The sequence below is a fragment of the Arthrobacter sp. Alg241-R88 genome (assembly GCF_900537115.1).
Classification (GTDB): domain Bacteria; phylum Actinomycetota; class Actinomycetes; order Actinomycetales; family Micrococcaceae; genus Arthrobacter.
This window is the reverse complement of record NZ_UNRG01000008.1, coordinates 1-115,343: the sequence shown is the minus strand read 5'-3', so window position 1 is coordinate 115,343 and position 115,343 is coordinate 1. Positions and strand designations below refer to the sequence as shown.

Sequence of the window (115,343 nt, the reverse complement as noted above, 5' to 3'; positions counted from 1 at the left end):
CGGCGTCGCCGGGCTTTTGGGCGAATCGGCCTACACCGCGCTGAACCGTGACCAGATCATCCCCGCACTGCTGGTTGCCGAGCGCGCGGAGCGGCGGGACAAGGGCGCGAAGGCGCTCGCCGCCGTCGTCCGCTTATGGCTGCTCGCCGAGCCGCAGCCCAGCGAATCGCTCGACGCCGCCCTGCCGGGCATCCGTGCCGCGGGCCTGCAGGAGCTGGGGCTGGTGGAGCCCGTTCCCGGCGGCTCCCTCCTGGCGGCGAAAGCCGATCTGCGGCCGTACGGCTGGGATGCAAATGAGGACGGCAGCGGCGGCGCGGAACTGTGGGTGGCCAGCGACCTCGCGGCGCATCAGCAGGAGGGGGTCCTCCGGCACGACCACGTCCTGGGCATCGGCCAGGCCTCCACCACCCTGGTGCAGACAACGTTCCGGCGGCACACCAAGCGTGCGCTGGACCTGGGGACGGGGTGCGGCATCCAGGCATTCCACCTGCTGCACCACTGCGAGCACGTGACGGCCACGGACATTTCGGAACGGGCCCTGGCCTTTACACGGTTCAACATCCTGCTTAACGCTGAGGCACTGTCGGTGGACCCGGCTCGGCTGGAGGACCGGGTGAGCCTTCGCCTTGGCTCGCTCCTGGAGCCCGTTGCCGGCGAGGATTTCGGCCTGGTGGTCTCCAACCCGCCCTTCGTTATCACTCCGCGGAGTGCGGGGGAGGAGACGTCCGGGCAGTTCACGTACCGCGACGGCGGGCTCCCGGGCGATGAAATCGTGGCGGCCCTCGTGGCCGGGCTGCCGGCCGTGCTTGCTCCCGGCGGCACGGCACAAATGCTCGGAAACTGGGAGGTGCCGGCCGGTGCTGCCTGGCACGAGCGCCCCCAGGGCTGGGTGCCCGACGGCGTGGATGCCTGGTTCATCCAGCGGGAGATGGTGGGCCCGGAGGAGTACGCCGAAACCTGGCTGCGCGACGCGTCCGAGGGCCGTGACCGGCAGCACTACCGTGACGCCTACGCGGCCTACCTTGCAGACTTCGAATCCCGGAACGTGGCGGGAATCGGTTTCGGAATGGTGCTGCTGCGCCGGCCCGTTTCGCCCGGGCAGGCTGCCTTCAACCGGTTCGAGGAAATCACCTACCCCATCGAACAGCCCATCGGCCCCCACCTCGGCGCCGCCCTGGAACGCCAGGACTGGCTGGCAGCGAACAACATCAGCGAAGCGCACCTGCTGGTGGCCGACGACGTCACCGAGGAACGCCACCAGCGGCCCGGCGCCGAACACCCCGGGGTGATCCTGCTCCGCCAAGGTGCGGGCCTGCGCCGGACCAACCTCCTCAGCACCGAACTCGCCGGGTTTATTTCCGCCTGCGACGGCGACCTGTCCGCCGGCCAGATTGCCGGTGCCCTGGAGGCCCTGCTGGGCGGCGGTGGGGATGTCCAGGGAACCGGGGAGGAAGGGTTCGACGCCGGCTCGTTCCGGAGCGGTTTGCTCACCGATGTGGCCAACCTGGTCCGGGACGGCTTCCTGATCCCGGCCGCGGACTGAGGCGCGGAAACCCCTCCGCAGAACCCCCGTCTTTTCCACATGGATGCGCACAATTCTTCAAAATATGGTGAACTAGGCCAGTATGGGCGCATCTGCCCGAGCAACCTTTTTCTGTAGGAGCACCGTGCCAAGCAAGGCCAAAACCGGCAAGAAACTCGTGATTGTGGAGTCTCCGGCCAAGAGCAAGACCATCGCCAAATACCTTGGCGAGGGCTTCATCGTAGAGGCCTCCATTGGTCACATCCGCGACCTGCCGCAGCCGTCGGAACTCCCTGCCGAACTGAAGAAAACCTCGGTAGGCAAGTTCGCCGTCGACATTGACCACGACTTCAAGCCCTACTATGTGGTGTCCGCGGACAAAAAGAAAAAGGTGACCGAGCTCAAGGCTGCGCTCAAGGACGCCGACGAACTTTATCTCGCAACCGATGGGGACCGCGAGGGCGAGGCCATCGCGTGGCACCTGCTGGAAGTGCTCAAGCCCAAGGTCCCGGTGTACCGGATGACCTTCGGGGAAATCACCAAGGAAGCCATCCAGCGCGCCATGGGCAACCTGCGCGATGTTGATTCGGCCCTGGTGGACGCCCAGGAAACCCGCCGTGTCCTGGACCGCCTCTACGGCTACGAAATTTCCCCGGTGCTGTGGCGCAAGGTGGCCCGTGGCCTGTCCGCAGGCCGCGTGCAGTCCGTGGTTACCCGCATGGTGGTTGACTGCGAACGCGAACGCATGGCCTTCAAGGCCGCCTCCTACTGGGACCTCTCCGGGCAGTTCGGCGCCGACGCCGGTTCCTTTAAGGCCAAGCTCGCCGCCGTGGACGGTGCCAAGGTGGCCAGTGGCCGGGACTTCAACGACGACGGCGTACTGACCTCAAAGAACGTTGCCCACCTCAACGAGGAGCTGGCCACCTCCCTGTCGGCGGGGCTGCAGGACGCATCGTTCACCGTCCGGTCCGTGGACACCAAGCCGTACACCCGCCGTCCGGCTGCGCCCTTCACCACCTCCACACTGCAACAGGAAGCGGGCCGCAAGCTTCGCTTCTCCTCCAAAAGCACCATGCAGGTGGCCCAGCGGCTGTACGAAAACGGCTACATCACCTATATGCGTACGGACTCCTCCGCGCTAAGCGACGAAGCCGTGACCGCTGCCCGGCGCCAGGCCTCCGAGCTGTACGGCCCCGAGTACATCCCGCAGTCACCTCGCGTGTACACCGGCAAGGCAGCCAACGCGCAGGAGGCACACGAAGCCATCCGTCCTGCCGGTGACTCCTTCCGCACTCCCGCGCAGGTGGCGAAGCAGCTCTCGGGCGACGAATTCCGGCTTTACGAGCTGATCTGGAAGCGGACCGTCGCCTCCCAGATGGGCGACGCCAAGGGGTCGACGGCGACCATCCGCCTGGGTGCCGTTGCCTCCGACGGGCGGGACGCTGAGTTCTCCGCGTCCGGTACCGTCATCACTTTCCCCGGCTTCCTGGCAGCCTACGAGGAAGGCAAGGACGAGACCCGCGGCGACGACGACTCCGACGAAGCCCGCCGCCTTCCCAATGTGGCCAAGGGGGACGCCCTCGCTGCTTCCGAGATCATCGCCGTGGGCCACGAGACTTCACCCCCGCCGCGTTACACGGAAGCGTCGTTGACGGCGGAACTGGAGAAGAAGGGCATTGGCCGGCCGTCCACATACGCGTCCACCATCTCCACCATCCAGGACCGCGGCTACGTCCGGAAACAAGGCTCTGCCCTGGTTCCGAGCTGGATCGCCTTCTCCGTGATCCGCCTGCTGGAGCAGCACTTCAGCGACTACGTTGACTACGAGTTCACGGCGGACATGGAAGGCGACCTGGACAAGATCGCCAATGGCCAGGCCGTAGGCGCTTCCTGGCTTAAGCACTTCTACTTCGGCGAAGACTCCGATCCGGGCCTGCTCAGCATCGTCAACAACCTGGGCGAGATCGACGCGCGGGAAATCAACTCCATTCCCATCACGGACGAGATCACGCTCCGAGTCGGCAAATTTGGCCCGTACCTGGAAAGTTCCGCCGCCACCGTTGACCCGAAGACCGGGGAGATCGTGGAGTCCGCGCGTGCCAACGTGCCGGAGGACCTCGCGCCGGACGAATTAACGGCCGCCAAGGCCATTGAGCTGATGGAGACCGCCGCACCGGAAGAACGCGTCCTGGGCGCGGATCCGCACACCGGGCACACCATCGTTGCCAAGAACGGCCGCTACGGCGCCTATGTCACCGAAATCATCCCCGAGATGACCGAGGAACAAATCGCCAACCAGCCGGTGGAGTACTACAAGAACGGCAAGCCGAAGCCGCCCAAGAAGCCGGTGAAGGCCAAGCCGCGCACAGGTTCGCTCTTCAAGTCGATGACTGTGGAGTCGGTGACCCTCGACGAGGCGTTGCAGCTGATGAGCCTGCCCCGCGTGCTCGGTGAAGACGCCGAGGGCAACCTCATCACCGTGCAGAACGGCCGGTTCGGTCCGTACCTGAAGAAGGGCACTGACTCCCGGTCGATTGGCTCCGAGGAGGAGATCTTCACCATCACGCTGGAACAGGCGCTGGAGATTTACTCCCAGCCCAAGCAGCGCGGTGCCCGTGCCGCCGTGCCGCCGCTCGCGGAGTTCGGGCCGGATCCGGTGTCGGAGAAGAACATTGTGGTGAAGGAAGGCCGCTTCGGCCCCTACATCACCGACGGCATCACCAACATCACCGTTCCGCGGGCCACCTCGTTGGAGGAACTTACGCGGGAACAGGCTGTTGAGCTCCTCGCCGAGAAGCGCGCCAAGGGACCGGTGAAGCGTACCGCTACAGCCCGCAAGGCTCCGGCCAAGAAGAAGGCCACGGCGAAGAAGTAATCGGAAGACCGTTTGCGCGGGCCACTACAACGTGGTCGAGTAGGTATATGACTGAACAGCCCGCGCACACGGATCTCCAGCCGCTCAACGACCTCGAGGAGAAGCTCGCCAAGGGCGGACAGCCTGATGCCAGCCCCGTGGACGTCATCCTGTCCTTCCTGAACAGCGAAGTCTACATCGTCAGCTCGGACGGCATCGAGGGCGAGGATTCCCAGGTGGAGCCCCTCGTTTTGGCCAATGCCGATGGCGACCCCGTCCTGGCTGTCTTCTCGCACCCGAGCCGTGTTGACCAGCAGTACCTGGAAGCGGCTCCCAACGTGCTGGGCACCCAGGGTGCCGCCATTATCGCCAACATCGGGGACGAGCTGGGCATGGTCATCAACCCCGGCGCGGCCTATGGTTTCGAGATCAACCCCGAGGGCGTTGCCAACATCAAGCGCGACTTCAAGCGTGCCGATGAGCTTTCCGACGGCGCCCCGGCCGATCCGGCCGGGAACTGACTTTCTCCCCGTGCCCGGTTTGATGTGACGTGCCAGTTGGATCAGAAGGACCGGGCCGGGCAATAATGGCAGCATGCGGCTAGGCGTCCTCGATATCGGGTCCAACACTGTCCACCTCCTCCTGGTGGATGCCCACCCCGGTGCGCGGCCAGTGCCCTTTGCATCGCACAAACGGCCGCTGTCCCTGGTCCAGTACCTGGAGCCGGACGGCAGCATCAGCGATGCCGGCCAGCACGAACTCACCGAATTCGTGCTGGAAGCGTGGGAGTTCGCCGCCCGGCACAACGCCGAGGACCTCCTTGCTTTTTGTACCTCCGCCATCCGCGAAGCCACCAACGGCCCCGAGGTGCTGGCCCGCGTCAAGCACGAAACCACCGTCACGTTGCAGGAGCTCACCGGAAGCGAAGAAGCGTCCATGACCTTCTTCGCGGTCCGGCGCTGGCACGGCTGGGGCGCCGGACCCATCCTGAACCTGGACATCGGCGGCGGCTCCTTTGAGATGGCCTTCGGCCAGGACGAACTGCCGGAGGTCGCCACCTCGGTGCCGCTGGGAGCCAGCAGGCTCACCCGGGACTGGCTGGCCGAGGACCCGCCCTCGGCCAAGAGCGTGAAGGAACTGCGGCGCTATATCCGTGCCACGCTCAAGCCGGCGGTGCGTGAGTTCGACGGGCTGGGCCGGGCCAATGTCGTCGCCGGAACCTCCAAGACCTTCCGGTCCCTCGCCCGGATCGCCGGTGCCGCTCCCAGCGCGGCGGGCCCCTACGTCAAGCGAGAGCTGCGCGGTTCGGACCTGGGGGTCTGGGCGCACCGCATCTCAGCGATGAAAGCCGAGGACCGGCTCCACTTGCCGGCCGTTTCCGAGGCGCGGGCACACCAGCTGCTTGCCGGGGCGCTCGTCGCCGAGACGGCTTTGGAGCTCTTCAAGTTCAAGAAAATCACGATCTGTCCGTGGGCGCTCCGTGAGGGCCTGATCCTCCGCCGCCTCGACCAGTTGGTGTTCTCCGGTCCGTTGGAGCCCGCCGCGCATGTAGTGGCGGCAGCCGTGGAGGCATCCGTCTAGGACAAGCGGTTAAATGCGGAAGCACCGGGACCGGCAACAGGAAAATGGGGGAAAACCTGTTGCCAGCCACCGGTGCCTTGGCAGGCATCCCCATGCCTGCCGCATCACTCGCACCCTCAATGAGGTAGTACCTACTTTAGGGAAGCCACTTGTGAGGAAGCTGCGCTCAACATGTGAGCCACCTGTGAACCCATAACCGCGAGTTCCCGCTCTGTTAACTTTCTGCCGGCAATTGATTTCTGCGCCGGCAGGACCAAGCTGCAATGATGGAGCCATGAGCAACCGAATCGCATTCCTTGGCTGTGGGTCCATGAACGAAGCCATCCTCGGCGGCCTGCTGGAGGCCGGCACGGACCCGGCCGACATCGTGGCCACGGTACGGCGCGCGGAGCGTGCCGCGGAACTCGCCGAGCGCTATCACGGCATCACCGCGATCGCCGGTGAAGAAGAGCCGGATAACAACAAGCAGGCAACCAAGGGGTCCGGCGTCGTGGTCCTGGGAGTAAAGCCTGTTGGCATTACCGACCTCGCGCGCGAGATCAGCGGTTCTTTGGCGCGCGACACCGTGGTGGTAAGTGTGGCCGCCGCTGTATCCATCGCCCAGCTTGAAGCCGCCCTGCCCGCCGGCCAGCCGGTGATCCGCAGCATGCCCAACACGCCTGCCAAGCTGGGACGCGGTGTCGTATCAGTTTCTCCGGGCACCAACTGCACCCCGGAACAGCTGCAGAAGGTCAAGGACATCCTGCAGGGCGCCGGGACCGTTGTCGAGGTGCCGGAAGGACAGGTGGACGCCTTGTCGGCCATCAGCGGCTCCGGCCCGGCTTACGCCTTTTATCTGGCCGAGGCCATGGCTGCCGCAGGGGAGGAGCTGGGCCTGGACGCCGAACTGTCCCTGCTCCTGGCCCGCGAAACCGTGGCGGGCGCCGGATTTATGCTCGCCGAGCCCGGCGCCAGTCCCGCGGCGTTGCGCAAAGCGGTGACCAGTCCCAACGGCACCACAGAGCGGGCCATCGCAACCTTCGACGAGCGGGGTATTCCGTCCATCATCGCCGCCGGAGCGCGCGCAGCAGCGGACAGGGCAGCGGAGATCACCAAACAGCTGGGCTGATGTGGGCCCACGGCCGCAGGGTTCCCTGGCCGAGCGTGCGAGGTTAGGGTGCGGCTGGGGATTACGGCCGGGCCGCGAAGCGTTCCAGCAGGTCCACGTGCCCGGACACGATCAGCATGTCGCGGGAGGACACCTTGGTTTCCGGCCGCGCGTAGGTGAAGTCCTCCCCGGGTGACTTGACGCCCACAATCGTCACGCCGTACTTGGACCGGACCTTGGACTCGTCGAGGGTGAACCCGACTGTTTCGCGCGGCGGATACATCTTCACGATGGCGAAGTCGTCGTCGAACTCGATGAAGTCCAGCATGCGCCCGGACACGAGGTGGGCAGCCCGGACCCCGGCGTCGGCCTCAGGGTAAATCACGTGGTTGGCGCCGATGCGGGTGAGGATCTTGCCGTGCGAGGGCGTAATGGCCTTCACCCACAGATGCTCAATGCCAAGATCCACCAGGTTCACGGTGATCAGCACTGAGGATTCGATGGACGTGCCAACGCCCACGACGGCGGAGCTGAACTCCTGCGCGCCCAGCTGGCGGAGCGCGTCGATGTTGGTGGCGTCGGCCTCGACAACGTGCGTCAGGAGTGGCGCCCACTTCTGCACCAGGGTCCGGTCCCGTTCGATCGCGAGCACTTCCCGGCCTTGCTTGACCAACTGCTCGGCGGTGGAGGAACCGAAGCGGCCCAGCCCGATGACCAGCACCGGGGCGTTGTGTGCGGGCCGCCGGGGGGCGTCTGGGGAACTAGCCAATGATGGGCCTCTCTTCGGGGTAGTGGTACAGCTGACTGCGCTGGCGCAGGGCCAGGGCGGCGGCGAGGGTCACGGTACCCACGCGGCCGGCGAACATCAGGGCGCTGAGAACGTACACGCCCGACGGCGGCAGCTCGGCACTGAGGTTGGTGCTCAGCCCGACCGTGGCAAAAGCCGAGATCGTTTCGAACAGCACCCGGTCCAGCGAAGCACCGCTGATGTGGAGCAGGAGGAAGGCGGACACGGACACCAGGGTGGCGCCGGCGACGATCACCGAGATAGCCACCCTCATGCTGCCCTGGGGAATGGTCCTGCCGTAGACCTTGACGTCGGCGTCGCCCCGCGCCTCGGCGATGATCGCCAGGAACATCACGGCGATGGTTGTCACTTTGATGCCGCCCGCGGTTGAAGCTGACCCGCCGCCGGCGAACATCAGCGCGTCGGTCAGGAGCATGGTGGTGGACTCCATCTGGTTCTGGTCCACAAGGTTGAATCCGCCGGACCGCGTCATGACGGAGGCGAAAAGGGCATGCGTGATCTTGTCACCGAAATCCATCCCCCCGATCGTCCGGGAGTTGTCCCACTCCATCAACCCCCACAGGAACGTGCCGGCCACCAGCAGGATCAAGGAGACCTGGATGGTGAGCTTGGTGTGCAGGTTCCACTTTTTCCAGTTCAGCCCGTTTTGCTGCAGGACCATCACCACGGGAAATCCGAGGCTGCCCAGGAAGACACCCAGCATCAGGGGGATGAGGATCCAGAGGTCCGTCTCGTAGGGCACGATGCCGTCAGAGTGCGGGGTGAAGCCGGCGTTGTTGAAGGAGGAGATGGAATAGAAGATGCCGTGCCAGACAGACTGCCAGAAGGGCTCACCCAGGGTCAGGAACCGCGGAATGAGGGCCAACGCGAGGATTCCTTCGATGACCACCGAGGTGGTGATGACGATCCGCAGCAGGGTGCCAACCTCGCCCAGCCGGCCGGCATTGTTCATCGATTCCGCCGCGATAATCTTTCCGCGGACACCCAGGCGTTTGCTGACCATCAGCGCCAGCAGTGACGCCAGCGTCAGGGTGCCAAGGCCTCCGATGAAGACGCCAATCAGGATGACCAGTTGGCCGAAGAAGGACCAGTGCACCGCCGTGGAAACCACTGTCAGGCCGGTGACGCAGACCGCGGAGACGGCCGTGAACAAAGCCTGGTGGGGAGGCGTGACAGTACCGGTGGCGGAGGAGATGGGCAGGGACAGCAGGAATGTGAACACCAGGCATACGGCGGCGAACGCACTCAGCGCAAGCCGGGCCGGCGAGGTGTTGGCTATTTCGTCAATGAAGTCGCGGAGCCGCGTCAGAACCCAGAGGCCCTCCCGCTCCTGCGCGGGGTGCCAGCTGGCCGGGTTCCGGGGCCTCGACTGGCTTTGCGTCATGTGTGGCTTGTCCTCGGTCGAATCTGCTTCCCTCAGTAGTAAACCACTTATGCCGGCGTAATGGCCGGGCCGGTAGGGGCACGGGCTCGGGTAGCCTGTGATTGATGACATATCTGCCCGGTCTCAGCAAGCCCGCGCCGCCAACGACGGTGGTGTGGGGCGCCGACATGACCGCATACAATTTCGGTCCGGGCCACCCCATGGCGCCCGAACGGATGGACCTCACGGCACGCCTGGCCCGAAGCCTGGGACTCTTCGAGCTCGGCCACGTTTCAGTGGCAGAGCCCGGCGTCGCCACCGACGCTGAGCTGGAATCAGTCCACTCGGCTGAATTCGTGGCTGCCGTCCGCAGGGTCAGTGCGGATCCATATGCGGCTGACGAAGCCCGCGGCCTGGGGACCGAAGACGATCCTGCGTTCGCCGGTATGCATGAAGCCGCCGCGCGGCTGGCCGGCGGATCCCTGCTGGCCGCTTCCAGGATCCTGGAGGGATCGGCCCTGCACGCGGTGAACTTCGGCGGCGGCATGCACCATGCCGCACGTGAGAAGGCGAGCGGGTTCTGTATCTACAACGATGCCGCGCTGGCCGTGCAGAAGCTGCTCGACGGCGGCATCCGCAAGGTGGCGTACATCGACGTCGACGCCCACCACGGGGACGGGACGGAGAGCATCTTCTGGGACGATCCCCGTGTGCTCACCGTATCCTTGCACGAAAGCGGGCTCACCCTGTTCCCCGGCACCGGGTTCGCCAATGAAATCGGTGGGCCGAAGGCCGAGGGAAGCGCGGTCAACATCGCGCTGCCTTCGGGGACGGGCGACGCAGGCTGGTTGCGGGCGTTCCACGCGGTGGTGCCGCAACTGGTGGCAGCCTTCCAGCCGGACGTGATCGTGAGCCAGCACGGCTGTGACTCGCACCGGACGGATCCGCTGACGCACCTCAACCTCAGCGTTGACGGGCAGCGGGAGGCGGCCACCGCCGTCGGGAATCTCGCCGCCCGCTATTGCGACAACCGCTGGATTGCAACCGGCGGCGGCGGGTACAACGTCCTGCACGTGGTTCCGCGGTCCTGGAGCCACCTGATTGCCATCGCCGCGGGGAGGCCCGTGCCGCTGCGGACTGCCGTCCCGGAGGACTGGCGGATTTATGTCGAGGACAAATTCGGGGCGGCAGCGCCCGGACTGATGGGCGACGACGTCGAGCTCTGGTGGCGGTCCTGGGAAGTGGGGTTCGACCCCAATGACGCCGTGGACCGCACAGTGATGGCCACCCGCAAGGCTGTATTTCCCCTGCATGGGCTGGACCCGTGGTTCGACTAGGCGACGTGTCCTCCTTCTGCCCGTGGCCGGCGAAATAGTTGATGCCTTTCGGGGCATATGTCGCTAGGGTTGGAGGCATGGTGACAGACGACGTATTTGCCGTCATTGCGGAATCGACCCGGCGGGACATCCTGACCTCCCTTCGTTCCGGAGACAAGGCCGTGGGGGAGCTCGTGGAGGAACTGGCAGCGAGCCAGCCCACCATTTCCAAGCACCTGAAAGTCCTGCGGGAAGCCCAGCTGGTGAGCATGCGCGCGCAGGGCCAGAAGCGCTATTACGCGCTGAACCGCAAGCCGCTGGAAGGGATCGCTAGTTGGCTTGAGACCTTCGACGTCGGCGCTGCGGCTCCCGCCCAGGAGTCTCCGGCAGCGTCCGCGTCCATCCCGGACGCCGGTTCTGCGGCGCCTGCTGCTCCGGCCAGCCGCGGCGATGTCACAGCCGGTGCGGTGGCGGCAGAAGCTGTTTCGGCTGGCGTGCTGGCGCCCGACGGCGCTGACCTGAGTCCCGCCGTCGTCATCCCTGGCGGAACCACCGCCCCGCTCAGCGACGACAGCGTGCCCCAGCAGATCGGCCGGACAGTGGGCCGCGCGGCCACCAAGGCGGCTGACCTGCTCGCGAACCTGCCCAACCTGCCCAAGTTCGGCCGCAAGAAGTAGGTCTTCAGCCCAAGTAGGTAGCGCAAAGTGTCGTTTTGAACCCTCAAAACGACACTTGGCGCTACTTAGTTGGGGGGACCTACTTGTTCAGCAGGCGCACGTGCTCCGGGGTCAGCTCGGACAGCTTGCTGACGCCCAGCAAAGCCATGGTGCGGGCCATGTCCTTTTCGAGGATCTGAAGGGTGCGGTCAACGCCTGCCCGGCCACCCGCCATGAGGCCATAGAGGTAGGCCCGGCCGATCAGGGTGAAGTCCGCGCCGAGCGCAAGGGCAGCCACGATGTCCGCGCCGCTCATGATGCCGGTGTCCAGCATGATCGCAGCGTCAGTGTTGTCCGCGGTAAACGCCTGCTTGACCTCGGGGAGCAGGTGGAACGGGATGGGTGCGCGGTCCAGCTGGCGGCCGCCGTGGTTGGAGAGGACCACACCGTCTGCGCCGTGGTCTACTACCCGGCGGGCGTCCTCGACCGTCTGGATGCCCTTGACCACCAGCTTGCCCTTCCATGTTTCGCGCAGCCAGTCCAGGTCCTCGAAGGTGAGGGTGGGGTCGAACATGGAGTTGATCAGGTCCGCCACGGTACCCGTGTAGCGGGACAGCGAGGCGAACGTGAGCGGCTCGTGGGTGAGGAAGTTGAACCACCAGGCAGGGCGGTAGGAAGCGTCCAGGACAGTCTTGATGGTGAGCGCCGGCGGGATGGTCATGCCGTTGCGGACGTCACGGAGGCGGGCGCCGGCCACTGCGGTGTCCACCGTGACCATCAGGGTGTCGTTCCCTGCCTTGGCGGCACGCTCGATGAGCTCCAGGGAGCGGTCGCGGTCCGTCCACAGGTACAGCTGGAACCAGTTGCGGCCGTTCGGAGCGGCGGCTGCCACATCCTCGATGGAGGCGGTGCCCATGGTGGAGAGCGTGTAGGGGATTCCGGCGGCTTCGGCGGCCTGGGAACCGGCGTACTCACCTTCGGACTGCATCATCCGGGTGAAGCCGGTAGGGGCGATGCCCACCGGGAGGCGGGAAGGCTTGCCCAGGATGTCGGTGCTCAGGTCGATGGTGGACACGTTCCGGAGGATGCCGGGACGGAATTCGATGTCCAGGAAGGCCTGCCGGGCGCGGCGGAGGGTGATCTCCTCCTCGGCAGCGCCGTCCGTGTAATCAAACGGCGCCTGCGGGGTGCGGCGCTTGGCGATGTCGCGCAGTTCCCAGACGGTGCTGGCGCGCTTGAGCCGGGCTTCCTTGCTGAACTCGGGCTTCTTGAACTGCATCAGGGGGGCCAAGTCGGAGTACTTGGGGATGCGGCGCCTCAGGGCTGCCGGGACGGCGGGCGCCTTTCCCGCAGGAGCCGCGGCTGCTGCGGGCGCGGACGTTACCGGAACATCCGTAGCGTCCGGCGCGGGCGTGGTCTCCGGGTTGTTGGGCTGGATGGTGTGGGTCATGGCGTCCTCCGTTGGGCCGGTGACAGGTCTGCCGTTCGCGCAGATAGTCCTGTGGTCTAGCCACACTGTAGGGCATGTGGTCCAACCACATCAACTACTATTGCCCCATGAAGACCCATCAGCTTGTCCTGTCCTGGATTGAGAACGAGCTATCCGAGGGACGGCTGGCAGTAGGCGGCCGCCTCCCGGCTGAGCGATCGCTGGCCGAGCAGCTCCAGGTCTCGCGGACCTCCGTCCGGGAGGCCATCCGGATTCTCGAGGCGATGGGAGTTGTGCGCGCGGGAGTGGGGTCCGGCCCCGAGGCAGGGACAGTGGTCATTTCGGATCCGACGGCGGCCCTCGGCTCGGCCTTGCGGCTGCACGTTGCCACCCAGCACCTTCCCGTTGCCGACATTGTGGAGACGCGCGTGCTCCTGGAGTCGTGGGCAGTGTCCCATGCCAAACCTGATTCACCGGAGCTGGCCGGCGCTTCCCGGCTCCTGGAGAAGATGGATGCCGAAGTGATGGAAGTGGATGAGTTCCTTGCCCTGGACGTTCGTTTCCACCTGGCCCTGGCGGATGCGGCGGGGAACGCAGTGGTCAGCGCGATGATGGGATCGCTGCGGGAATCCATCACCGGCTATGCGTCCCGGCTCACTGCCAACCTGCCGAATTGGGATGCCACGGCAGCCCGTCTGCGCATCGAACACCACGACATTCTCGCCGCCGTTCACAATAACGACGGCGAGCGGGCGGCCAAGCTGGTGGCTGCCCACATCGAGGGCTACTACCGCGAGGCCGGAGTGGGCCCGGGCGAGCAGTCGGAATAGTGCCGGGTGCAGCCGGAGTTTTTGGCCAGATATGCAGCGTTAGACCGCGTCAAAGTCTGCATATCTGGACAAAAACTCCACTGACGGGAAGGGGTTAGCCGTGCACCGTTGAGCGGGGAGCCTTGGCCGGGCCGCTGCTGGCCCGGACCTGGAGGCGCGGCTGGTACCGGCTGCCGGGTGCGTCGTTGTCTTCCTTGCGGATCAGTGCGCGGAGCTGGTGCCACGCCTGCTCGCCCAGCTCGGTGATCGGGACGGCGGCGGTGGTGAGTGCAGGCGTGGTGTACCGGGCGAAGGGGATGTCATCGAAACCCGTCACCGAGATGTCGCCCGGAACGTCGAGGCCGCGTTCGTGGAGCCCGCTCATGAGGCCCATGGCCACCAGGTCATTGAACGCAAGAATTCCGGTGGCGCCGCTTTCCAGTACCGCGTCCACGGCTTCATGCCCGGTGTCGAAGTCCGAGCCGCCTTCCAGCATCCGGACATCCACGTGGGGGTGGGCGGCCTTGAATGCTTCCAGGCCCTGGAGCCGCATGCCGTTGGACGCGCTTCGCGGCGGGCCGGCCAGGAATGCCAGGCGGGTGTGGCCAAGGTCCACCAGGTGCTCCGCGAGGTCCTGCACCCCCTGGCCGTAGTCCACCACCAGGCTTGGTACATCCGCCGCTGCGGTAGTGCGGTTGATCAGCACCAGCGGCCGGAGCGACGGCGCAATCTCTTCCAGCTCAGCGTCGCTCATGCGCGGAGCGCACAGGACCAGGCCGTCACAGCGCCGGCGGGCTTCGCCGGCGAGAATGGTTTCTTCACTGGAAACCTCAAACGAGTCGGCGATCAGGACGCGGTACCCGTCCTGGGCAGCCGCACGGCTCAGGCCACGCAGGATTGCCTGGAACGTGGGGTTAGCCAGGTCCGGCACCACGATGCCGATCGTGTCGGTCTTGCCCAGGGCCAGGCTGCGGCCCACCGGGTTGGGTTGGTACTTCAACTCCGCGGCAGCGGCCCGGACGCGGGAGGCGATGTCCGGGTCCACCGTGAAGTTGCCGTTCATTACGCGGGACACCGTCGCATGGGACACCCCAGCCTTGACCGCAACATCCGCGATCCCGATCCTGCCGGTTGCCGATCTCCTGACCATGGTGGTCCCTTCCTAAGCGCGGCGGGGCCGTGCCCTGAGCCGTGTTGCTGCCCGCCGGCAGGTTTCTGCCGGGTTGTCCGCGGTGTATTGAGTCAAAGCATATACCGGCCTGGGAAAGCGATTTCTACTGTTTTCCCAAGTTTTCCCACAACTTTCGGGCTGCTGTGAGCGAGTTCATCAGCGAAAGCACTAGAAAACGCTTTCTCCCAATGCTGATAATGGTTGACGGATGCACGTTCCGGTTGGTACAAATCTAATAGCGACCTGAGAAAACGCTTTCTTAGGCAGGTGCAGCAGTGCACCGATTGTCGAACGTCAGAGGCCGCCCGCTGCGGCCGGGTATTAGCTTTCGAAAGGGACCCCTCATGGTCAACACAGCCGAGTCGAGTACTGCTGCAGAGGCGGCAACAACTGCCCCGGACACCGCCGCCGCCGTCGGTGCTGCAGGACGGAGCGGCAAAGCCCGCATTGCTTTGATCGGCACCGGCGGCCGCTCCGAAATGTATATCCGCGCCATCTTCGGCAAGCACGCAGACACCGCCGAACTGGTGGCGTTCTCGGACGTCAACCCGGGCCGCGTGGAGTTCTACCAGAAGCTCATCCAGGAACTCGGCGCACCGGGTCCTGTAGCGTCCTTCGATCCTGCCGACCTCACCGCCTTCATCCAGGACAACAACATCGACCGTGTGGTGGTGACCACACCGGACTACACCCACGCCAACTACATTGTTGAGGCACTGCGCGCAGGGGCCGACGTCGTCGTCGAAAAGCCGCTCACCATTGACGCCGACGGCTGCCGCCGCATCACCCGGGCTGTCCACGAGACCGGCCGCAACGTCGTGGTCACGTTCAACTACCGCTACTCGCCGCGCAACAGCGCCCTGAAGGAGATCATCCAGAGCGGCGTGATCGGCAAGGTCACGTCCATCGACTTCAGCTGGGTCCTGGACACCGTGCACGGCGCGGACTACTTCCGCCGCTGGCACCGCGAAAAGAAGAACTCCGGCGGCCTGCTGATCCACAAGGCCTCCCACCACTTCGACCTCGTCAACTGGTGGATCGACGACGTTCCCGAGCGGGTCTTCGCCTCCGGCGGGCTCAAATTCTACGGCGACAAGAATGCCGCCGAGCGCGGCCTCGGTCCGCGCCCCGAGCGCGGAACGCCGGACGCGGATGCTGCTGTCCAAGCCAACGCGGAGAAGGATCCGTTCACCCTCGACCTGCGGGAAGATGAGCGGCTCAAGGCACTCTTCCTGGACAACGAGCACTACGACGGCTACCGCCGCGACCAGGACGTCTTTACCGGCGGCATCACCATCGAGGACAACCTCGCACTGGTGGTGGAGTACCAGGGCGGCCCGCGCCTGAGCTACTCGCTGAACGCCCACAGCCCCTGGGAGGGCTACCGGGTAGCGGTGAACGGCACGGAAGGCCGTGCCGAGTTGGAGGTCGTTGAACGCGCCGCCGTTACCAGCAGCACGGACAAAAAGACAGTAGTGGACCCGAGCGCCACCCCCATCGAAGAGGATGACGCCATCCGCCGCAACGGCGAACGCCTGGTGGTCCAGCGCCACTGGGAAGCCGCCTACGAGGTGCCGATCGTCAACGGCGAAGGCGGCCACGGCGGCGGTGACGAACTGCTCCTCTCGGACCTCTTCAACGGACCGGGCGAGGATCCGCTGGGACGCCCCTCGGGCTACCTGGACGGGCTGCGTTCCGTCTCTGTCGGCATCGCCGGCAACCGCTCCCTCGAGTCCTCCCTGCCCGTACGCATCGAGGACCTGGACCTCGGCGTCGACCTCCGCCGCGGCAACTGACGCGCGGGCGGGAACAACCATGAGCAGAATATTTGTCACCGGCGGCTCCGGCCGCCTGGGCCGCAGCGTTGTGGCCGGGCTTGCCGGCAAGGGCCATCAGGTCATCTCGGTGGACCGCGACGCCGTCCCCGCTGACCAGCTGCCCGCCGGCGTCGTGCAGGAAACTGCCGACCTCCTGGCCCCGGGGGAGGCGCTGCGCCTCCTCCGGGAAAGCACGCCCGACGCCGTCATCCACCTTGCGGCGATAGCGGTACCGTTCAGCGCGCCTGAGGACGTCATCTTCGCCACGAACACCCGGCTCGCCTTTGCCGTGATCAGTGCGGCGACGGAGGTCGGCGTGGAGAAGATCGTCACCGCCAGCAGCCCCACCGTACTGGGCTACGGTTCGCCCGCAGGCTGGTTGCCGCCGTCGTTCCCGCTGGACGAGCGGACCCCGCCGCGCCCATGGAACGCGTACGCGCTGTCCAAACTCATCGCAGAGCAGACAATGCAGACTTTCGCTGCCGCCCAGGGGGAGAAGATCCGCTATGCGGCGTTCCGCCCGTGTTTTGTTATCTCGCCGGAGGAATGGGAAGGCGCACCGACGCAGCAGGGCCACACGCTCGCCGAACGGCTGGCCGATCCCGCCCTGTCGGCGCCCGCACTGTTCAACTACGTGGATGCCCGGGACGTGGCGGACTTCCTGGACCTGCTGCTGGAGAAGATGCCGTCCATCCCCAACGGGGAAACCTTCTTCGTGGGAGCCGCGGATGCCCTGGCCACCGCGCCGCTGGCGGAACTGATGCCCAGGTTCCTGCCCGGAAGCGAGGCCCTCAGCGCAGGACTTACCGGCACCAGCCCGGCCTTCTCCATCGCCAAGGCACAGGAACTCCTGGGCTGGCACCCCACGCGCAGCTGGCGCACTGAACTGAAGTCCCACCCCACCCTCAACGACGAGAACTCTGCGCTGGTTACCGCCGGCAGCGGAGCCAAGGAGACACCATGAAATTCGACGGCGTACTGTTCTTCCCCGTCACCCCGTTTACTGCCGAAGGCGCCGTTGACGTAGAGCTGCTCAAGGAACACATCAGCTCCCGCCTCCCGTTCGGGCCCGGCGGCGTCTTCCCCGCCTGCGGCACCGGCGAATTCCACGCCCTCAGCATCGACGAGGTCCGTACCGTAGTGACGGCCGCCGTCGAGGTTGTCGCAGGAAAGGTGCCGGTAGTAGCCGGCGCCGGCGGTCCGCTGGGTCACGCCATTGCAGCCGCCCGCGCTGCGGAAGAAGCCGGCGCGGACGCACTGCTGGTGCTGCCGCCGTACCTGGTCACCGGCCCCACTGACGGGCTCGTGGCGTACATCGAGGCTGTGGCCAACGCCAGCAGCCTCCCGGTGATCGTCTACCACCGCGGCAACGCCAAGTTCACCGCCGCGTCCATGGCACAGCTGGCGGCCAACCCCAAGGTGGTCGGCTTCAAGGACGGACTGGGCGACGTGGGCCTGGCCCAGGAAATCGTGTCCGCAGTCCGTGCCACCGGACGGGAGGACTTTGCGTTCTTCAACGGCCTGCTGACCGCCGAACTGACCCAGGGCGCCTACCGCGGCCTTGGCATCCCGCTCTACTCCTCGGCCGCCTTCGCGATGGCCCCGGAGATCGCCAAGGCCTACTACGACGCATACATGGCCGGCGACGAGGACCGCCGCAACGCCCTGCTGGAAGGCTTTTACGCACCGCTGGTCCGGCTCCGCGACCAGACCCCGGGCTTCGGCGTCTCGCTGATCAAGGCGGGCCTGCGCCTGGGCGGACTGCCCGTCGGCTCCGTGCGCCCGCCGCTGGTTGACCCCACCGAGGAGCAGCTGGTGCAGCTGAAGGCCATCCTCGCCAAGGGCTACGAGCTGGCCGGCCGCTGATGAGTGCCCCCGCAACTGTTGCCGTCCGCACGGAGCCATGCATCACGGGCCTGACCACCCGCCTCATCACCGTTCCGCTGCGCCGCAGCTGGGGTGTTGAGGCGCCGGAAAACCACGTGATCACCACGGAGATCCACACGGACGACGGCGGAGCGGGGCACGGTTTCTCCTGGACGCCCACCATTGGTCCGCAGGCGGTTAAGGCCCTGCTGGATTACGACATCGCCCCGTTCATCACCGGGCTGCCTGCCAACCCGGAGGTTGTGTGGGACGCGGTATGGAAACGGCTGCACGAAGCCGGCGGCGGGGGACTGACCACCATCGCCATGGCGGGGGTGGACCTGGCCCTGTGGGACCTGCGGGCCTCCGGTGCCAACACCTCCGTCACCGGGCTCCTGGGGCAGCGCCAGGAGTCCGCGGAGGTGTACGGCTCGGGAGTGAACCTGCACTACAGCCTCGAAGAGCTCGTAGCCCAGACTGAGCGGTGGGTTGCCGCCGGTCACCAGGCAGTGAAGATCAAGGTGGGCAAGCCGGACATCCGTGAGGACGCCGAACGGGTGGCCGCGGTCCGCGCCGTCCTGGGGCCGGACCGGAAGCTGATGATCGACGCCAACCAGCGCTGGGACCTGCCCACCACGCTCAAAGCCCTGGACGTCCTGTCCGGGTTTGGCCTTCAATGGCTCGAGGAGCCCATCCGCGCGGACGACCTCTGGGCCTACCGCAGGCTCCGGAAGCACTCGCCCGTGCCGATCGCCCTCGGTGAAAACCTGCACACCATCTACCGCTTCCGCGATTTCATCGAAGCGGAAGCAGTGGACATCATCCAGCCCAACATCATCCGGGTGGGTGGCATCACACCGTTCCGGCGCATTGTTGAGCTTGCACGGACCAACAGCATCAAGGTGATGCCGCACCTGCTGCCGGAGCTGTCCGGCCAGTTGGCGCTCACGCTCGCGGAGCCCACATTGGTGGAGGACGTGGAGGAGGCATCCTTTGAGCAGCTGGGGATCCTGGCCGGTCCTTCGCCGGTCCGGTTCAGCAACAGCCGGCTGACACTCGCGGACCGGCCCGGACTCGGCTTCCGCTTCCACGACGCAGGCTAAAGCAGATCAACGCAGACTCGATGAATCCAGACACGAAGAACAGGTACCTCAAGTGACAACTGCAACCCTTTCCCTGTCCGAGCTCACGGCCGCCGCCACCGAAGCAGCCAAAATCTCCGCAGCAGCCTCCGACGCGGAACGTGCCGCCTGGCTCACGGCCGTGGCCGATGCGCTCGACGCCAACGCCAGGGAACTCGTGGAGATCGCGGATTCCGAGACGAGCCTTGGCGCAACCCGCCTCACGGGCGAAGTGGCCCGGACAACCGGGCAGCTGCGCCTGTTCGCCCGCGTGATCACCGAGGGTTCCTACCTCGAAGCCGTGATCGACCATGCCGACCCGAACTCCACGCCGCCCAAGCCTGACCTCCGCCGTATCCTGCGGCCGATCGGCCCGGTTGCGGTGTTCTCCGCGTCCAACTTCCCGTTCGCCTTTTCGGTAGCCGGCGGAGATACCGCGTCCGCCCTTGCCGTGGGGTGCTCCGTCATCGTCAAAGCCCACTCGGGCCACCTTCGGCTCTCGGAGCGGACAGCCGAAATTATGGCCGACGCACTCTCTGCGGCAGGAGCGCCGGAAGGACTCTTTGCCCTGGTGGCCGGCCGCGAGGTGGGAACGGCGCTGGTCCAGGATCCCGCCATCAAAGCAGTCGGCTTCACCGGCTCCATCCCCGGTGGCCGCGCCCTCTTCGACCTGGCCACGTCCCGCCCTGAGCCCATCCCCTTCTACGGCGAACTCGGCAGCCTCAACCCCGTCGTCGTTACCGAGCGGGCCCTGGCGGAGCGCTCCGCCCAGCTTGCCGAGGGTCTGGCCGGATCCTTCACCCTTGGCGCCGGCCAGTTCTGCACCAAGCCCGGGCTGGTCTTCATTCCGGCGGGAACGGACTTCGCCGCGAAAGTGGCGGAGGCCAGCAAGGACAAGCCGGCGCTCGGCATGCTGACCACCCGGATCGCCGAGGCGTACCCGGACGGGCTGCGCAGCTTCGCTTCCGTGGAAGGCGTTGATGTGGTGAGCGGAAGCGTGGACCAGGATGCGGTGTCCGATGGGGCCGCCCCGGTGGTCTTCTCCACCTCCGCGGCGAAGGCGCTTGAGCGCCCCGAGGAACTGCTGGAGGAGTGCTTCGGCCCCACCACCATGCTGATCGAATACACGGACCAGGAGGAGCTGTCCGGGGTCCTGGCCAAGGTTCCGGGCAGCCTGACCGCCACGGTGCACGCCCAGCCCGGCGAGGACATTTCCGGGCTCGTGGAACAGCTGTCCAACCTGGCGGGCCGCGTCCTCTTCGACGGCTGGCCCACGGGCGTGGCCGTCAACTGGGCACAGCAGCACGGCGGGCCCTACCCGGCCACCACCTCGCTCTTCACCTCGGTGGGTGCGACGGCGGTCCGCAGGTTCCAGCGTCCGGTGGCCTACCAGGATGCCCCCGAAACGGTCCTGCACCCGGCACTGCGCGAAAGCAACCCGCTGGGCATCCCGCGCCGGGTGGACGGGGAACTGGTACTTCCCCAGTAACGCTCTCTCACTTGATGTTGGTTTAACCGAAACGCTCTCTCAGTTGATGTTGGTATAACCGAAACGCTCTCTCAGTTGGTGTGCCGATACCACGGCTACAACTGAGAGAGCGTTTCGCTTTTTACCGCAGAAACTGAGAGAGCGTTTGGCGTTTTGGCGCATTAAGTGAGAGAGCGTTGTGGCTAGAGCTGGAGGGTGGCGGGCCGCTCGAGCCCGTTCACGGTGGTCGTTGGCCAGCGCGGGTCGACCGTGAGGACCTGCAGGCCGGATTCGGTGAGCTGGACAGTGTCCTCGATCTTGACGCCGGGCCCGGACGGGTTCCAGGTGAAGGCCTGGTTCAGGACCACCGTGTCCGTCGCCGCTGCGGTGACCCGGGGGTCGCGTCCCGCGTAGCCGGCGGGCCCGCCCTGATGGTGCAGTTCCCATTGCTCGGCGCCGAAACCGTGCCGTGCGTAGGCGGCCTGGATCTCGGCAAAGATCCGGTCCAGCCGGGCGCCGGGAACCGTGGCGTCGAAGATGTCGGCTTCCACTGCGGCGATGCGGGCCTCGGCGTCGCGCTCTTCCGGGGTGCCGGCGTCGAATCTTACCCAGCGGGTGATGTTGGCCACCAGGCCGTCCCTCCGGGCGCACACCACAGTCATCGCGCGCCGGCCCAGGGGCGCGTGGGTGGCCAGCGGGTGCCGGAAATCGCTTCGGCTGCTGCCGTTGCACAGGAGGACCAGCGGCTCGGCACCGGCGGCTACAACCCGGGCGGCCAGCGCGGATACCAGCTCAAACTCGGTGGTTTCCGGACGTGCGGCTGAGAGCACGTCGGTCATGATGGCAGCGACGTCGGCGCTGAGGCGGGCATACCGGGCGCTTTCAGCCGGGAGCAGCTGCTGGCGTGCGGCGCGCAACTCGGCGGCTACGGCTGCTTCGGCCAGCGGTGCGGCCTTCCCGGCGGTGCCGACGGCGGCTGCTACCTCGTGCAGGTTGCCGTACCAGGGCACCGAGTGGAGAGTGACGCCGGAGGGCAGTTCCTCGGCAGCGATGCGGCCGGCTTCGTTGTTGAAGGTGACCAGGTGGTCGCCGCCGCGGTCCACGAGGACGGCTGCGATGGGATCGCCGGCCAGGCTGATGTGCACCCGGCTGCCGTCCAGATACCAGGTCAGTGCCGTGTGGGTGGTGAGCAGCAGGGAATTCTGGCCCTTGGCGTCGAGGATGTCGATGACACGGCTCCGCTTGACCGCGCGGTCCTCGGCGGAGGCTGGTGCCACCCGGACGGCAGGAGCCGCGGCGGGTCCTGATGGCGTCGCGTCCAGCATCGCGGTGCCGGTCCCTCTGCCCGCAAGCGGTGTGGTGTCTGCTGTGGTCTGGCTCATGAACGGTTCCCCTGCCGGTTGATCAATGCTTCGATGTCTGCTGTGCCCAGGATGCCGTCGGCCACAAAAACGGTGATGCTGCGTTGGACGGAAGTGCCCGGTTCTGCGATCACCGGGGTGTCCCAGGCGAGTGACTGGCCCACGCCCGGGTAACCGTCCACCCGGACGAACCAGGGGTCGGTGGAACCTTCCGCCGCCACGAAAACAAGGGTGGCGCTGCCGTGTGGCATACCGCCGTCGGCAGTCCCGCCGTCGAACGTTCCTGCCTCGAATTTCCCCGCCCAGGCGAGCCACGGCGTTACCGAGCCGTGCACCTCTGATTCGCCGGCGCCGGCGGGTGTCCAGACGGCGGCACTGAGGCAGGCCGGCAGCCTCCAGAAGAACCCGCCGTAGCCACCTTCGTGGCGGCCGTTGGATCCGGGGCTGCCGAGGCTGACCGGCTGGTTCCCGGCAGGGGAGAGGGCGAAGTCCAGGGACAGCTGCCAGGCGGAGGAACTGACGCCGGACCAGGTCCAGCGACGGTCCTCAACCAGGACGGGGGCGCCGTCGGGCCCGTTCCAGGTCAGGGTCTCCTGCAGCCGGCCGTCGTGGCCACGGGACGTGGCGGCCGTTTCTTCAATGAGAGTTGCTGTGCTGCTGATGCTGCCGTGGTCCGGGCGCCAGACGTATTGTCCGGCTTCGCGCGTGTAAGTACGCCCGCCCCAGAAATTGATGCCGTCCACGTCCTGCAGGGCCACGCCGACGCCGAGGTGCCACACGTGGTCCAGCGGCTGGTGGTCCGTCACCACGGTGCCTTGAAGGGTACGTACCGGGTGCAGGTAAGGCCGTGGCGACGAGACAGCTCGGATCCGGCTGCCGTCCTGGTACTCGGCGATGGCCTGGCCGTCCAGCGTCAAAGCGCGGACCGGCGGTAGGGCCCGCGCCCACGGCACTCCCAGCTCGGCAAAGGTGGCCTGCGCCTTGATGGCGCGCTCGATCAAGGTGCCGATACCGTGAACAACCGGATGGGCGTCGTCCCCCTCGCCTTCCCACGTGATGGCGTCTGCGGGGATGGCCTGGGGTGCCGGGGCTGTTCGGATGGCCTCCAGCACAGTAGTGAAAGCGCCGGTGTCTGGCAGGGAACACAGCAGCGGGGCACCCGTCGAGCGGGCATCCAACAGGTTCTCGAGCAGGTCGGTGCGGCCGAATTCCTCGCGGCGCTCGCCGTCGGCGGTGCTGATGACCACCTCGTCCTGGGTGTAGTAGAGGGTGATCTCGCCGCGGGTTCCGTGCACGGTCACGGACGGATCCTGCTGCTCGGGCGCGCACAGCGTCAGCCCGCAAAGCAGCGTGGTCCCGCCGGTGGTGCGGACGCGGATGATGGACGTGTCATCGCTCTGGGTGTCGTGTGCCCGGTAAAGGTCCGTCTCCACTGTTTCCACGTCCGCGAGTGTGTGTGCTCCCGCCATATGGAGTGCGGTGGCCACGGCGTGGGCGAGGGCGTTGGTTGCCACACCGTCCACCACGTCGATGCCGTCCAGGCTGCGCTTCCCGGCCCAGCGCGAACGCTTGAAGTAGGCCTTGTTCCGCACCCACTGCCCTTTCGCGCTCAGGCCGAGGATGTCACCAATCCCGCCAGCTTCCACCAAACGGCGAATGGCGGGCAATGCGTGGGAACCCAAGCTCTGGAAGCCCACCTGGACCAGCCGTCCGGCGGTTTCAGCGGCTGCCAACACCTCCTGGAACTGGGCGAGGGACGCCACGGGCGGCTTCTCCACATAGACATCCTTGCCCGCTGCCAACGCCGCGAGGGCCAAGGGGGCATGCGTCTGGATGGGGGTGGCAAGGATTACGACGTCGACCCCCGGATCCGCTGCCAGCAGCTGTCCCAGGTCATCGAAGACGGCTACCGACTCTGCCAGCCGTCCTTCTGCGGGAGGATTGGGGTCCGCGACGGCGACCAGTTCCAGGGCCCCGGCTTCCTCGAGCCGGGCGAGGTTGGCCAGGTGGCGTTCGCCGAATCCGTGGACGCCCACCAGGGCTATCCGCGGAACCGCTGCCGGGTCAGTTGCCGGCGCCGTGTGGGTGCTGTTCTCCGCGGTGGCGGATTGTTGAGTCATCAGGAAGTTCCTCGCGGGCTGAAGGTGGTTAGGACGTCGGGTGTGGCCGCGGCAGCCGGGCCGGATGTGTCCGGCTGCGTGGCGTGAAGCGTGGAAGACAGGAAGTGGAGGGCTTCCTCCTGCATCTGGGCTGTAAAAACATGGCCGCCCGGCCAGAAGCTTCCGGTGTAGCTCCCCGGGCGGTGCAGTGACTCCAGTATGCGGTGGGCCTCACGCATGCCGTCTTCGGGGAAAAGCTCATCTGCCAGCGCGTATTGCACCAGCAGGTGGCCCGCGCCTGATCTTGCCGTGAGCGCAGGCCAGTCACCCAGCCGCCACAGGCCGGGAGTCTGCAGCAGCCAGGAATGCGCGTCCAGGTGGGCGGGAAGAAGCGACTGGAAAGTGGTCATCATGCACGTCACCACGTAGCTGCGGATCCGCGGACTCAGGGCGGCAAGGGCAACGGAGCGGCCACCGCCGCCGGAGAAGCCGATGCAGCCCAGGCGGTCCTGGTCCACGTCCGGCAGTCCGGCCAGAATCTCCAGGGCGGCCAGGTCGTCGTGGGCCACCATGCCGGCGAGGCTGGTGCCCAGCAGGCCGGCGGTCTTGGCCACGGTTTCCTCGTGGAAAGCGGCGGCGGCGTTGTATTCATCAGCTTCGGAAGGCACGACGCCGGCCTGCCGCCACTGCGCCTGCCGCGCCTCCAGTGCCGAGGCCGTCCGCCACGGCGGAACGGCGAGGTCAAAGCGGCGGCTGCCCCAGGCGAACGTGTCGTGGGCGAGGACAGCGAAGCCCCGGCGCGCAACCTCGGTGGCAAGCGCCCGGCCGTCGTAGTGGCCTGCCCGCGCGTTTTCCGCCGAGGGATGTGATTCCGGGAGTTCCACCAGCCGGTCCGCCCCGCCGAACTTGTTTCCCCCATGGCAGTGCAGGGCAAGGACTCCCGGCAGGGGGCCGGAAACCCCGGCCGGCCGGACCAGCCAGCCAGTGGTGCGCGGGCCGAAACCCAACTGCCAGCTGAGCTGGGAGGTTGTGACGCCGTCGTACGTTTCCGCCCAGTGGACCGTTACCTTCGGCTGCTGCGGCGAGCCCGGTACCCCAAGCGCGTCCGCGAGTTCCTGCGACGCCGGGGCGGCGGCCTGGTACCTGGGGTGTTGCTGAACATAGGCAGGCCAGTCGCCGTAGCCGGCTATCGCGCTGGGCCGTGGTGGCCGGGCTTCGTAGGTCAGTTCGGCATCGGGGCTCACTGGCCTGCCTCCTGTTCTGATGTTGCGGTGCGGAATTGTCCGTGCCGGGTTAGCCCAGGTTCGAGTTGACCTCTTGGATAAAGGCCTTGGCAGCGTCCCGCGGTGAGGTCTTTCCGAACAGTACATCCGTGTTGAGCCGGTTAATGACCTCCATGGTGGCCGACGAACCGGCGGGGAAGGGCAGCGGCGGCTCGATCTTCAGCTCGGCGATCCGGTCCAGGTATTCCGCTTCCTTCTGCTGGGATTCCTTGAGGAGAGGCGTGATGGCGGCCTTGAGTTCGGTGTTGGCAGGCATGCCGCGGTCGCTCTTGATCTTGGTGGCCGCGTCCACGTTGTTCACCAGGTAGTTGATGAACATGGCTGCTTCCTTGGGGTGCGCCGACTTCGAAGAGATGGCATATTCCATGGAGGACCGCAGCCACGTGCCCGGCTGCTTGCTCTCGTTCGGGAGCTTCATCATCACCAGCGGTGAGCCTGAGTACGAGTTCATCTGGTTGCTCCAGGAGATCTTCATGCCCTGCTTGCCCTGGCCCATCAGCGTCAACTCGGGCTGGGCAGAGTTGTCCTCCACAGTCTGGGAGGCCGAGGGTGCGGCGCCGGTTTCCATCAGCTTCTTGTTCATCTCGAACCACTCGGTAGCGGTGTCCTCGCTGATGCCCAGCTTCTTGCCGTCATCCCTGTAGAGGTCCTCGCCGTGCTGGCGTGCCCATACCGCAAGGAACGAGTCGTTGGTCATAGGCGTGGTACCGAAGGTTCCGGCCGGAGACTTCTTGGTAATCTCTGCGGCGATTTCGGCGTAGTCGTCCCAAGTCCAGGTCTCATCGTCGGGCAGCTCGACTCCGGCAGCCTCGAAGACTTTCGGGTCGACCACCATGGACATGGAGTTGACGCCAGCGGTGATGGTGTACTGCTTGCCGTCGATCTTGCCCAGGTCCACAGTGCCCTCTGCGAACTTTGACGTATCGATCTGGTCCTTGACCTTGTCCAGGTCCAGCAGCACGCCCCGGCTCGCATATTCGCTGGGATAGGCGCCGCTCATGGCGAAGACGTCCGGGGTGGTGCCGCCTGCGATCTGGGTGGCCATCTTGTCCCAGTAGGAACTGAATTCCGTGTTCTCGCCCTGCACCTTGATGGTGGGGTTCGCCGCTTCGAAGTCCTTGATGACTTCCAAGGTGGTCTTGGCGCGGGAATCGTTGCCCCACCAGGCGAAGCGGATGGTGACGGGGTCTTCAACAGTCCCCACCTTGCTGGCTTCCGGACTGCTGCCGCAGCCTGTGAGAACCAGTGCCAGCGCTGCTGATGCGCCGGCGACTGCCTTGGACGACTTTTTGAGACTAAACCGCATTGTCCTGCCCCTTGGTTGATGATTTCCGGTGAAGTGACGCCGACTACAGAAAGCGTTTTCTCAAAAACTAACAAAGGGCTATACAAGAGTCAAGAAACCGTTTACTTTGGTACGGAGCCGCTTTTGAATCCGACCACCGCCAGGTGGCGCAACGGATGATCGCCACTCCTGGTCCGCTTCTTTTAGGAAGTGCGGCCGAGGGCGGTGGGCGTCCGTACTCGCTCCGGCGATACCAAATACGTGGAGGCCACGATGACCAAAGGAGACCACATGGCCGCTAAAGACATACCCAGGGCACCGCGCCCGGCTGGAATGCCGGCTGCAGCGGGCCCGCTGCACGGAACGGGGTTGCCGCAGTGAGCGCCATCAGCGAACTCAGCTCGATTTCCCGGAAGAAGGGCAAAGCGACCCCGGAAGAGAAGAAGGCGAACAGCCGCGACAATAAGGCCGCCTATATCTTCCTGCTGCCGTGGCTGGTAGGCCTCATCGCCATCACCATCGGCCCCATGCTGATGTCCCTCTACCTGTCCTTCACGGACTACAACCTCCTCCAGCCTCCGGAATGGGTCGGTTTGGAGAACTTCACCCGGATGCTCACGGACGCCCGGCTGCACAACTCCCTCGGCGTGACCTTCACCTACGTGTTCATCGGTGTCCCGCTCCAACTGGCCGTGGCGCTCCTGATCGCCCTTGTCCTTGACAAGGGCATGCGCGGGCTGCCGTTCTACCGCTCGGTGTTCTACCTGCCGTCCCTGCTGGGCGGATCTGTGGCCGTTGCCATCCTCTGGAAGCAGATCTTCGGCACTACCGGCCTGGTGAACCAGGTCCTTGCGATGTTTGGTATCCAGGGACCGGGCTGGATCTCGGATCCCAGCACGGCCCTTGGTTCCATCATCCTGCTGCACGTGTGGACCTTCGGCGCCCCGATGATCATCTTCCTGGCAGGCCTGCGGCAGATCCCCACCATGTACTACGAGGCCGCAAAGGTTGACGGCGCCACCACCCTCCAGCAGTTCTGGCGGATCACCATGCCGATGCTGAGCCCCATCATCTTCTTCAACCTGGTGCTCCAGATCATCGGTTCGTTCCAGTCGTTCACCCAGGCGTTCATCGTCTCCGGCGGTAACGGCGGGCCCTCGGACTCCACCATGTTCTTCACCCTCTACCTCTACCAAAAGGGATTCGGCCAGTTCGACATGGGCTACGCGTCCGCCATGGCCTGGCTCCTCCTGGTGATCATCGGCATCTTCACCGCCATCAACTTCATCGCTTCTAAGTATTGGGTTTTCTATGACGACTAAGCTTGAGACGCTGCCCACCCCGGAGACTGCCGGCGCGGGCAAGCCTACGAACCGCCGCAAGCCCAAAGTCAGGGAGTCCCGGGGCACCCTGGCCTTCAGCAAGGCGCAGCGCAGCAAAGCGCTGATGAAACACGCCATCCTCATCCTTGCCGGCGGGCTTATGATTTACCCGCTGCTGTGGATGGTGGTGTCATCGCTGCGGCCCAACGAGCTGATCTTCCGCGAGCCCGGCCTGTGGCTGAACAGCCTGGAGATGAGCAACTACACGTCCGGTTGGTCCGCGCTGACCCACCCCTTCGGGCACTACATGATCAACTCGGCGATTGTGGTGATCGGATCCATCCTGGGCAACCTGATCTCGTGCTCGATGGCCGCGTACGCCTTCGCCCGGCTGCAGTTCACGGCCAAGAAGCTGCTGTTCGGCATTATGCTGCTGACCATCATGCTTCCGTTCCACGTGGTGATTGTCCCGCAGTACATCCTGTTCTCGCAGATCGGCTGGGTGAACACGTTCTGGCCGCTGATCGTGCCCAAGCTGCTGGCAACGGAAGCGTTCTTCGTCTTCCTGATGGTGCAGTTCATCCGGGGCATTCCCCGCGAACTGGATGAGGCCGCCAGGATCGACGGCGCCGGCCACCCGCGCATCTTCCTGCGGCTCATCCTGCCGCTGATGGTGCCGGCACTGGCCACCACCACCATCTTCACCTTCATCTGGACCTGGAACGACTTCTTCGGCGCCCTGATCTACCTGACGGACCCCGATATGTTCACGGTTCCGGTGGCACTGCGGGCCTTCGTGGATTCGCAGTCGGCCACGAGCTGGGGATCACTGTTCGCGATGTCCATCGTGTCCCTGCTGCCCGTCTTCCTGGTGTTCCTCTTTGGCCAGCGGTTCCTCATCAAGGGCATCGCCACCACCGGTATCAAGTAGTCCCTGCCGACCAGCAGCGCGGCAGTTGCCGCTGATGCTACGGCGCTTTGCGAAACGGCCCGTCCGATGGCGGGCCGTTTCTGCCGTTATAAAACAGTCATAAAAAACATCTTGTAATACAAGTTGAGCACTTGTAGCATTAGGTACAGAAAGCGGTTTCCCGTTTTCCCCTCCTGCTCCTGGTTCCATCCCCAACCCAATCCCCAGCACCTGATCAACCAGCACCATGATCAAAGAAGATCGGAGTATCCAGTGCCGCTATTTTCCCGCCCTGCGTCTGCTGCCAAGCAATCGGCAGAGACACCCACCACGGGCTCACGCCGCCCGCTACGCAAGACAGGCCTGGTAGCAGCTGCTGCCGCCGTCGTCATGGCCCTTAGTGCCTGTGGCGGAGGAGCTGCTTCGGAGAGCGCTGATGGTCCCGTCGAACTGCGTTTCTCCTGGTGGGGTGGCGACAAGCGGGCCCAGCTGACGCAGGAAGCCATCAAGCAGTTCGAGGCTGAAAACCCCAACATCAAGATCAAGCCCGAATTTGGTGACTGGAGCGGCTACTGGGACAAGCTGGCCACCCAGGTCGCGGCCAACGATGCACCGGACATCATCCAGATGGACGAAAAGTACATCACTGAATACTCCAGCCGCGGCGCCCTTCTGGACCTGTCGAAGTACGAGATCGATACCTCCAAGCTCGACGAAGCGGCACTCAACGCCGGCAAGAGCGAGGACGGCCTGACCGGCATTGCGGCCGGTATCAACGCCGCAACCATCCTGGCCAACCCCAAAGTCTTCGAAGCCGCTGGAGTGCCGCTGCCCGACGACTCCACGTGGACCTGGCAGGACTTCGAACGGATTGCCACCGAAATCACCGCCAAGTCTCCCCAGGGCACCTACGGTGCCGCAGCCTACGGAACCGATGAGGCTTCACTGGGCGTCTGGCTCCGCCAGAACGGCAAGTCCCTGTACACCTCCGACGGCAAGTTGGGCTTTGAGCCGAGCGACATCGCCGACTGGTGGGCGTTCCTGAAGCAGCTCAGCGAGAAGAAGGCAGTTCCGTCCGCTTCCGAGGTCGTAGAAGCTGAGGCCGCACCGCTGGACCAGAGCGGACTCGCCACCGGCAAGAACGGCATGGCCTTCTGGTGGTCCAACCAGGCTCCTGCCCTGGAAAAGGCATCCGGCGGTGACCTGAAGATCCTGCGGTTCCCCACCAAGACCGGAAAGGCCGATGACGCCGGACTCTGGTACAAGGCTTCGCAGTTCTGGTCTGCCTCCTCACGCACCAAGCACCCTGAGGAAACCGCCAAGTTCATCGACTTCCTGGCCAACGACGTCAAGGCCGGCGAAACACTCCTGGCCGACCGTGGTGTCTACCCGAACTCCGACGTCCGGGCAGCCATCGAACCCAAGCTGACCCCGGCCGACGTCAAGGTGGTCAAGTTCATCGACCAGATCAAGGATGAGCTGGGCGAGGCTCCGGCACCTCCGCCGAAGGGCGCCGGCTCCATCCAGGAAATCATCAAGCGCTACACCTCTGAGGTTCTCTTCGAGCGGCTGTCCACCGAAGAGGCTGGCAAGAAGGCACACGACGAGATGAAGTCCGCCATCAGCAGTTAGTCTTCACACCTAGTTTTCACACCGCCAACGAACACGGCTCTGGACACCTTGGGAGGACGCCTCCTCCGCCCATAGTGTCCGACGGCGGGTGGCAGCTCCGTCCCGGTGGGAACCATTGGTTCCTCCCGGGACGGAGCTGTTTAAGGAGTTGTTCGGGCCGTCACTGGTAAGCCACTACAAGCCGTGGGACCCAGGTGGGGTCTGTTTATTGGGCCCGGTCGCCCGACGGGATAAGGACCCGCCGCCGCTGGGGCCAAAGGTTGCGTGGTGCAACACGGCCGAGTACCTGCACCGAGTGCTTCGCGGCCATCGGTAATGCGGTTCCTGGCAGGGGTGGGGCAGTGGATCGGTAGGTATGGCCCGTGGGTGTGCGGAGTTCTACTGTGTGGCGGGGTCCCGGTACGGGTGTGGCTGTCCAGCCTGGTGCTTCTTTGGTGTGGTTGCAGGCTTCGCAGAGGCCTTGGCCGTTTCGGCTGGTGGTGGGGCCGTCGTTGTGCCAGGGGGTGATGTGGTCGTGGTGTCGGATGGGCGCGTCGCAGTATGGAGTGCGGCAGGTATCGTCCCGTACTTGAATGAACCTGCGGAGCCCCGGTGGGAAGAGCCGAGCCTTGGAATCCATCGCGACCAGTTCCCCGTCGGCCGGGGCGGTGTAGAGCCTGCGAAGCCAGACCTTGAACTCGGCACTCTCCGGGGTTGCTGCTGAAGGCGCCGCGGCGCCCGTGTTCCCAGAACCTGTTGCTCCCGTGCCCACTTTTTCAGCAACTGTTTCCCTGCCCGCAGGCTCTGGGCCAAACGCTGCCATGACCGCTTTTCTAGCCCAGCTGCCGGGGACGACGCCGTAGCCGGTGAGTCGGGCTGGTTCACTGTCGCCTTGGAAGAGGGTGCGGTCGGTCATCACCAGCTGGATCTCGACGCCGGTGATCCCGCCCGGGGTGCCGGTGAGGCGTTCGATGAGGGCGTCGGCCATGATCGCGCCCTTGGGACGTTCATCGCCGGAAGACTTAAGGGCGTCGGCGTGGCGGGTGAGGGCTGCATAGGCGGCGACGCCCTGCGCGACCGGAACCAGCGCGGTCAGGTAGGCCATGGTGTCGGGCGCAGGGCGCAGGCTGACGGTGCGCTCGGAGACGGCATGGGACGCCCGCTTCGCGACAGACTGAGGGTCGCGCCGGTACGCTGCGGCACGGACGGCGCCGGTGATGGCCCCGTCCCCGGCTCCGGTGAGCGTGCCGGTGTCGGCGGCGAGCTCTTCGTCCACGGCGGCCCGGTCCTCGGCGGACAGGCAGGCTGTTTCCTTCACGACCAGGGTGGCGCGCCACTCGTTCAGCTGCCCGGACTCAAGCGCTGCGAGGGTGCGGGGCATCTCGGTGACGAGGGCTTGCCCCAAGCCCAGCAGCCGGCCGCCCCGGGAGGGGGACTCGCGGCGGGCGAGGGCGATTTCCGCTCCCACCCCGGCACCGAGCTCATCAGCCGGGACACCCGCCGCGGCCTGTTCTTGTCTTCTCGCGAGGCTGTAGGCCACAGCAATCCGGGCCTGCTTAGCAGCGGCCGCCGCCTTCAGATCCTCCAATTCCCGCAACTGGTCAATCATTCCCGCACTATCACCAGCGACAGGAACAGAAGCCAGCGATTCAACGACGTCAGTAACAGAAGCGACAGGGCGGTTCTCCGCTGCGCCTGCGCTTGCCAACTCCTGAACCGCTTCCATGAATAAAGTCTTCCAGCAGGGTCTGACAAAAACTGCTGAGAAAAGCTGTATGTGGAAAACCTGGCGGCAGCAACGCGCCAGGCCACAAACAGCCAAGCGTTCCCGTGGTGCGGTGCCCAGCCGCAATAAGGAGCGACGGGGCGCCAAGGGAGGCGCCGCCGTCGTACGCACGCCAAGCCTTAGGGCGCCGTGCTGAAGCGGCGCCCCAATGAATGGAGGTCAGTCCTCCGCGACCACCACAACACCGCCGGCAGGCACAACCCCGTCGAACGGCTGGCCGGAGAGCAGATTAACGCCGGCGGCCTGGACAGCCCCGGACGTCCGCGAGTGGTTGATGGCAAACAGGAAGCTGCGGCCATCGGCAGAACGCCGGCGGACCACCTCCACGCCGGGATCCGCAACGGCTGCCGCGGCAACACCCGATTCGGCCAGCAACCGGTCCACAAGCGCCTCGATGCCGTCCCGATCCGGGAATGTGGCGAGGTACCACGCGGCCCCTTCGCCCACCGCCCGCCGGGTCAGGGACGGTACGCCCTCCAGCGGATACTCCGTAAAAGTCTGGACCGCTTCGGCACCCTCCAGGTGGACATGCTCGCTCCAGATGGAAGAGACACCGCCGTCGTTCAATTTCAGCTGCCCGCCCGCCAGCAGGGGATGGAACTCCTCCACGCGCACGCCCAGCACCTCCCGGAATGCACCCGGGTAGCCGCCCAGCCGCACGTGGTCCTTTTCGTCCACAATCCCACTGAAGTAGCTCACCAGCACTGTGGCACCGGCAGCGGCGGCAGCCGAAATATTGGCTGCAGCCTCATCGGTGACCGAGTATAGGGTGCACACCAGGACGAGATCGTAACCCTCAAGCGACGCCGACGGGTGCACCATATCCACGGACACCCCCCGCAGGAAAAGCGACCGGTGGAAGGCCCGCAGCAGGTCCAAGTACTTCACGTCCTGGCTGGGCTTGGAGTCGATTTCGCTCGCCCACCAGGCCTCGTAGTCGAACACAATAGCCACGCGTGATTCCACCCGCGAACCGCGCACCGGAGCCAGTCGCTTCAGGGCCGCGCCGAGGTCAACCACCTCGCGCCACACGCGCGTGTCCCGGCCGCCATGCGGCACCATCGCAGAGTGGAACTTCTCCGAGCCGGCGAAGCTCTGGCGCCACTGGAAAAACATCACCGCGTCAGCACCACGCGCCACGTGGGCCAGCGAGTTGCGCAGCATTTCACCGGGCATCTTGGGCTGGTTGCGCGGCTGCCAGTTGACGGCCGACGTCGAATGTTCCATCAGGATCCACGGGTCACCTCCCGCGATGCCCCGGGTAAGGTCTGCGCTGAACGCGAGTTCGATCTGCCGTTCGGGATCAGCCGCAACCAGGTAGTGGTCGTTGGCGATGACGTCCAAGTCCTTGGCCCAGTCGAAGTAGTCCATGGATTTCGTGGCGCTGGATGCCATCAGGTTGGTGGTGCACGGCACCCCCGGCGTGACCTCGCGCAGGACGGCGACAAGGTCCCGGTAGTAGTCCATCAGGGCCCAGGAGTTGAAGCGCTGGAAGTCCAGCTGCTGGCCCGGGTTCAACGTCGAAGGCGCGGCGCCTGGCGGCAGGATTTCCTCGAACGAGGCGTAGTTCTGGGACCAGAATGCCGTACCCCACGAGGCATTGAGGGCATCGATGCTCCCATACCGCCGCTCAAGCCAGAGCCGGAAGGCGGCGGCGTCTTCTTCACCATAAAACTCGGAGACGTGGCAGCCGAGTTCGTTGTCCACGTGCCAGAGTGCAAGGGCGGGATGGTCCTTGTAGCGCTCCGCCAGCACCCGCGTGATGCCGGTTGCGTAGCGGCGGTAAACGGCCGACGACGGCGTGTAGTGCCGCCGTGAGCCCGGCCCCAGCACGGTTCCGTCCGCCGTGACGGGCAGGATTTCCGGATGCTTGCGTACCAGCCAGGCAGGGGGAGCGGCCGTTGCAGTGGCCAGGGCAACCTTGACTCCGATTCCCGCCAGGTTGTCCATCACCTCATCCAGCCAGCCGAAGTGGTACTTGCCCTCTTCCGGCTCCAGCAGCGCCCAGGAGAAGATGCCCACGCTGAGGAAGTTCACCCCCGCCTCCTGCATCAGCTCCAGGTCCTCCAGCCGGACGCTGACCGGCCACTGTTCGGGGTTGTAGTCGCCGCCGTAGGCAATACCTTCGATGTTGTTCCAGACGCTGGCCGGGCTGGAGGTTTCCTGCAAAGTCATGGGACTCCTTTGTCTGCTGGGAAGATGGAACTGGCTCGAAAATCAGATCTTTGGAAAACGCTTGCCCATTTCCGGGAATGCCGATATTGTATCGTTTCAGAAGCCGTGTAAGCCAGCTCACTACTCACGTTGTAGGGTGAGCGACTGGGATTGCACACATCGAGCAAGGAGGCTCTCATGATCAACAGAAGGCATTTCCTCACCACCGTAGCCGTCGGCACCGCATCTGCCGCCGCTCTGGCGGCCTGCGGAACAGGCTCCAGCACCAGCGCCGGAGAAACCGGCTCCGCCGAGAACCCCGTCACCATCAACTACACCTGGTGGGGCAACGATGACCGCGCCGAGCGTACCCGCAAGGCGATCGCCCTGTTCGAGTCGAAGAACCCGGACATCAAGGTCAACGGCAACTTCACCGACTTCGCCGGCTACTGGCAGAAGCGTGCCACCGAGGCAGCCGGCGGCGGCCTGCCGGACGTGATGCAGTGGGACCTCTCCTACCTGCGCGACTACGGCCAGCGCAACCAGCTCCTGGACCTGGGCACCGTGAACATCAACACCGACGCCTTTGACAAGTCCCTCCTGCCGTCAGGCCAGATCAGGGGCAAGACCTACGGCATCCCCACCAGCACCAACGCCTTCGCCGTCTACTACGATCCCGCCAAGCTGGCGTCCCTGGGGATCGCGGAGCCCACCGGGAAGTGGAGCTACAAAGAGTTCAACGACTTCCTGACCGAGGTTGGCACCAAGAGCAACAGTGCGATCTTCGGCTCCACCGACTACACCGGTGTTTGGTGGATGTTCAACATCTGGCTGCGCCAGAACAACATCGAGGCCTTCACCGAGGACGGCAAGCTCGGCTTCACCAAGGACGACATGAAGAAGTGGTGGAACACCACGGCGGGCCTGCGCGGCACGCCTGCCATCATTACCGAAGAGCGCGTCACCCAGCTCGCCCCGAAGTCTCCCTTCGGCTCGAACGTCACCGCCACCGAAGTCACGTGGGACAACTTCATGGCCGGCTACCTCGCGGACAGTGGTGCGAAGGAACTCAAGCTGGTGCCGCCGCCCTCGGATGACCCGGATAACCTTGGCCTGTTCCTGAAGCCGTCCATGCTGATGGTGGCCAGCGCCAAGACCAAGTTCAAGGACGCGGCTGCCCGCTTCATCGACTTCATGATCAACGACCCCGAGGTTGGCCAGATCTTCAAGACCTCCCGCGGTGTCCCGGCATCGAAGACCCAGCGCGACGGCACCACCTTCGAAGGCACCGACAAGCTGGTGGTGGACTACGAAAAGTCCATCGAGCAGTACCTCAAGGACGCTCCCGAGCCGCCCATCGTGGGCTTCGGTACCCTCGAGGCCTCCTTCAAGCGCGTCAGCTCGGACCTGAACTACGGCAAGCTGACCATCGACGGCGCAGCCGACGCATGGTTCAAGGAAGCCGAAGACCTCATCAAGCAGAACGCCTGAGCAGCATAGTGTCTGCCCGACGATCACAACTGACGGATTGAACTCGTGACTCAAAGCCCAACATTGAGCAGGCGTTCGGCACAGTCCGACTCCCCGCTGCCGCGCAAGTCGCGGCAGCGCGGGGCGGATGCCCGCGCCGGCTACACCTTCCTGCTGCCCTGGCTGCTGGGATTCATCGCCCTCACTGTTGGGCCCATGATTTCCTCGCTCTACCTGTCCTTCACCAACTACAACCTGTTCGAGCCGCCCAAGTGGATCGGCCTGGACAACTACACCACTCTCTTCCAGGACGAAAGGTTCCTGCAGTCGGTGGGCGTGACCGTCAGCTACGTTGTGTTCGGTACCCCGCTCAAGCTCGCCGCCGCACTTGCAGTGGCAATGCTCCTGAACAGCAAGCGCCGCGGCCAGGGTTTCTACCGCTCCGCGTTCTACGCCCCGTCCCTGATCGGCGCGTCCGTGTCCATCGCCATCGTCTGGAAGGCCATGTTCGGCGACGCCGGCCCGGTGGACCAGGGCCTGTCCTTCTTCGGAATCAACCTCGGCGGCTGGGTGGGCAACCCGGCTATGACCATGCCGATGTTCATCCTGCTGACCGTCTGGCAATTCGGCGCCCCGATGGTGATCTTCCTCGCCGGCCTGAAGCAGATCCCGGCGGATCTGTACGAAGCCGCATCCATGGACGGTGCCGGTCCGATCCGGAAGTTCTTCAACATCACCTGGCCCATGCTTTCCCCGGTGATCTTCTTCAACCTGCTGATGGAAACCATCCACGCGTTCCAGATCTTCAACTCGGCCTACATCATCTCCAACGGTGAAGGCGGCCCGGCCGGCTCCACCCTCTTCTACACCCTTTACCTGTACCTGCGGGGCTTCAGCGACTTCCGGATGGGCTACGCCTCGGCGATGGCCTGGCTGCTCCTGATCGTGGTGGGCATCCTTACCCTGATTATCTTCCGCACGTCCAAGTCCTGGGTCCACTACAGCGGTGATGCAAAATGACAAGCACGGCAACCCCCACGCAGTCCCTCCCGGACGCACAGTTGGCGCACTACAATCCCAAGTCCGAGTCCGTGACGGCCAAGCGCGCCAAGAGCACCCTCTTCCACGTGGTGGCACTCGCATTGACGGCCGTGGTCCTTTACCCGGGCCTGTGGATGATCGCCTCCTCGTTCAAACCGAACGCTGAGATCGGCGGCGCCAACACGTCGCTGTGGTCCAACAACTTCAGCTTCGACAACTTCGTCACGGCGATGGAAGGCATCGGTGGCGTTTCCACCCTGCAGTTCTTCACCAACTCGCTGGTCCTGGCTATTGGTGCCGTGGTGGGAACCATCCTGTCCGCCAGCGTCTCGGCGTACGCGTTCGCCAGGATCAAGTTCCCGGGCCGCAGCGTCTTCTTCGGCATGATGATCGCAACCCTGCTCCTGCCGTTCCACGTGGTGATCATCCCGCAGTACATTGTGTTCCAGCAGCTTGGCCTGGTGGATACGTACGTGCCGCTGCTGATCGGCAAGTTCCTGGCCGCTGACGCGTTCTTCGTGTTCCTGATGGTCCAGTTCATGCGCAACCTGCCGGGCGAGCTGGACGAGGCCGCCAGGATCGACGGCGCCGGCCACGTCCGGATCTTCACCTCCATCATGCTGCCGCTGATGAAGCCGGCACTGATCTCCACTTCGATCTTCTCCTTCATCTGGAGCTGGAACGACTTCCTGGGCCCGCTGCTCTACCTGAACACCCCGGACAAGTACCCGCTGCCCCTGGCTTTGCGACTGTTCGTGGACCAGACCCAGAGCTCGGACTACGGTGCAATGATCGCCATGTCCGTCCTGGCCCTGCTGCCGGTGCTGATCTTCTTCCTGGTCTTCCAGCGGTACATTGTTGAAGGCGTCTCCACCCAGGGCCTCAAGGGCTGACGCCCGGAAGCCGATACAGAAAATGAGCGTCATGGACAGCACCACACCCGCCCCCAACCACCACGAGCCCGTCCCGGTAAACCGCTTCGCGTTGTTCTCCGAGACCCTCCTGGCAGGGGTGCTGGTGCTGGTGCTGTCCATTCCGCTGGTAACGATCCCCGCCGCCTATGCGGCGGGGATCGCCCATCTGGAACGGCACCTCGCCGGCCGGGATGATTCCGTCCGCGGCCTCTGGGGCGCCTTCAAGGCTGCCCTGCCGGGCAGCTGGAAGCTTGGAATCACGACGGCGGTAGCCGCCGTCGTGATTGTCCTCAACCTGTTGCTCGCTTGGGTAGGGCAGCTGCCGGGCCGGGAAGTGGTGCTGCCGGCAACCCTGATCCTGGCTGCTGCCGCAGCCATTGTGCTCCTGCGCAGTGCCGCCGCATGGTCCGACTTCGCCGGCTCCCGCGCCGATGCACGCAGCGCCTGGCGCTCCGCGCTTGAGACCGGCCAGGCACTGTCCCTGAAGGACTGGAGCGGGTCGCTCCTGCTGGCCGCTGCGCTCTTCGGGGCCGTTGTGTTCGTCTGGATGCTGGCAGCACTCTTCGTGGTGGTGCCCGGCACCCTGATCCTCGCCGCTGCAGCAGTCAAACTGCGCTCCACCCGCTCCTGAAACACCAAGACCCTCAGCACCGAGTTGCACCAGCGGAGGGCAACTCCCGCAAGCTACAAACATTTCCTGGTTTTGCCCGTCACTAATGTGAGTTGAGTCCGACGTGTCTTCCGACCGCCAGCGTTCCGAACAGTCCCTCCGCTCGACGAAGAGCCAGCCGCCCTGGTACCAGCCCCTCAAGCAGCGCAACTACCGGCTCTTCCTGGTCCTTGTGTTCACCGGCAGTGTAGGGGTGTGGATGCAGCGGCTCGCCCAGGATTGGCTGGTGCTGCAGCTCACCGGCAGCCCCGCCGCCGTGGGTGTGGCGGTGGCACTGCAGTTCCTGCCGATGCTGATCGTGGGACCCCTCAGCGGCCTGCTGGTGGACATGTTTCCCAAACGCCGGATCATGATGGTCTGCCAAGCCGTCATTGCCTTCCTCGCCCTGGCCCTCGCCGTGTGGGCCGCGAGTGGAACCGTCACCGTCTGGGCTGTGTACGCCAGTTGCGTGGCGCTGGGCGTAACGTCAGCCATCAACCAGCCCGCCAGCCAGGTGTTCGTCAACGAAGTAGTGGGCGACGCCGCACTCAGGCCCGCAATCGGCATCAACAACGCGATCGGCCAACTGGGCGCCATGGCCGGGCCTGCGCTTGCTGGAATCGTCATTGCACAGCTCGGATCGGCCGCAGCGTTCGCCGCGAACTCACTGTTGTGCCTGCTGGTGCTTTGCCTGATCGCCGCTATCCGCCCGGCCGAGCTGCACCCGAGCATTCCGGCGGAACGGGGGAGGGGCCAGCTCCTGGCGGGGTTCCGCTACGTCCGGGAACGGCCTTCGCTGCTGCTGGTTATTGCCTTGGCCGGACTCCTGGGGATGTTTGGTATGAACGGGCCCGTGGTGCTGGCTGCCTTTGCCGAACGGGTGTGGCACAACGGCGTTGAAGGGTTCGGGCTGTTCAACACCGTCAGCGCCGTTGGAGCCCTGGCCGGTGCGTTGCTGGCCGCCCGCCTCCGGAGCCTGGGCCGGAAGGGGATCGTACTGGCTGCAGGCCTCTTCGGCTTCTCCCAGCTGGTGGCGGCCCTGATGCCCAACCTCATCCTCTTTATTGTCATGCTGGTGGTGGTGGGCCTGATGACCCTGCTGTTCCTGACCAGTGCCGCCACCGCCGTGCAGCTGGAGGCCGGCCCGGAGATCCGCGGCCGGGTGATGGCTTTGTACCTGCCACTGCTGCTGGGAGGACATGCCCTGGGCGGCCTGCTGGCCGGCTGGCTGACGGAGCAGTTCGGCGTACGGCTCGGACTCGTGACCACCGGTGCGCTGGGCACGGTGTCCGCCGCCGTGATCGGTGTGCTTCTGTGGCGGAACTCCCGGAAACAAAGGGACTGGGGGCCTGGCCCAACTAGGTAGCAGCAAGTGTCGTTATGGGCGCTCATAACGACACTTAGTGCTACCTAGTTGGGATTAAGCGGGGGAATCAGCTGCCGGGCGTGAAAGTCCAGGTCCCGGCGTGCACCCTGAAATCCCGCGTTGGGTGCGCGGCCGGGGCGTCCCCGGCGGCAGCAGCCCCGCCTTCCGCAGTGGAAAGAACGACGGCGGCATCCGGCGTCGGTCCCTTGATTCCGTAGGTGCCGGCCGGCAGCCGGACGACGGCAGTAACCCCGGCAGGGACCGTGCATTCCAGGCGCACCAGCCCGCTGTCCCGGCTCCAGTTGACTTCCACGTCGCCGTTGCCTGCCGGAATGGTGCCGCGGGCATGCTCAAGCCGGCACAGCGGCGGTTGGATCAGGAGTTCACGGCCGCCGGCCGAGGCGTAGCGGACGCCGAGCAGGTGCTCGAGGATCTCCTTGACCACCGAAGCGGACCAGGCATGCGACTGGCTGTAGTCCGTACCTTCCGCCAGGTCCCAGGCCTCCCACGTGAAGGTTGCGCCGCGCTCCAGGAGCTGCGCCCAGCCGGGCTGGTCCTTGTTGGTGAGCAGGTCCAGGACGGCATCGGTGAGGCCTTGGGACAGCAGCGCCCGGACCAGCCGGTGCACCGTCAGGGGTCCCTGCCGCATGCCCATGCCGGCAATTCGCAGGCCATCCCCGCTGGCGTGGTCAGTGCCGGTGATCCCCAGCGAGAGCGGGAAGGAGGTGGCGTGCTGGGAGGCGTGGGAGCTGGGTATGCCGTCGGCGTGGATGCCGTCCACCATCACACCGTCCACGCGGAGGCGGGTACGGATGGCCCCTGCCAGGGTGCGGGCCCGCCGGGCGTACTCGACAGCAGCATCCTCCTGTCCGGCCAGGGCGCAGAGCCGGGAGGTTGAGATGAGGGCGGAGTAGGCCTGGGCGTTGACGGTGGTCTTGGCGGCGCAGTCCATGTCGTAGCCGAAACGGCCCGGGGCCGGCCAGTCCACGATGCCGTGGAGGTAGGGGCCGGAGCCGCCACCCAGTTGGGTGACCAGTCCCGCCGTCGGGCCCTCTGCCGGGATGTATCGCAAGACGTAGTCCGCCGTGTCACAGAGATGCGGCAGCAGCTCCCTGACCAGTGCCAGGTCTCCGGTCCGGCGGTGGTACTCCTCGGCCCACTCCGGGATCATCAGCGAGAAGTCGGGGATGTCCCGTTTTCCGTCACCGTTGGGGTAGACGGCGTTGTAGCGGCCTTTGTCTGCTCCGTCGGTCCAGTAGCGGGCGGCCGACCAGCCGAACTCCCGCAGCGCCTGGGCGGTATAGGCGTGTTCGCCGAAGAGGGACATGGTGGCGTAGGAGATGTTGACGGCGTCGGCCAGGAACTGGCCCTTCTCCCGGGTGGGCGTGTCCACGAACTGCTCCTGCACTCCGTAGAGCGCCGAATCCCGCAGGAGCCGGAACACGTCATTCAGCGTGGCATCGGAACTGGTGAACGTCCCCTCGCCGGGGTGCCGGCCGTGGACCACCACAGCGCCCACCCTGGACAGGTCCGCGGCGTCCACGCCGGGCAGCTCAAGGTACCGAAAGCCCAGGTGCACCGTGGCCCGGTACTGCTGTGGCCCCGCCGCCTGGGTGTAGGGGAAGGACATGTCGGTGTTCTGGCTGGCGGTCTTGCCGGTGTCCACCCTGCCGTTGGCGCAAAGGACGTAACCCGCCCGGATCATGACGGTCCGGCCGGGGATGCCGCTGAGGAAGTCCACCTCGGGGCGGCCGGGAATGACCTGGCCGAAGTCCGCCACCAGCGTTCCGTCGTCGGCGGTCAGGAACGCCTGCGGCGCTACGAACTCTTCCGCCAGCACAGTCCGCCGCGGGTGAAGGGCCGGGAAATCGGGGCAAGGGTGGCTGCCGTAGCTCAAGGCGGGAGGCATCTGTTCGACGGCGGGCAGGGCAGCCGCGGCCAGGCCGTCCAGGTGCTCCACGGGGTCGCCCTCGTCATTGCGGTAGCCCGACTGGCGGTAGGGCGCCTCGGACGCCAGCCAATCCGGGCCGGACACAAAGACCTCGCGCCGGCCGTCAGCATAGTCGACACTGAGGCGGACCAGGAGGCCCGGGAGGCCGGCGGCGCGGCCCTGCCCGGGTCCGTACCAGTGCAGCAGCGCTGTCAGCGGCACCTCTACGTCCTGCGGCCCCGCCGCGGTGCCCGCCGTGCCATCCGAAAGCCCGGTGAGCAGTCCGGTGACGTCCGCGGCGTCGTAATAGCCTTCGCCGGGGTAGCCAAAGGACGTGGTGCTGAGGCATTTGGTGCCGCCCAGGGAGAGCTCTGCGTGATGGTTTGCCGCCATAAAGAGACGGGCCCTGGCCACCGTGCCGGTGAGCTTGACGGTGCTGCTGAACAGTGTCCACTCGTCCGGCTGGCGGTGTGCTGTGGTGCCGGCCCAGTGAGGGAGGTTCGCGCGGGCAAGGTCGGTGCCGGCGCCGAACTGATGGTCGAGGAGCAGCTCGCCGGGTTTTCCGCTGGAGGTGTCCGTGACGTGAAGCGACAGGTATTCGGCCTGGCTGCGGGGCCCCTGGTGAAGGGCCAGCCGTCCCTGCCCGCCGGGCGCTGCCAGCTCCGTCCAGGCCAGTAGCTCGATGCCGTCCACGGCCACGGTGATGGCGCCGCCGTCGTCCGTGACCTCCAGGTCCCGCCACCCGGTGGCCGCCGGGTTCGCCTGGGTACTGGCCAGGACCTCGGTGGCGGGGGCCGAAGGTACGGGAATCTCCCACTCGGTCGCCCGGCGAAGCACCACGCCGCCGGCGGCATCGAGTTCCAGCAGCAGCCCCGTCCCGGGGCCGGAGCTCCGGACGACGACACCGGCCCAGCCCATCATTGGCCGGAGGCGCGCCTGCAGCCGGAAAGCGCGAAGCGGAGGGCAGGGGATGGGCAGGAACGGCGTGCCTGCTACGCGCAGCGCCCCGTCCAGGACCTCCAGGGGAGCGCGTCCGCCCGGAGCCCGGTGCACCCAGTCCGCTCCCCAGCCGGCGTCCGAGAGGCCGGTGCTGAACTGCTGCGGTTTCGACCAGGCTCCCGGAAGGCCCGCCGCGTCCCACACCCGGACCCGCCACACGTAGTCCGCATCGTCGTCGAGCGCTGGTCCCTCATAGGCAGCAGAGACGGGGCAGTCCGAAGCAACCTGGCCGGAACTCCACACCTGGGACCCTGCGGCATCCTGCACTACGATTTCGTAGCCGGCCTGCCGGGCACGGGACGGATCCGATTCCTCGGGCTGGACAAGCTGCCAGCTGAACGAGGGGCATGCTCCCGCCGTCAGGCAGGGGGAGAGCCCTTCCGTCAACAGGTGGGTGGCCTGCAGCTGCCCTCGTGCAGTCACGGAAGTCGCCGGCTGTCCAGTTGGAATGCGGGGCATTCAGGAAACCGGCAGGGTGAAGACGTGCGGGGCGGTACCGGCCCAGGGGAGCCCGAGTTCGCTGAAGGTGGCGTGCTGCGCGGCGGCACGTGCCAGGGCATCCTCGATGCCGGTGAGCACAGCGTGAGCCGCATCTCCCTCGCCCTCCCACCGGAGGTATGCCTCGTCGATGGGGGCCGGCAGCGGAGCGGTCCGGATGGCTTCCAGGACGAGCATAAAAGCGCCGCTGTCCAGGAGCGGGCTGATGAGCGGAGCGCCGCTGTTGCGGTGGGCCAGCAGGTTTTCGGTCAGGTCGTCCCTGCCGAACACTTCCTCGGAGCTGCCCCCGGCGGTTTCCACAGTGAGCCGGTCCTCCGTGTAGTGGAAGACGGCGGTGCCCTTCGATCCTTGCAGGGTCACGTAGGGTTCCACGGATTCGGTGGCGCACAGCGTCAGGGCGCAGGTGATGGGCAGCCCTGAGCTGGTGCGGATCCGGATCACCGAGGTGTCATCGGACTCGATGTCATTTGCACGGTAAAGCTCGGTTTCAAGCGAAGCAATGTCCTCAGTAGTGCGTGCCCCCGCAATCCGAAGGGCTGTTGCCACCGCATGCGCAAGGGGGTTGGTGGCTGCGCCGTCCACCACGTCCACGCCGTCAATGGTGCGTTTGCCGGCCCAGCGTGACCGCTTGTAGTAGGCACGGTCCCGCACCCAGCGGCCGGTGGCCGAGATACCCTCCAGCCTGCCGATGGTTCCGTCGGCGAGCAGCTTCCCGATCGCCTGCAGTGCGTGGGAACCCAGGCTCTGGAAGCCGATCTGGACGCTGCGTCCATTTGTTTCGGCAGCGTCGCAAAGCTTGGTGAAGTCCGCGAGTGACGCGACCGGCGGCTTCTCCAGGTAGAGGTCGGCGGCGGTGGCCAGTGCTGCGAGGCCCAGCGGGGCATGGGTCTGGATGGGGGTGGCGACAATGATGAGGTCAAGCCCGTCGGTCTCCGCAAGCAATTCAGCCAGCCCAGGAAAAACATGCGTCGTTGCCGGGACCGAACCCGGCGCAGGGGGATTGGGGTCAGCAACGGCAACAAGGTCGACGACGCCGGCCGCCTGGAGGCGCTCAAGGTTCCGCAGGTGGTGGGTGCCGAAGCCGTGGACACCTACCAGCGCCACCTTGGAAGCAGGGCCGCCGGACTGCTCCGACCCAGGCTCGCCGGCTGGCAGCACGTTAGCTGCTGCTGACGTAGTGAGATCCCGGGGCTGGGTCCCGGCGACGGTGCCGGATGGCGTTCCCATGGTGCTCCATTCCGCCCGGACAGGGCTGTGTTCCTGCAAGCGCATTCGGGGCAAGCGCTTTCCGCTCTCCAGTGTGCGCCACGGACAGGGCTCCAGTCCAGTTATGTAACGATTCAAAAAATAGCTTGACCTGCCCCGCGGGGGAGGTCTAGATTTTCGAGAAACCGATTACTTCCGTGATGCGGGCCACTCCGGTCCCGTTTCTGCAACGATGGAGAACCGAAGGGAGGCGTGCCATGTCAACGTCGTCGTGGAGCGCCCGCGCATACTCGTTCTTTGACACCCTCCTGTGGATCGCTTGCCTCAATATGCTGTGGCTCGCCTTCACCGTCCTGGGACTCGGTGTCCTGGGCGCGGGCCCGGCCACCGCAGCAGCGCAGATCCTGGTCCGCAAGAGAGCCAGGGGCGACGCTGCACACCTGCTGCCCGGTTTCGCCCGCGAGTACTGCCGCAATTTTGTCCGCGGCAACGCGCTGGCCCTTCCTGTTATGGGGGTCGCCGTTGCCCTCGCGATGAACTGGAACTACTTTTCAGGCTCGGGCGGCTTCCCGTCCCAGCTGGCTGCCGCTGCAACCTTTGTCGGAGCCATCTTTGTTGCGGGCGCGGTGTGCTACCTCTTCCCCATGTTTGCCCGGTACGAGCTCCCTCTGGGCCAGTACTTCCTGATGTCGTCACGGTTCGCCCTCCGGCACCTCGCGGGGACAGTCATCCTGCTGTTCGTCTCCGCAGCCGGGGTGTATGCGAGCGGTGCGGTCCCAGGCCTGATCCCGTTCTTCAGCATCGGTGCCTGGCTGTACCTGACCGGCTGGCTGTGCGACCGCTTCTTTACTGCCAACGATGATTCGGTGGCGGCCGTCGCGGAGCAACCGCAGGCCGCGGCCACCGGCTTAACCCATAACCATGCGCTGATAGCGCGCTGAACGCCCGCCCTTAACCAAAAACTGACCTCATGCTGCCCGGGCTCGACGCTGCCCGGGGACAGCAAAAGCCGACCCCGAAGAAGTGGAATAGGAACAAAATGATCCGCAGAAGAATGTCCCTGGCCGCCGCCGTCGTAACTGCCACGGCGCTCACCCTGACTGCCTGCGGCGGAGGTGAAACCCAGTCCGCAGACATTTCCACCGTGAACGTTATGGCTCCCTTCCTCGAGGCGCAGCCGCCTTCCGCAGACGGGGCCGTCCAGAAGAAGCTCGAGGAGCTGACGGGCAAGGACGTCAACATCACGTGGGCTCCCAACGCCTCCTACGAGGACAAGACCAACATCACGCTGGCCTCCTCCGAGATCCCGCACGTGATGGTCATCCAGGGCAAGACGCCAGGCTTCGTCAAGAACGCCGAAGCCGGTGCCTTCTGGGACCTGACGGACAAGCTGGATGAGTACCCCAACCTCAAGACCACCTTCCCGGACATCCAGCAGAACGCGAGCATCAATGGCAAGGTGTACGGCGTGTACCGCGGCCGCGCCCCCATGCGTGCTGCTGTTATGTTCCGCCAGGACTGGCTGGACAAGCTTGGGCTTGAGGCTCCCAAGACCACAGAGGACCTGTATGAGGTAGCGAAGGCATTTACCGAAAAGGATCCGGACGGCAACGGCCAGAACGATACCTGGGGCATCACCATCCCCAAGTGGGGAGCCTTGGGAACCAACAGCCCGTACGACTTCATCGAGACCTGGTACGGCGCGGGCAACCGCTGGACCGAAAAGGACGGGAAACTGATCCCGAGTTTCGAGACGGAGGAATTCCTGGAAGCCAACCGGTTCGTCAAAAAGATGGTGGACGAGAAGCTCATCAACCCGGACTTTGCCACGTTCGACCCGACCAAGTGGAACGAGCCGTTCCTGAACGGTAAGGGCGGCATCATTGTGGACGTCGACTCCCGGGTGAGCGTCCTCATCAACCTGTTCAAGCAGGCAGACCCGAACAACTTCGAAAACAAGGTGGGTTTCGTCGGCAACCTTGAAGGTCCGGACGGCGAGCTCAATGCCCACCCCACCGACGGCTACTCCGGCTTCCTGGCCATCCCTAAGTCCAGCGTCCGGACCGAGGCTGAATTGAAGACCGTGCTGGAGTTCCTGAACACCATGAACGGCAAGGACGTGGCCGTGCTGCTCAACAACGGCATCGAAGGCGTGAACTTCACGCTGGAGGATGGCAAGGCTGCCACCATCAAGCCCGAAACCGAGGAAGCCAAAGCCGTCAACACGGACATCAAGAGCTACGCACAGCTGGGCATGAACGTTGCCGGAAACAGCTTCTACCCGGTCAAGCAGGCCAGCGACTACGAACAGCAGGTCTTCGACAAGCGGACCGAAGTGATGGCAGAAGACCTCAAGAGCGCCGTCTACAACCCGGCCGCCCCGTACGTGTCCGCCACCTACGTCTCCAAGGGTGCGCAGCTGGACAACATCGTTGCCGATGCCCGCATCAAGTACCTCGCCGGCCAGATCGACGAGCAGGGCCTGAAGGACGCCATCAAGCTGTGGAACACCAGCGGCGGCGACAAGGTCAAGGAAGAGATCAACAAGCTCTGGCAGGACAACAAGTAAATGACAGCCCCTGTCATTGCCACCGAAGCCGGGGAGCGGGCGCAGCCTCCTGCGTCCGCCCCCCGGAAGCGGGGCAGGTTCTCCGTCCACTTCGCGCACTACAAGTGGCTGTACCTGCTGCTGCTGCCCGGCGTGGTGTACTTCGCCATCTTCCGTTACGGCCCCATGTACGGGGTCAGCATCGCCTTCAAGGATTACGTTCCTTTCCTGGGCGTGAACGACAGCCCGTGGGTGGGGTTCCAGCACTTCCAGGACTTCTTCTCCAACCCGGACTTCCCGCGGCTGCTGGGCAACACCCTGATCCTGGCGTTCCTGAACCTTGGTATCGCGTTCCCGTTGACCATCGTCCTGGCGCTGCTGCTGAATGAAGTCCGCCTCTCGATCCTCAAGCGCACCGTCCAGACCCTCGTTTATATCCCGCACTTCCTGTCCTGGACCATCGTTGCCTCGTTGAGCTTCCTGCTTTTTGCCCTGGACTTCGGCCCGCTGTTCCTGTTCCTGAACTCGGTGATGGGCACGAACATCGACTTCCTGTCGGACCCCAACTGGTTCCGGCCCCTGATTGTGCTGCAGGAGATCTGGAAGAACACCGGCTGGGGAACCATCATCTTCCTCGCCGCGCTCGCCACCGTTGACCAGGACCAGTACGAGGCCGCCATCATCGACGGCGCCGGCAGGTTCCGCCGCGTCTGGCACATCACGCTGCCCGGCATCCGGTCCACCATCATCGTGATGCTGATCCTGGCCATCGGGCAGATGCTGAACACCGGCTTCGAACAGATCTACCTGATGACCAACGCCCTGAACCGCTCCGCGGCCGACGTCTTCGATACTTACGTGTACTTCGTGGGCATCACCCAGGGCGCCTACAGCTACTCCACCGCCGTCGGGCTCTTCAAATCCCTGGTGGGCCTCGTGCTGATCTTCGGCACCAACGCCCTGGCCAAACGCTTCAACCAGAGCGGACTGTTCTAGCCATGAAAATCCACAACACCACCGGCGGGCGGATCTTCGACGCCGCCAACTACGTGTTCCTGTCCCTGGTCGGCATCATCACCCTGCTGCCGTTCGTCTACGTCATTGCCGGCTCCTTCGCCACGGAAGCGGAAATCACCCGGCGGGCGTTCTTCGTCTGGCCGGAACAGTTCACCCTGGGCTCCTACGAGTACATCTTCTCCACCCCCGCGTTCATCAGGGCGCTGGTCACCACTGTCCTGGTCACCGCCGTCGGCACCCTGGTCCAGCTCGCGTTCACCGTGACCATGGCCTACCCGCTGGCCAAAAGGACCCTCCGCGGACGCAAGGTCATCCTGTCCTTGGTGGTCTTTGCCATGGTGTTCTCCGGCGGCATGATCCCCACCTTCCTGCTGGTCAAGGACCTGGGCCTGCTGAACTCCTACTGGGCGCTGATCCTGCCCGCGGCGATCAACCCGTTCAGCCTGATCATCATCAAGAACTTCTTCCAGGAACTTCCGCAGGAGCTGGAGGAATCGGCCAAGATGGACGGCGCCACGGAAATCGGGATCCTCTGTCGGATCCTGCTCCCGCTGTCCAAGCCCGTCCTGGCCACGTTCGCGCTGTTCTACGCGGTGGGCATCTGGAACGACTTCATGTCACCCCTGCTCTACCTCTCGGATAACTCCAAGTGGACCCTGCAAATGTACCTGCGCCAGGTCACGGCAGCGTCTGACCTCCTGGGCACCGGCAACGTGGATCCCGCCTACATCCCGCCGGAGCAGGGCATCAAGTTCGCCGTCATCGTGGTGGCAACCCTGCCCATCCTGATCTTCTACCCGTTCCTGCAAAAACACTTCGCCAAAGGCATGCTGATCGGTTCCGTCAAGGGCTGACCCGCGCCCCGCTTGCGCTATCACTTTTGGTTCCCAAAACCGGGTTTTGGGAACCAGAAGTGATAGGTCAACGGTCCACTTACAGAAAGCACACCATGAAAGTCCTGCTTGCCGGAGATTCCACGGTCGCCAACTGCCCCACGCACGAGTACCCCATGAGCGGCTGGGGAGCCAAACTGCCCCCGCATATTTACACCTGGGCTGCCGTGCACAATTTCGCCAAAGGCGGCGCCAGCACTGAGTCCTTCCGCGAGGAGGGGCTTTGGGGCCACCTTCTGGCGGAGGCAGCCCATGGCGACCTGGTGCTGATCCAGTTCGGCCACAATGACCAGAAGAAGCCGCACCTCGCGGCACGTACGGGTTATGCCGCCAACCTGCGCAGGATGGTGGCCGGGGTCCGTGCCCTGGGAGCGCTACCCGTGCTGTGCACGTCGGTGGAGCGGCGGCACTTCCTGGCCGGCCCGTCGTCGGACGCTTCCTTGGAAGAGAGCCTGGAGGACTATCCGGAGGTGGTGCGGGAGATCGGCCTGGAGCTGGGGCTGCCCGTCATCGACCTCAACTCGTGGACCCGCGCGCTGTACGTGCGGCTGGGGCGGGAGGAATCGATTTCCCTCTTCTGCCACTTCGCACCGGGTGAACATGCACACTGGCCCGACGGACTGACGGACAACACCCACTTCTCCCAGCAGGGTGCAGCCGTGGTGGCAGCGCACGTTGCGGGGCAGCTTCAGGAGTTGGGGCTGGCCCCTTTGGGTTTGGCAGGTACGACGGCGGGGCGCGGCTAGGTGGGAGCTGCCGGCCTGGGAACGAAGGTGCTTTACAGCAACCCGCTCAGCGGTCCTGGGGACGTGGCGGACTGGGTAGGCGAAGGGCCCGTGAGCCTGGGCAGCCACGGAGGGGCCCTGGAGCTGTCCGGCTCGCTGGACGACGAGGAGTTCGGCGACCACGCGCACTGGTCGTTCTGGTGCCCCGAGGAGTTCCCCGACGGCATCCGGGTCGGCTGGGAGTTCCTCCCCCTTGAGGAACCGGGGCTGGCCATGGTGTTTTTCGCTGCGAACGGGCATGGCGGGCGGGATTTGTTCTCCCCTGAACTCACTCCGCGGACCGGCTACTACCCGCAGTACCACTCGGGGGACATGGACGCCCTGCATGTTTCGTATTTCCGGCACAAGTACCAGTCGGAGCGGGCTTTCCGGACCTGCAACCTCCGCAAGAGCGCCGGCTTCGAGCTGGTGGCCCAGGGCGCGGACCCATTGCCGCCCGCAGAGGACGCCGTGGATTTCTACCGGATGGAAGTGGTGAAGGACGGCCGGAATGTGGCCTTCTCCATCAACGGGCTGCCGCTCCTTGACTGGCAGGATCCATCGGACACGGTGCTGGGCGGAGGCTACCTCGGGTTCAGGCAGATGGCACCGCTCCGCGCGGCCTACCGGAACCTCCTCGTGGAAAAGATCTAGCGTCCAGTTTCGTTACTTCTGCCAGCCCAGCCAGTCGATGGCTTCCTGGGCAATAGCTGCGCCGCGTGCAGCCGCCGTCCCCCCGTTCACCCAGCAGGGCGGAGGCCTTAACCTAGGCGATGGCTTCCAGCGACAGTTCCTCCACCGCCGACTGAAGGGCATCCAGATCGAACCATGCGGCAGGCAGCACGTCATGGATAAAGGCATCAAAATCGAAGGGATGGCAGTGCCCGCCGTGGTTCCAGTAGAGGATCCAGAGATCGATCAGGCCAAGGTCCTTGCGCTGCAGCAGGTGTCTGGCTCTGTGCCGCAGGTCATCCATAACCAATCCTTGCTTCTGCTACCCCCGCCCCACAAGGGCAGTAAGTGTGTTTGGCGCAAAGGATTTCCGGCGTGGTGTCACAGGGGCAGGGAGGCAGGAGACTCCAAGGCATCGGCGATGATCCGCTGCAGCTGCAGGGCACTGTTTTCGGTGGATCCGCCCGCATCAATCACAGTAAATGCGGGATACCAGGGCAGCTCCGTGTAGGCCTTCCGGAACCTCTGGAGATCCTCGAGGCTTTCCTGGTCCTCGCCGCGAAGGGCAATGCGTTCATACGCCTGCTCAGCCGGGATGTCGAAGTAGACCACTGCCTGGGCCTTCGGCAGCATTCCAAGCAGGGCTTCCAGAATACGGCGGCGGCGGATGCCGCGGGTTTTCCGCAGGGCCAGCTGGCAGTACAGATGCCGGTCCATGATGACCAGGCCGTTAAAGCGCCGGGCCCGCAGGTGGTTGAGCACGACGTTGAAGACCCTCACAGTGGTTTCGAGGATATCCGCGACCTGCACGGGAAGGGGTACCGCGAAGCGCCGGGCCAGGCCAGCGATGGTTTTCCTTCCCGAGTAGTTGCCGAGCACCAGCACTGGCGTGCCGGGCAGAAGATCCGCCACTTCGCGCGCGGCGGTGGATTTGCCGGCACCGTCAATTCCCAGCACAACAATGAGGGCTGATGGTCGTCTCGCGCGAAGTGTCATGTCTCTTTCATACTGGGCCGCACTGTGCCTGCGGTTCGGGAAGCCTGTGGGGAGGCTGTGAAAGCAGGAGGCAGCGCCGCGAGGTCAAAGTTGGAGCAGAATAGGGGAGTCTGCACTGGGAGGGAGGCTGGGCATGGAGCCTGTAATGGTTGATGGTGGCAAAGGCACGGTGGAGTTGCGTCCCGACGGTGTCATCCACCTTATCTGGGAGCCGCAGGTCCGTATAGAACAGCATGATGCCCAGGCGGCGATGGCGGCTGTCAACGCGATAGCAGGGGACAAGACCTACCCGATGCTCGTGGACATGGCTACTACCGAAAATGTCACCAGGGCGGCCCGTTCGGTGTTTTCCATCCCCTGCGCCGCCAACCGGATCGCGCTGCTCGGTTCCAGTCCGGTGGACCGGATCCTGGCGAACTTCTTCCTGGGCGTCCACATCCCGCCCTGCCCCACCCGCTTCTTTACGTCCAGGACTGAATCCATGGCCTGGCTGCTGCAGGCCGGGTGATCGTTCCGGGCCAGAGGCCGGTCAGTCAGCGGACGGCGCCCCGGTGCTCTGACGGACCACCAGTTCCGGGGTGAAGACGACTGCGCGGTGCCGGGCGTGCTGGGCTTCAACCTCTTCGGCCAGGAGTTCGATGGCCGTCCTGCCCAGGGCCTCGGTTGGCTGCCGGATGGAGGAGAGCGGCACCACGGCGGAGACTGCGAAGTCGATGTCGTCGTAGCCGATCAGTGCGATGTCCTCCGGGATCCGGTAGGTGTGCGTCATGGTGAGCGACTGCATGACGCCGAGCGCCAGGAGGTCATTGGCGCAGAAGATACCGTCGGGCAGCTCGCCGCGGTCCCGTTCCACCAGCATGTTGCCGACGCTGCGGCCGGCCAGGACAGTCTGGCCTTCCGAGACGAGCACCTCAAGCGTGGCGTCCGGTTCTTCCTTCACTGCCCGCTGGGCTCCCTGGAGGCGGTCAGCCACCTGGCGGATGGACGTGGAGCCACCCACAAAGGCCAGCCGACGGCGGCCGGTGTCCAGCAGGTGCCTGGCAGCCAGGTAACCGCCCGCGTCGTCGTCAACGGCCACTGAGGAGAACTTCTCCTCGTCAGCCAGCCGGTCCACGAGGACCGTGGGTACGCCGCGCTCGCGGAGGAGGTCCAGCCGCTCGGTCACGTCGCCCACGGGCGAAATGAGCAGCCCCTGGACGCGCTGCTCCTGGAACAGGTCGATGTAATTGGCCTCACGGCCGGCGTCGTGGCCGCTGTCGCCCAGCAGCACGGCGCTGCCCTGGAGGGCGGCCGCATCCTCGGCGGCGCGCACCACGGAGGTGAAGAAGGGGTTTCCCACGTCCAGGACGATGAGCCCAATGGTGCGGCTGTGTCCGGCGCGGAGCTGGCGTGCCGCGTCATTGCGGACGAAACCGAGTTCATCAATGGCGCGCAGTACGCGATCCTTGGTCCGCTGCGAGACTCTGTCCGGGTAGTTCAGCACATTCGAAACAGTGCCCACCGCCACGCTGGCGTGGTTGGCTACGTCCTTGATGCTGGCTGAGCGGTTCATGATTCTCCGTGCTGCTGGGCCGAGTGCAGATGCCTCCCGGTCTTGGTGAGGAACAGGTCCCGGAATGCTTGACACCTGCTCACGTTCAAGAGTACTTTGAATCGTAACAATGAAACGATTCAAAGATTTGCGAGTTCAGGAGAGTTCCAAATGAGGGTGTGCTTCCGTTCCTCGGTCCAGCCGGCGCTGATCGACGAATACCGGCGGCGGCACGCTGCCGTGTGGCCGGAGATGCTCCGTGCCCTCAAGAATGCCGGCTGGAACAACTACTCGCTTTTCCTCGGCGGGGACGGGCTCCTGATCGGCTACCTGGAGTGCGACGACTTCGACGCAGCCCGGGCACGGATGGCCCTCGAGGACGTAAACGCCCGCTGGCAGGCGGAAATGGCCAAGCTTTTCGAAGACACGGACCGGGCGCCCGATGAGGGGTTCCAGGTACTTGAGGAAGTCTTCAACCTCGACAGCCAGCTCACGGCGGCAAAATCCGCTCCAAGCTGACACTGCAGGCCAGGCTCGTGCGCTCCAGCAGCGGGGCCACGCCGGACACTGCAACACCAACCAGACCACAGCAAGACAAGACACCGGAAAGAACCATCATGAATGACGTAGCAACGGCGCTGGGCAGGCTCGAGGAGCTTGCCATCGAGGTCCCCTCGTGGGCTTATGGAAATTCCGGTACGCGGTTCAAGGTGTTCGGCACGCCCGGCACCCCGCGCACCGTGCAGGAAAAGCTTGCGGATGCGGCGAAGGTCCACGAACTGACCGGCCTGGCTCCCACCGTTGCGCTGCACATCCCGTGGGACAAGGTTGATGACTACGCCGCCCTGAAGGAGTACGCCGCCGGCCTGGGCGTTGGCCTGGGCACCATCAACTCCAACACCTTCCAGGATGACGAATACAAGTTCGGCTCCCTGACCTCCTCCAACGAGACGGTCCGGCGCCGGGCCATCGACCACCACCTGGACTGCATCGACATCATGCACGCCACGGGGTCGAAGGACCTGAAGATTTGGCTGGCCGACGGCACCAACTACCCGGGCCAGGACGACATCCGCGGCCGCCAGGACCGCCTCGCCGAATCCCTGCAGGAGATTTACGCCGCCCTGGGGGACGAGCAGCGGCTGGTGCTTGAGTACAAGTTCTTCGAGCCCGCTTTCTACCACACCGACGTCCCGGACTGGGGCACCTCCTACGCCCAGACCCTGGCGTTGGGCGAGAAAGCCTTCGTCTGCCTGGACACCGGCCACCACGCCCCGGGCACCAACATCGAGTTCATCGTGATGCAGCTGCTGCGCCTGGGCAAGTTGGGCTCCTTTGACTTCAACTCGCGCTTCTATGCCGACGACGACCTCATTGTGGGTGCCGCGGATCCGTTCCAGCTCTTCCGCATCATGCACGAGGTCATCCGCGGCGGCGGCTACGGCAAGGATTCGGGCGTTGCCCTCATGCTGGACCAGTGCCACAACCTGGAAGAAAAAATCCCGGGCCAGATCCGATCGGTACTGAACGTGCAGGAAATGACCGCACGCGCCCTGCTGGTGGACACTGCAGCCCTGGCAGAGGCACAGCGCGCCGGGGATGTCCTGGCCGCCAACGGCATCTTCAACGATGCGTTCTACACCGACGTCCGGCCGGTCCTGGCCGAGTGGCGTGAATCCCGCGGCCTGCCCGCGGACCCGCTGGCTGCCTTCAAGGCCAGCGGCTACCAGAAGAAGATCAACGAGGACCGCGTAGGCGGCCAGCAAGCCGGATGGGGCGCCTAAATAGCCATGAGTAATAAGACTGTTGAAGACCTGATTTCCCGTTCCAACCGCCTGGGTGCGGACAAGCGGAACACCAACTTTGCCGGCGGCAACACCTCCGCCAAGGGCACGGAGAAGGACCCGGTGACGGGCGAGGACGTCCAGCTGCTCTGGGTCAAGGGCTCCGGCGGGGACCTCGGCACGCTGAGGGCCGAAAACCTGGCGGTGCTGCGCCTGGACCGCCTGAATGCGCTGAAGAACGTCTACCCGGGCGTTGAGCGTGAAGACGAGATGGTGGCCGCGTTCGATTACTGCCTGCACGGCAAGGGCGGCGCCGCTCCGTCGATCGACACCGCAATGCACGGGCTGGTGGACGCCGCGCACGTTGATCACCTGCACCCGGACTCCGGCATCGCCATCGCCACCGCAGTGGACGGCGAGGCCCTCACTACCAAGATCTTCGGCAACAAGGTTGTCTGGGTTCCCTGGCGCCGCCCCGGCTTCCAGCTGGGCCTGGACATCGCCGCCATCAAGGACGCCAACCCGCAGGCCATCGGCACCATCCTGGGCGGGCACGGCATCACCGCCTGGGGCGCCACCAGCGAAGAAGCAGAGCAGAACTCGCTGTGGATCATCGAACAGGCCGAGAAGTACATCAAAGACAACGGCAAGGCCGAACCCTTCGGGCCCAAGCTGCCCGGCTACGCAGCACTGCCCGAGGCAGAGCGCCGCGCCAAGGCCGCAGCCCTCGCACCCGTGATCCGCGGCCTCGCTTCCACGGACAAGCCGCAGCTGGGGCACTTCAGCGATGACGCCGTCGTCCTGGACTTCCTCGAAGCCGCCGAGCACCCGCGCCTCGGCGCCCTGGGCACCTCCTGCCCGGACCACTTCCTGCGCACCAAGGTCAAGCCGCTGATCCTGGACCTGCCCGCCGACGCCTCAGTCGAGGACTCCATTGCCCGGCTGCACGAGCTGCACGCGGACTACCGCGAGGACTACCAGGCCTACTACGACCGCCACGCGGACGAAAACAGCCCGACGCTGCGCGGCGCGGACCCGGCCATTGTGCTGGTTCCCGGCGTCGGCATGTTCTCCTTCGGCGCCAACAAGCAGACCGCCCGCGTCGCCGGGGAGTTCTACATCAACGCCATTAACGTGATGCGCGGCGCCGAGGCCATCTCGACCTACGCCCCGATCGAGGAATCCGAAAAGTTCCGGATCGAGTACTGGGCGCTGGAGGAAGCCAAGCTGGCCCGCATGCCCAAGCCCAAGTCCCACGCCACCCGCATCGCCCTGGTCACCGGCGCCGCCTCCGGCATTGGCAAGGCCATTGCCACCCGCCTCGCCGCGGAAGGCGCCTGCGTGGTCATCGCCGACCTGAACCTGGAGAACGCCGGAAAGGTGGCCGAAGAGCTCGGCGGGCCGGACGTTGCCATCGGGGTCCAGGCTGACGTGACGGACGAAGCGCAGGTCGCAGCCGCGATCGACGCCGCTGTCCTGGCGTTCGGCGGTGTGGACCTGGTGGTCAACAACGCCGGCCTGTCCATCTCCAAGCCGCTGCTGGAAACCACCGAGAAGGACTGGGACCTGCAGCACAACGTGATGGCCAAGGGCTCCTTCCTGGTGGCCAAGGCCGCCGCGAAGGTCATGATTGCCCAGGGACTGGGCGGGGACATCATCTACATCTCCTCCAAGAACTCCGTCTTCGCCGGCCCCAACAACATCGCCTACTCCGCCACGAAAGCAGACCAGGCCCACCAGGTGCGCCTGCTCGCCGCGGAACTCGGTGAGCACGGCATCCGCGTCAACGGCATCAACCCCGACGGCGTGGTCCGCGGCTCCGGCATCTTCGCCGGCGGCTGGGGCGCCAAGCGCGCCGCCGTGTACGGCGTGGACGAGGAGAAACTGGGCGAGTACTACGCCCAGCGCACCCTGCTCAAGCGCGAAGTCCTGCCCGAGCACGTGGCCAACGCCGCCGCCGTGCTCACCAGCAATGAACTGTCCCACACCACCGGCCTGCACATCCCCGTGGACGCCGGGGTGGCCGCAGCCTTCCTGCGATGAGCACCGAACGCACCAAGGAAACTGCCCCGGCCCAGGCCGGGGCAGTTTCCGCAGGCCCCTCAAAGGTTTTCGCCGCGGTCGACATTGGCGCCTCCTCCGGCCGGGTCATCCTGGGCCGGGTTAACGCCGGCGGCGAAAACAGCGTGGAGCTGGAAGTTGTCCACCGCTTTCCCAACGGCGTGGTGGAGATCGACGGCGGGCTGTGCTGGGACTTCAACGCACTCTTCGCCGAGGTACTCAAGGGGCTCTCGGCGGCGGCGACCGTTGCCGCCGTGCAAGGTGAGCGGGTGGCCAGCATCGGCATCGACACCTGGGCCGTGGACTACGGCCTGGTCAACGCCGCCGGCGAACTGACCGCCCAGCCGTTCAGCTACCGGGACGACCGAAGCCGGACCGCTGTGGAGCCGGTGCACCGGAAGCTGGACCCTGCACGGCTGTACGGGACAACGGGGCTGCAGTTCCTGCAGTTCAACACGATCTACCAGCTGGCCAGCGAGCCGGACCTGGACGGCCTCCAGGCGCTCCTGATCCCGGACCTGATCGCGTTCCTCCTGACGGGGCAGCGAAGGACCGAGGCGACCAATGCCTCCACCACGGGCTTGTTCGACGCCGTGGCGGGGGAGTGGGCCACCGAGTTCCTCACGGCTCTGGGTTTGCGGAAGGACCTGTTCCCGCCGCTGGTCCAGCCCGGTGAAACTGTTGGCACCCTCCTGCCGGCCATTGCGGCCCAGGTGGGCCTTCCGCGGGAAACCCAAGTGGTGGCCGTCGGCTCGCATGACACCGCCTCCGCCGTCGCAGCCGTCCCCGCGAAAGCGGACGACGGAGAGGAGGACTTTGCCTATATCTCCTCCGGCACCTGGTCCCTGGTGGGGCTTGAGCTGAAGCACCCGGTCCTCACTGAGGCCAGCCGTGAGGCGAACTTCACCAATGAGCGCGGCGTTGACGGCACCATCCGCTACCTCCGCAACATGGGCGGTCTGTGGCTCCTCAGCGAATGCCAGCGGACGTGGGCGCAGCAAGGGTTCCGGCCGGAACTTCCGGCCCTGCTGACCGCGGCCGCCGCTTTGCCGCCCGGCGGGCCACAGATCAACCCTGACGACCCCTACTTCATTGCCCCGGACAACATGCCGGACCGTATCCGCGCCGCGGTCCGCCGCACCGGAGAGGTACTGGCGAACGATCCTGCCGCGATCACCCGCTGCATCATGGACAGCCTGGCCGCCGGCTATGCCCGCACCATCCGCGACGCCGAGCGGCTCGCGGACCGGTCAGTGGACGTGGTGCATGTGGTGGGCGGCGGTTCCCAGAACCGGCTGCTCTGCCAGCTCACCGCCGATGCCACCGGCAGGAAAGTAGTGGCTGGGCCGGTGGAAGCCACTGCCCTGGGCAACGTCCTGGTACAGGCACGCGCTGCGGGTTCCGTTACCGGCAGCCTGGGAGAACTCCGCGCCCTGGTGGTGGCCAGCAGTCCGCTGCAGGTGTTTGTACCGGAGCTCTCGCGCCTGTAGGTCCAGCGCAGGCAAAGATCCGCAATGCGCGGACGCATGACGCCACGTTGCTGAACGCGGCGTCATGCGGCCGTGTCGGGACTGTGCGGCGGCCCCTAAGATCTTCGAGAAGTGTCCCGCCGGCCTGTAAGCAGTGCCGTAGACCATGCCCACTACCTGACAGGACCGGATAGCCCATGCCACTCTTCGACCTCCCGCTTGCCCAGCTCCGCGGCTACACGTCCCAGATGACGCCGCCGGAAGACTTCCGCGAATTCTGGGACACCACAATCGCCGAAGCCCGGGCCTTTCCGTTGAATGCATCCTTTGAACCGGTGGAGAACTACCTGTCGGTCATCGATACCTTCGATGTGACGTTCGCCGGTTATGGGGGCGCCGCCATCAAGGGCTGGCTGCACCTTCCTGCCAACAGGGCCGCCGGAACAAGGTTGCCGGTAGTGGTGCATTATGTGGGCTACTCCGGCGGCCGGGGCCTGGTCAACCAGGACACGAAGTGGGCGCAGGCAGGCTACGCGCACTTCATTATGGATACCCGCGGCCAGGGCTACGGCGGCACCCTGGGTGAGACGCCCGACCCGCATCCCTCCGCCGGAGAAGTGGCCCATGCGGGCCTCATGACCAGGGGCATCGCAAGCCGGGAAGACTACTACTACCGCCGGGTCTACGTGGACGCTTTCCGGGCCGTGGAAGCGGTCCAAAGCCACCCGGAGATCGACCCGGCACAGGTGGTGCTGGCCGGCGTCAGCCAGGGCGGCGGCATCGTGGTTGCCACTGCAGGCCTGGCGGCGGGCAGGCTCGACGGCGTAGTGGCCGCACTGCCGGACGTTCCGTTCCTGCAGGACTTCCCCCGTGTCATCGACATCACGCCGCGCGGCCCGTACCCGGAGATCGCCCAGTTCCTGGCACGCCACCGGGACCGCTACGAGCCCGTGCTTGATGTCCTCCGCTATTTCGACGGCGTCAACCTCGCCCGCTGGGCCACGGCACCGGCCTTGTACTCCGCAGCCCAGATGGACGATATCTGCCCGCCGTCCACCGTCTTTGCCAGCTTCAATGCCTACGGCTCCGGCACCCCGGATTCTTCCGGCACCGGAGCGGCCAAGGAGATCGAGGTCTACCGGTTTAACAACCACGAAGGCGGCCAGGAACACCACTGGATCCGGCAGCTGCTGTTTCTCCGCATAATTTTGGGGTAAGTTTCTTCTGCGGGCATGAGAAAGCGGTTTCTCGGTCCGGCGGACAAGGAAGCAATGAAGAAACTCAGCAGGCTCAGCGTTTTCGGCTACGGTGCCGGCGATGCGGCCAACAGCATGATCATCAGTACCGGAAACATGTTCCTGCTTGTCTATTACACCGATGTAGCGGGGATCGGCGCAGCGGCGGCAGGAACACTGCTGCTCGTTGCGCGGGTCTTTAACGCCTTCACCGACATAGCGGCCGGCCGCATCGTGGACCGTGTGCCAAGCAAGCGCTGGGGAAAGTTCCGCCCGTTCCTGATGTTCGGCTTCATTCCCCTGTTGCTGAGCGTGGCGGTGTTCCACGTTCCGGACGTCGACCCGTCCCTGAAACTGCTGTACGCCTACTGCACCTACGCTCTGGTGTGTGTGGCCTACAGCATGGTCAATGTGCCTTACGGGTGCCTGGTGGGGGCTATGACCCAGGACGCGAAGGAACGCGCCAGGCTCGGTGGTGCCCGAACCATCGGCGGCCTGTCGGTGGGGGCGACCCTTGGCTTTTTCATTGCACCGCTCCTCGGTGCCGGCCAGGACATGCAGCAGATCTTCACCTGGCTGACGATTACCTTCGCTGTCGTTGGCTCACTGCTCTATTGCTTCACGGGCATAGTGTGCGTTGAGCAGGTCCCCGGCAGCGTCCCCAAAATCACCCTTCGCCAGAGTGTGGCAGCGCTCAAGGCAAACTCACCGCTGGTGATTCTGTGCGTGAGCTCCGTCCTTTTCGTCACCGGAACTTCTGCCACCGGCGCCTCCCAGTTCTACTACCTCCGGGACGTCCTGTCCCGTGTGGACCTCTTCCCCGTCATGGCCGCAGCCCAAGTGGTGATCACGCTGACGCTGGCTGTCCTGATGCCGCTTCCCGTGGCCCGATGGGGCAAGCGGGCGGTCTACAGCGTCGGCGGCGGATTCGGGGCGGTGGGCGGAGCGCTGGTCTTCCTGGCCCCCGCGGACATGCCATTGCTCGGCCTGGCGGGCCTCGTGCTGGGGCTCCTTGCTTCGGCGTCCGTCAGCATCGTGACCTGGGCCCTGATCGCAGACACCGTGGAATACGGTGAGTGGAAAACGGGAGTCCGGGTCCAAGGAATCAATTACGCGCTCCTGGCCGCCACCCGGAAGCTCGGCATGGGATTCGGGGCCGCCGTCGTCGCCTTCTCACTCGCTTGGGGCGGCTACGTTTCGGGTACCGCGGAGCAATCTGATGCTGCCACCCTCGCCATCAGGGCGGCGGCAGGGCTGCTGCCGGGGGCCCTGGTGCTGGCCTCGGTCGGGATCATGTACTGGTACCGCCTGACCGACCAGAAGCACGCGGAGCTGGTGGCAAGCCTGGCGCGGGATGCGACGTAACAGTTTGCGGCCACGGCGGCCCGCGGTTATGGTTCATGACATGACAAACCGTTGGTATGCGTATTTTTCGTTGGCTCTGGAGGGGCCCGCGTCTAACTGACACGCATCCAACTTTCCTTCAGAGCCAACAGGGCAGAGATCATTCTCTGCCCTTCGCCGTTTCTCCGGCGGGTTCTGATCTGGGCCCGCTTCCCATCTGGAACAGGACCCGAACATGAGCACCGCAACAGCCCCCGCAAACGCCACCGCCGGCAACCCCCGTGGTGAAGCCGCAGCAAAATCGACGTCGAACCTGCGTGTCAGCGAGTTCACTGCGTTGCCCACGCCGCAGGAACTCATCGCGGAACTGCCGCTGGACGCCCGGGTGGCGGACGTCGTCGAACGCGGGCGTGACGAAGTCCGCGCCATCATGGACGGTGTTGATGACCGCCTGCTGGTGATCGTGGGGCCGTGCTCCATCCACGATCCCAAGGCCGGGCTGGAGTACGCGCGGCGGCTGGTCAGCCAGGCGGAGAAGCACAAGGAAGACCTGCTGATCGTGATGCGCGCCTACTTCGAAAAGCCCCGCACCACAGTGGGCTGGAAGGGCCTGATCAACGATCCGAGACTGGACGGCAGCCACGACATGGTGACAGGCCTTCGCACGGCACGGCATTTCCTGCAGCAGGTCACCGCGCTCGGGCTCCCCACCGCCACCGAATTCCTTGAGCCCATCAGCCCGCAGTACATGGCAGACCTCATCTCCTGGGGCGCCATTGGGGCCCGCACCACCGAGAGCCAGATCCACCGGCAGCTCGCCTCCGGCCTCTCCATGCCCATCGGATTCAAGAACGGGACCGACGGCGACCTCCAGGTTGCCATCGACGCCTGCGGTGCTGCCGCGGCGGCCCAGGCCTTCCTTGGCATCGATGGCGACGGCCGGGCCGCGCTCGTGGCCACCGCGGGAAACCCTGACACCCACGTCATCCTCCGCGGCGGACGCAAGGGGCCCAATTACTCTGCTGCCGACGTCGAGGCTGCAACAGCCAAGCTCGCCGGCAAGCAGCTGAACCCGCGCCTCATCGTTGACGCCAGCCACGCCAACAGCGGAAAGAGCCACCACCGCCAGGCAGAAGTGGCGCTGGAGATCGGGGCGCAGCTGGAGGATGGAGGCGCTTCCGCGCAGGCAATTGCCGGCGTCATGCTGGAAAGCTTCCTGGTGGGCGGCGCGCAGAACCTCGATGTCGCCGAGCACGCGGCCGGCCGGTCGGAGCTGGTGTACGGGCAGAGCGTGACGGACGCCTGCATGGACTGGGACGTTTCCGCCTCGGTACTGGACCAGCTCGCCGCTTCCGCCCGCAAGCGCAGAAGGTAGGCGCCCGCTGCGGAATGGGGGAGCAAATAGGGGGACCGCACTACTTTCACATTGGCCACAGGAACATCTAGAGTATCTAGAAGGTGGTTGGTGGATGGCTCAGCATCGGAACACCGCATTGGCACGTACCTGGGGTCACTGTTGTCCATCCGTCAGCAAAGGAAAATAGGGAAATGTCGGCAGAACAGAACTTCTCCAACGCGAAGTTCCTGACCGTGGCAGAAGTAGCCCAGGTCATGCGCGTCTCCAAAATGACTGTCTACCGGCTGGTCCACTCCGGCGAGATGCCGGCAGTGCGGTTCGGCCGCTCCTACCGGGTACCCGAAGCCGCCGTTGAGCAGTACCTCAAGGGTGCCGTGGTGGACGGCCACACCGAAACCGCCTGAGTCCTTTCGTCGCATTCGCCGTGTTTTCGCCGGTGGAAGCCGCACCGGTCAGAAGCGGCTCCGGATAAGCGGTACCCTGTTAAGGAACGTTTTACGTCATTGTAAGAATCTGTCAGTTGTTCAGTTCGTAGCTCTGTCCACGAACACTTTCCATCAGACAGGTACTGCATCTAGTTTGTAAGGAACTTTCGTGGGTTCAGTTATTAAGAAGCGTCGCAAGCGTATGGCCAAGAAGAAGCACCGCAAGCTGCTTCGCAAGACTCGTCACCAGCGCCGCAACAAGAAGTAGAGATACTTCGAACAGCGTAGAAATGCCCGTCGCCTTCCGAGGTGGCGGGCATTTTGTTTTGCCCGGTGCCTGTTAAGCCCTGGTGCCCGCTATGCCCGCGCCCGTTAGGCCCGGGGGCCACGGATGCGGGCGAAGCCTTTCCAGAGTCCGTAGACGGCGCCGCCGGCGGTGGCTGCCTTGAGGCCGAAGGTGGCGGCGCGGCGGCCGGCCCGGAAGTCGTAGACGGGCCAGTTGTTGTCGCGGGCGTGGCGGCGGAGGCGGGCGTCCGGGTTGATGGCCACCGGATGGCCCACCAGGGTAAGCAGTGGAATGTCATTGAAGGAGTCGCTGTAGGCCCAGCAGCGCTTCAGGTCCAGCTCCTCGGCATCCGCTACTGCCTGGACAGCCACTGCTTTGGCGGAGCCGTGCAGGATGTCTCCCACCAGGCGGCCTGTGTACATGCCTTCCGAGATTTCCCCGACAGTCCCCAACGCTCCCGTGAGTCCCAGCCGGGTGGAGATCACGGTGGCCACCTCTATGGGGGTCGCAGTGACCAGCCACACCCGACGGCCCACCCGCAGGTGCTGCTCGGCCAACGCCTTGGCGCCCGGCCAGATCCGTGAGGCGATCATCTCGTCGTAGACCTCTTCGCCGAGGGCCTTGATGTCGTCCACCGTGATGCCTGCGGCCAGGGTCAGCGCGGAGTCCCGGACAGCGTGGACGTCGTCCATGTTTTCACCGCGGGCCACGAACTTGAACTGCTTCCACGCGAACCCGGCAGCCTGGCCCATGGTGAAGGCTCCGCGCTGGTGCATCTTGCGGGCAACATGGAAGAGGCTGGCGCCGCGCATGAGGGTGTTGTCCACATCGAAGAACGCCGCCTCGCCGGGTTGCGGCGCCGCAACCGGCTTGGTGACTACGGCGACGTACTTCTCCTCGGGCATGGTGTCGAGTCTAGTCAATCCAGTCGGTGGACACGGTCGGCGTCGCGGGGCACAGTCAACGGGGCTACGGTTAAGCCATGGCAACACCGCACGTCGTCCTGATCACCAAAGCTGACTGCCACCTGTGCGAAGAGGCGCGCGACGCCGTCGGCCGGGTTACCGCCTCGCTTGGCCTTGAGTGGACGGAAGAGCTGGTGGACCACCAGCCGGAACTGCGGGACCGCTATGCCGAGGAAATCCCGGTAGTGCTGGTGGACGGCGTGCAGCGCGACTTCTGGAAGATCGATGAGATCCGGCTCGAACGCGTGCTTCAGCGGGCCATGGCAGATTAGGGGAGCAGCACCAGTGACCGCGCGTGCCTTGTGGCCGGCTGCTTTGTTGGCATCGTCCGGAGGGCTCTAGAGTGGAGTCACAACGCGATGCGAGGGAGGGGCTGGTGGCTTCGCTGGATTCGACTCCCCAGGCTGTCCCGGATCTTCCGGGTACTACTGGCACGCCAGCCAAGCAGATTCCGCCCGCAGCGGTGGCCAGGCTGACGCTCTATCTGCGTGCCCTGAACACCCTGCTTGCCGAGGGAGTGGAGCGCGTTTCCTCCGAATCCCTCGCTGAAGCCTCAGGCGTCAGTTCCGCCACACTGCGCAAGGACCTGTCCCACGTGGGCTCCTACGGTACCCGCGGTGTTGGCTACGAAGTGCAGTACCTGAGCCGCCACATCGCTGCGGCACTCGGGCTGACCCACGACTGGAAGGTCGCCATCGTCGGTGCCGGCAACCTCGGCAAGGCCCTGGCACGGTACGGCGGATTCGAATCCCGGGGGTTCGACGTCGTGGCCATTTTCGACGCCGACCAGATGGTGGTGGGCAACGAGGTGGGGTGGCTGCGCGTCAGCGATGTTGCCGACCTGGAAACAGTGCTGCACCGGACCGGAGCGAACATGGTGGTGCTGGCGCTGCCGGCGGCCGTGGCACAGGATGTCTGCGACCGAGTAGTGGCCGCCGGCGTCCGCAGTGTCCTGAGCTTCGCCCCCGTGATGCTCCAGGTGCCCGAGGGAGTCAACCTCCGCAAGGTGGACATGGCCACTGAACTGCAGATCCTGGCCTACCACGCACAACGGGCGCAGGCCCCGGGGCAGACCGCCTAGATTTCTCCGGCGGTTCCGGGACCCACGCCCGCTGGTGTGGGAAGTGCGTAAAACTACCGGCCGTAGGGGTTGCCCATGCTGCCACCGTAAGGGTTGGCGAAGGGCTGCTGCTTCCGGAAGTAGGGGGCTGCCGCCGGCAGGTACAGCAGGACGATGGCGGCGATCCCCAGGAGGGTGCCGATGGTTCCAATGCTGGGAGGACCGAAGAGGCCGAAGATGGACAGGGCAGCGAACACGGTTCCCAGGATGCGCGCCCAGTTCTTGCCCTTGCGGACAAAGAAGGCCACCAGCAGGTAGAGCCCTGCGCCGAGGATGGCGAAGACCACCAGGGTGCCGGCGATGACGCCCTTGATGTCCTCGTACGTGACGCCCGCTCCGCTGCCCTCCATCTGCTGCTCAAAGGTCTGGCGGAATACCGGATCGTCCAGCTGGGTGAGCCCGGTGAGCATGGAGATGACGAAGATGGCGGCCGAGGCGATCAGCAGCCAGAACGAGATGTTGACCAGCTGCGGCACCCCGTTGCTGCCCGTGGGCTGCGGCTGCTCCGAAGGGTACTGCGCGTACGGGGACTGGCCGTAAGGCTGCTGACCGTACGGTTGTTGGCCAAAGCCCGGAGCCTGCGGCGGGTTCTGGCCATACTGTGGAGTGTTTTGCCCGTACTGCGGGGCGCCGGACTGGCCGTACTGTGGAGCGTTCTGCCCGTACTGCGGCGGGTTCTGCCCGTACTGGGGAGCGTTCTGTCCGTACTGCGGGGCGTTTTCCCCGTAGCGCGGCTGCTGGTTGCCCTGCTCGGGATCGTTGGGCACGGGAGGCGGGACGGGAGGATTACTCATGAGCTGTCCTTTGGCATGTCGGGTTCTGGTAGGCTGCCGGGTTTCGGTCCTGTGCCCTACCCCCAGCATGGCTTAAGTCCACCGTACCCCCGGACTGGCGGCAGATGGGTCATTCCAGGGAGGTATTCCGCCCCCTGTTCAGCGGTTGCCCGGCGATGCCTTGCTAACCCTTGTTCCCCCGCGCCGCAAACCATGCCTGCGAGTTCGGCAGCCACAGCAGGACCGTTGCCGCGAGGCTGATCACGAAGCCCGCCCAGTTGCCGCCCTGGCCAACACCCATGGCCAGGTTGACCAGGGCGAGGACCAGGGTGACGCCCGTCAGGACTGTGAGGGCCAGCCGTGCCCACTGCCTTCCCTCTTTCATCTTGAGGGCAAAGACGATCTGCGCGGCTCCCACGGCCGCCGCCAGCAGCATCAGCGCCAGAACCAGCGCGGCCGCACCGGGCGCCGCCGCGAAGAGCACCAGTGAGGCCAGCATGCCCAGCAGCCCGCCCAGGAGGCCAAGGATGCCGCCCAGGAACCAGATCCAGAACGAGACCTTGAGCTCGGTGGGAAGTCCCGCCACCGAGAACATGCCGGCAAAACCGTTGCGGGGCCTCGTGCTGTCAAAGTTGCTCATGGCCATCACTGTAGCCCTGCACCGAACGCCATCAACGACGGAACCCCGGCACCGACGTGAAAGCCGGTGCCGGGGTTCCGGCGGAAAGGATGATTATGCTGCGGGGGCGATGAAGGCGAGTTCGAGGTTGATGGCAACCTTGTCGCTCACCAGGACGCCGCCGGTCTCGAGGACAGCGTTCCAGGTCAGGCCGAAGTCCTTGCGGCTGATGGTGGTTTCAGCGGAGACACCGGCGCGGGTGTTGCCGAACGGGTCCACGGCCACACCGTTGAACTCGGTGTCCAGGGTGACCGGGCGGGTGACACCCTTAATGGTCAGGTTACCGGTCAGTTCGTAGCTGTTGCCCTTGGCCACCAGGCCGTTGGAGACGAAGGACATCTCGGGGAACTTCTCCACGTCGAAGAAGTCCTCGCCCTTGACGTGGCCGTCGCGGTTGGCATCGCCGGAGTCGAAGCTGGCGGTGTTGATGGTGGCGTTGATCCGGGAATCCGCCACGTCCTCGCTCAGTTCCAGGGTTGCTGCTGCTTCCTTGAACTGGCCGCGGACCTTGCTGATGCCTGCGTGGCGGACGGTGAAGCCGATCTCGCTGTGGGAGTTGTCGAGGGTCCAGGTGCCGGTGGTGACGTCTGCGGGAAGTGCCATGATGTTGCTCCTTTGGGGTGTTACCTGTTGACGGTCGTGCCGTTGAACCTTCATCGGTTGAAGTCTCAACTAACTGCTGCGTCTACTATAAACATGCATATGCATCTTTTGTTCCCGGCTTCGGAACATTTCTTCATAAATTTCAGTTCTACTGGGTGTAGAAGATTTCGGATCGAACGCCATCTTTGAGAAACTGGTAAACATGCCCCAAGCCACTGTCCATCTGCTCCGCCACGGCGAGGTCCATAATCCTGACGGCGTTTTGTACGGAAGGCTGCCCGAATTCCACCTCTCCGAGCTGGGGCTGGAGATGGCACGCACCCTCGCTGAGCACTTCCGGCAGCGCGCCGAAAACGGGGCCCGCATCACCTACCTGGCTGCCTCGCCGCTGGACCGGGCGCAGGAAACTGCGCGGCCGACGTCGGAAGCCCTGCATCTGCCCATCCACACGGAAGAGCGGATCATCGAGGCGGAAAACTACTTCGAGGGCATGAAGGTCAGCAAGGCGGAACTGCGCAGGCCCAAGCACTGGCCGCGGCTGGTCAACCCCCTCCGGCCTTCCTGGGGCGAGCCGTACAAGCAGCAGGCGGCAAGGGTTATGGCAGCGGCGCAGGAGGCACGCCTCCGTGCCATCGAGCTGGCCGACGGCGACTTCGGAACAGAGGGGCCCGAGGCGATCATGGTCAGCCACCAGCTTCCTATCTGGGCCACCCGCCTGAGCGCGGAAGGCAAGCCCCTGTGGCACGACCCGCGAAAGCGCGAGTGCACGCTGACCTCCATCACGTCCCTGGTGTTCGACGACGACGGCACACTCATGCGCGTCACGTACAGCGAACCCGCGGCGTCCCTTCTTCCCGGTGCAGCCAGCACCCCTGGAGCCTAGAAGTGTCTGACAGTTTTACTCAAAAGGGCCGGCACGGCCTGCCCGCCTCCCGCCGCAGCGTCCTTGCTGCCGGCGGCCTGGCGCTGACCGCGATCACCCTGGGACTTTCGGCCTGTGCCCAGGAAGATGCCCTTGCGGAACAGGCAAGGGCCGGGGACAACAAGAACTATGTGGCCGGCGACGGCTCCGTCACGGAGTTCGCGGCGGGGGACCGGAAGTCCGCGCTCCAGATCAACGGCACGCTGTTCAACGGAACCACGGTTGCGCCGGCTGACCTCCAGGGCAAGGTCACCGTCCTGAACTTCTGGTTCGCCGCCTGTGCCCCCTGCCGGGTTGAGGCGCCCATCCTCGAAGAACTGCACCAGGAATTCAAGCCCCAGGGCGTGCAGTTCTACGGCGTCAACCTGCGGGACGAGAAGGCCACTGCTGATGCCTTCGACAAGTCCTTCAACCTGACGTACCCCAGCTTCGACGACAAGGACGGCGGCGTCCTGCTGGCGGTCTCCGGCCTGGTGCCGCCCGGCGCGGTTCCCACAACCCTCGTGCTGGACAAGCAGGGGCGCGTGGCCTCCCGCGTCCTCGGTGAGATCCAGAAGGGCACCCTGAAAGCCCTCATCGCTGCCGCCGTGGCAGAGTAGCGCGGATCCGTGAACAGCCCCTTCGCCGAAGCCATCCTCAACGGCTCGCTCCTCCTTGCCATTCCGGTGGCGCTGCTGGCCGGACTGGTCTCCTTCCTGTCCCCGTGCGTACTTCCGCTGGTTCCCGGCTACCTGGGATACGTCACGGGTTTGTCAGGCGTGGACCTGGAGAAGCAGAAGCGCGGCCGGATGCTGCTGGGCATAGGGCTGTTCGTGCTGGGCTTTTCCGTGATTTTCGTCCTCCTCGGCGGTGCGTTCGGCCAGCTGGGCAGCCTGATCGCCGGGCCGCAGAATGCCTGGATCACGCAGGTCCTGGGCATCCTGGTGATCGTTATGGGCGTGGTGTTTATGGGCGGGTTCAGCTGGTTGCAGCGGGACGCCAAGATCCACGCCAAGCCGCCGGCGGGGCTGTGGGGGGCGCCGCTCCTGGGCCTCACGTTTGGCCTGGGCTGGGCCCCGTGCATCGGGCCCACCTACTCCGCGGTCCAGCTCCTGAGCCTGTCCGGCGGCTCGTCCGCCGCCAAGGGCGCATTCCTGGCCTTCGTCTACAGCCTCGGCCTGGGGATCCCCTTCCTGCTGATTGCTTTGGCGCTTCGGCGGGGGATGGGTGTCATGGCCTTCTTCCGCAAGCACCGGCTGGCAATCCAGCGCATCGGCGGCGGCATCCTGGTGGTCCTCGGGCTGCTGATGGCCAGCGGCGTCTGGGGCACCTGGGTCACCGGACTGCAGTACTGGTTCCAAACCGATGTGAAGTTGCCGATCTGATGAGCGAGCGCGTGAACGTAGACAAGAAATCGTCCGATCCGGTGGCTGAAGCCAAAGCGGAAGCGGCGCTGCCTGCGCTGGGGCTGATGGGCATGCTCCGCTGGGCCTGGACCCAGCTGACCAGCATGCGCACAGCGCTGTTCCTGCTGCTGCTCCTCGCCGTCGCGGCAGTCCCGGGCTCGCTGTTCCCCCAGCGCCCGGCCAACCCGTCAGTGGTCACCCAGTACATCAAGGACAACCCGGATTACGGCAAGCTGCTGGACACCCTGCAGTTGTACGACGTTTATTCCTCGGCCTGGTTCTCGGCCATCTACCTGCTGCTGTTCATCTCCCTCATCGGCTGTGTGGTGCCCCGGGCCATCGCCCACTACAAGGCGATGCGCTCCCAGCCCCCGCGGACGCCCAAGCGCCTGTCCCGCCTCCCTGAGTACGGCACCCTGGTCATTCCGGCCGACGCCGGGATCCCGGCGTCGGACGCCATCACCAGTGCCGCGGCGGTGCTGAAGAAGCGCGGCTACCGCGTGGAGGTCCGGGACAGCGGCGGCGAACGTCCCTCGTTGGGCGCGGAGCGCGGCTTCACAAAGGAAGTGGGAAACCTGGTGTTCCACACTTCCTTGATCGGAGTGCTGGTGTCCGTGGCCATCGGCGGACTGTTCGGCTACAGCGGCCAGCGGATCCTGGTGGAGGGTGACACCTTCGTGAACACCTTGGTGGGCTACGACCAGTTCACGCCCGGCACCAACTTCGAGTCCGGCCAGCTGCAGCCCTACTCCGTCCAGCTGGACAAGTTCGACATCACCTTCGACCGCGAGTCCGAGGGCAAGTTCGGCCAGCCCATCGACTTCTCGGCCGCCGTGACCACCAAGGAGAACCCGGACGCGCCGGCGCAGAAGGAAATCCTGAAGGTCAACGACCCCATCACACTGGGCGGCACCAGCATCTACCTCACCGGCAACGGGTACGCCCCCGTAGTGACCATCCGCGACGGCGACGGAAACGTGGCCATGCAGGGGCCGGTGGTGGCCAAGCTTCAGGGGGACAACTACTACTCCTCAGTGGTCATCAAGGTTCCCGATGCCAAGCCGGACCAGCTGGGCTTCGCCGGCTTCTTCCTGCCCACGGCCTTCATCTCGAACGAGGGGGTGTCCTTCAGCGGCGACCCCGACCTCTTCAACCCGCAGCTGACCCTGAACTCCTACTACGGGGACCTGGGCCTGGACGACGGCGCCCCGCAAAACGTCTTCGAGCTGGATGTGCAGGACCTCACTCCGCTGAACGCGAGGAACCTGGACGCCGGAGGCATCACCCTGGCCCCCGGCAGCAGCTACACGCTGCCGGACGGCAAGGGCACCATCAGCTTCGACGGCGTGAAGCGGTACATCGGCGTGGACATCCACCACAACCCCGGCCAGCTCTACGCGCTGATTTTCGCGCTCCTCGCGGTGGCCGGCCTGATCCTCTCCCTTTACGTCAACCGCCGCCGCGTCTGGGTCCGCACGGGCACCCACGCTGACGGCCGAACCATGGTGGAGTACGGGCTCCTGGCCCGCGGTGAGGACCACCGCCTCGCCGCGGAAGCCGAAGCCGTCCGGAAACTGCTGTCCGGGGAATGGCAGCTCGATGCAGAAGCAGCCGGGCCGGAAGCCCCCCAGCAAACGCCCAGCCGCGAGCAGGACAATGACCTCGGCGCGGCCACCACTACAGGCTCAGTCACCACCCCAGCAGGCCCCACCGGGCCCGAAAAGGACCAGTAATGCCGTACGGAATCAACGAAACCATGGGCCAGTACAGCGAGCTCTTTATGCTGCTCGCTGCAGGCACGTACACGGTGGCCTTCATAGCTTTCGCGTGGGACCTGGCCAAGAGCAGCAAGGCCCTGCGCGCCATCGACCTCAAGGCGGCGCAGGCGGAAGACCCGGCCCGGATGCCGGTGGGGGCCGGGGCGGGAGCCCGCAGCGAGTCGCACCTCGCCGGGCCGGCGGGCAGGGCTGAACGGCCGTCGTCGTCCGCCTCCCCGTCAGCAGAGAACGGGGCCGGGGGAGCCATCACCGCCGACGGCGACATGAAGTACGCTGCCGAAAGGCGCGCTCCCGCCCGGGTGGCCGTAGCCCTGACGGTCCTGGGTGCGCTGATCCATGGCGCCGGGGTGCTGACCCGCGCGCTGGGCGCGGGCCGGGTGCCCTGGGGCAACATGTACGAGTTCCTCACCACCGGCGCCTTCGTTGCCGCCGCCGTGTTCCTGCTGGTGCTGATCCGCCGCGACCTGCGCTTCCTCGGCACGTTCGTAGTGGGCCTGGTCATTATTATGCTGGTGGCCGCTTCCGTGGCGTACTGGACGCCCGTTGGCCACCTGGTTCCCGCCCTGCAGAGCTACTGGCTGATCATCCACGTGTCCATCGCCGTGCTCTCCTCGGCCCTGTTCACCCTGACGTTCGCGATGTCGGCGCTGCAGCTGGTCCAGGCGCGCCGGCTGAAGACCGTTGCCGCCGGCGGTACGGACAAGCTGGGCTTTATGCGGCTGGTGCCGTCCGCGCTGAGCCTCGAGAACCTTTCCTACCGCATCAACGCCATCGCGTTCATCGGATGGACCTTCACTCTCATGTTTGGCGCCATCTGGGCCGAGAAAGCCTGGGGCCGGTTCTGGGGCTGGGACACCAAGGAAGTGTGGACGTTCGTTATCTGGGTTGTCTACGCGGGCTACCTGCACGCCCGCGCAACCCGCGGCTGGACAGGAACGCGCGCAGCTTGGTTGTCGATCGTTGGCTACCTCTGCGTTATCTTCAACTTCACCATCGTGAACCAGTTCTTTAACGGGCTTCACTCGTATTCGGGCCTCTGAGCAGGGGTTTCTCCCTAATGCCCGCTGTACCGCGGGCAAATAACAAATCGGTGTAGCAATGGGGGTATTCGCGGTCCCGGCCGTGATGCTACCTTGGTGACGTGCGCCCGTGATGAAGCTTGCTGGCGACCACGAGTTTTACCGAGGTACCCATGAGCTACGTTCTCGCCATTGATGTGGGGACCAGTTTCACGGCGGCCGCTGTTGTCCGTTTTCATGACGGAGCCGCGCCAGTTCCGGAGTGCCTGCCGCTGGGCCTTCGGGGATCAGCTGTGCCGTCTGTGGTGTATTACCCGGAGGAAGGCCCCGTCCTGGTGGGGGAGGCCGCGGAGCGCCGCGGGCTCGATTCCCCTGGGCGCGTAGTTCGTGAGTTCAAGCGCCGGGTGGGCGATGCTGTGCCCATCTCAGTAGGCATGCGGTCGCTCCCAGCCGAGGACGTCTTCGCCACCATGGCCCGGTGGGTGGCAGACCGGGCAACCGAGCGCGAGGCTGAGCCGCCGTCGGAAATCATCCTGACCCATCCCGCCGCATGGGGCGCCCACCGGACGTCCCTCATCAAGGACGCCCTTGCTGCAGCCGGACTTGGGAAAGTCACCCTGCTGAGCGAACCGGAAGCAGCCGCCCTGCATTATGCCTCGCAGGTGCGGGTGGAAGCCGGCAGTACCATCGCTGTGTACGACCTCGGCGGTGGGACCTTCGATACTGCTGTCCTCCGTAAGACTGCCAGCAACCGCTTCGAACTGCTGGGGCGGCCGGAGGGCTTTGAAGACCTGGGCGGCGCCGACTTTGATGCCGCCCTTTTCCGTTTCGTGGCTGAAAACACCGGTGGGGCCCTGGCAGAGCTGGACACCGCCGAGCCTGGAGTGCTCGCCGCGCTGGCCCGGCTGCGACGGGAGTGCGTGGAAGCCAAGGAAGCGCTCTCCTCCGACAGCGAGGCGAGCATCTCCGTGCTCCTGCCGGGCATCCAGCAGCAGGTCCGCCTGGTCCGCCCGGAATTCGAAGCACTGATTGAGGAACACATTCGGGACACGGTGGACGCGCTGGAACAATCGCTGGGGCAGCTGGAGCTGGGGCCCCCGGACCTCACCGCTGTGTTGCTCATTGGCGGATCTTCCCGGATTCCCCTCGTTGCACAGCTGATCTCGGAGCAGCTTGACAGGCCCATCGCCGTGGATGCCGACCCCAAATCGTCAATCTGCCTGGGCGCCGCCGTTTCCGCAGTGCTGGGGCAACCAGCCCCCACTGAGGCTTCTGCCGCGGTGGATCCCGGTTCAGCCGGCACAGGCGGCGAAAGCCCACAAAGTCCTGCCCCGGAAAGTGGGCACATTCCTGTTCGGGTGGTCCCGTGGTCACGAAACGCAACGACGGCGCCAGGTTCCGCCACGGCAGCGGCCCGCGGGCCAGGCTCCAGGGAGAGGGGAGGAGCGCACGCGCCGAAACCGAGGGTGCGGCTCACTGCTATCGCGGCTACCGCTGCCTTATTCACGGTTCTTAGCGCCACCGCCGCCCAAAGTCCGGAAGGCTTCAGCGGCCTGACATCCGTGTTCGTCCCGCCTGCCGGAGCTTCGGACTCCTTCGAGACACTTCCGCCCACAGGAACCGGTGGCAGTGGGACAGGCCCCACGGCCGCCGCTGCGGCGGATGCCCGGCTGCCAGTAACAGGCATCGAGGCCAGCGGGAAGCAGGGTGGCTCCTCCCAGGCGGCGGCCCTCGGGTTGGAGGCCGGGCCCACCAGCCGGTTGTCCGCTGTTGCGGCTATCAACAATGGTGTTTCCGCGGAAACCTCCGCCGGCGGTGCAGCGCCGGCTGCCGTCGCTGAGGGCAATGGGGCAACGGAAACTGCGCCAGGGGCCGGAGGCACGACGACCACACCCTCGGATACGGCGACTACCGGCGAGACGCCGCCCGGCAGTCCGTCCGAAACGCCGTCCGCTACTCCGTCCGAGACCTCGTCCGGCAGTCCGTCCGAAACGCCGTCCGAAAACTCATCGGGCAGCCCGACCGGAACGCCGTCCGGCAGCCAGACCGGAACGCCGACCGGAACGGCATCCGGCAGCCAGACCGGAAGGCCGACCGGCACCTCGACCCGAACGGCGTCAGGCACCTCGACCGGAACGGCGTCCGGCAACTCGACCGGAACGGCAAGCGCTACTCCTACAGATAAAGCAATAACGGCGATGCCGGCAACGGACGGTTCGCCTTCGCCGACGGTTCAGGATTCGCCCTCGCCAACGGTTGGCGTGTCCCCGTCGCCATTGCTGGAGGGGTTTCCGGACTCCGATCAATCCTTCACGGCCTCGGCCACTACCACGACGCCGGCAGCCTAAGATGGTCAGCTATCAGTCGCACGTACAAAAGCCGGCTTTTCGTCATCCGGAACAGGAGCCCCAGGGACCTGCACCCCACAGTACAGAGCTCATGGCCAGCCAACTCGAGGGCGAGAATGGGGCCGTCCGGGAACTGCTGTTGGCGTTGTCCGTAGGTTTTGCCCTGCCGGGACCGCTGCCCGCCGAGCTGCAGCGCAGGATCGACGGCGACGGGACGGGCAGCCTTGATGCCCTGATACAACGGGCAGAGTCCTCTGGTCTCCTGACTCCTGACGGAACTGTCGCAGGCCCTGTGCAGCATGAGCTGCTCACTGTCGCCCCCACAACCAAGGTGCACGCCCTTCAGCGGGAGCTCGTGACGGTTTACGCAGCGAACGGCCAGCCGTTGGGAGATCTCGCCCGGGAGCTGGCCCGGGCCGGACTTGCCGATACGCGCGTGGCAGCGGAACTGGAGCGTTCCGGCGACAAGGCCCTTGAGCACGATCCCGGATTGGCATACCAGCTTTACGATGAAGCCCTGCTGGCCGGCGGCGACGAGAAAGCCACTGCGGCGCGGCGTGCCCAGGCCGCCGCAGCCAACGGCGACCTTGACGCCGCTGCACGCATTGTGGACACCCTCCTGGTACAGAAGGATCCGCCGGACGTGCGCCGTGCCGCCGACGTTGCTGCCGCCGTCTGGGCCCAGCGAGGCATGCTGGGCCGTGGGGCCGACGTCTACCGTTGGCTGGGACCCTCCCGGCTGGGCCCATCCGGACCCCTTGCTGCCGTTGCCCTGATTGGCTCCGGCAACCGGGCCGATGCGGAAGCCATCTTCCGCGCCGACGCACCACCCGCGTCGCCGACGCTGCTCGCAACCACCCTTGCCCAAACCGGCAAAGGCATCCTCCAATCGCTTGCCGGCGACTCCCATCAGGGCCTCCAGATGCTCATCCATGCCTCGGACATGCTCAACGCAGCGGATACTGTACTTCCCCTGCCCGAGACGCCGGCTGCGCTGGCAGCCCTGATGGCCCTGCACAGCGGGGAGCCGAACCTGGCGGAAACAATTTGCCGGTCAGCAGCTGCCGCTGGTCAGGGGGGCGATGCAGCCAAGCCAAGGCTGTTCCTGCTGAAAGCATGGTCAGCGATGATGCAGGACCGGCTCGACGACGCCCGGCTCTCCATCAATGAGGCATCGAAGGCGAACCACTGGCCGCTGGTGCCGCGGGACGAGTTCCTTTGTTCGGCATTGGAAGTGGGCATAGCCCGCCGTAACGGCGATGTTCCCGGGCTTATCAAGGCGTGGGAACGGGCGCGTGAAGCGACGCTCCACACGGCCGTAGACCTGTACAGCCTTCTCCCGTGGGGCGAGCTGATGATCGCAGCCGCCCGCCTTCGGGAGGGCCGCAGGGTTATCCCTTACCTTGATGAGGCATGGAACTTGCTGGAGCGACTCGGAGATCCTCCGCTGTGGGCCGTCCCATTCCACTGGTCGGCAGTCCAGGCAGCCCTTCTGAACGAACGGCCCGCCGACCTGGCACCGCATGCCGCGGCGTTGGCCCGCGCCGCTGGGCAAAGCCACCTCGCCGCCGTGTTCGCGGCGGCAGGGAGAGCCTGGGTAACCGTGCTGGCCGAGCGGTTCCATCCTGACGATGTCGAGACGGCGGCACGGGGCCTGGGCGGCGTGGGAATGCGTTGGGAAGGAGCCAGGCTTGCAGGCCACGCGGCAGCCCGGTCGGATGACCGCAAAGACATGGTGCGCCTGCTGTCCTGCGCCCGGGACCTTCACCCGCAGGCCAGTTCGGCCGGCACGGGTGGATCCGTGCCGGCCGAATCCCGCAATGCTCCCCCCACTGATACGGGTAACGCGATGCACCCGGATGGCGCAGGGCTTAGCGAGCGGGAAAAGGAAGTCGCCAGGCTGGTGCTTGACGGCAAGACCTACCGTGAAATTGGCGAAGCCATTTACATCTCCCCCCGGACCGCGGAGCACCACATCGCACGGATGCGGCGCCGGCTGGGTGCTGAAAACCGCTCGGATCTGCTGGCTAAGCTGCGGGTTGCCTTGGGCCCGGAAAGTCAAGCCCATGACTAGCCCCTAACGCCCCAAAGAGGGCCGGCGCCGGTTCCCCACCAAGGCGGCCACCGGTTAGGGGAACCGCCCCGATGCCCCGTCCCCGGCAGCAACAGTACGTTTGATCCAGGCTCGACATCCAGGCTCGACATCCAGGCCGGAGAATCGGACAACACTAAAGATTTGAGGACCAGCACATGACAGTCGCAAAGGATGTCGTCCAGTTCCTAATGAACCTCTTCGGCGACCGCCAGGCGGCGCAGGACTTCCTGGATGATCCCGAAGGCGTTCTGGAAAACCACGGTCTGGGGGGTGTCCGCTCCGCGGATGTTGATGCGGCAATGCCAGTCGTCCTCGATTACGCTCCCATCAGCGTCAATGCATCCCGCTTCGACCAGCACTACAACCCCGGCGGCAACGATGCCAGTACCGGCCATGCCGGCAGTGGCTGGACCCCGCCTCCCGGTGCCGGCGGGCACGACGACCACGGACACGCGGTCGAGCAGCTTCAGCACGTAGTAGCAAATTACGCCTACCCCTCGGCGGGAGATGACCGCAGCGCCGTCCTGGACCAGTCCGTGAGCCAAAACATCTGGGCGGACGGCGATGTTGAGCAATGGTTCGACAGTGACTCGCTTGCCTTCGGCGGCCCTGCCCCCGGTGTTGGAAGCGACATGGGCTTCGCCGATACCAGGATTGACAACCTGTTCGACTTTGACGTTGCCACTGATGCCCACGCGGAGAATGCGGGCCCCACCACCAACCCATCCATTTCCATCAGCGATTCCTTTAGCGAGGACACGGCCGCATACTTCGATAACGAGCCCAACTTCACCCAGGAAGACCCGGTCCTGGGCGATGTCGACGATGCCGCTGACGCTGAGGAGGCGGAGGACCACTTGGAGTTTGATTCCTAGGAACCCGTCAAGGTGCTATAACCGATCTGAGGCATAACGCAAAGGACAGGCTGTGGCAGAAACTGGACCGGCAAACCCATCAACACCGGTGACGGCTGGGCAGCTGATCCAACTTGTGGAGCACGGCCTTCAACTCGTCGGCACTGGAGACCGGGAGGATCTGCGAAAACGCCTGGACCTGACCTTGGGGAGGCTTAAGGATCCCAGCATCCGGGTCATCGTGGTGGGTGAGTTTAAGCAGGGCAAGAGCAAGCTCATCAACGCCCTGGTCGGCGCACCGGCCTGCCCTGTTGACGACGACATTGCTACCTCCGTGCCCACGGTTGTGCGCTACGGGGATCCGGCGTCGGCCGCGGTCCTGACCCCCAAGGCAGACGCGGGCCCTGGCGACGACGGCATCGCTGAACGCCAGCCAATCCCCATCACCGAGCTCCCGGCCTATGTTTCCGAAAAGGGGAACCCCGGGAACAGCAGGAAACTCCTGGCTGCCGAAGTATGCCTGCCCCGTAAGATCCTGGCCGGCGGACTTAGTGTCATCGATTCACCCGGCGTGGGGGGAATGGGGTCCGCCCACACCCTGGCCACCCTCACGGCATTGCCCACGGCTGATGCGATGCTCCTGGTCTCGGACGCCTCGCAGGAGTACACCGAACCGGAGCTGCGCTTCCTCCGCCAGGCCATGCGGATCACCCCCAACGTTGTGGGGGTCCTGACCAAAACCGACCTTTACCCGGACTGGCGGCGGGTGGAAGAGACGGATCGATGCCACCTCGGCACGGTCGCCCCCGATATTCCGCTGTTTCCCGTGTCCTCCGACCTCCGCCTCGAAGCAGCACGCCTGCAGGACAGTGAACTGAACGTTGAATCGGGCTTTCCTGAATTGATTGCCTACCTTCTCAACGCGATCGTGGGGCAGGCGCAGCGCCTCCAGCGCCGCTCGGTCAGCCAGGACCTGCTGGGTGTCACCGAAAACCTGCGCCTTTCCCTGCAATCTGAGCTTGCAGCACTGGAAAACCCTGAAGGCACGCCCCAGATGATAGCGGAGCTGGAGCTGGCAAAGGCAGAGGCGGATGACCTGCGGAAACGCTCTGCACGCTGGCAAATCACGCTCAACGACGGCGTCAGCGACCTTATCGCCGACATGGAGTACGATCTCCGAAACCGCCTTCGCCAGGTCCAACGGGAAGCCGAAACCGCCATTGAGCAGGAGGACCCGGGACCCGTCTGGGCGGAATTTTCACAGTGGCTGGAGGAATGTGTTGCCGCCGCCATTTCTGACACCTTCGTCTTGACCAGCGAGCGGGCGGAATGGCTCGCTGCGCAGGTGGCTGAGCACTTCGCGGCAGAGGAAGCGCGGTTGCCGGTGATGCACGCTTCCAATTCGGCAGACCTGCTAATTCCCGTGGATGCGATGCCGGGGATGGATTCAGGACACGTGAACCCGGTGCAAAAAGTGCTGATCGGCATGCGAGGGTCCTACGGCGGCGTGCTCATGTTCGGGCTCCTGACCGGGATCTTCGGTATGGCACTCATCAACCCTCTCTCTTTGGGCGCCGGCCTACTGCTGGGACGCAAGGCTTACCGCGAAGATAAGGAAGCGCGGCTCAAGCGCCGTCAGGTTGAAGCCAAGGCCCTGGTCAGGCGGCAGCTCGACGACGTTACCTTCCAGGTCGGCAAGCAACTGAAGGACCGGCTGCGTCTGGTGCAGCGCACCATCCGCGACCACTTCACCGAGATAGCGGACGAGCATCACCGCTCCCTCGCCGATTCTGTGGCGGCGGCACAGACGGCCGCCAACACCTACGCACTGGAAAAGGACGCCCGCATCAGGGACATCAAGGCTGAGCTCAAGAAGGTGGATGCCCTCCACCACGCCGCGGAGGCAGTTGCTGCAGAAGTATCGGACGCCGCCAACAGGACCCCTGAGGGCGCACAATGAATCGCTCAACAATTGCCGGAGCCGTGGACCTGGTTCAGGAGGCGTTGAAAGTCTACGGCGACGATCCCGCAAGCGCCGCCGTTCTGGAAGGATTAGCCCGGAGGCTCGCGGAGCCGCTGCGCATTGCGATTGCGGGCATGGTGAAAGCCGGCAAGTCCACCCTGCTCAACGCGATTATCGGCGAGGAGATAGCGCCCACAGACACGGGCGAGTGTACCCGGATCATCACCTGGTATCGGCATGGGCACACTCCCCGGATCACCTTGTATCCCCTGGAAGGCAAGCCCCGGACCTTGCCGCTAAAACGCGTGGACGGCCGGCTTGTGTTCGTGCTGGGGGAGGTGCGGGCCAGTGATGTGGACCGGCTGGACGTGGAATGGCCGTCGCCGGCGCTGCGGAACATGACCCTGATCGACACCCCCGGCATCGCTTCGCTGTCCGAAGATGTGTCTGCCCGCTCCACCGCCTTCCTGGCCCCTGCGGATACGCAGTCGGAAGCGGACGCGATCATTTACCTGATGCGCCACATGCACGCCGCGGACCTGCGGTTCCTCGAATCCTTCCGGGACACGGAAGCGGGACGCTCAGGCACGGTCAACGCAATCGCGGTCCTCGCGCGGGCCGATGAAGTGGGTGGCGGCCGCATCGATTCGCTGCTTTCCGCAGGAGAGATTGCGGACAGGTACCGTCATGACCATAACCTGCGGAAGCTCGCACTGGGAGTGGTGCCGGTGGCAGGCCTCCTCGCCCAGAGCGCCCGGACAATGCGGCAGCAGGACTTCGCAGCACTTCAACTGCTGGCGGGGCTGGACCGTGCCGACCGCGAAAAGATGTTGCTCTCGGCTGACAGGTTCCTTCGGTCCACCATGCCGGAAGGGCTGAGCGCGGAGTCCAGGGCCTCCCTGCTGGGGAGATACGGGCTGTTCGGCATCCGGCTGGCTGTAGTCCTGATCCCGAACGGATTCAACGAACCTACCCCGCTGGCGCACGAGCTCGCGAGGCGCAGCGGCCTGGATCCGTTGCTGGACCTGTTGGACCGCCAGTTCCAGGCGCGTGCCGAGGCATTGAAGGCACGGACGGCCCTGGTGGGAGTGGAAACCCTGCTGCGCACTTCCCCCCGCCCGGGGACCGGGCACCTGGCCGCAGACCTGGAGCGGCTTCAGGCAAACGCGCATGAGTTCAGGGAACTGAGGCTGCTCGCTACGCTTCGGACCACGGGCGTGCCGCTCAGCCCCGAACTGGCTGCGGAGGCCGAGGGCCTGGTCGGCGGCTGGGGCGCAGCGTCATACGCGCGGCTGGGGCTGACTGCAGACACAACGCCAGGCGAGCTCGCTGATGAGGCCCGCCGCCATCTGGTTCGATGGCGCGCCGTTGCCGAGAACCCGCTGACGGACCGTTCAGCCCTTGATGCCTGCCGGGTTGTCGTTCGCAGTTGCGAGGGAGTGCTGGCGGAATCGTCGGCCCGCCAACGCCAGCCAGCCTAACAACCCGCCTAACAACGGGGGAGCCCGCCGACTGCTCGTCAGCGAAGCGCCCTACTTCAGGCCGTCGTTATCGTGTTCGTCGGTCTCGTGCTTGTCCTTGCCGCTGCCCTTGCCGTCGTCCTTCGCCTTGGCATCCATGTCGTCCTTGAGCTTCTTGAGGCGCTCTGCTTCTGCCTGGTTGCGGCGGCGGGCTTCGAGGTTGCGGAGGAAGTCCGGATCATCGTCAGGCGCGGTGGGATGGCGCTGGCTCTGCTGCTGGGGAGAGCTGCCACGTGGCCGGCCGATCAGGAGCCAGAGAATGGCACCGACCACTGGCAGGACGATCATGACCACGATCCAGGCTGGCTTGGAGATCCCTCGGGTGAGGCGTCCGTCAGTGCGGATCACGTCCACGAGGCCATACACGAAGATGACGAGGACTGCGACGGCCAAAGCCACACGGAGGAGCATGCCATTAAGTCTATCGTCAGGAGGCGCAGGGGCCTTGGGCGGGAGGCGGCTAAACTTGAATAGTGGCCTTTTTGAAATATTCCCTGATCCGCCTGGCTCTGTTCGCGCCCCTGTTTGTGGTTTTTATGCTGCTTCAGCTGGGCGTGCTGATGTCCGTGATCTGTGCAGCCCTGATCGCTTTCGCCGTGAGCTACCTCTTCTTCCAGAAGCAGCGGGACGAGGCGGCCGCGGCGATCCACCAGCGTTTCTCGGGCAAGGCCAAGCCGATCCGTTCAGCCAATGAAGTCCAGGACGCCCACGCGGAGGACACCCTCCTGGACGCCAACCCGGACATCGCCATCAGCAATGACGCCAAGGACCCCAAGCGCAGCAGTTCGTAGCGCAAGCCCCCTGCGGCAAAAAGGCCGCGCAGCCCGGCAGTCCTAGAAGCCGTGGCTCAGCACCAAACCCAGTGAAAACAGCAGGCTGTAGCCGAGGTTGATCAGGCCGGTCTGCTTCAGGACCGGGATCAGGCTCTTGCGCTTGCGGCCGTTGATCATCAGCCACGCCGGCATGAGGCAGGCCGGAATCAGCAGCAGGACGATCAGCATCCACGGCCGCCCGGGGGCCAGGATCACCACCAGCATGATGGCTACGGCGAGCATCAGCACGTAGCTCTCCCGGGCGTGCTTGTCGCCGAGCCGCACCGCGAGGGTCTTCTTGCCGGCCTGCATGTCGGTGGGGATATCACGGACGTTGTTGGCCATCAGGAGCGCGGTGGCAATCAACCCCGTGCCGATCGCGCCGATAATGGCCGGCAGGTTGATCTGCCCGGCCTGCGTGTAGGTAGTGCCCAGGGTGGCCACCAGCCCGAAGAACACAAACACAAAAACGTCGCCGAGGCCCATGTAGCCGTACGGGTTCTTGCCTCCGGTGTAGCCCCAGGCCGCCATCACGCAGCCGAGCCCCACCAGGATCAGCCACCAGCTTTGCGTGATTACCACCAGGATCAGCCCGAAAACCATGGCGGCGGCAAACGCACCAAAGGCGGCACGCTTCACGTGCTCGGGGCTGGCAGCGCCAGAGCCCACCAGGCGGAGCGGGCCCACGCGGTCGTCGTCCGTGCCGCGGATACCGTCCGAATAGTCGTTCGCGAAGTTCACGCCCACCTGGAGCAGGAGGGCCACCAGCGCCGCGAGGATGGCGTTGAAGAGCAGGAACGAATCCATTTCATAGGCGGCGGCGGAGCCGATCAGCACCGGCGCAATCGCGGCCGGCAGTGTTCGGAGTCGGGCGCCTTGGATCCATTGTGCGGCTGTGGCCACGGTCAGTACCTCGCGTTGTTTCGGGAAGGCGGCAGGATGGGGGCCCGCCGGGGTGGTGCAGGTCTACTTTACTTTCCCTGATGCAGGGCGTTGAGTTCGGCGGCCATGGCCAGGCGGTCCGGCTTGCCGTTGGGCAGCATCAGCAGGGAGGACGCCGCAAGGACTGTTTTCGGCGCAAGGATGCCCAGCGTCCGGTGCCACTCCTTTTCAAGGACGACGGCGTGGTCCCCGGTCCCTCCGGTGCCGGCTGGCTCAGCAGGCGCTGCGGTCCCTCCAGGCGGGGTGGCCAAGGCCACGTAAGCTGCCACGGCCTGGCCCCATTCCGCGGACGGGACACCGGCCACAAAAGCGGCGGCGACGGCGTCGGACTTTTCCAGTTCCTCCTGCACGTGCGCGGCCGAAACCTTGATCCCGCCGGTGATGATCACGTCGTCGGCGCGGCCCAGAACGGTGAGCCGGCCGTTGTCGTCAATGCTGCCGAGGTCGCTGGTGCGGTACCAGCGCACGCCGTCCTCCTCGAAGAAGGTGCTCCCGCCTTCATCCGGTGCTTCCAGGTAGCCCGCGGCGATCGTGTCGCCGCCCAGCAGGATGCGGCCGTCCTTTTCAATGCGCACGGACACCCCTTCCAGCGGGAAGCCGTCATAGACGCAGCCGCCGCAGGACTCGGCCGAACCGTAGGTGGTGATGACCCGGACGCCGGCATCCCTCGCGGCCGCCAGCAGCGAGGCGGGGGCGGGCGCGCCGCCCAGCAGCACGGCGTTGAAGCGCCGCAGGACCGCGAGGGTCTCCGGGGACGGCGCGTCAAGCAACCGTTGCAGCTGGGTGGGGACCAGCGAGGTGAAGCGGATTTTGTCGGTCAGTTCCTGCGCTGCGGCCGTAAAGGCTTCGGGTGTAAACCCGCCGGACATGTCCATCACCCAGGGGCGCGTGCCCGCGAACAGCGAACGTACCAGGACCTGGATTCCGGCCACGTACTGGACGGGCAGTGCCAGCAGCCACTGGCCCTCGCCCTTGAGGGCCAGGGCCGTAGCCATCGATGAAGCGGCCAGGGATTCCACCGTCAGGACCGTGGCCTTGGGGGCGCCGGTGGAACCGGAGGTGCGCACCACGGCAACGGCGTCGTCGCAGCCGGGCGTTTCCAGGTGGCCCACTACCAGGGCACCGTCTTCACCCACGGAAAGTTCGACGGCGGGGCCCTCGCCGTGGAGGGCGGCTGCCAGCGCCTTCAGCGCCGGGTCGATGTCCAGCACGCCGCTTCCGGGCGTGCCTGCTCCGAGGGATCCGGTGTTCAGGGTTCCGTTACCTTGGGGTTCGGTGTTCATCGAGCGTCCTGCCTTAGAAGTAGTGCGGGAAGCTGGACCAGTCCGGGTCGCGTTTTTCCAGGAACGCTTCCTTGCCCTCCACCGCTTCGTCCGTCATGTACGCCAGCCGGGTGGCTTCGCCGGCGAACACCTGCTGACCCGCCAGGCCGTCGTCCGCGAGGTTGAAGGCAAACTTGAGCATCCGGATCGCCTGGGGCGACTGCCGGGCGATATCGGCGGCATACTCCAGGGCAACCTCTTCCAGGCGTTCATGGTCCACGGCCTCGTTGACGGCGCCCATCCGAACCATGTCCTCAGCGGAATATTCGCGGGCCAGGAAAAAGATCTCCCGGGCAGCCTTTTGCCCGATCTGGCGCGCCAGCAGGGCCGAGCCGTACCCGGCGTCGAAGCTTCCCACTGTGGCGTCGGTCTGCTTGAACCTGCCGAATTGGCGGGAGGCGATGGTGAGGTCTGAGACTACGTGCAGGGAGTGCCCGCCACCGGCCGCCCAGCCGTTGACGACGGCGATGACCACCTTGGGCATGGTGCGCATCAGCCGCTGGACTTCCAGGATATGGAGCCGCCCGGCCCGGGCCGGGTCGATGGTTTCCTGCGTCTCGCCGTCGGCATAGCGGTAGCCGTCCCGGCCCCTGATGCGCTGGTCACCGCCGGAGCAGAAGGAGTGGCCGCCGTCCTTCGGGGAGGGGCCGTTTCCGGTCAGCAGCACCGTGGCGACATCCGGGGACATCCGCGCGTGGTCCATCGCCCGATACAGTTCATCGACCGTGCCGGGGCGGAAGGCATTCCGGACCTCGGGGCGGTTGAAGGCGATCCGCACCGTGGGCAGGTCGCGCACCCATCCGCCGCCGGAATCCCGCTCCACCTGCCGGTGGTAGGTCATGTCCTGGAAGTCGTCGAAGCCGGACACAACACGCCAGCGGGTGGGATCGAAGACGTCGGACACCGAGGCGGGGATTTGGTTGCTCACCGTCCAAGTCTAGTAATCGGGGTCAGCTGATGCAGAACTCGTTGCCCTCAGGGTCCGCCATGGTGTGCCACGAATGTGTCCCTTGGCTGGCGCTCCAAAGGAAAGTGGCGCCCCGGGCCTCGAGTTCCCGGCGCACCTCGTCCTTGTCCCGCCCTGCCAGATCAAGGTCCCAGTGAACGCGGTTCTTGACCGTCTTGCCTTCAGGGGCCGTCTGGAACAGGAGCCGCCTGGCCGGTGCTTTTGCCTCCAGTTCCTCCGGTGGGCGGATCGCGCAGCCTTCCCGCCACACCAGCTTGCCGTTGTGCACTGTTGTCTGGTCCTCGGTGGCGAACCCCTGCTCGATCATGGAGCGGATGAAGCCTTCGTCCTGCGGTTCCACCGCCCATTCGAGCGACTCGGCCCACCAGTCGGCCAGGTAGTGCGGATCCCTGCAGTCGATGACAATCTGGATGTTCAGTCCCATCCCACCAAGGTACGGTGGCAGGTGCTCCTACGGTAGATGCTGCCAGTTTGCACGGGCATGCGCCGAAGGAATTGTAGGGGCGAAAAGTACTCTTGACATATTGTCATGACATAGGTCACAGTTGGGGGCGGAAAGGCTTTTCCCCCAACGGCGTGCTGCCGGCGGAAGGCCCACTTTCAGCAAAGGTCCGACCAGGGCCGGGAGCAAAGAGAGACAGGACAGAGCATTGTCAGAGAAGACAGCAATCTCCAGCATCAGCCGCCGGCAGTTCGGGCTGACGGCATTCGGACTCTCGGCTCTGGCCGCAGGACTCACCGCCTGCGGCAGCGGCGGAGGTACGTCCGAAGGCGGTTCCAAAACCCTCCAGCTGGTCCTCTCCGGTGACACCAACCAGGGCGGCGCGTTCGCGGCCGCTGCCAAGAAGTACCAGGAAGCAACAGGCATCACCATCGAGGTTGTTGACGTTCCGACCGCGGACATTACCACCAAGCTGAAGAACGCCGCCACCGCCAATGACCTTCCTGCCCTGGCCCGCGTCACCAGCATCGATCCGCTGTGGGTCAACCAGCTCCAGGACCTTTCGGACATCGCCAAGTCCCGCGGCATCGACGGGAACTTCCTGCAGGAATCCCCGGACGGAATCATTCCCGCGATTCCTTCAGACCTCACCGCCGTGGGCCTGTTCATCAACAAGAGCCTGTTCGAGAAGGCCGGCGTCAGCTTCCCCACCGCCATCGAACAAACGTGGACCTGGGACGAATTTGTTGCAGCCGTCAATGAGGTGCGCGAGAAGGCAGGCGCCAAGTACGGCGTGGTTATGGACCGCTCCGGCCACCGCCTCCGCGCCATGATGTACGAGTTCGGCAGCACGGCCTTCGCCAAGGAAGGCGACAAGTACGCTGCCGACGACAAAGCCGTGGAGACCCTCGAGTACTTCGCCAGGATCAACGACGACCAGACCATGCCCAAATCCGTCTGGCTCAGCGGCGAGGACGGCAATGCGATGTTCAAGAGCGGCCAGGTGGCCGCGTACTACTCCGGAAGCTGGCAGGTTGCCGACTTCAACAAAAACATCAAGGACTTCGAGTGGCTGTCCGTGCCGCTGCCCAAGAAGGAAGTCAACGCCACCAATCTCGGCGGCGGCTTTATGGTTGCCTTCAAGGACACCGGGCAGGACGAGGAGGCCAAGAAGTTCATCGACTGGTTCTACGACGACGCCAACTACACCGAGTTCGCGAAGCTGGGCGGTTACCTGCCGGTGAAGGACCTCAAGGTTGAGTACCCCTTCCAGCAGGCCTCCTTCGAGCTGTACCAGAAGCAGATTGCCGGCAATGAGGCCAAGGGTGACAACGCCATCAAGCGCGTTGTGTCCGAGGCTTACGCGGAGACCCCGTTCTCCGGCGACCCCCTGCGCGAGGAGACCGTCAAGATGCTCTCCGGCAGCCAGGACGCGAAAACCACGGTGGACAACATCGTGAAGCTTTACAACGGCGCCTGATCAGTGGCCAATCCAACCATGAGCACCACGGTGGCGTCGGGAACGCCCGGGGCGGGCGCCGTCCGGAGCAAATCCCAGCAGAAACGCCGGAACCGGTATGTCATTGCACCGCTGGTCCTGATCGGCGTCAACGTGGTGCTCTTCCTGGTGTTCTTTGTGTGGCCCGGGGCGCTGGGGCTGCTGTATTCCTTCACCGACTACCGCGGCGTGGGCAGGCTGAACTTCATCGGCCTGGCAAACTTCCAGAAGCTCTTCGCCGACGCCACGTTCTATGCGGCGCTGGGCAGGACCTTTGTGTACACCGTCCTGTCCGTGCCGCTGGTGTACGTGTGCTCCCTCGGAGTGGCGGCGCTGCTGGTCAGCAAGGCAGTCCGGGGGCGCACCGCCGCCAAGATCGTGATCTTCCTGCCCTGGTTGATCTCACCGATCGTGGTGGGTGTTATCTGGAAGTGGATGTTCGGGCAGGACTTCGGGTTCGTCAACTTCGTAATCGCCACCCTGGGCGGCAGTCCGGTGCCGTGGTCCAGCAACGGCAACCTGGCCCTGGCGGTGGTCATCTTCGCCTCGGCGTGGGGCGGGACGGCGTTCAACATGCTGCTGTTTATCGCGGCACTGAAGAACATCCCCGAGGCCCTGCTGGAGGCAGCCGAGCTGGACGGGGCCAACGCGTGGCAGCGATTCCTGAACGTCACCCTGCCCGGCATCGCGCCGACGTCGTTCATGGTCATCCTGCTCTCCACCATCCACGCCATGAAGGAATTCGCCATGATCCAGGCGCTGACCAACGGCGGCCCGGGCACGGAAAACACGCTGATCGTCCAGTACATCTACAAGACCGGCTTTGAGCAGTCCAAGGTGGGCTACGCGAGCGCTGCCTCCATGGTGCTGATGGTGGTCCTGCTGGCGATCGCACTCATCCAGCTGCGGTTCAACCGGAAGAAGGCCTGACCATGGCAACTGCTGCAAACCTGCCTCCCGTCATTGCGGAGGAACCAGCGCTGGGCGCCGAGAAAGTCGAGGCCGCCAGGGGCCAGCGCGGCAACCGGGAGGGCCGGGCCAAGCTGTCCGTTCCCTTGACCCTGCTGATGTGGCTCATCGCGGCGATCTATGCGCTGCCGCTCCTGTGGTTCCTGCTCAGCTCGTTCAAGCCGGGCAGTGAACTCTTCAGCTACCCGCTGTCCATGATCCCGCGGGAGTGGACCTTCCAGGGGTTCGTGGACGCCTGGGAGCGCGTGGACTTTGCGCAGTACTTCCTGAACACCGCCACGGTGGCGATCGTCACCACCGTGCTCACCGTGTTCTTCAGCGCCTGCACCGGCTACGCGCTGGCAAAGTACAACAACAAGGGCACCAGGCTGTTCTTCGTCTGCATCCTGGCCACCACCATGCTGCCCACCGAGGTGATCCTGAACCCCACGTTCTCGGTGATCCGTGACCTGGGGCTGTACAACTCGCTGGCGGGCATCATCGTGCCTTCCGTGCTCACCGCCACGGGTGTGTTTATGTTCCGGCAGTTCTTCCTCACGGTTCCCGATGACCTGCTGCACTCGGCCCGCATCGACGGCGCAAGCGAGCTGGCTATCTTCTTCCGCATCATGCTGCCGCTGTCCCGGCCCATCCTGTTTACGCTGGCCATCTTCTCGTTCCAGTGGCGCTGGAATGACTACATCTGGCCTCTGATCGTGCTGAACGATCCCAAGTGGTACACCCTGCAGGTGGCGCTGCGGAGCATTGTGGGGGCGGAAAACATCGACTGGCCGGTACTCCTGGGGGCCTCCGTGATCTCCATCCTGCCGCTGGTCCTGGTGTTTTTCGTCTTCCAGAAGTACGTGCTCAACGCCGACGTCAGCGCCGGCCTGAAGGATTAGGGCGTCCCGCCCTGCCTGTTGGCGGGACCCGTGAAAGGTAACTATTTTGCACACAGCTCCGGCCGACGTCGTCTTCCTGGACCGGGTGGTGGAAGCTGCGGACCAGCACGTGCAGGCGATGCTGGAAACCCACCACGCCGAGTCCTCCGCCCTGCCACACCGGGCCGCCATGGCTCGGCTGCTGGCGCTGGTCGCGGTCCTCACTGAGCCCGGCTCCGCCTTTTCCGGCGGGGACCGGCTTCGGGAGCCGATGGCCAGGTGCCTGGACCGGCTCGAACTGCTGCAGGGACCTACCGGCCTGTTTGACGGAACCAACCTCTGCTCACCACCGGATTCCGCCTTCACCCTGAATGACGTGTGCCTGGCGCTGCGCCTGATCCGGGCCCTGGACTCTCCGGTTCCGGTGCTGGCTGAGGTGGACGCGCGGCTCAGCGGCATTGTTGCCAGCGCCACGGACGCCATGGTCTCGGGCGGGGTCCACACCCCCAACCACCGCTGGGAGCTGTGTGCTGCGCTCGCCCAGATGAACCAGCTGCAGCCCAGGCAGGACATCGCCCACCGGATCGACGAATGGCTGGCCGAGGGGATTGACCAGCTGCCGGACGGGATGTATTCGGAGCGCAGCCCGCTCTACGCCACAGCCGTCACCAATCCCTCCCTGGCCACCATCGCGGACAGTTTCGGCCGGCCGGAGCTGCTGGACCATGTCCGCCGGAACCTCACGGCCTTCCTGCCGATGTTCAACCCGGACGGCAGCGTGGAATCCGTGTTCTCGCGCCGCCAGGACCAGTGGCTGGCCTTCCACGGCGGCCCGTTCCTGCACCTGTACCGGAGGCTGGCCAACCAGGACGGCAACAAGGACTTCGCCGCGGCGGCAGCCTGGCTTGGGACCCTGCCGCTGTACGAGCCTGCCAAGCTGCTCGCCCTGGCCAAGCTGGATCCCTGGCTGGGGGAGGTGCTGCCTGGCGGTGCTGTCCCCGAAGCCCATCCATCGCCGTCGGACGTTCCCTTGGTCCAGTCCGGGTTTGCCGCGCCGGAACTGCCCGCGCCGGAACTGCCCGCGGCACTCGCCCCGGCGCAGGCGTCCCTGGAGAGCTGCGGCCTCCACCGATTCCGGAGCGGGGCGTCCGTCACAACGGTGTTTGGCGGCTGCGACGACCTGGTTCCCGGCGTGGTGTCCGGGCTGGCCAGCAACCCCACGTTCCTCCGTTTCGGCAACGGCGACGCCCTGCTCGACGGCGTCCGGCTCTCCCGCAGCTTCTTCGACCTGGGCCCCTTCCGCAGCCAGCACACGGTCCGCAACGGCAACACCGTGGCGCTTTCCGAGACAGTGGCGGCCAACTTCTACCTGCCCCTTCCCGCCGAAAAACGGCGGAAGGACGGCATCTACGCGCTGGAGCATGAGGGCAGGTTCAGTGCCGGCATGGACTTCAGCAGCCGGCCCACGGTGGTTCACCGGCTGGACACGGGGGTTGTGGTGGAGGTCCTGGGCGACCGGACGAGCCTGACCATCGGTTTCGACGGCGCGGACACCTCCTTTGCCCTGGAACTCACCTTCCGGCCCGGGGGAGTGCTCGACGGCGTGCTGCCGCTGGGTTCGCCTGGCGCCTTCCAACTGGTGGCGGGAGTGGGGCGCTACCGGGTGGGTTCGGACGTTATCGAATTCGGTCCCGGCCTTCCTGCGGATCCGGACGCTCCGCCGGCCTACAATCCCGGTGAGAGCTACAGGTACCTTGCCGGAACGAATGCTTCGGAAGGCATAAAGGTGTTCATCACCGGCAGGACCAAGGGCAGGCAAGTCTTTACGCTGCGGGCCCTCAGCCAGCAGTCCTCCTAGGGAGTGTTGCTAAAGCGGGCGCCCGGGATGACTGCTTAGGCCGGGACCTGCTGGAGCTGTTCGTAGAATTCCGGCGGAATGGCGTAGATGAACACGACGGCCAGCAGGTTCTTTGCAGCATGGACAAAGTAGGAGAACATCAAGTTCCTGCCGGTCCAGACGTAGACGAACACCAGCGTTGCCCCGATGGCCAGATAGGGAAGCAGGACTGTGAGGGTGAGGGCTTCGCGGCCCACCACGTGCAGGGCGGCGAACAGGACCACTGACAACACGCAGCACACCCAGATGTTTACCCGCCGGCTCAGTTTGCCGATCAGCAGGTGGCGGAAGATGAATTCCTCCACGAACGGGCCCACCACCACCAGCAGCGGGACCATCAGCCACGCCGGAACCTGCTGCATCAAAGCCTGAAGTCCTGCCTGGTTCTCGGAGGTCTCCACACTGCCGCTGGCCCCCACCGCAATGGCGGAGAGGATCATCATCGCAATCACTGCGGCCGGGACCATCAGCAACGTGAACCACGGGCGGGTGGCCAGGACCCGCAAGTCACGGCCCACCACCCGTCGCGCGGCGACGACGGCGAGTATGCCCACGACGGCATAGAAGAGCAGGTTCGTCGCGTAGGAGGCGGCGGCAGGAGTGGGCGCCACCTGCCGAAGGACAGGAGCGATCAGTGGCCCGGCCAGGACGAAAAAACCTGCAAGGCCCACGTAAAGGACCACAGCGATGAAATCCAGGGGCGAAAAGCGGTAAAGCTGTGGCTGTGGTGCGGGTGGTACTCGGTGTGCGGTGGCCATGGTTTCAGCCTAGCTTCCCCCGACCTCCCCAACCCGCCCTTGCCCTATCACTTCCGGTTGTCATTCGGGTTCTTGGGGACCAAAAGTGATAGGGCAACGGGGAGGCAGCGAGCTTGTGCGTTGCCGGGGGAATCGTGCTTCGCCTAGAATGTTCGGTATGCCTAAATTTTCGTTTCGGTGCGCCAAAGTAGCCGCCCGAACCAGCCCCGTGCCGCGGGTCACGTCCCTCGCCGCCGCGGCGGCCGCCGTCGTACTTTCCCTGCTGCTGGCCGCCTGCGGAGGGGGAGCTGAGGGCAATGGGGGTGCCGCCGGAAACGGCAGCGACAGCAAGCCCGTGGTGCTGACAACCTTCACGGTGCTCGCCGACGTCGCCCGGAACGTGGCCGGGGACAAGCTCACGGTTGAGTCGATCACCAAAGCCGGCGCCGAGATCCATGGCTACGAGCCCACTCCCGGGGACATCCGGAAGGCATCGAAGGCTGATCTGATCCTGGACAACGGCCTGAACCTGGAAGCATGGTTCGGACAGTTCGTCGAAGGCCTGGACGTCCCGCACGCCGTGGTGAGCGATGGCGTGCAGGTCATGTCCATCAGTGAAGACTCGTACCAGGGCAAGCCCAACCCGCACGCCTGGATGTCGCCGGTGAATGTGCAGATCTACGTGGACAACATGGTGAAGGCATTCAGCGAGCTGGACCCGGACAGCGCCGGGACCTTCAAGGCCAACGGTGACGCCTACAAGGCTGAGCTGCAGGCTGTGCAGGACCAGATGAAGTCCAGCCTCGCCGCTGTCCCGGAAACGCAGCGCGCCCTGGTCACCTGTGAAGGCGCCTTCTCCTACCTGGCCCGTGACGCCGGGCTGACTGAGGTTTACATCTGGGCCGTCAACGCCGAACAGCAGGCAACACCGCAACAGATCACCCGGGCCATCGAGTACGTCAAGGCGAACAAGGTCCCGGCCGTCTTCTGCGAATCCACTGTTTCCGACGCCCCCATGCAGCAGGTGGTGGGCGCTACCGGAGCCACATTCGGCGGGACCCTCTACGTCGACTCACTCTCTGAGGCGGACGGACCGGTACCCACGTACCTGGACCTCATCCGGCACGACGCCGAAGTCATCACCAAGGCGCTCGCCGGGGCAACAACTGGAGCTGGGTCATGACCTCCCCGGCAATCCTCGTGGAGAACGTCACCGTCCATTACGGCGAGGTCCGGGCCCTGGATTCAGCAGCCCTGACCCTTGACCCCGCGCGGATTTGCGGCCTGGTGGGAATGAACGGCTCCGGCAAGTCCACGCTGTTCAAGGTGATCATGGGGATGATCAGGCCCGACGCCGGTACGGTACGCATCAACGGGCAGTCGCCGTCGAGGGCGCGCAAGGAGGGCGGCATCGGCTACGTGCCGCAGAGCGAGGATGTTGACTGGCAGTTTCCGCTGTCCGTGCGCGACGTGGTGATGATGGGCCGCTACGGCCACCAGGGCTTTACCCGCCGTGCGTCCAAAGCTGACCGCGCCGCCGTCGATGAAGCACTGGACCGGGTGGAACTGGGACCCTATGCGGGCCGCCAGATCGGCCAGCTCTCCGGCGGCCAGAAGAAACGCGCCTTCGTGGCCCGCGGCATCGCACAGGGAGCAACCACCATGCTCCTGGACGAACCCTTCGCCGGTGTGGACAAGAGGTCCGAGGCAACCATCACCCGCCTCCTGCGGGAGCTTGCCTCGGACGGCTGCACCATCCTGGTGTCCACGCACGATCTGCATGCCCTGCCGCAGCTGTGCGACGAAGCCGTGCTGCTGATGCACAAAGTACTGATGCACGGCCCGCCGGACGTGGTGCTGCAGCCCGAAAACCTGGCGATGGCCTTCGGGCTGGACGTGCTGGAGCGGGACCAGCCGGACAGCAAGGTTTCGGGCACCAGGACCCTGGACGGCAAGCGGGTGAACCACTGATGGAGATCCTCCTCGAACCGCTGGGTTATGACTTTATGGTCCGAGCGCTGGTCACCACCGCCCTGGCCGCGGTTGTCTGTGCCGTGCTGAGCTGCTGGCTGGTGCTGATCGGCTGGTCGCTGATGGGCGATGCCGTGTCTCACGCCGTGCTGCCCGGAGTGGTGCTGGCGTACATCGTGGGGGCGCCGTTTGCGCTCGGCGCGCTGGTGTTCGCCCTGATTGCCGTGACGTTGATCGGGGTGGTCCGCAACACCAGCCGTGTGAAGGAGGACGCCGCGATCGGCATCGTGTTTTCCTCGCTGTTCGCCCTGGGCCTGGTGCTGATCTCGGTGACGCCCAGCCAGACAGACCTGAACCACATCATCTTCGGCAACCTGCTCGGCGTCAGCGTTCCGGACCTGATCCAGGTCCTGGTGCTGGGGGTGGTGGCGTTTGTCATCCTCATCCTCAAGCGGCGGGACCTCACCCTCTACGCCTTCGACCCCACCCATGCCCACGCCATAGGACTCTCACCCCAGCGCCTTGGCGCGCTGCTCCTGGGCCTGCTGGCCCTGACGTCCGTTGTGGCTCTGCAGACTGTGGGCGTGGTCCTGGTGGTGGCCATGTTGATCATCCCGGGAGCCACGGCCTACCTGCTGACTGACCGCTTCTCGCGGATGCTGGTCATTGCCCCCGTGATCTCCGCTGTGTGCTCCCTCGCCGGCATCTACCTCAGCTACTACCTGGACACGGCCTCCGGGGCCATGGTGGTCCTCACGCAGGGAGTGGTGTTCGCCGTCGTCTACCTCTTCAGCCCCAGGCAGGGGCTGATCGGCACCCGGCTGGCGAAGGCCCGCCGAAGGAAAGCCGCGGCGCTCGCCACTGCTTGACGGGGCGCCCGGGGGCAGGCAGGCTGGAGCGATGAAGTCCTAACCCGGCAGGCCGGCCACGCCGGACTGTTCCCCACAATCCAAGGCCGCCGTCGAGCACCGGATGAACCCGGTCCAGCTCCGGCGCCCACACAGCGGAACTTTGCGAGGACTTCCCTTGACTGAACACATCAACCTCTCGGACGTCACCCACGGCTACGGCGACCGGTTGCTGCTCGACGGCGTCAACCTGGTGATCGCTGCCGGCGAGCACGCAGCGGTGGTCGGCGAGAACGGTGCCGGCAAATCCACCCTGCTGCGGATCCTGGCCGGACTCGAACAGCCCCAGGAAGGGACGGCCACTCTCCACGGCCGGGTGGGCTACCTGGCCCAAACCCATGGGCTGCCCGAGTCCTTGACGGTGGGAGGGGCCATCGACGCATCGCTCGCATCGCTCCGGGACCTTGAAGCAGAGCTGGACCGGCTTGAGGCCGGGCTGGCCGACGCGGAGGAGAGCGACCTGGAAGCCTACGGCAGGCTGCAGACGGAGTACCAGCTGCGCGAAGGATACGCCGCGGAATCCCGCGTGGAGGCCGCGCTGGACCGGCTGGGACTGGGCGGCCTGGACCGCCGCCGTGCCCTCGGATCGCTCTCCGGCGGGGAACAGGAACGTGTGGCGCTGGCCTGCGTTCTGGCGGACCCCGCGGACATCCTGCTCCTCGATGAACCAACCAACCACTTGGACGCCCGCGGAACAGCGTGGCTGGAGGACCGGCTGGCGGCGCACCGGGGCACTGTGGTGGTGGTTTCCCATGACCGCATGCTGCTGCGCAAGGTGGCAGCCAATGTCATCGAAGTGGATGCCGAACGGCGTACCGTCACCCGCTATGGCAACGGGTACGACGGCTACCTCCGCGAGAAAGCCGCTGAACGCCAGCGCTGGATCCAGCAGTACCACGGCTGGCTGCACGCCATGGAGGGCGAAAAGCGGCAGGCAGAGACCGTTGCCGGGACCATGGGGTACGGCCGCAAGCGGGACGGCGACAAGATGGGCTTCGATTTCAAGGCCGGCACGTGGCAGAAAGCCGCCAGCAGCCAGGTCCGGAACGCACAGGAACGGTTGCGGCGGCTGGAAGCCAGCCCGGTGGAGCAGCCGCCGGTGCCCCTTCGGCTGGCCGCTCCGGAGTCTTTGCACGCTGTGCCATCCGGCGAAGAGATGGCTGCGCCGCTGGCCGCCCATGGAGTCAGCGTTCCCAGCCGGCTTCGAGCCACGGACTTCCAGGCGGGCCTCGGCCAGAAGGTCCTTATCACCGGGCCCAACGGCGCCGGCAAGTCCACGCTATTGTCCGTGTTGGCGGGAACCCTGGCGCCCAGCGAAGGACGGGTGACCCGGCCTGAACGGGTGGGCTACCTGCAACAGGAACTGGAGCTGCCGCAACGGCCTTCGCTCCGGCTGCTGCCGGCCTTCGCGTCAGGGCTGGGCGGGAACATCGATGAGCATGCCGAGGCGCTCCTGCGGTTGGGCCTGTTCCGCACCAGCGAGTTCCATGTTCCCGTTGGCAGCCTGTCCGCAGGACAGCAGCGGCGGCTCGCGCTCGCCCGGCTGCTCCTTGGCGGCTACAGCACATTGATTGTGGACGAACCCACCAACCATCTGGCGCCGGTACTGGTGGAACAGCTTGAGGCCGCGCTCGCAACCTTCACCGGAACCCTGGTGATGGTCAGCCACGACCGGGCCCTCCGGGAGTGGTTTGCCAGGTGCCAGCGTGCAGCGGCGAACGGCGCGAACGGCGGGAATGGCGGGAGCACCGTGAACGGCGGGAGCACCGACGGGGGCGCCGGTAACGGGCGCTGGATCCGCTACTCCATGGATAAGGGCGTACTCGCTAAGGCATGATGTGAGTTTTGGGGTCGCGGCTGCCTCCGCCGATTCGACGGTTCCGCGCCCGCTCGACGTCGGCCGCCGTCGAACCCGTAGGGAACCGTCGAAATGGCAGAGGGGGCGGAGTCGGAGGGCGGAGGCTGGCCAGGCAGCGCCGGTGCGAAGGCCCGGACGATGGTGAGAATTGCTTCAAGAGATGGTTACCGGGAAACCGGCGGCCGGAAACATCGGCGGCGGATGATGGGCCCATGCCAGTCGTTCCGCCGGCCGAAAGGATCTGTCCGTGATCACCAAGAACCTTTTCCTCCAAGGCATCTACCCCTTCAAAGGCGCAGGGCTGGAAAAACCGGCCCCGATCCACAGCGAACTGTCCCATTACGTCCCGGACGGTGTGATAAACCAGACCCTCTACTTTCGTGGCGGCAACTCCAGCGGGGAACTGGTCACGGTGGTCCTGGTGCTTAACGGCGTACCCATGCGCTACTTCCCCATCGGAGCGAAGAGCGATGTCCATGTGCCGCTCCGCGTTGTCGAGGACATCGAGGGCGGCTCGGTGATCGAGCTCCATCTGGCTGCCCCCGAAGGCATTGAGGGTTCGGTTGTTGTTGATCTGGGCATGGTGGAGCACTGATGACCAGCGTGGTGGACCGCCCCCAAGGCAGGCACGCAACCACCCCGCCGCGCCGCCGCCTGGTGGTGATCGGCAATGGCATGGCAGGCGCCAGGGCAGTGGAGGAGATCCTTGCCCGGGGAGGCGCCGGCCAGTTCACCATAACGATGTTCGGTGATGAGCCGTACGGGAACTACAACCGCATCATGCTCAGCCACGTCCTTTCCGGCGAGGAAAGCCATGCCGACATCTTCCTGAACTCCCTGTCCTGGTACCGCGAGAACAACATCACCCTCCACGCCGGGGTCAGGGCCGAACGGATTGACAAATTCACCCGGCACGTCTTCTCCAGCTACGGGAGGGTCACTCCCTACGATGTCCTGATCATCGCCACCGGAAGCCGCTCCCACATGCCGCCGATGGACGGGCTCCACACGCCCGGCGGCTCCGTAAAGCAGGGCGTTTTCGGCTTCCGTACCATCGATGACACCCAGCGGATGGTGGCCCATGCCCAGCAGGAGCATCACCGCCGCGCCGTGGTGATCGGCGGCGGGCTCCTGGGGCTCGAGGCGGCCTACGGCCTGCGCAGCCACGGGTTAGACGTGGAGGTGGTCCATTCCGGCGGGCACCTGATGAACTCGCAGATGGGGCCCGACGGCGGCGCGGTGCTCCGCAGGAGCGTGGAGGCACTTGGCATCGGGGTGCATACGGGCAGCCGAACCACTGCCGTACTCGGTACCGACCGGGTCACGGGTATCAGCCTCCGCGATCAGCCGGAAATCAGCTGCGACATGGTGGTGGTTGCGGCCGGAATCCGTCCCAACGTGGACCTGGCGGTACTCAGCGGGCTGCCGGTGGAACGGGCCATTGTGGTGGATGACAGGCTGCGGGTGCAGGACGAGGAGGACATCTACGCCGTGGGGGAGTGCGTCCAGCACCGCGGCGAGGTGTACGGCCTGGTGGCCCCGCTGTGGGAACAGGCCGTGGTCCTGGCGAACCACGTCACTGGCGCGGACACGAGCGCCGCCTACCTCGGCTCCCGGACAGCCACCAAGCTTAAGGTGGCGGGCGTGGAAGTGGCTTCCATGGGCCTGCACGGGCCGGAACGCGACAGCGACGAACACATCGTCTTTTCAGAACCCAGCCGGGGCGTCTTCAAGTCCATTGTGGTCCGGGACAACAAGATGGTGGGCGCGACCCTCCTGGGTGACAGCCGCAAGGTGGCATTCCTGACCCAGGCCTACGACCGCGGCCTGCCGCTCCCGGAGGAGCGGCACAATTTGCTGTTTGATTTGGGCGCCCCGGACGGCGATGTGGGGGTGGCCGAACTCGACGACGACGCGCAGGTCTGCAACTGCAATGGCGTCAACAAGAAGGCACTGGTGGGAGCGGTGAAGGGCGGCTGCACCACGGTGGCCGGTGCGATGGACGCCACCCGTGCAGGCAAAGGCTGTGGCTCCTGCAAGCTGCTGGTGCAGCAGGTGGTGGAATGGGCGGCTGGCGGTGCCGTTGAGGAGGACCCGGCCGCCGGCTACTACGTCCCGGGAATCCCACTGGACAAGCCGGCGCTCATGGACGAAATCCGGAAGCGCGGGCTGCGCTCCGTCTCCCAGGTGTTCCAGGCCCTGGCCCCCGGCAGCCTCGAGGATGCCAAATCCAAGATGGGGCTCGCCTCGCTGCTGAAAATGATGCTGGCGGACCATTACATCGACGAACGCGACGCCCGGTTCATCAACGACCGGGTGCACGCCAACATCCAGCGCGATGGCACGTTCTCCGTGGTGCCGCAGATGAAAGGCGGCGTGACGAGCGTCCAGCAGCTTCGCCGCATCGCCGACGTCGCTGAGAAGCACAAGGTTCCGCTGATCAAGCTGACCGGCGGCCAGCGCATCGACCTGCTGGGCATTCCCAAGGAGGACCTGCCGCAGGTGTGGGCGGACCTGGACATGCCCTCCGGCTACGCGTACGGCAAAAGCTTCCGCACGGTCAAGACCTGCGTTGGTAAGGACTTTTGCCGCTACGGCACAGGGGACTCAACAAAACTGGGCATCGAGATTGAATCCCGCTTCCAGGGCATCGAGTCGCCGGCCAAACTGAAACTCGCCGTGTCCGGCTGCCCGCGGAACTGCGCCGAATCGCTGGTGAAGGATGTTGGCGTCGTGGCGGTGGAAGGCGGCCGCTGGGAGATCTATGTAGGGGGAGCAGCAGGCGCCCACATCCGCAAGGGCGACCTGCTGGCGACTGTAGACGATCCGGAGCAGGTGAAGGTCCTCACCGGCCGGTTTATGCAGTACTACCGTGAGCAGGCTAACTGGCTGGAACGTACCTACGCCTATGTGCCGCGGGTGGGCATCGAACATCTCCGAGCGGTGGTTGTTGAGGATTCCGAAGGAATTGCAGCGCGGCTGGACACCGCCATGCAGGCCTCCGTAGACAATTACGTGGACCCCTGGAGCGAGCGCAATGATCCTCTGACGCCCGGCCAGTTCAGGACGTCGCTTCCCCTGACGGTCCTTCCCCAGGTGCCGGTTCAATGAACAGCGCCGAGGCACATGGGAGCCCAGCCTTTCATCTCCTGGGTCCCGTTGACCAGATTCCGTTGGGTGAGGGCAGGGCTTTTGCGGTGGACGGCGAACAGGTGGCAGTCTTCCGGCTCCGGGACGGCGCACTGCGCGCGCTCGCCGCCGTCTGCCCGCACCGCGGCGGGCCGATTGCGGACGGCACCATTGACCGGCAAGTGGTGATCTGCCCCTTGCACCAGCACGCGTTTGACCTGGCGACCGGCTGCTCAACCACCGGGCAGGAACCGCTGCGCAGCTACAACGTGACGTTGGACGGGGACCGGAACGTGGTGCTGCAGACGGGCGTGTAGTGCGCGTCACGTAGCATCCCTGCGCGTCTTGTAAGATAGACGAGCCGCGCGAAGCTTCGGCGCCACGAGAGATTCCGATCACATTCGGTTGCCCAACAGGGCAAAACGCCGAATTTGTGAGCGGAATCATCCGTGTCCGGATGCGGCCAACCCCCAACCCACAAGGAATCGTTGTGCCTCAAAGTACCCCCACAGATCTCCAGAACACCACGGCACCATCCACCGCCGTCGACCCCACCCTCAGCGCCGAGGGTTATAGCAAGACCCTGGGCAGGCGCCACGTCACCATGATCGCCATGGGCGGCGCCATCGGCGTCGGCCTCTTCATGGGTGCCGGCGGACGCCTGGCCTCCACCGGCCCGGCCCTGATTTTTTCCTACGCCATCGCCGGCGTCATTGCATACCTGCTGATGCGGGCACTGGGCGAGCTCATCATGTACCGCCAGACCTCCGGCTCGTTCGTGAGCTACGCCGGTGAGATGTTCGGCAAGAAGGGCGCGTTCCTTTCGGGCTGGATGTACTTCATCAACTGGGGCATGACGGGCATCGCCGAACTGATTGCCATCGGCCTCTACTTCCAGTTCTTCTTCCCCAACGTTCCAGTGGAAGCCTCGGCCATCGCCGCGCTGGCTCTCCTTGTGGCGGTCAACCTGCTGAGCGTCAAGGCGTTCGGCGAGTTCGAGTTCTGGGCTTCCTGCCTCAAGGTCGGTGCCATCCTGATCTTCCTGGCGGTAGGCACCTTCATGGTGGTCACCAACGCGCAGGTGGGTGACGGCAACGCATCGGTGGCGAACCTGTTCGCCGCGGAAGGCGGCATGTTCCCCAAGGGCGCCCTGGTGATGGTCCTGGTCCTCAACGCCGTGATTTTCGCCTACAACGGCATCGAACTGGTGGGCATCACCGCCGGCGAGATGCAGAATCCGGAACGCGAAGTGCCCAAGGCGATCCGCGCCGTCGTCCTCCGCATCGTGGTGTTCTACGTTGGTTCGGTCACCCTGCTGGCCATGCTGCTGCCCTCCGACCAGTACGTGGCGGGAACCTCGCCGTTCGTGACGGTCTTCGGTCAGATGGGCCTGGCATGGGTGGGCGACGTGATGAATATGATCGTGATCACCGCGGCCCTGTCTTCCTGCAACTCCGGCCTGTACTCGATTGGCCGTGTGTTCCGCACCATGGCCAACAACGGCCACGCCCCGCAGTGGCTCACCCGCATGTCCAAGCGGCACGTCCCGTACGCGGCCATCCTCGCCATCGCGGCCTTCTACCTGGTGGGCATCCTGCTCAACATCTGGCTGGGCGGCTCGCACGCGTTTGACCTGGCCCTGAACACGGCCTCCATCGGCGTGATCTTCACCTGGGGTGCCATCTTCGCCAGCCAGATCGCGCTGCGCCACCGCAAGGGCGTCACGTCCACGCTGCCGATGCCCGGTTCGCCGTGGACCAGCTGGGCCGGCCTGATCGGACTGCTGGCCATCACGGTGCTGATTGGCTTCGACACGATGACCAGCAAGAGCGGCGAGGTGTTCTACCTGGGCCTGTGGACCCTGGCCACCATCCCGTTCTTCGCCGTTGTCCTGTGGCTGGGCTGGCAGAAGGTCAAGCAGAACGAACCGAAGAACGCGCTGTACAGCTAACGGTTCACCCAAGCAGTACCACGACGGCGGGATTCCCTGGGCGGGGATCCCGCCGTCGTCGTTTCCCTGGCCAGCGATTACGACGGCGGCACGCTGGGAGTGTGGTGCGGAGCGCCCGGCCGGGGCAGACTGGGGCATGTGACCGAACCCTGGGTGCTCCATGTGGACCTTGACCAGTTCATTGCAGCCGTCGAAGTCCTCCGCCGGCCCGAACTCGCGGGCAAGGCGGTGATCGTTGGCGGCCGCGGCGATCCCACCGAGCGGGCGGTGGTGTCCACGGCGTCCTACGAAGCCAGGGCGTACGGCGTCGGCTCGGGAATGCCGCTGCGCATCGCCGCACGAAAGGTGCCCGACGCCGTCATCCTGCCCGTCGACCAGGAGGCCTACCTTGCTGCATCCGAGCAGGTCATGTCAGTGCTGCGCGCGCAGCCGGGCGCCACTGTCCAGGTACTGGGCTGGGACGAAGCGTTTGTTGGCGTGCAGGCAGCGGAGCCCGAGGCCTACGCGCGGCAACTGCAGCGGGCCGTCCTGGAGGAAACCCGGCTGCACTGCAGTGTGGGTGTTGGCGACACCCTGGTCCGAGCCAAGGTAGCCACCACGTTCGGCAAGCCGGCCGGCGTCTTCCGGCTCACCGAAGAGAACTGGCTCGACGTGATGGGAAGCCGGCCGACGATCGAGCTGTGGGGTGTGGGAACCAAGGTGTCGCGCCGCCTGGCCACCCTCGGCATCAAGACTGTTGCCCAGCTTGTGGCGTCCAATCCTGATGACCTGGTTCCAGAATTCGGCCCGAAGATGGGCCCCTGGTACGCGCAGCTCGGACGGGGCGACGGGTCACGGACAGTCGATGACACGCCCTGGGTGGCACGCGGGCACAGCCGGGAAACCACCTTCCAGCACGATCTGACTGAACCCGGGCAGATTGACGACGCCGTCCGGGAGTTGGCAGCGCACGTCCTGGAGGATGTCGGAGCCGAGGGGCGGCCGGTAGTCGGATTGACCCTCAAGGTCCGGTACGCGCCGTTCATCACCAAGACCTACGCCCGGAAGATTCCCGAGACATCCGACCCCGCGGAAGTGCTTGCGCGCACGCACGACCTGGTGGCGAAGATCGAGCCGGGCCGCCCCATCAGGCTCCTCGGACTGCGTGCCGAAATGACGATGCCCGAGGACTCCCGGCAGGGGCATACTCCGACCCGCAGCGGATGGTGAAGCTGGCTGGACAGCAGAATGGCGGCGGATCCGTGGGATCCGCCGCCATTTCTCACTGTTGCGGCACGCCGTTCGCTGCGGCTGCATCAGCGGGGAGCTAGTCGCGCTTGAACTCGTCCTTGACGCTTTCGCCGACCTTCTTGGCGTCGGCCTTGACCTGGTCCGCCTGGCCCTCTGCCTTCAGGCGGTCATTGTCCGTTGCGTTGCCCGCAGCTTCCTTGGCCTTGCCGCCCATATCTTCTGCTGCGTTACTGATCTTGTCTCCGAGGCCCATGGTGGTGGCCTCCTTTCGTTTCCGTTGATCAAACAATGCATTTTCACACTAACACGAAGCTTGCTTACTATTTCAAGCCCAGGTTTTCCTTCCGGGAGGGGCGTCTGTTGATTGTCCGTACCCGCGGCTAGGCTCGGAACATGGAGCACACCACCAGCCTCACCCAGCACATTCAGGCGTCCCCGGAGAAGGTCTGGTCCGTCATCACGGACATCCCAGGCTCGGCGGCCACGCTGTCCGGAGTCGATTCCGTGCAGCTTCTCACCGACGGCCCCTATGGGGAAGGGACGCGCTGGAAGGAGACCCGGAAGATGCTGGGCAAGTCCGAAACGGTGGAGATGTGGGTGGCGGAAGCAGAGCGGCACCGCAGCACCACCGTCAAGGCCGTTCAGGGTGGCGCGGACTACACCACGAGGTTCAACCTTGCCCCGCGGGACGGCGGCACCGAGCTTACCCTTACCTTCGGCGCTGAGGTCATCAAGCCCACGGTAGCGAGCCGGCTCCTGATGCTGCTGTTCGGCAGGATGGGTATGGCCGCCACCCGCAAAGCCCTAACCAAGGACCTCGCAGAGATCGCAGCCAAAGCAGAATCGCTTCCGTAGTGGCTGCGCATCCTTCCAAGGCCGCTGACCCGAAGGTTATTGCCCCCAGGCTCACGCCGGTGCGGCTGGAGAACCTGACGGACCAGCCGGCGTCGGACTTCCGCCGCGGTGAAAGGTACGACGGCGGCCGGTACAGCCGTGCCGAGGCTGATGGTCTCGAACTCAGTGGGACAGACTTCGCAGAGTGCGAGTTCCAGGGGGTGTCCTTCAATGACACGCAGCTCCGCGGGTCCTCGTTCCGGGACTGCATCCTGGGCGAGCTGTATGCGCCGGTGTTTAAGGCGGCCCGCTCCACCTGGCGGGACGTTGAGTTGCGGAACCCGCGGCTTGGCTCCGCTGAACTGTACGAGAGCGGCTGGCAGTCAGTCCGCATCGAGGGCGGCAAGCTGGACTTCCTCAACCTGCGCGGCGCCAAGCTCACCGACGTCCTCATCAGCGACTGCATCATCAACGAACTGGACCTGGGCTCAGCCACCGGTACCCGCGTGGGGCTCAAGAACTGCACCATCGGATCCCTCGACCTCAGCGGGGCCAAACTCAAGGACTTTGATATCCGGAGCACGGGGTTCCGCAGCATCAGCGGGCTCGGCAGCATGGCGGGCGTCGTGGTGGACGAGTACCAGTTGGGTCTCCTGGCACCCCTCCTGGCCGCGCATCTGGGCGTTACGGTCCTCTAAAGCCTTCGAGGGAAGCGCCGGTACCCATCCAAGACCCGCCCGTGTACTATTTACAGAACGAACGGTCGGTAAGTGCTGAGCTCTGCCTGCCGCCGATGACAGTGCTGTTTATCGCGTGAAGGGTGTTTCCATGGCTGCTACCGCAGGTCCGCAGGCTTTCCTTGTTGGCGGGGTCCGAACGCCGGTGGGCAAATACGGCGGGGCGCTGTCCTCCATCCGCCCGGACGACCTCGCAGCCCTGGTAATCCGGGAGGCCGTGAACCGGGCCGGGCTTGATCCGGACAGCATCGACGAGGTGGTCCTGGGCAACGCCAACGGCGCCGGGGAGGAAAACCGGAACGTCGCACGGATGGCCACCCTGCTTGCCGGTTTGCCCCTTCACATCCCCGGCATCACCGTCAACCGGCTCTGCGCCTCCGGCCTCAGCGCCATCATCCAGGCGAGCCACATGATCAAGGCCGGGGCCGCGGACATCGTGATCGCCGGTGGGGTGGAATCCATGAGCCGCGCACCCTGGGTCCAGGAAAAGCCCAGCGCCGCCTTTGCCAAACCCGGCCAGATCTTCGACACCTCCATCGGCTGGCGCTTCACCAACCCCCAGTTCCACAAGGGCGAACTGTCCCGCGAGGGCAAAATGACGTACTCCATGCCTGAGACGGCCGAAGAAGTGGCCCGCGTGGACGGCATCTCGCGCGAGGACGCCGACGCCTTCGCGGTCCGCTCGCACCAGCGCGCCCTTGACGCCACGGTTGCCGGCCGGTTCAAGGACGAAATCGTCCCGGTCACCGTCAAGACCCGGAAATCCGAGCATGTTGTGGACACCGATGAAGGTCCCCGGGCGGACACCACCATGGACGTCCTGGCCGGGCTGAAGCCGGTGGCGAACGGCGGCACCGTGGTCACGGCCGGCAACTCGTCGTCCCTCAACGACGGCGCGTCAGCCATCATCGTGGCCTCGGAAGCGGCCATCGAAAGGCTGGGCCTGATACCCCGCGCCCGCATCATCGATGGTGCCTCGGCCGGCTGTGAGCCCGAAATTATGGGTATCGGCCCGGTGCCGGCAACGCAGAAAGTCCTGAAGCGGAGCGGCCTCAGCGTCGGTGACCTCGGCGCCGTCGAACTTAACGAAGCGTTTGCCACGCAGTCCCTCGCCTGCATCCGCCGGCTGGGCCTGGAACCTGAAATTGTGAACAACGACGGCGGCGCCATCGCTTTGGGGCACCCGCTGGGTTCCAGCGGGGCAAGGATCGCCATCACCCTGCTGGGGCGGATGGAGCGTGAGGACGCGCGGATCGGGCTGGCCACCATGTGCATCGGCGTCGGCCAGGGCACCGCCATGCTTCTGGAGAAGGTCTAATGCCGGGCGCTGTGGACCTGGCGTCGGAAAAGTTCCATGCGCTGCTGGTGGAAGAGCGCGGCGACCGCGTGGTGGTGCTCCTCAACCGCCCCGAGGTCCGGAATGCCATCGACCAGCAGATGGTGGATGAACTCCATATCGTCTGCGCTGCCCTTGAGCAGAACCCGAAGGTGCTCATCATCGCCGGCGTGGACGGTGTTTTTGCCTCGGGAGCGGACATCGCACAGCTGCGGGAACGCCGTCGGGACGATGCCCTGCAGGGAATCAACTCCACGATTTTCGTCCGGATCGCCAAGCTGCCCATGCCCGTGATTGCCGCCCTGGACGGGTACTGCCTCGGCGGCGGGGCCGAGCTCGCCTACGCGGCTGACTTCCGGATCGGCACACCGAACGTGCGCATCGGCAACCCGGAAACGGGGCTGGGCATCCTCGCCGCCGCCGGGGCCAGCTGGCGGCTGAAGGAACTGGTGGGGGAGCCGGTGGCGAAACAAATTCTGCTGGCCGGCCGGGTCCTCGGCGCCGAAGAAGCCCTGGCGGTGAACCTCATCAGCGAGATCCATAGCCCCGCCCAGCTTCTGGACGCCGCGCAGGACCTGGCGGACAGGATCGGCCGGCAGGATCCGCTGGCCGTGCGGATCACCAAGTCGGTGTTCCATGCACCGGCGGAAGCACACCCCCTGATTGACCAGTTGGCCCAAGGCATCCTCTTTGAATCCGAGGCCAAGTTTGACCGGATGCAGCGGTTCCTGGACAAAAAGGCCAGCAAGGCCAACAACAGCGCCGGTGTGAAGGCCGGCGCCGAGACCGGAGAGAAGAATCCATGAGCACACCGCAACCTGCCCCTGGCCTGCCTTCCCGCGTCGGCGTCCTGGGCGGGGGCCGCATGGGTGCCGGCATCGCGCACGCCTTCCTGGTCAAGGGGGCGGACGTGCTGGTGGTCGAGCGCGATGAGCAGTCCGCCGAGGCAGCCCGGGAACGGGTGGAAGCGGCCGCAGCCAAGAGCATTGAGCGCGGTGCCGTCGACGCCAGCCTCGACGAGCTCGTTTCACGGCTTACCGTGGGCGTGGACTACGACGCCTTCAAGGACCGGCAACTGGTGGTCGAAGCGGTGCCCGAGGACTGGGGCCTGAAGGTCACCGCGCTGCAGGGCATCGAGGAGCGGCTGGCGGATGATGCCTATCTGGCGTCAAATACTTCCTCGCTGTCCGTGAATGGACTGGCCGGGGAACTCAAGCGGCCGGAAAACTTCCTGGGCCTGCATTTCTTCAACCCGGTGCCGGCGTCCACCCTGATCGAGGTGGTGCTGGGCGAAAAAACCTCTCCCGGCCTTGCCGCTGCGGCGAAAGGGTGGGTGGAGGCACTCGGCAAGACCGCCGTCGTCGTCAATGATGCCCCCGGGTTCGCGTCCTCCCGGCTAGGCGTGGCGATCGCCCTGGAAGCGATGCGCATGGTGGAGGAGGGGGTGGCATCCGCCGAGGACATCGACGCCGCCATGGTCCTTGGCTATAAACACCCCACCGGACCGCTTCGAACCACGGACATTGTCGGGTTGGATGTGCGCCTGGGCATTGCCGAATACCTGCACTCCACGCTGGGGGAGCGATTCGCCCCGCCGCAGATCCTCAAGGACAAGGTGGCTCGCGGCGAACTGGGACGCAAAACCGGGAAGGGCTTTTTTGACTGGCCCAGCTAGGACCGGCGGCTAGTCGAAAAAGCCCACAATGTAGCCGACGAAGTACAGGAGTGACAGCAAAACCACTGCTGCGATGGCTGCAATCACGAAGAACTGCGTGCTTCTCTTTGTCCCGTGTTCGTCATGACCCTGGGTGGTGGTTGTGGAGGCTTCGCCCGGCGGCGTTTCCCCTGGCGGCACTCCGCCTCCCGGCTCCAGGCCAGTGAGCTTGTCGTCTTCCGGGTCCGGATTGTGTCCTGACACGTTATCTCCCTCGTTTGCCGTCCTGGTGCTTTGCCCAGCGTAACCGGCCCGGTTCGTTGGACCTAGGCTGATGCAGTGACCTTCCTTGAACCCCTTACCCTGACTGGCCGGTATGTAACCCTGGAGCCGCTGAATCCGGACCATCACGACGGCCTCGTTGATGCCGCACGCGACGGCGAGCTGTGGCGCCTCTGGTACACGTCGGTGCCGTCCCCGGACGAAATGGCAGCGGAGATCGAGCGGCGGCTCGCCCTGCAGGAACAGGGCTCGATGCTGCCGTTCACTACCCGGCTGATCGACCCGGCCACCGGCGGCCCCGGCAGGATCGTCGGGATGACTACCTACATGAATGTCGACGCCGGCACTCCCCGTGTTGAGATCGGCTCCACCTGGAACGCCGCTTCCGTGCAGGGGACCGGGACAAATCCGGACTCCAAGCTGCTGCTCCTGCGGCACGCCTTTGAGGTTCTTGGCTGCCCTGCCGTGGAGTTCCGGACGCACTGGCTCAACCACCAGTCGCGCGAGGCCATCGCCCGGCTGGGCGCCAAGCAGGACGGGGTGCTCCGCAACCACTCAAGGACGCGCGACGGCCTCCTGCGCGACACTGTGGTGTTCTCCATCCTCGAACACGAATGGCCCATGGTCCGCGCCGGGCTGGAGTACCGGCTGGCGCGGCGGAGGTAAAGGCGCTTGGCAGGAAGCTACTGCTGGACCAGTTGTGGAATCCCCACCGCGCTTGTCAGGGCCGGAGCATAGCCAAGTCCGTGGCCGGCGATGTTCGGGTGGAAGTTCCGGGGATCAGCGACAGGGTTTCCATTTTGGTCCAGGACGGGCAGTCCATTCTGGTCCAGGAAGGGGCCTGCGTTAAAGAAGATCCATGGCTCGCGGTCGTTGACCGCATGACCCCTGAACCTCGCAGTGACATCGATGTACTTGGCGTTGGCCCGGTGGAAGATGTTGGCTGAGGATACGGAGGCCGCAAGTGTGGCGTTAAGCAGGCTCGTTCCGCCATTGACCAGGAGCTGATTGTCCCGGGAAATGGGCAGCGGGTAGCCGTCTGGATTGAACAACTTCGGGTATCCGAGTACCGCAATCTTGGCGCCGGGCGCTACGCGGTGGATGGATGCCAGCGCCTTGGAAAGCTTGATCCCCACCGATGGCATCGCCTTAACGGATGCGGCGACCGCCTGCTTGCACGCATCCGCGGTTGACGTGGCGCAGACGAAAAGCGTGGAGTTGACTCCGGCGTCGTTCGCGCCGGCTGTCAGGCTGACAAGATCCGTGTTCCGGTTGACCTTGCCTGCGGCGGTAAGGGAAGCAATCTGCTGCTGAAGGGTGGGTACGTTGAAGGCTGGGTCAACATAGTCAATGAATGCACCGTGACATGCAGCGTTGAACACCAGATTGACGGATGAATTCAGATCAACGACGACATCGGCATAACCACCCGGGGTCTGCACGCACGGGCTTGTTGGCACGAAGTCACCGGCTCCGGTCCCCGCGGTGTATGAATCGCCCAATGCAACGTAATCGGTCTGGGCCGCGGGAGCGGCAGAAGCCGGCATCGCAGAAAGCCCGAGGACCGTGACTAGACAGGCGAGGCCTGAAGCAAAAGCCGAGTAACGCCGTCGTGCTGCAGCATTTCCCATGACGTTCTCCTTGGTTGTCTCTCTGCCCGTCGGGGAGGCAGTCACCGCCACCGTACGCCGCCTTGACCATGGCGTCATCGGGGGTGGCACCTCAGTTGCCATAGGGGGGTTAGGTGGTCTTGGCTCACGGGTTCTCGCTTCGGCGTTTTGGGCCGGGCGGTACCATTGTGACTGGTGTGACAGTTGGCGAGTCCGCGTGAGGACGCGCAGGCGCAATTAGGCGACGAATTGAATGGCGGCGCGAGTGAAACGAATCTTTGGCGCAGGAGCAGCAGCTGGGATAGTGCTGGTCTTGGGACTCCCTGCGGCGGCTGCGGCCCTGCCGGTGTCAGCGGGCGCTAAAACCGCGACGCCGGAAGCATTCTCGGACGGTGGCTGGCATCGGGGTGCGGATACTCAGGCTTCCGGAATCCGCGACACAGGGTCCACCGAGGCGGGCCTTTCCGAAGCGGTTCTCCGCGATCTCGGCATGAGCCTTGAGGAATTTAATGCTGCCGGTGAACTTGGCCGCCGCGCTGCCGCCGCCGCGGAGGCCCTGCGCGGGCTCCCGGGCTACTCCAGTATCAGCCTGGGCGCCGGAAAGATCAGGGTAGAAGGCAAGGGCGCCGCCTTGGAAGCCCAAGTGGACCTGCTGAACCAGCAGGTTGGTGGCGACTTTGTGCTGGTGGCCTCTGCCTCGCCGGCGGCTCTGCCAGGGCCGGAACTGGTCGCTTCAGATATCGATGAATTGTTTCACGCCTACGTTCGCGACGTCGGAATGCAAGGGCTGCAGGCAGTCACCTACGCAGAGGGCCGCTTTGTTATTCGCACCGGGTTCGTCAACACCCCTGAATCGGGGCTCCAGGCTGGTCCTCGCTTGCAGTCCTCCCAAGGGCCTGAGGTGGCGCCGGCGGCTCCCGGCAAAGTGACGCCTGCGCAGTTCGCGGCCCGCTACGCCAATGTTCAGCTCCAGGAGGGCACCACTGTCAGGACTGAGGACGACGTCTTTGGCGGACAGGGGTACCTGGTGGACAGCTTTCCTCGATGTTCAGCAGGGTTTGCAGCATTCAGCCCGTCCGGGCTGCCACTGTTGCTGACTGCCGGACACTGCACGGACGACGGCGCTGCCAAAGTTGCTGAACTTGAACCACTGACGGCCGCTCCTGCCGGCGGCTCAACCATTCCTTTGACGCCGACAAATGCCGCTCTTGGCACCTTTGGTTTCAGCCAGTTCGGTGGGCCCAACAATTCCTCCGCAACAGCAGCTGGAGCGGGTATCGGCACCGACATTGCCGTGATCCAGGACCTCGCTCCTGGGCTTGACCTTCAACCCGCCGCCACCAAGTGGGATAGCCCTGCGGCGCCGGGCCCGCGCGCCGTCCGGATCGTCGGGACCGCTGCTCCCGTGGAAGGCCAAGCCGTCTGCCGCTCCGGACGGACAACAGGATGGAAGTGCGGCACGGTTGATTCAGTAGGTATCTGGATGATGCCGGGACGGAACAACGCATACCTGCCGGACGGCTCAGGCACCGACCTTCGGCCCATCCGTGCCTTCGATTCAGCGTCGGTGAAGTCAGCCGGTGGCGATTCAGGTGGTCCATGGATTAGTGGCAATTTTGCTGTCGGCATGCATGCCGGGGCCGAAAGCCTTAACGGCACGCAGACCAGGGCCATTGCAGCAACCCTGCAGGATGCCACGGCCAGTATCCCTGGCGGGGTCGAGCTCGAACTGTTCCTCAACAAGCCCGAACTTGTCCCGGCGGGCAGTGCGGTCCCAGGCGGAACAAGCGTCACCGGACGGGTCCCGGCTGCCCCGGCTTCCGCGGTGGCAGCCGGCTCCAAGGTGCGAATAGCTTTGCCCGGCCGGCAGCCCTTCGAAGTGCCCCTGGACCTTGCAGGGAACTGGTATTTCACAGCTCCCGACGTACCGGGCCCCCTCACCTTCACAGCAGAGACGGTGAATGGCTTCAGCAGTTCCGGAGCCGCGCCAATGAGTGTCGTGATCGCCCCGTCGTTCCTTCCGGAGCCGAGCATCACCACGTCGGCCATCGATCCCTTGGCTGAGCTGACGAGCGTAGCGGGCACGGGAACGCCCGGTGCCACGGTGACCCTTTCCGGTGATATCGCAGGCTCTGGTCTCGTCGGCCAGGACGGCAGCTGGTCTATTCCGCTGACGGCCCCACCCCCTTATGGCAAGGTAAACGTGACTGCTGTGCAGCGGTACGCCGGCCTTCCGGACGGCCCTCCGGTCACGGCAACGCTTTCCGTTCTGCCACCCGCCCCAGCTATCCACAGCATCGCTGAAGGGCAGCACGTTCGGCCGGATATGCTTCCGGCCACCATCTCGGGAACAGGGCTTACCGGTGCGGAGGTGATGGTGTCCGTTGACGGGGTAGCGGTCTCTGCTGCACCGGCAGTTGGCGCAGCCGGGTCACGAACTTCCGCGCAGGCTGTGGCGCCACGGGTCCTGGTCGCTGGCGGAGCCTGGACCGTGCCGTTCCCTGCCGGGCTGGCCGTTGGAACCCACACCGTTTCAGTGACCCAGGCTGTAGACGGAGTCAGCTCTGCTCCTGCGACGGTGGCCTTCGCCATTGACGCTCCGACGGTGGAACTCGACGCGTCCCTGGCTCCGGTTCTTCCTGCTGCGGTCCCTGCCGCAGACAGTGAACCAGCCTCAGCCGGCGATAGCGCCGCCGTCGTGCTTCCTGCCGGCCTCGCCAATACCGGAGGCAGCGGTGACCGGAGGAATACCGGCAACCTGGCCTACACCGGCCCGTCCGCGCTTCTCCCCGCGGCAGGCGCTGCCGCAACCGCAATCGCCGTCGGTGCCGTGCTGATGGCGCTGGTCCGCCGTCGGAGGAGCCAGACGCCCGACTAAAGGTTCGGACAAGCAACCCGTCCAGACGGCTTATTTGTGCCGCCGCATCAGCAGGTTGGTGATGCGCATGGTGCAGAGCCGCTGGCCGGCCTCGTTGGTGATGACCACCTGATGCGTGGTTAGCGTCCCGCCCAGATGGATGGGTGTGGCGGTGATGGTCAAATGGCCCTCCCGCGCCGAGCGGTGGTGGGTGGCGGAGACATCCACACCCACCGCCGTCTTGCCCATGGTGCTCGCATGGATCACGGCAGCCCATGACCCCACAGCTTCGCCCACGGCCAGCGACGCCCCGCCGTGCAGCAGCCCAAAGGACTGCCTATTCCCCTCCACAGGCATGGTGGCCACCACCCGCTCCACCGACTCCTCGACGATTTTCACGCCCATCTTCTCGTCGAGCTCGCCGAGCGTTATCTTCCACAGTTCGTGCGCCTCAGGGTGGTTCTCCACAGCTGCATCCTTCGGTGACGGGGCGTTCATGTGTTCTCCTTCTGGGTGGCCATTTCCGGCCCGGCCTTCTAGTCTGCACCACGGCCTTTCATGTATGGTGAATATATTACCGAACGGACGGTCAGTAATCACTGGCCGCCTTTGTATGCCCCTTGTTGGAAGGACCCGTCAACGATGACCACCACCGCCACAGCTCCCCAGGCCACGGTCGACACCGTGGAGACAGTGCCCAGCTTCATCATGGATGCGTGGTGGACGCCCGACGACGGTTCCACGGGTTCCGCTGTCCCCGTACGCGACGCGAGCACGGGGGAGATTTTGGCCAAGGTGAGCACGGAGGGGCTGGACCTTGCCACCGTCGTCGACTACGGCCGCACCACCGGACAGGCCGAACTCGGCCAGCTGACCTTCCACCAGCGCGCCCTCAAGCTCAAGGAACTGGCGCAGTACCTCCACGCCCGGCGCGAACACTTCTACTCCTTCTCCGCCCAGACCGGCGCCACCAAGGTCGACTCCATGATCGACATCGACGGCGGCATCGGCGTCCTCTTCACGTTCGGCTCGAAGGGCCGGCGCGAACTGCCGAACTCGCAGGTGGTGGTGGACGGGCCCATGGAGGTGCTGTCCAAGGACGGCTCCTTCGCCGGCGAGCACATCTACACCCGCATCCCGGGCGTGGCGGTGCAGATCAACGCGTTCAACTTCCCTGTGTGGGGCATGCTGGAGAAGTTCGCCCCGGCCTTCATCGCCGGCGTTCCCACCATCGTCAAGCCCGCCACGCCCACCGGCTACGTGGCAGCGGCCGTGGTGAAGGCCATTGTTGAATCCAACATCCTGCCCAAGGGCTCGCTGCAGCTGATTTCCGGTTCCGTCCGCGGGCTGCTGGATGTGCTGGACTACCGCGACCTGGTGGCCTTCACCGGCTCTGCCTCCACCGCACTGTCCCTCAAATCCCACCCCAACGTGGTCCAGGGCGGGGTCCGGTTCACCTCCGAAACCGACTCCCTGAACGCCGCGATCCTGGGCCCCGACGCCGTAGAGGGCACACCGGAATTCGACGCCTTCGTGAAGTCCGTCGTCACCGAAATGACCGCAAAGGCGGGGCAGAAGTGCACCGCCATCCGCCGCGCCATCGTCCCGCAGGAGCTCGTAGCCGCGGTGTCTGCGGCCGTCGGCAAGCGGATCTCCGAACGTGTTGTCCTGGGAGACCCCCGGGCCGACGGCGTCACCATGGGCGCGCTCGCCTCGGTGGAGCAGCTCGAGGACGTCCGCGCGGCCGTGCAGTCAATGCTCGACGCCGGTGGTGAGCTCGCGTACGGAACGCTCGAATCGCCGTCGGTCACCTCCGCAGACGGATCCACGGGCGTGCTGGACGGCGGCGCCTTCATGGCTCCGGTCCTGCTGAACTGGCATGACCCCGAGGCGGAGGAAGTCCACTCGCTGGAGGCCTTCGGCCCCGTTTCCTCCGTGATCGGCTACAAGGACATTCCCGATGCCATTCGCCTCGCCGCCCGCGGCAACGGCTCCCTGGTGGCCTCGGTGTGCACCAACGATCCGGCCGTGGCCCGCGAACTCGTGATGGGAATCGCCGCCCACCACGGCCGCGTCCTGATGCTCAACCGCGAGGACGCCCGCAGCTCCACCGGCCACGGCTCACCCGTTCCGCACCTGGTCCACGGCGGTCCCGGCCGGGCAGGAGGGGGTGAGGAGCTGGGCGGAATCCGCTCGGTGATGCACCACATGCAGCGCACGGCCATCCAGGGCTCGCCCAACATGCTCACCGCCATTACCGGGGTTTGGCATGCCGGAGCCGACCGCAACTTCACCGTTGAAACTGAGGGGACGCACCCGTTCCAAAAGTCACTGGAGACGCTGCGGATCGGAGACGCCGTCCGGTCGGAGCTGCGCCAGGTCACGCTGGAGGACATCACCGCCTTCGCCAACTCCACCGGCGACACGTTCTACGCCCACACCAACGAGGAAGCCGCGGAAGCCAACCCGTTCTTCCCCGGCATCGTGGCGCACGGATACCTGCTGCTCAGCTGGGCCGCCGGATTGTTCGTGGAACCCGCCCCGGGCCCGGTGCTGGCCAATTCCGGCCTGGAGAACCTGCGCTTCGTCACCCCGGTGGCCGGGGGCGATTCCATCCGGGTGACCTTGACTGCCAAGAAGATCACCCCGCGCGAAACGGACGAGTACGGCGAGGTTGCCTGGGACGCAGTGCTCACCAACCAGAACGACGAGATCGTCGCCACCTACGACGTCCTCACCCTGGTCGCGAAGTAGCCCCACCTCCCGGGACGCTCTCTCACTTAATGCGTGTTCTTCCCTGACGCTCTCTCACTCTTGAACTGCTCCCCGGAAGTTGGACTGAGAAATTCAGTTCCGACTTCCGGGGAGCAGTTTTATGCGTGCAAGTAGTTCATTATCTGAGGCGCAGCGTGAGGCGGCTGTAGCGTTGTTTGAGAGGGGTATCGGGTATCGGGCGGCGGCTCGTTTGCTGGATGCGCCTTGGGTGCCGGTCAGGGCACTGTATGGGCGGTGGAGGATTCATGGGCAAGGAGTGCTGGTGAGCAGGCCGGCGAAGTCGTACTCGTTCGAGTTCAAGCTGGCCTTGGTGCAGCGATTCCTCGCGGGCGAGCCCGGCCCGGAGCTGGCGGTGGAGGCCGGTTTGGCCTCCCGTGAGCTGCTGCAAAAGTGGGTCAGGGCGTATCGTCTGGAGGGTGAGGACGGGTTGCGGCCAAAGCCCAAAGGCAGACCCCGGAAACCTGATGCCCTGCCACCTGCGGAGCTGCCCGAGCTTGAGCGGTTGCGGCGGGAGAACGAGCGGCTGCGCGCCCAGGTGGCGTACCTGGGAAAACTGCGGGCCTTGAGGGAACAGGGACGACGGTAAAGGTTCAGGCCGTCGTTGCCC

Annotated in this window: 100 protein-coding genes and 1 pseudogene (1 of these 101 running past the window's edge); 72 read left to right on the top strand and 29 right to left on the bottom strand. The window is 65.3% G+C overall.

The annotated features are described in order from the left end of the window. From G6R19_RS16260 to proC, 5 genes are all read left to right on the top strand, one after another. Positions 1-1,543, top strand: partial view of a methyltransferase gene (locus tag G6R19_RS16260; RefSeq protein WP_163166838.1) — the 3' portion only. The gene continues 119 nt to the left of window position 1, outside the view; only the last 1,543 of its 1,662 coding nucleotides appear in the window; the start codon falls outside the window, past its left edge; its stop codon occupies positions 1,541-1,543. Between the two features lie 124 nt (positions 1,544-1,667). Continuing rightward, positions 1,668-4,397, top strand: coding sequence for a type I DNA topoisomerase (gene topA, locus G6R19_RS16255; protein WP_163166836.1), 2,730 nt, complete (start codon positions 1,668-1,670; stop codon positions 4,395-4,397). A gap of 47 nt (positions 4,398-4,444) precedes the next feature. After that, complete coding sequence (locus tag G6R19_RS16250; RefSeq protein WP_163166834.1) at positions 4,445-4,897, top strand: SseB family protein; 453 nt, start codon at positions 4,445-4,447, stop codon at positions 4,895-4,897. A 73-nt stretch (positions 4,898-4,970) separates the two neighbouring features. Further along, on the top strand, positions 4,971-5,957 hold the full coding sequence (locus tag G6R19_RS16245; protein ID WP_163166832.1) for a Ppx/GppA family phosphatase: 987 nt from the start codon (positions 4,971-4,973) through the stop codon (positions 5,955-5,957). A 274-nt stretch (positions 5,958-6,231) separates the two neighbouring features. After that, complete coding sequence (gene proC / locus G6R19_RS16240; protein ID WP_163166830.1) at positions 6,232-7,065, top strand: pyrroline-5-carboxylate reductase; 834 nt, start codon at positions 6,232-6,234, stop codon at positions 7,063-7,065. 61 nt (positions 7,066-7,126) lie between these two features. Here proC and G6R19_RS16235 read toward each other — a convergent pair whose 3' ends face one another. Both G6R19_RS16235 and G6R19_RS16230 read right to left on the bottom strand, forming a co-directional pair. Next, positions 7,127-7,765 (bottom strand): TrkA family potassium uptake protein, encoded by a 639-nt coding sequence (locus tag G6R19_RS16235; protein WP_172801511.1) that lies wholly within the window; start codon positions 7,763-7,765, stop codon positions 7,127-7,129. A gap of 40 nt (positions 7,766-7,805) precedes the next feature. Next, positions 7,806-9,236 (bottom strand): potassium transporter TrkG, encoded by a 1,431-nt coding sequence (locus G6R19_RS16230; protein WP_163166828.1) that lies wholly within the window; start codon positions 9,234-9,236, stop codon positions 7,806-7,808. Positions 9,237-9,340: 104 nt separating this feature from the next. On the opposite strand from G6R19_RS16230, the gene G6R19_RS16225 reads away from it, so the two are divergent. Beyond that, positions 9,341-10,552, top strand: coding sequence for an acetoin utilization protein AcuC (locus G6R19_RS16225; RefSeq protein ID WP_163166826.1), 1,212 nt, complete (start codon positions 9,341-9,343; stop codon positions 10,550-10,552). A 77-nt stretch (positions 10,553-10,629) separates the two neighbouring features. Further along, positions 10,630-11,208, top strand: coding sequence for a metalloregulator ArsR/SmtB family transcription factor (locus tag G6R19_RS16220; RefSeq protein ID WP_163166824.1), 579 nt, complete (start codon positions 10,630-10,632; stop codon positions 11,206-11,208). Between the two features lie 79 nt (positions 11,209-11,287). On the opposite strand, the gene G6R19_RS16215 is transcribed toward G6R19_RS16220, so the two are convergent. Next, complete coding sequence (locus G6R19_RS16215) at positions 11,288-12,637, bottom strand: alpha-hydroxy acid oxidase (protein WP_275898073.1); 1,350 nt, start codon at positions 12,635-12,637, stop codon at positions 11,288-11,290. Between the two features lie 107 nt (positions 12,638-12,744). On the opposite strand from G6R19_RS16215, the gene G6R19_RS16210 reads away from it, so the two are divergent. Beyond that, the gene (locus G6R19_RS16210) at positions 12,745-13,446 is read left to right on the top strand and encodes an FCD domain-containing protein (protein ID WP_163166822.1); all 702 of its coding nucleotides are present in this window, start codon (positions 12,745-12,747) and stop codon (positions 13,444-13,446) included. Positions 13,447-13,540: 94 nt separating this feature from the next. Here the strand turns inward: G6R19_RS16210 and G6R19_RS16205 are convergent, their stop codons facing one another. After that, the gene (locus G6R19_RS16205) at positions 13,541-14,575 is read right to left on the bottom strand and encodes a LacI family DNA-binding transcriptional regulator (protein WP_163166820.1); all 1,035 of its coding nucleotides are present in this window, start codon (positions 14,573-14,575) and stop codon (positions 13,541-13,543) included. Between the two features lie 365 nt (positions 14,576-14,940). Between G6R19_RS16205 and G6R19_RS16200 the strand changes: the two genes are divergently transcribed. Genes G6R19_RS16200 through G6R19_RS16180 form a run of 5 tightly spaced genes read left to right on the top strand, consistent with a single transcriptional unit; the run spans position 14,941 to position 20,889 of the window. Further along, positions 14,941-16,392 (top strand): Gfo/Idh/MocA family oxidoreductase, encoded by a 1,452-nt coding sequence (locus G6R19_RS16200; protein WP_163166818.1) that lies wholly within the window; start codon positions 14,941-14,943, stop codon positions 16,390-16,392. A 19-nt stretch (positions 16,393-16,411) separates the two neighbouring features. Further along, the gene (locus G6R19_RS16195) at positions 16,412-17,377 is read left to right on the top strand and encodes an NAD(P)-dependent oxidoreductase (RefSeq protein WP_163166816.1); all 966 of its coding nucleotides are present in this window, start codon (positions 16,412-16,414) and stop codon (positions 17,375-17,377) included. Further along, a complete protein-coding gene (locus tag G6R19_RS16190; RefSeq protein WP_163166814.1) occupies positions 17,374-18,279 on the top strand; it encodes a 5-dehydro-4-deoxyglucarate dehydratase in 906 nt (301 codons plus the stop codon). Before G6R19_RS16195 ends, G6R19_RS16190 begins: the two co-directional genes overlap by 4 nt. Beyond that, a complete protein-coding gene (locus G6R19_RS16185; protein ID WP_163166812.1) occupies positions 18,279-19,382 on the top strand; it encodes a mandelate racemase/muconate lactonizing enzyme family protein in 1,104 nt (367 codons plus the stop codon). The genes G6R19_RS16190 and G6R19_RS16185 overlap by 1 nt, the downstream gene beginning before the upstream one ends. Before the next feature lie 52 nt (positions 19,383-19,434). Continuing rightward, positions 19,435-20,889 carry an aldehyde dehydrogenase (NADP(+)) gene (locus G6R19_RS16180; protein ID WP_163166810.1) on the top strand — a complete coding sequence of 485 codons (1,455 nt, stop codon included), beginning with the start codon at positions 19,435-19,437 and terminating at the stop codon, positions 20,887-20,889. Between the two features lie 182 nt (positions 20,890-21,071). Here G6R19_RS16180 and G6R19_RS16175 read toward each other — a convergent pair whose 3' ends face one another. Genes G6R19_RS16175 through G6R19_RS16160 form a run of 4 tightly spaced genes read right to left on the bottom strand, consistent with a single transcriptional unit; the run spans position 21,072 to position 26,917 of the window. Continuing rightward, on the bottom strand, positions 21,072-22,193 hold the full coding sequence (locus tag G6R19_RS16175; RefSeq protein WP_240341922.1) for a M24 family metallopeptidase: 1,122 nt from the start codon (positions 22,191-22,193) through the stop codon (positions 21,072-21,074). 53 nt (positions 22,194-22,246) lie between these two features. Beyond that, positions 22,247-24,349, bottom strand: coding sequence for a DUF6807 family protein (locus tag G6R19_RS16170; RefSeq protein ID WP_163166806.1), 2,103 nt, complete (start codon positions 24,347-24,349; stop codon positions 22,247-22,249). After that, positions 24,349-25,572 (bottom strand): acetylxylan esterase, encoded by a 1,224-nt coding sequence (locus G6R19_RS16165; RefSeq protein ID WP_240341918.1) that lies wholly within the window; start codon positions 25,570-25,572, stop codon positions 24,349-24,351. Before G6R19_RS16165 ends, G6R19_RS16170 begins: the two co-directional genes overlap by 1 nt. 49 nt (positions 25,573-25,621) lie before the next feature. Further along, entirely contained in the window at positions 25,622-26,917 is a 1,296-nt protein-coding gene (locus tag G6R19_RS16160) for a sugar ABC transporter substrate-binding protein (protein ID WP_163166802.1), read from the bottom strand. 356 nt (positions 26,918-27,273) lie between these two features. Here G6R19_RS16160 and G6R19_RS16155 point away from each other — a divergent pair, with 356 nt between their 5' ends. From G6R19_RS16155 to G6R19_RS16145, 3 genes are all read left to right on the top strand, one after another. Further along, positions 27,274-28,218 (top strand): sugar ABC transporter permease, encoded by a 945-nt coding sequence (locus G6R19_RS16155; protein WP_163166800.1) that lies wholly within the window; start codon positions 27,274-27,276, stop codon positions 28,216-28,218. Further along, positions 28,208-29,149: a carbohydrate ABC transporter permease gene (locus G6R19_RS16150; protein ID WP_163166798.1), complete on the top strand. Its 942-nt coding sequence runs from the start codon at positions 28,208-28,210 to the stop codon at positions 29,147-29,149. The genes G6R19_RS16155 and G6R19_RS16150 overlap by 11 nt, the downstream gene beginning before the upstream one ends. Before the next feature lie 252 nt (positions 29,150-29,401). Further along, complete coding sequence (locus tag G6R19_RS16145; RefSeq protein ID WP_163166796.1) at positions 29,402-30,760, top strand: extracellular solute-binding protein; 1,359 nt, start codon at positions 29,402-29,404, stop codon at positions 30,758-30,760. 205 nt (positions 30,761-30,965) lie between these two features. Here G6R19_RS16145 and G6R19_RS16140 read toward each other — a convergent pair whose 3' ends face one another. Both G6R19_RS16140 and G6R19_RS16135 read right to left on the bottom strand, forming a co-directional pair. Next, positions 30,966-32,348, bottom strand: coding sequence for a DUF222 domain-containing protein (locus tag G6R19_RS16140; RefSeq protein ID WP_163166794.1), 1,383 nt, complete (start codon positions 32,346-32,348; stop codon positions 30,966-30,968). A 336-nt stretch (positions 32,349-32,684) separates the two neighbouring features. Next, positions 32,685-34,700: a beta-galactosidase gene (locus tag G6R19_RS16135; protein ID WP_163166792.1), complete on the bottom strand. Its 2,016-nt coding sequence runs from the start codon at positions 34,698-34,700 to the stop codon at positions 32,685-32,687. A gap of 177 nt (positions 34,701-34,877) precedes the next feature. Here G6R19_RS16135 and G6R19_RS16130 point away from each other — a divergent pair, with 177 nt between their 5' ends. The 5 genes from G6R19_RS16130 to G6R19_RS16110 all read left to right on the top strand — a co-directional run bounded on the left by G6R19_RS16130 (position 34,878) and on the right by G6R19_RS16110 (position 40,119). After that, on the top strand, positions 34,878-36,170 hold the full coding sequence (locus tag G6R19_RS16130) for an ABC transporter substrate-binding protein (protein WP_163166790.1): 1,293 nt from the start codon (positions 34,878-34,880) through the stop codon (positions 36,168-36,170). A 45-nt stretch (positions 36,171-36,215) separates the two neighbouring features. Beyond that, complete coding sequence (locus tag G6R19_RS16125; protein ID WP_163166788.1) at positions 36,216-37,169, top strand: sugar ABC transporter permease; 954 nt, start codon at positions 36,216-36,218, stop codon at positions 37,167-37,169. Next, the gene (locus G6R19_RS16120; protein WP_163166786.1) at positions 37,166-38,083 is read left to right on the top strand and encodes a carbohydrate ABC transporter permease; all 918 of its coding nucleotides are present in this window, start codon (positions 37,166-37,168) and stop codon (positions 38,081-38,083) included. The genes G6R19_RS16125 and G6R19_RS16120 overlap by 4 nt, the downstream gene beginning before the upstream one ends. Positions 38,084-38,105: 22 nt before the next feature. After that, a complete protein-coding gene (locus G6R19_RS16115; RefSeq protein ID WP_163166784.1) occupies positions 38,106-38,735 on the top strand; it encodes a Poxvirus protein I5 in 630 nt (209 codons plus the stop codon). A gap of 103 nt (positions 38,736-38,838) precedes the next feature. Continuing rightward, positions 38,839-40,119, top strand: coding sequence for an MFS transporter (locus tag G6R19_RS16110; RefSeq protein ID WP_163166782.1), 1,281 nt, complete (start codon positions 38,839-38,841; stop codon positions 40,117-40,119). A gap of 67 nt (positions 40,120-40,186) precedes the next feature. Here G6R19_RS16110 and G6R19_RS16105 read toward each other — a convergent pair whose 3' ends face one another. Together G6R19_RS16105 and G6R19_RS16100 are read right to left on the bottom strand one after the other, a co-directional pair. Continuing rightward, complete coding sequence (locus G6R19_RS16105; protein WP_240341917.1) at positions 40,187-43,471, bottom strand: family 78 glycoside hydrolase catalytic domain; 3,285 nt, start codon at positions 43,469-43,471, stop codon at positions 40,187-40,189. A gap of 36 nt (positions 43,472-43,507) precedes the next feature. Beyond that, complete coding sequence (locus G6R19_RS16100; RefSeq protein ID WP_163166778.1) at positions 43,508-44,773, bottom strand: Gfo/Idh/MocA family oxidoreductase; 1,266 nt, start codon at positions 44,771-44,773, stop codon at positions 43,508-43,510. 236 nt (positions 44,774-45,009) lie between these two features. Between G6R19_RS16100 and G6R19_RS16095 the strand changes: the two genes are divergently transcribed. The 6 genes from G6R19_RS16095 (at position 45,010) to G6R19_RS16070 (ending at position 50,628) form a co-directional block, all read left to right on the top strand. Further along, the gene (locus tag G6R19_RS16095; RefSeq protein ID WP_163166776.1) at positions 45,010-45,693 is read left to right on the top strand and encodes a DUF624 domain-containing protein; all 684 of its coding nucleotides are present in this window, start codon (positions 45,010-45,012) and stop codon (positions 45,691-45,693) included. Between the two features lie 98 nt (positions 45,694-45,791). Continuing rightward, positions 45,792-47,321, top strand: coding sequence for an extracellular solute-binding protein (locus G6R19_RS16090; protein ID WP_163166774.1), 1,530 nt, complete (start codon positions 45,792-45,794; stop codon positions 47,319-47,321). Further along, positions 47,322-48,296 (top strand): ABC transporter permease subunit, encoded by a 975-nt coding sequence (locus G6R19_RS16085; RefSeq protein ID WP_163166772.1) that lies wholly within the window; start codon positions 47,322-47,324, stop codon positions 48,294-48,296. Between the two features lie 2 nt (positions 48,297-48,298). Beyond that, a complete protein-coding gene (locus G6R19_RS16080; RefSeq protein ID WP_163166770.1) occupies positions 48,299-49,171 on the top strand; it encodes a carbohydrate ABC transporter permease in 873 nt (290 codons plus the stop codon). 95 nt (positions 49,172-49,266) lie between these two features. Beyond that, positions 49,267-49,956, top strand: coding sequence for a rhamnogalacturonan acetylesterase (locus tag G6R19_RS16075; protein ID WP_163166768.1), 690 nt, complete (start codon positions 49,267-49,269; stop codon positions 49,954-49,956). Beyond that, positions 49,957-50,628, top strand: coding sequence for a DUF1961 family protein (locus tag G6R19_RS16070; protein WP_163166766.1), 672 nt, complete (start codon positions 49,957-49,959; stop codon positions 50,626-50,628). Positions 50,629-50,740: 112 nt separating this feature from the next. Here G6R19_RS16070 and G6R19_RS16065 read toward each other — a convergent pair whose 3' ends face one another. Further along, entirely contained in the window at positions 50,741-50,950 is a 210-nt protein-coding gene (locus G6R19_RS16065; RefSeq protein WP_163166764.1) for a hypothetical protein, read from the bottom strand. 77 nt (positions 50,951-51,027) lie between these two features. After that, entirely contained in the window at positions 51,028-51,642 is a 615-nt protein-coding gene (locus G6R19_RS16060; protein ID WP_163166762.1) for an AAA family ATPase, read from the bottom strand. 133 nt (positions 51,643-51,775) lie between these two features. Here G6R19_RS16060 and G6R19_RS16055 point away from each other — a divergent pair, with 133 nt between their 5' ends. Then, positions 51,776-52,150 carry an STAS/SEC14 domain-containing protein gene (locus tag G6R19_RS16055; RefSeq protein ID WP_163166760.1) on the top strand — a complete coding sequence of 125 codons (375 nt, stop codon included), beginning with the start codon at positions 51,776-51,778 and terminating at the stop codon, positions 52,148-52,150. Between the two features lie 21 nt (positions 52,151-52,171). Here the strand turns inward: G6R19_RS16055 and G6R19_RS16050 are convergent, their stop codons facing one another. Then, the gene (locus G6R19_RS16050; protein WP_163166758.1) at positions 52,172-53,194 is read right to left on the bottom strand and encodes a LacI family DNA-binding transcriptional regulator; all 1,023 of its coding nucleotides are present in this window, start codon (positions 53,192-53,194) and stop codon (positions 52,172-52,174) included. Positions 53,195-53,344: 150 nt separating this feature from the next. On the opposite strand from G6R19_RS16050, the gene G6R19_RS16045 reads away from it, so the two are divergent. From G6R19_RS16045 to G6R19_RS16005, 9 genes are all read left to right on the top strand, one after another. After that, positions 53,345-53,692 carry an L-rhamnose mutarotase gene (locus G6R19_RS16045; RefSeq protein ID WP_163166756.1) on the top strand — a complete coding sequence of 116 codons (348 nt, stop codon included), beginning with the start codon at positions 53,345-53,347 and terminating at the stop codon, positions 53,690-53,692. A gap of 98 nt (positions 53,693-53,790) precedes the next feature. Beyond that, positions 53,791-54,957, top strand: coding sequence for an L-rhamnose isomerase (gene rhaI, locus G6R19_RS16040; protein WP_163166754.1), 1,167 nt, complete (start codon positions 53,791-53,793; stop codon positions 54,955-54,957). A gap of 6 nt (positions 54,958-54,963) precedes the next feature. After that, entirely contained in the window at positions 54,964-57,000 is a 2,037-nt protein-coding gene (locus G6R19_RS16035) for a bifunctional aldolase/short-chain dehydrogenase (RefSeq protein WP_163166752.1), read from the top strand. Next, entirely contained in the window at positions 56,997-58,508 is a 1,512-nt protein-coding gene (locus G6R19_RS16030) for a rhamnulokinase family protein (RefSeq protein ID WP_163166750.1), read from the top strand. Before G6R19_RS16035 ends, G6R19_RS16030 begins: the two co-directional genes overlap by 4 nt. A 176-nt stretch (positions 58,509-58,684) precedes the next feature. Next, the gene (locus G6R19_RS16025; protein ID WP_163166748.1) at positions 58,685-59,704 is read left to right on the top strand and encodes an acetylxylan esterase; all 1,020 of its coding nucleotides are present in this window, start codon (positions 58,685-58,687) and stop codon (positions 59,702-59,704) included. 54 nt (positions 59,705-59,758) lie between these two features. Further along, positions 59,759-61,087 carry a glycoside-pentoside-hexuronide (GPH):cation symporter gene (locus G6R19_RS16020; protein WP_163166746.1) on the top strand — a complete coding sequence of 443 codons (1,329 nt, stop codon included), beginning with the start codon at positions 59,759-59,761 and terminating at the stop codon, positions 61,085-61,087. A 214-nt stretch (positions 61,088-61,301) separates the two neighbouring features. Continuing rightward, positions 61,302-62,441, top strand: coding sequence for a 3-deoxy-7-phosphoheptulonate synthase (locus G6R19_RS16015; RefSeq protein WP_163166744.1), 1,140 nt, complete (start codon positions 61,302-61,304; stop codon positions 62,439-62,441). A 173-nt stretch (positions 62,442-62,614) separates the two neighbouring features. Then, on the top strand, positions 62,615-62,827 hold the full coding sequence (locus tag G6R19_RS16010) for a helix-turn-helix domain-containing protein (RefSeq protein WP_163166742.1): 213 nt from the start codon (positions 62,615-62,617) through the stop codon (positions 62,825-62,827). A gap of 190 nt (positions 62,828-63,017) precedes the next feature. Continuing rightward, positions 63,018-63,116, top strand: coding sequence for an AURKAIP1/COX24 domain-containing protein (locus G6R19_RS16005; RefSeq protein WP_003792170.1), 99 nt, complete (start codon positions 63,018-63,020; stop codon positions 63,114-63,116). A 104-nt stretch (positions 63,117-63,220) separates the two neighbouring features. On the opposite strand, the gene G6R19_RS16000 is transcribed toward G6R19_RS16005, so the two are convergent. Then, complete coding sequence (locus G6R19_RS16000) at positions 63,221-64,039, bottom strand: HAD-IB family hydrolase (protein WP_163166740.1); 819 nt, start codon at positions 64,037-64,039, stop codon at positions 63,221-63,223. A 77-nt stretch (positions 64,040-64,116) separates the two neighbouring features. Here G6R19_RS16000 and G6R19_RS15995 point away from each other — a divergent pair, with 77 nt between their 5' ends. Together G6R19_RS15995 and G6R19_RS15990 are read left to right on the top strand one after the other, a co-directional pair. After that, positions 64,117-64,371, top strand: coding sequence for a glutaredoxin family protein (locus G6R19_RS15995; RefSeq protein WP_163166738.1), 255 nt, complete (start codon positions 64,117-64,119; stop codon positions 64,369-64,371). 104 nt (positions 64,372-64,475) lie between these two features. Further along, positions 64,476-65,180, top strand: a complete 705-nt coding sequence (locus G6R19_RS15990; protein WP_163166736.1) for a redox-sensing transcriptional repressor Rex — start codon at positions 64,476-64,478, stop codon at positions 65,178-65,180. Between the two features lie 53 nt (positions 65,181-65,233). Here the strand turns inward: G6R19_RS15990 and G6R19_RS15985 are convergent, their stop codons facing one another. From G6R19_RS15985 to G6R19_RS15975, 3 genes are all read right to left on the bottom strand, one after another. Further along, the gene (locus G6R19_RS15985; RefSeq protein WP_163166734.1) at positions 65,234-66,013 is read right to left on the bottom strand and encodes a Yip1 family protein; all 780 of its coding nucleotides are present in this window, start codon (positions 66,011-66,013) and stop codon (positions 65,234-65,236) included. 163 nt (positions 66,014-66,176) lie between these two features. Beyond that, positions 66,177-66,632: a hypothetical protein gene (locus G6R19_RS15980; RefSeq protein WP_163166732.1), complete on the bottom strand. Its 456-nt coding sequence runs from the start codon at positions 66,630-66,632 to the stop codon at positions 66,177-66,179. 93 nt (positions 66,633-66,725) lie between these two features. Next, positions 66,726-67,274, bottom strand: a complete 549-nt coding sequence (locus tag G6R19_RS15975; protein WP_163166730.1) for a YceI family protein — start codon at positions 67,272-67,274, stop codon at positions 66,726-66,728. Positions 67,275-67,476: 202 nt separating this feature from the next. Between G6R19_RS15975 and G6R19_RS15970 the strand changes: the two genes are divergently transcribed. From G6R19_RS15970 to G6R19_RS15925, 10 genes are all read left to right on the top strand, one after another. Next, positions 67,477-68,157: a histidine phosphatase family protein gene (locus tag G6R19_RS15970; RefSeq protein ID WP_163166728.1), complete on the top strand. Its 681-nt coding sequence runs from the start codon at positions 67,477-67,479 to the stop codon at positions 68,155-68,157. Between the two features lie 2 nt (positions 68,158-68,159). Beyond that, positions 68,160-68,795: a TlpA disulfide reductase family protein gene (locus G6R19_RS15965; RefSeq protein ID WP_240341916.1), complete on the top strand. Its 636-nt coding sequence runs from the start codon at positions 68,160-68,162 to the stop codon at positions 68,793-68,795. A 9-nt stretch (positions 68,796-68,804) separates the two neighbouring features. Beyond that, positions 68,805-69,560, top strand: a complete 756-nt coding sequence (locus G6R19_RS15960; RefSeq protein WP_163166726.1) for a cytochrome c biogenesis protein CcdA — start codon at positions 68,805-68,807, stop codon at positions 69,558-69,560. After that, a complete protein-coding gene (locus G6R19_RS15955; RefSeq protein WP_163166724.1) occupies positions 69,560-71,314 on the top strand; it encodes a cytochrome c biogenesis protein ResB in 1,755 nt (584 codons plus the stop codon). The genes G6R19_RS15960 and G6R19_RS15955 overlap by 1 nt, the downstream gene beginning before the upstream one ends. Next, positions 71,314-72,399 carry a c-type cytochrome biogenesis protein CcsB gene (gene ccsB, locus G6R19_RS15950; protein ID WP_163166722.1) on the top strand — a complete coding sequence of 362 codons (1,086 nt, stop codon included), beginning with the start codon at positions 71,314-71,316 and terminating at the stop codon, positions 72,397-72,399. The genes G6R19_RS15955 and ccsB overlap by 1 nt, the downstream gene beginning before the upstream one ends. A 152-nt stretch (positions 72,400-72,551) precedes the next feature. Beyond that, complete coding sequence (locus tag G6R19_RS15945) at positions 72,552-74,726, top strand: Hsp70 family protein (RefSeq protein ID WP_163166720.1); 2,175 nt, start codon at positions 72,552-72,554, stop codon at positions 74,724-74,726. A 91-nt stretch (positions 74,727-74,817) separates the two neighbouring features. Next, a complete protein-coding gene (locus tag G6R19_RS15940) occupies positions 74,818-76,800 on the top strand; it encodes a helix-turn-helix transcriptional regulator (RefSeq protein ID WP_240341915.1) in 1,983 nt (660 codons plus the stop codon). A 176-nt stretch (positions 76,801-76,976) separates the two neighbouring features. Further along, the gene (locus tag G6R19_RS20265) at positions 76,977-77,696 is read left to right on the top strand and encodes an IniB N-terminal domain-containing protein (protein WP_205484492.1); all 720 of its coding nucleotides are present in this window, start codon (positions 76,977-76,979) and stop codon (positions 77,694-77,696) included. Between the two features lie 52 nt (positions 77,697-77,748). Then, positions 77,749-79,635 (top strand): dynamin family protein, encoded by a 1,887-nt coding sequence (locus G6R19_RS15930; protein WP_163166716.1) that lies wholly within the window; start codon positions 77,749-77,751, stop codon positions 79,633-79,635. Beyond that, positions 79,632-81,119, top strand: coding sequence for a dynamin family protein (locus G6R19_RS15925; protein WP_163166714.1), 1,488 nt, complete (start codon positions 79,632-79,634; stop codon positions 81,117-81,119). Before G6R19_RS15930 ends, G6R19_RS15925 begins: the two co-directional genes overlap by 4 nt. A gap of 51 nt (positions 81,120-81,170) precedes the next feature. On the opposite strand, the gene G6R19_RS15920 is transcribed toward G6R19_RS15925, so the two are convergent. Next, complete coding sequence (locus tag G6R19_RS15920; RefSeq protein WP_163166712.1) at positions 81,171-81,569, bottom strand: PLD nuclease N-terminal domain-containing protein; 399 nt, start codon at positions 81,567-81,569, stop codon at positions 81,171-81,173. A 62-nt stretch (positions 81,570-81,631) separates the two neighbouring features. Between G6R19_RS15920 and G6R19_RS15915 the strand changes: the two genes are divergently transcribed. Next, positions 81,632-81,949, top strand: a complete 318-nt coding sequence (locus G6R19_RS15915) for a DUF4229 domain-containing protein (RefSeq protein ID WP_205484490.1) — start codon at positions 81,632-81,634, stop codon at positions 81,947-81,949. Positions 81,950-81,991: 42 nt separating this feature from the next. On the opposite strand, the gene G6R19_RS15910 is transcribed toward G6R19_RS15915, so the two are convergent. The 4 genes from G6R19_RS15910 to G6R19_RS15895 form a co-directional block, all read right to left on the bottom strand. After that, positions 81,992-82,873, bottom strand: a complete 882-nt coding sequence (locus G6R19_RS15910; RefSeq protein ID WP_163166710.1) for a 1,4-dihydroxy-2-naphthoate polyprenyltransferase — start codon at positions 82,871-82,873, stop codon at positions 81,992-81,994. Positions 82,874-82,941: 68 nt separating this feature from the next. Further along, on the bottom strand, positions 82,942-84,120 hold the full coding sequence (locus G6R19_RS15905; RefSeq protein WP_163166929.1) for an AMP-binding protein: 1,179 nt from the start codon (positions 84,118-84,120) through the stop codon (positions 82,942-82,944). A gap of 88 nt (positions 84,121-84,208) precedes the next feature. Continuing rightward, a complete protein-coding gene (locus G6R19_RS15900; RefSeq protein ID WP_163166708.1) occupies positions 84,209-85,162 on the bottom strand; it encodes a 1,4-dihydroxy-2-naphthoyl-CoA synthase in 954 nt (317 codons plus the stop codon). Positions 85,163-85,184: 22 nt separating this feature from the next. Next, positions 85,185-85,625, bottom strand: a complete 441-nt coding sequence (locus G6R19_RS15895; protein ID WP_163166706.1) for a VOC family protein — start codon at positions 85,623-85,625, stop codon at positions 85,185-85,187. 226 nt (positions 85,626-85,851) lie between these two features. On the opposite strand from G6R19_RS15895, the gene G6R19_RS15890 reads away from it, so the two are divergent. Genes G6R19_RS15890 through G6R19_RS15875 form a run of 4 tightly spaced genes read left to right on the top strand, consistent with a single transcriptional unit; the run spans position 85,852 to position 90,828 of the window. After that, positions 85,852-87,123 carry an extracellular solute-binding protein gene (locus G6R19_RS15890; protein ID WP_163166704.1) on the top strand — a complete coding sequence of 424 codons (1,272 nt, stop codon included), beginning with the start codon at positions 85,852-85,854 and terminating at the stop codon, positions 87,121-87,123. Between the two features lie 18 nt (positions 87,124-87,141). After that, positions 87,142-88,071 carry a sugar ABC transporter permease gene (locus G6R19_RS15885; protein ID WP_163166702.1) on the top strand — a complete coding sequence of 310 codons (930 nt, stop codon included), beginning with the start codon at positions 87,142-87,144 and terminating at the stop codon, positions 88,069-88,071. 2 nt (positions 88,072-88,073) lie between these two features. After that, positions 88,074-88,991 carry a carbohydrate ABC transporter permease gene (locus tag G6R19_RS15880; protein ID WP_205484484.1) on the top strand — a complete coding sequence of 306 codons (918 nt, stop codon included), beginning with the start codon at positions 88,074-88,076 and terminating at the stop codon, positions 88,989-88,991. A 46-nt stretch (positions 88,992-89,037) separates the two neighbouring features. Next, complete coding sequence (locus G6R19_RS15875; protein WP_163166700.1) at positions 89,038-90,828, top strand: hypothetical protein; 1,791 nt, start codon at positions 89,038-89,040, stop codon at positions 90,826-90,828. A gap of 35 nt (positions 90,829-90,863) precedes the next feature. On the opposite strand, the gene G6R19_RS15870 is transcribed toward G6R19_RS15875, so the two are convergent. After that, positions 90,864-91,625: a CPBP family intramembrane glutamic endopeptidase gene (locus G6R19_RS15870; protein ID WP_163166698.1), complete on the bottom strand. Its 762-nt coding sequence runs from the start codon at positions 91,623-91,625 to the stop codon at positions 90,864-90,866. A 157-nt stretch (positions 91,626-91,782) separates the two neighbouring features. On the opposite strand from G6R19_RS15870, the gene G6R19_RS15865 reads away from it, so the two are divergent. From G6R19_RS15865 to G6R19_RS15825, 9 genes are all read left to right on the top strand, one after another. Then, the gene (locus tag G6R19_RS15865) at positions 91,783-92,787 is read left to right on the top strand and encodes a metal ABC transporter substrate-binding protein (RefSeq protein WP_240341914.1); all 1,005 of its coding nucleotides are present in this window, start codon (positions 91,783-91,785) and stop codon (positions 92,785-92,787) included. Further along, positions 92,784-93,575, top strand: coding sequence for a metal ABC transporter ATP-binding protein (locus tag G6R19_RS15860; protein ID WP_163166696.1), 792 nt, complete (start codon positions 92,784-92,786; stop codon positions 93,573-93,575). Before G6R19_RS15865 ends, G6R19_RS15860 begins: the two co-directional genes overlap by 4 nt. After that, a complete protein-coding gene (locus G6R19_RS15855) occupies positions 93,575-94,444 on the top strand; it encodes a metal ABC transporter permease (protein WP_163166694.1) in 870 nt (289 codons plus the stop codon). The genes G6R19_RS15860 and G6R19_RS15855 overlap by 1 nt, the downstream gene beginning before the upstream one ends. A 157-nt stretch (positions 94,445-94,601) precedes the next feature. Next, a complete protein-coding gene (abc-f, locus tag G6R19_RS15850; protein ID WP_163166692.1) occupies positions 94,602-96,320 on the top strand; it encodes a ribosomal protection-like ABC-F family protein in 1,719 nt (572 codons plus the stop codon). Positions 96,321-96,588: 268 nt separating this feature from the next. Continuing rightward, positions 96,589-96,936 carry a molybdopterin oxidoreductase gene (locus tag G6R19_RS15845; protein WP_163166690.1) on the top strand — a complete coding sequence of 116 codons (348 nt, stop codon included), beginning with the start codon at positions 96,589-96,591 and terminating at the stop codon, positions 96,934-96,936. Continuing rightward, positions 96,936-99,452 (top strand): nitrite reductase large subunit NirB, encoded by a 2,517-nt coding sequence (gene nirB, locus G6R19_RS15840; protein ID WP_163166688.1) that lies wholly within the window; start codon positions 96,936-96,938, stop codon positions 99,450-99,452. The genes G6R19_RS15845 and nirB overlap by 1 nt, the downstream gene beginning before the upstream one ends. After that, positions 99,449-99,787 (top strand): Rieske (2Fe-2S) protein, encoded by a 339-nt coding sequence (locus G6R19_RS15835; protein ID WP_163166686.1) that lies wholly within the window; start codon positions 99,449-99,451, stop codon positions 99,785-99,787. The genes nirB and G6R19_RS15835 overlap by 4 nt, the downstream gene beginning before the upstream one ends. Positions 99,788-99,960: 173 nt before the next feature. Beyond that, entirely contained in the window at positions 99,961-101,421 is a 1,461-nt protein-coding gene (locus G6R19_RS15830) for an amino acid permease (protein ID WP_163166684.1), read from the top strand. A gap of 153 nt (positions 101,422-101,574) precedes the next feature. Further along, the gene (locus tag G6R19_RS15825; RefSeq protein WP_163166924.1) at positions 101,575-102,630 is read left to right on the top strand and encodes a DNA polymerase IV; all 1,056 of its coding nucleotides are present in this window, start codon (positions 101,575-101,577) and stop codon (positions 102,628-102,630) included. A gap of 97 nt (positions 102,631-102,727) precedes the next feature. Here the strand turns inward: G6R19_RS15825 and G6R19_RS15820 are convergent, their stop codons facing one another. After that, positions 102,728-102,904: a CsbD family protein gene (locus G6R19_RS15820; protein WP_104998934.1), complete on the bottom strand. Its 177-nt coding sequence runs from the start codon at positions 102,902-102,904 to the stop codon at positions 102,728-102,730. Positions 102,905-103,044: 140 nt separating this feature from the next. Between G6R19_RS15820 and G6R19_RS15815 the strand changes: the two genes are divergently transcribed. The 5 genes from G6R19_RS15815 (at position 103,045) to G6R19_RS15795 (ending at position 107,233) form a co-directional block, all read left to right on the top strand. Then, on the top strand, positions 103,045-103,506 hold the full coding sequence (locus G6R19_RS15815) for an SRPBCC family protein (RefSeq protein WP_163166682.1): 462 nt from the start codon (positions 103,045-103,047) through the stop codon (positions 103,504-103,506). Continuing rightward, positions 103,506-104,183, top strand: coding sequence for a pentapeptide repeat-containing protein (locus tag G6R19_RS15810; RefSeq protein WP_163166680.1), 678 nt, complete (start codon positions 103,506-103,508; stop codon positions 104,181-104,183). The genes G6R19_RS15815 and G6R19_RS15810 overlap by 1 nt, the downstream gene beginning before the upstream one ends. A 130-nt stretch (positions 104,184-104,313) precedes the next feature. Beyond that, positions 104,314-105,540, top strand: coding sequence for a thiolase family protein (locus tag G6R19_RS15805; protein ID WP_163166678.1), 1,227 nt, complete (start codon positions 104,314-104,316; stop codon positions 105,538-105,540). Beyond that, positions 105,540-106,364, top strand: coding sequence for an enoyl-CoA hydratase/isomerase family protein (locus G6R19_RS15800; protein ID WP_163166676.1), 825 nt, complete (start codon positions 105,540-105,542; stop codon positions 106,362-106,364). Before G6R19_RS15805 ends, G6R19_RS15800 begins: the two co-directional genes overlap by 1 nt. Further along, positions 106,361-107,233 carry a 3-hydroxyacyl-CoA dehydrogenase family protein gene (locus tag G6R19_RS15795; protein ID WP_163166674.1) on the top strand — a complete coding sequence of 291 codons (873 nt, stop codon included), beginning with the start codon at positions 106,361-106,363 and terminating at the stop codon, positions 107,231-107,233. Before G6R19_RS15800 ends, G6R19_RS15795 begins: the two co-directional genes overlap by 4 nt. A gap of 9 nt (positions 107,234-107,242) precedes the next feature. On the opposite strand, the gene G6R19_RS15790 is transcribed toward G6R19_RS15795, so the two are convergent. After that, a complete protein-coding gene (locus G6R19_RS15790) occupies positions 107,243-107,476 on the bottom strand; it encodes a DUF6480 family protein (protein ID WP_163166672.1) in 234 nt (77 codons plus the stop codon). Between the two features lie 75 nt (positions 107,477-107,551). Here G6R19_RS15790 and G6R19_RS15785 point away from each other — a divergent pair, with 75 nt between their 5' ends. Then, positions 107,552-108,160 carry a GNAT family protein gene (locus tag G6R19_RS15785; protein WP_163166670.1) on the top strand — a complete coding sequence of 203 codons (609 nt, stop codon included), beginning with the start codon at positions 107,552-107,554 and terminating at the stop codon, positions 108,158-108,160. Positions 108,161-108,177: 17 nt separating this feature from the next. Here G6R19_RS15785 and G6R19_RS15780 read toward each other — a convergent pair whose 3' ends face one another. After that, complete coding sequence (locus G6R19_RS15780; protein ID WP_163166668.1) at positions 108,178-109,125, bottom strand: SGNH/GDSL hydrolase family protein; 948 nt, start codon at positions 109,123-109,125, stop codon at positions 108,178-108,180. 244 nt (positions 109,126-109,369) lie between these two features. Here G6R19_RS15780 and G6R19_RS15775 point away from each other — a divergent pair, with 244 nt between their 5' ends. Continuing rightward, positions 109,370-111,982 (top strand): S1 family peptidase, encoded by a 2,613-nt coding sequence (locus tag G6R19_RS15775; RefSeq protein WP_240341913.1) that lies wholly within the window; start codon positions 109,370-109,372, stop codon positions 111,980-111,982. Positions 111,983-112,012: 30 nt separating this feature from the next. Here G6R19_RS15775 and G6R19_RS15770 read toward each other — a convergent pair whose 3' ends face one another. After that, entirely contained in the window at positions 112,013-112,459 is a 447-nt protein-coding gene (locus G6R19_RS15770) for a hotdog fold thioesterase (RefSeq protein ID WP_163166666.1), read from the bottom strand. 144 nt (positions 112,460-112,603) lie between these two features. Between G6R19_RS15770 and paaZ the strand changes: the two genes are divergently transcribed. Together paaZ and G6R19_RS20485 are read left to right on the top strand one after the other, a co-directional pair. Beyond that, positions 112,604-114,715, top strand: coding sequence for a phenylacetic acid degradation bifunctional protein PaaZ (gene paaZ, locus G6R19_RS15765; protein ID WP_163166664.1), 2,112 nt, complete (start codon positions 112,604-112,606; stop codon positions 114,713-114,715). A gap of 121 nt (positions 114,716-114,836) precedes the next feature. Next, a pseudogene (locus tag G6R19_RS20485) lies at positions 114,837-115,319 on the top strand (helix-turn-helix domain-containing protein); the annotation flags it as partial. Positions 115,320-115,343: the final 24 nt, after the last annotated feature.

Bases quoted from the DNA above. Each gene is read 5' to 3' on its own strand.
- G6R19_RS16250 (WP_163166834.1), top strand. From the start codon at position 4,445: ATGACTGAACAGCCCGCGCACACGGATCTCCAGCCGCTCAACGACCTC.
- G6R19_RS16245 (WP_163166832.1), top strand. From the start codon at position 4,971: ATGCGGCTAGGCGTCCTCGATATCGGGTCCAACACTGTCCACCTCCTC.
- proC (WP_163166830.1), top strand. From the start codon at position 6,232: ATGAGCAACCGAATCGCATTCCTTGGCTGTGGGTCCATGAACGAAGCC.
- G6R19_RS16230 (WP_163166828.1), bottom strand. From the start codon at position 9,236: ATGACGCAAAGCCAGTCGAGGCCCCGGAACCCGGCCAGCTGGCACCCC.
- G6R19_RS16225 (WP_163166826.1), top strand. From the start codon at position 9,341: ATGACATATCTGCCCGGTCTCAGCAAGCCCGCGCCGCCAACGACGGTG.
- G6R19_RS16220 (WP_163166824.1), top strand. From the start codon at position 10,630: ATGGTGACAGACGACGTATTTGCCGTCATTGCGGAATCGACCCGGCGG.
- G6R19_RS16215 (WP_275898073.1), bottom strand. From the start codon at position 12,637: ATGACCCACACCATCCAGCCCAACAACCCGGAGACCACGCCCGCGCCG.
- G6R19_RS16210 (WP_163166822.1), top strand. From the start codon at position 12,745: ATGAAGACCCATCAGCTTGTCCTGTCCTGGATTGAGAACGAGCTATCC.
- G6R19_RS16205 (WP_163166820.1), bottom strand. From the start codon at position 14,575: ATGGTCAGGAGATCGGCAACCGGCAGGATCGGGATCGCGGATGTTGCG.
- G6R19_RS16200 (WP_163166818.1), top strand. From the start codon at position 14,941: ATGGTCAACACAGCCGAGTCGAGTACTGCTGCAGAGGCGGCAACAACT.
- G6R19_RS16195 (WP_163166816.1), top strand. From the start codon at position 16,412: ATGAGCAGAATATTTGTCACCGGCGGCTCCGGCCGCCTGGGCCGCAGC.
- G6R19_RS16190 (WP_163166814.1), top strand. From the start codon at position 17,374: ATGAAATTCGACGGCGTACTGTTCTTCCCCGTCACCCCGTTTACTGCC.
- G6R19_RS16185 (WP_163166812.1), top strand. From the start codon at position 18,279: ATGAGTGCCCCCGCAACTGTTGCCGTCCGCACGGAGCCATGCATCACG.
- G6R19_RS16175 (WP_240341922.1), bottom strand. From the start codon at position 22,193: ATGCTGGACGCGACGCCATCAGGACCCGCCGCGGCTCCTGCCGTCCGG.
- G6R19_RS16170 (WP_163166806.1), bottom strand. From the start codon at position 24,349: ATGACTCAACAATCCGCCACCGCGGAGAACAGCACCCACACGGCGCCG.
- G6R19_RS16160 (WP_163166802.1), bottom strand. From the start codon at position 26,917: ATGCGGTTTAGTCTCAAAAAGTCGTCCAAGGCAGTCGCCGGCGCATCA.
- G6R19_RS16150 (WP_163166798.1), top strand. From the start codon at position 28,208: ATGACGACTAAGCTTGAGACGCTGCCCACCCCGGAGACTGCCGGCGCG.
- G6R19_RS16140 (WP_163166794.1), bottom strand. From the start codon at position 32,348: ATGATTGACCAGTTGCGGGAATTGGAGGATCTGAAGGCGGCGGCCGCT.
- G6R19_RS16135 (WP_163166792.1), bottom strand. From the start codon at position 34,700: ATGACTTTGCAGGAAACCTCCAGCCCGGCCAGCGTCTGGAACAACATC.
- G6R19_RS16130 (WP_163166790.1), top strand. From the start codon at position 34,878: ATGATCAACAGAAGGCATTTCCTCACCACCGTAGCCGTCGGCACCGCA.
- G6R19_RS16120 (WP_163166786.1), top strand. From the start codon at position 37,166: ATGACAAGCACGGCAACCCCCACGCAGTCCCTCCCGGACGCACAGTTG.
- G6R19_RS16115 (WP_163166784.1), top strand. From the start codon at position 38,106: ATGAGCGTCATGGACAGCACCACACCCGCCCCCAACCACCACGAGCCC.
- G6R19_RS16100 (WP_163166778.1), bottom strand. From the start codon at position 44,773: ATGGGAACGCCATCCGGCACCGTCGCCGGGACCCAGCCCCGGGATCTC.
- G6R19_RS16095 (WP_163166776.1), top strand. From the start codon at position 45,010: ATGTCAACGTCGTCGTGGAGCGCCCGCGCATACTCGTTCTTTGACACC.
- G6R19_RS16090 (WP_163166774.1), top strand. From the start codon at position 45,792: ATGATCCGCAGAAGAATGTCCCTGGCCGCCGCCGTCGTAACTGCCACG.
- G6R19_RS16085 (WP_163166772.1), top strand. From the start codon at position 47,322: ATGACAGCCCCTGTCATTGCCACCGAAGCCGGGGAGCGGGCGCAGCCT.
- G6R19_RS16080 (WP_163166770.1), top strand. From the start codon at position 48,299: ATGAAAATCCACAACACCACCGGCGGGCGGATCTTCGACGCCGCCAAC.
- G6R19_RS16075 (WP_163166768.1), top strand. From the start codon at position 49,267: ATGAAAGTCCTGCTTGCCGGAGATTCCACGGTCGCCAACTGCCCCACG.
- G6R19_RS16065 (WP_163166764.1), bottom strand. From the start codon at position 50,950: ATGGATGACCTGCGGCACAGAGCCAGACACCTGCTGCAGCGCAAGGAC.
- G6R19_RS16060 (WP_163166762.1), bottom strand. From the start codon at position 51,642: ATGACACTTCGCGCGAGACGACCATCAGCCCTCATTGTTGTGCTGGGA.
- G6R19_RS16055 (WP_163166760.1), top strand. From the start codon at position 51,776: ATGGAGCCTGTAATGGTTGATGGTGGCAAAGGCACGGTGGAGTTGCGT.
- G6R19_RS16050 (WP_163166758.1), bottom strand. From the start codon at position 53,194: ATGAACCGCTCAGCCAGCATCAAGGACGTAGCCAACCACGCCAGCGTG.
- G6R19_RS16045 (WP_163166756.1), top strand. From the start codon at position 53,345: ATGAGGGTGTGCTTCCGTTCCTCGGTCCAGCCGGCGCTGATCGACGAA.
- rhaI (WP_163166754.1), top strand. From the start codon at position 53,791: ATGAATGACGTAGCAACGGCGCTGGGCAGGCTCGAGGAGCTTGCCATC.
- G6R19_RS16035 (WP_163166752.1), top strand. From the start codon at position 54,964: ATGAGTAATAAGACTGTTGAAGACCTGATTTCCCGTTCCAACCGCCTG.
- G6R19_RS16030 (WP_163166750.1), top strand. From the start codon at position 56,997: ATGAGCACCGAACGCACCAAGGAAACTGCCCCGGCCCAGGCCGGGGCA.
- G6R19_RS16025 (WP_163166748.1), top strand. From the start codon at position 58,685: ATGCCACTCTTCGACCTCCCGCTTGCCCAGCTCCGCGGCTACACGTCC.
- G6R19_RS16020 (WP_163166746.1), top strand. From the start codon at position 59,759: ATGAAGAAACTCAGCAGGCTCAGCGTTTTCGGCTACGGTGCCGGCGAT.
- G6R19_RS16015 (WP_163166744.1), top strand. From the start codon at position 61,302: ATGAGCACCGCAACAGCCCCCGCAAACGCCACCGCCGGCAACCCCCGT.
- G6R19_RS16010 (WP_163166742.1), top strand. From the start codon at position 62,615: ATGTCGGCAGAACAGAACTTCTCCAACGCGAAGTTCCTGACCGTGGCA.
- G6R19_RS16000 (WP_163166740.1), bottom strand. From the start codon at position 64,039: ATGCCCGAGGAGAAGTACGTCGCCGTAGTCACCAAGCCGGTTGCGGCG.
- G6R19_RS15995 (WP_163166738.1), top strand. From the start codon at position 64,117: ATGGCAACACCGCACGTCGTCCTGATCACCAAAGCTGACTGCCACCTG.
- G6R19_RS15985 (WP_163166734.1), bottom strand. From the start codon at position 66,013: ATGAGTAATCCTCCCGTCCCGCCTCCCGTGCCCAACGATCCCGAGCAG.
- G6R19_RS15980 (WP_163166732.1), bottom strand. From the start codon at position 66,632: ATGAGCAACTTTGACAGCACGAGGCCCCGCAACGGTTTTGCCGGCATG.
- G6R19_RS15975 (WP_163166730.1), bottom strand. From the start codon at position 67,274: ATGGCACTTCCCGCAGACGTCACCACCGGCACCTGGACCCTCGACAAC.
- G6R19_RS15970 (WP_163166728.1), top strand. From the start codon at position 67,477: ATGCCCCAAGCCACTGTCCATCTGCTCCGCCACGGCGAGGTCCATAAT.
- G6R19_RS15955 (WP_163166724.1), top strand. From the start codon at position 69,560: ATGAGCGAGCGCGTGAACGTAGACAAGAAATCGTCCGATCCGGTGGCT.
- ccsB (WP_163166722.1), top strand. From the start codon at position 71,314: ATGCCGTACGGAATCAACGAAACCATGGGCCAGTACAGCGAGCTCTTT.
- G6R19_RS15945 (WP_163166720.1), top strand. From the start codon at position 72,552: ATGAGCTACGTTCTCGCCATTGATGTGGGGACCAGTTTCACGGCGGCC.
- G6R19_RS15940 (WP_240341915.1), top strand. From the start codon at position 74,818: ATGGCCAGCCAACTCGAGGGCGAGAATGGGGCCGTCCGGGAACTGCTG.
- G6R19_RS20265 (WP_205484492.1), top strand. From the start codon at position 76,977: ATGACAGTCGCAAAGGATGTCGTCCAGTTCCTAATGAACCTCTTCGGC.
- G6R19_RS15925 (WP_163166714.1), top strand. From the start codon at position 79,632: ATGAATCGCTCAACAATTGCCGGAGCCGTGGACCTGGTTCAGGAGGCG.
- G6R19_RS15920 (WP_163166712.1), bottom strand. From the start codon at position 81,569: ATGCTCCTCCGTGTGGCTTTGGCCGTCGCAGTCCTCGTCATCTTCGTG.
- G6R19_RS15895 (WP_163166706.1), bottom strand. From the start codon at position 85,625: ATGGGACTGAACATCCAGATTGTCATCGACTGCAGGGATCCGCACTAC.
- G6R19_RS15885 (WP_163166702.1), top strand. From the start codon at position 87,142: ATGAGCACCACGGTGGCGTCGGGAACGCCCGGGGCGGGCGCCGTCCGG.
- G6R19_RS15880 (WP_205484484.1), top strand. From the start codon at position 88,074: ATGGCAACTGCTGCAAACCTGCCTCCCGTCATTGCGGAGGAACCAGCG.
- G6R19_RS15870 (WP_163166698.1), bottom strand. From the start codon at position 91,625: ATGGCCACCGCACACCGAGTACCACCCGCACCACAGCCACAGCTTTAC.
- G6R19_RS15865 (WP_240341914.1), top strand. From the start codon at position 91,783: ATGCCTAAATTTTCGTTTCGGTGCGCCAAAGTAGCCGCCCGAACCAGC.
- G6R19_RS15860 (WP_163166696.1), top strand. From the start codon at position 92,784: ATGACCTCCCCGGCAATCCTCGTGGAGAACGTCACCGTCCATTACGGC.
- G6R19_RS15855 (WP_163166694.1), top strand. From the start codon at position 93,575: ATGGAGATCCTCCTCGAACCGCTGGGTTATGACTTTATGGTCCGAGCG.
- nirB (WP_163166688.1), top strand. From the start codon at position 96,936: ATGACCAGCGTGGTGGACCGCCCCCAAGGCAGGCACGCAACCACCCCG.
- G6R19_RS15835 (WP_163166686.1), top strand. From the start codon at position 99,449: ATGAACAGCGCCGAGGCACATGGGAGCCCAGCCTTTCATCTCCTGGGT.
- G6R19_RS15820 (WP_104998934.1), bottom strand. From the start codon at position 102,904: ATGGGCCTCGGAGACAAGATCAGTAACGCAGCAGAAGATATGGGCGGC.
- G6R19_RS15815 (WP_163166682.1), top strand. From the start codon at position 103,045: ATGGAGCACACCACCAGCCTCACCCAGCACATTCAGGCGTCCCCGGAG.
- G6R19_RS15805 (WP_163166678.1), top strand. From the start codon at position 104,314: ATGGCTGCTACCGCAGGTCCGCAGGCTTTCCTTGTTGGCGGGGTCCGA.
- G6R19_RS15800 (WP_163166676.1), top strand. From the start codon at position 105,540: ATGCCGGGCGCTGTGGACCTGGCGTCGGAAAAGTTCCATGCGCTGCTG.
- G6R19_RS15795 (WP_163166674.1), top strand. From the start codon at position 106,361: ATGAGCACACCGCAACCTGCCCCTGGCCTGCCTTCCCGCGTCGGCGTC.
- G6R19_RS15780 (WP_163166668.1), bottom strand. From the start codon at position 109,125: ATGGGAAATGCTGCAGCACGACGGCGTTACTCGGCTTTTGCTTCAGGC.
- G6R19_RS15770 (WP_163166666.1), bottom strand. From the start codon at position 112,459: ATGAACGCCCCGTCACCGAAGGATGCAGCTGTGGAGAACCACCCTGAG.
- paaZ (WP_163166664.1), top strand. From the start codon at position 112,604: ATGACCACCACCGCCACAGCTCCCCAGGCCACGGTCGACACCGTGGAG.